We start from the raw sequence: 84492 nt of genomic DNA on the forward strand, positions 1-84492 counted from the left end.
ACCATCCCGCTTTTCAGCCTTCGGCTGAGCCCTAGGCTAAAGCCTAGGGTTTTAAGTTTTCTTCTAACCAATACATAAGCCTTCGGCAGAAACTCAAAACTAAGGCCCTAAATCGCCCTCCTTACCTCTTAATTCTCAACTCATTTCCCTATCTTTGTCCCTTATTATCCTCACAAAGATTCCCACATGAAAGTAATTCAGGTTGTCGGGGCACGCCCCAATTTCATGAAAGTAGCACCGCTACATCGTGCCATTCAAAATCTTCTCGGTTGGACCTCCAAAATCGTACACACGGGTCAGCATTTTGATGCCAAAATGAGCGACGTGTTCTTTACCCAACTCGAATTACCAAAACCCGATTTCTTTTTAGGCATCGGTGGTGGAACGCAATCTGAAGTGACGGCCAAAATCATGTTGGCCTTCGAACCCATTCTTTTAGCAGAAAAACCGGATCTTGTCATCGTCGTAGGCGATGTAACCTCTACCCTTGCATGTACCTTGGTTGCCATTAAATTAGGCATTCCTTTGGCGCACGTGGAAGCGGGATTACGCTCCGGAGATCGCAACATGCCCGAGGAAATCAACCGCATTTTAACAGATTCAGTAGCAAATTATCTATTCGTGACGGAACAAAGTGGCATCGATCACTTGAAACGTGAAGGCGTATCGGCTGACAAAGTTTTCTTTACCGGAAACGTCATGATCGACTCTTTGGTTCGCTACCAAGAAAAAGCAAAAAGCAGCACAATACTAATAGACCTTGGTCTAACGTCCAATGACCAACGTCCAACGTCTTACATTGTCATGACCATGCACCGCCCCGCCAACGTGGACACGGAACAAGGCTTAACATCCATCTTACGTTTAATCGAATTAAGCACAACACAAACAAAAGTTGTTTTCCCTATCCATCCACGCACCCGTGCGCACATGGAGAAATTTGGCTTACTTAACGCCATCGAAAACAACCCGAATTTAATCTTAACCGAACCTTTGGGCTATTTGGAATTCATCCAATTGATGAGCCATGCCCAAGCAATCCTAACTGATTCAGGTGGAATTCAGGAAGAAACAACCTACCTAGGCGTGCCTTGTTTGACATTCCGCGATTCAACCGAAAGACCTATTACGGTAACAATGGGGACGAATCAGCTGTTGGCCGACTTAGATCCCGATAAAACCTACGAAGCTTTAACGCATATTTTAAAAGGCGAAACGAAAAAAGGGGAAATTCCTCCGCTTTGGGATGGAAAAGCAGCCGAGCGCATCGCCGCTAAAATTCAAGAACTCTTCGCATAAACATGCCCAAGCCGCTCAACATCGTCCTCCTCTCCTATCACAACCAAAATGGTGGTGCCGGGATTGCTTGTGGCCGATTAGCGGAAGCACTCAAAAAAGCAGGACATCAAATTAACTACCTCGTCCAAGAAAAAACGGGAAATGACGAATCGATCGCGTTGAATAATTCTCCGGTCAAGAAAGCCATGCGTTGGCTAAGATTCATCCTCGAACGTCTCGCATACCTACCCTTCGAAAAAAACAAAGCGGTACGCTTCCTCTTCAACCCAGGTAAATTTGGGCAAGATTTAAGTCAACACCCACTGATCCAACAGGCTGATATCATTCATATGCATTGGGTGAATTTTGGTATGTTATCTGTTCAAAACATCAAGCAATTACTCGATACGGGCAAACCTATCTATTGGACCTTGCACGACATGTGGGCGTTTACCGGCGGATGTCATCACAGCGGCGAATGTTTGAATTTTCAAGCTAGTTGTGGCAACTGCCAGGAATTTATTAAGAACCCTTCAACGAATGACTTGAGTCACCAAATTTGGCAGAAAAAATTCAAGGCTTTCCAGGCAAGCAATTTGCACATCATTACTTGCAGCGATTGGTTAAAGGAGCGCGCCATGTCAAGTAGCATCTTGAAAAATCAGCCCATCCAAAGCATCCCAAATGTCATCGATACCGAACAATTCAAACCAAGCGACAAGGGTAAAGCAAAGAAAACCCTAGGACTAGACCCCAGCAAAAAACACATATTATTTGTCGCGATGCGTGTCAATGCCCCGAAAAAAGGATTTAGTTATCTTGAAAAAGCATTGCAAGGACTAGACAAAACCACAACGGAATTAATCGTCGTGGGGAATGCACAGGACCTACCTGAATTGCACCTGAAAGCGCATGTCCTAGGGCATATCAGTTCCCCGGAAAAAATGATTCAAATCTATCAAGCGGCGGATGTTTTCGTAACGCCTTCATTAGAAGAAAACCTACCAAACACCATCATGGAAGCTATGGCTTGTGGAACACCTTGTGTGGGTTTCAAGATCGGTGGAATTCCAGAAATGATTGATCATGCCGTGAATGGTTACGTAGCGGAATACCAATCTTCTGGGGACCTGACAAAAGGATTAAGTTGGACGTTGGCAAACGCCCCGGAAGCAGCCGCGCGTCATAAAGCTGAGTCCTCGTACGCAGAAGCAATCATTGCTGCAAAACATGTAAACTTTTATACGCATGTCGGCTAAACTCAGCATCATCACCATCACCTACCAGGCGGAACAATACCTGGAGCGCACGATTCAAAGTGTTTTGGCACAAGGAAATCGCAAAGATATCGAGTACATCATCATCGATGGAGCTTCGAAAGATGGAACATTAGATTTGATTGAAACCTATAAAAGTCACTTAGATCGAATTGTTTCAGAACCTGACCGCGGGATTTACGATGCCATGAACAAAGGCATGCAACAAGCCACAGGCGAATACATCATCTTTATGAATGCGGGCGATTGCTTTGCGGAAAATGATACCGTTGAAAGAATTTTCGCGGCGATGGATCAAGAACCCGATGTTATTGTTGGCGACGCGCTCTTCGTCGACATGGAGGGAAAAACGATGGGACTTAGAAGCGAAGTGACGCCCCATAAAATCCCCCAAAATTTAACTTGGCAATCCTTTCAGTATGGCATGGTGATTTGCCATCAATCCTTCATCGTGAAAAGGACAATTGCCCCCTTATTCGATTTACAATTTCGCCTAAGTTCTGATATTGATTGGGAAATCAAATGCCTTAAATTGAGTCAAAAAACGAATCAGTTGGCTATCCCGATTTGTCGGTATTTAACCGGCGGCGCCTCCGTGCAAAACCTGAAACGTTCCTGGCAAGAGCGCTTTCAAGTGCTAGAGCGGCATTTTGGCTTTACGAAAACACTATGGGCTCACCTCGTAATCATCACGCGTGGCATTCAATTCGCCATTCAAAAAGGTGGCAAATATTGGTAAATTCATGTAAATTGAAAGCCTATGCGTGTTAGAATCCTTTGTTTCATTGCTTTTTTATTGATTAGTCTCCCGGGAAATAGTCAAAAAATCAGGTTTGCATCTAGTATTGGTACAAGTACTTTTCAATGGTACGAAAACCAAACGACCATGGATTTAGGGGCCCAACTCACATTTCAACATCCGAATAAAAAATATCAGATTTTTGCCAAGTTAAAAGCCTTAGGAAATCTACATGAAAGCCCAGTGGACCGCGAAATCCTATTGTTAATGGAACCTCCGGTGAACATGAATAACAAGCCACTCGGGGCTACGGATCCATTATTTGCAGCTTACCGCGGGGGACAAGCAGATGCAGGTATTCAATGGAATACAAAATCAGGCTTAACTCCCAGCATTGCCCTCTACAGTAAATCCCTCGCACGAAAAATAACGTCCAATCAATCGCAATACATCGAGGAAGAAAAATATGCGCTGCATGGAATAAGCGTCGGCCTAGCCTACAAGGCAAATTGGAAACAAAGCTCCCTGCAAGTATACGGCCAAATCTTTGAGCCCCTCATCCAACGAATCACGCTCTATGGCCGATATGTAGGAGTTCCCTATACCTCCAAAGTCAGCAAACATTCCTTGAGTTATCGGACCCATGTAGACTTCCATTACCAGAAAATGGGGCTTTCACTTACTTACGAAATACTTAATTTTGGATCTGCCGAAAACATCAATTCCAAGTCGATTGATGCCACACAGGCGCAAATTCTCTCTACCTTATTCACCTATTATTTCTAAGCTATGCTGTTAAGTTTATTGTTATCCGCGTGGCTTATGTGTTTTTCAGACAGTTCGAAAACCCTGGCGGAGGTGGAAGTGCATGTTTTGGAACAGAACAGGACCCGACTATCCAGCCCGGATGCTTTCAGCATCCTGCAAGCAAAAGAGGTACACGCCATTCAAAATACAAGTTTTACCAGTGCCTTGAATGCTCAAAGTGGCGTCCGCTTGGAAGAGCGAAGCCCCGGTAGTTACCGCATTGCCATCCGTGGAAGCTCACTCAGAGCCCCCTTTGGCGTACGAAATGTAAAGATTTATTGGAATCAAATCCCCTTCACGGATGCCGGAAACAATACCTATTTAGCTATTTTAGAGCCCGACATGATGGACCAAATCATCCTAACCAAAGGACCTACGGGGGGATTGTACGGAGCAGGGACCGGTGGCAGCATCTTGTTCAATGGCCCACAAGGGCCAAATAAAATTGAACACCAAGAGATCGGGAACACACTCGGCGGATACAAACAAAGTTGGGATATCCAGCAATCAGGTCACCGCGTCTACGCATCTTTCTGGCAACAACCCGGTGCAAGAGACTGGTCGGCGATGAAAAAACAGATCATCAGCCATGAATACCACAAAAATTTCGGAATCAATGGAAGCATCCAGCTGACCTCCTATTATGCTGATGTCGCCTACCAAACTCCGGGCGGACTTACTTTGGCACAGTTCAAAGCAAATCCTTTTCAGGCTCGGCCCGCAGCGGGTGCATTTTTAAGTTCAGCTACCCAGCAAGCAACCTTTCATTTAAAGTCGTTTGGGACAGGAATCTACATCGCCAATTCATGGAATGGAAACTGGGGATATAACCTAGCTAATTCGGTGCAGGTGAATAAGGTCGTGAACCCAACCATCCGGAATTACGAAATTCGGCAGGAACCGAATGTGAGCAGTCGGGGTGTGGTTCATTACAAAAAGGACAAATCAGCGATCGACTTCGGTTATGAATTCCAAATAGGCCAATTTGATAGCCAAACCTTTGGCAACCGCAAAGGAATCAAAGACAGTTTGCAAGTCACGCAAAACACCAATATCCAGAGTGGCAATATCTTTGGGCAATGGGATTACCAGATCAATTCAAATTGGAATTCAACGGTTTCGTTAAGCGCCAATGGTTATTGGACACAATACATCGGCAATGAACTAAACCTAACGCCTCGATTTGCATTGGTTCGGAAATTAGGAAATCACCAGCGCATCATTGCCAAAATTGCTTCGGGTTATTCGCCACCCAGCATCGCGGAATTACGACCCTCCGCGGGAACCATCAATACAAATCTGAAATCGGAGAAAGGCTGGAACAAGGAAATCACCTGGCGTGGGAAATATGCATTTTTCGATTGGGATTTAACAGCTTATCAATTCGATTTAGATGAGACCATTGTGATTCGTCGGGCAGCTGATGGCTCCGACTATTTTGTAAATGCGGGGAAAACGACCCAACAAGGCATCGAACTGACCTATACGGTTCAACTAGGGCAGCACCTATCCCTCCGAAATTCCGAATCGATTCAAAATTTTCGCTTTGGGGATTACGTGTCAGGCACAAAGAATTATGCGGGAAATCGACTTACAGGCACGAGTCCTTATCAACATGCCAGCCTTTTGCAATGGCAGATACATCCAAGACTGCTTTGGAATAGCCAATTTTTATTCACCGACTTCCTGTATTTGAATGATGCGAACACGGCTGTTCTTCCTTCTTCCAGGGTGTGGAATAGCAAAATCAGTTACCAGCGAAAACATTGGGAGCTTTGGTTGACGGTCGAAAATATGACCAATGAACTTTATGTATCAGGACCGGATTTGAATGCGACGGGAAATCGTTTCTACAATGCATCGCCCGGACGCTATATCCAAGCAGGACTAAAGATTACACTTAACTAGGCCGTGTAAAATTCAACTTTTCCATTAAATCGGCCGCATGTGAATCACTGACGGGAATATCATACGTTCCGATTTTGATCCGCTGTTGTTTGATGGACTCGATCCGTCTTAGATTAACAATAAACGATTTGTGTACACGCATAAAGCCATGTGGCAAGACTTTCGCTTCGATGGATTTCATCGTCATCTTAGTCAAAACAGGTCTACGCTCCCCATCCAAAAAGATTTTCACGTAATCCTTTAAGCCTTCAATGTGGGAAATTTGCTGGATGGAAATACGCACCAAGGAATACTCGACATTAACGAAAAAGAAATCTTCCAAGGCCTCTTGTGGCACTGACACGGTTTGTGCAACAGGCTTTTGCATGTTGAATAATTGGTAAGCTTTGTTGGCCGCCAACGAAAAGCGCTCCAGACTAACAGGCTTCATCAAATAATCCACCGCATCCAATTGGTAACTTTCCACGGCATAATTATCATAGGCCGTCACAAAGATCACCAAAGGTTTTTTAGCCAAGGTTTGAATCAATTGGGTACCCAGCATACCGGGCATTTGGATATCGAGAAAAATCAAATCAATGGAATTCGTTTGCAATTGCTCCATCGCCTCAAAGGCATTTTTGCAAGAAGCTACTAAATGTAAAAACGGGATTTGACGCACATTTTCCTCGAGCAATTTGCGGCCCATATTTTCGTCGTCTACGACAATACAATTCATCTTTTCCATACTACTATTGTTGTTGTAAAGTCATTTGTAAATCCACCTCAAATACCTCTTCTGTAACTCGAATATTCAATACATGTTGATCAGGATACAATAAATCCAATCGGCGTAAGACATTTTTCAATCCGATCCCCGAACTTTCATCCATGACATCATCTTTCATTTTCCCCTTCTTATTCTTCACTTGAAAATTCAATTGGCCATGTTCAATGGTAAAAAGAACATGTATATAGGGGTCCTGTACAAATGAAACGCCATGCTTGACCGCGTTCTCGACAAAAGGGATCAGTAACATCGGCTCGATCCGACAACCCCGAACAGTCCCATGAACTTCGAAATCAATGGTCACATCCCCTTCAAAACGCATCCGTTGGAGATCAACATAATTCCGCAAATATTCCAATTCACGATCCAAGGAAACCATACTTTGGTCGGAGTCATATAACATATAGCGCATCAACGATGACAAGCGTATCGTCACATCTTCCGCTTGTTTATCCGCTTTGGTACGAATCAGGTACACAATGCTATTGAGAATATTGAAGATAAAATGCGGGCTAATTTGTGAGCGTAAAAATGATAGCTCCGACTTTAATTGTTCGTTACTCAGCTCCTCCTTTTCCGCTTCGAAATTGATAAATTCAAGCAATAGTCCGTAGGTAGAGGCAATACCTGTAATCATCACCAGCGGGAAAATACCTTGTGGATCGAAAAAGCTTTTATGCTGATCAAAAGGCAAGAAATACCAATGATACCAGGCCTGAATGCCAAAAAAAAGCGCGACCATTCCGAATAGACTTGCAAAAAAAGCAAACACCCCAAAGCGCTTAAAAACAAATGGAACAAGTACTAGAGTAATGATGTAAAACAAGGGAACAACCGTTAGCAGCTCCAACCAAATATGTTCTGAAAATTCAGGGTTTGCATGTGGATGCGGATGTCCATTTTCGTGCGATTGATGGGCGGGACTTACTAAGGGAAGCCCAATCCATAATCCCCAAAGAATGAGATTAAATAATACCTTGAAGGTTAATTTCGTTTTGGGAAGATTCCAAGCACGCCACATAAGCTTTCATTTTGCCTTACAAAGCTAGGCAATCATGCCGAAATAGAAAATACAAATGACAAGACCTACCAACATGTCGACCATTGCACAAATCACGTATATTTAACGAATAATAGGCATTCGTCAACAAAATCAGTTTACTTATCGAATAGACTAAAATGTCCTGATTATTTTAATTTAGCTTGCGTCACAATCAAACAAACCCGTCAAATGAATTATTCAATCCGCCTACTCGCATGCAGTTTAGCCTTGTTTGCATCAACACAACTAAATGCCCAACAAACTGTTCTTATCAAACAAGACAGCACAAAAAAAATCCAAACCCTATTGCAAGGAAAAATAAAGTCTTTTGGACTTTCCGTTTCCCCTACCTTTCAGTTCGGCGCCATGGGACCTCAAGCAGGTATGTCACTAGCTTTACACCTCAATAACAAATGGGAAATCGGTGGATCCTTTACAAGAAGCCTACGAGGTGAGCGCGATGGATATATTGCAAATCAAGAATTAGGCCAACAATTTCATGCATTATCCATCGCATATACGGCGAAGGCGAACAAGTTATTTCACCTAAGCTTTCCCTTGCTAATAGGTGCGATTACGACAGAGCGGGAGCATATGCCTATAGGCATCATGGAACCAAACACCCAGCCACAACCGAATCCAATCCGGGGAGGTCATGGCGGCATTCGCGAGGGCGGTATGTTTTGGGAAGGACCTAAATCGCTCGGAATTCAGCCAGGAGTTCAATTGGAACTAAACGTCTTGAAACACGTACGCGTATTTACTGGGGCCAATTACCGATTTGCTTTGGGCGAAAATAGTACAGACGCCATGCAAGGATTTGTGGGAACAGTAGGTCTTAAAGTAGGCTTATTCGACCGAGGTTTAAAAGTTAAGAAAAAGTAAGATTAGATTGATTTACATAAAAAAGGCTGCCCCGGTTGGAGCAGCCTTTTCTTTAAATAAATTTTATTGCTTAGAAATTACGCTCGCCTGCTTCGCGCTTTCCTAATAAAACAGCACCGACCATCGCTACGAAAAACAGAATGGACACTAATTCAAAAGGCAATAAATATTCCGAATAAAGGACCTTTCCTAAGTTCTCAACCATACCCGTTTGCGAGGTAAAATTCGCGGTATTGTCAGCCGTAGGCGCAGGCAACGTATTCTTGTGGAATGCAGCCACCAAAATCACCAATAAGGTACCAGCAACCACAGATCCTGCTAATTTAACTAAGGAACTTTTCGATTCTGGCATGTTCTTGCGTAGATCCAACATCATGATAACGAACAAGAACAAAACCATGATAGCACCCGCATAAACAATGATGTTCACGGCCATCAAAAACTGCGCATTCAACAACACATAATGTCCTGAAATACAGAAGAAGGTGAACACCAAATACAAGACGCTATGAATTGGATTTTTTGCAAAAACGACCATCAGTGCACTTAAAAGTGTCAAGGCTGACAGAAAATACCAAATATTTGTAATCTCCATAATATGCTTATTTCCAACCGTCACGCAAGTAGCGCTGGTCCATGTTTTCTACTAATTTATCTTTCCCGTAAATCACCTCATCACGTGTGCTAAATACAGGAACCATTTTGTCGTGACGTAAGAAGATTGCCTCTTTAGGACAAGCCTCTTCACACAAACCACAGAAAATGCAACGCAACATATTGATTTCATATACTTTCGCATATTTCTCCTCACGGTACAAATGCTCCTCCCCTTTCTTACGCTCTTCAGCCACCATGGAAATCGCTTCCGCGGGACAAGCCACCGCACATAGACCACATGCTGTACAACGCTCTGCTCCCTGCTCATCCTTCTTTAAGATGTGGTGACCCCGGTAAATCGGACCTAAGTAACGCTGTTGCTCCGGATAACGAATCGTGACCGGCTTCGAGAAAAAGTGCTTCAAGGTCGTAGCCATACCACCTACAATCGCAGGAAGGTACATGCGCTCCGCCAAGGTCATTTCCCCTTGTTCTAACACCTTTGTTTTATTACTTAACTTCATATGCCTAAGCTATTTTTTTCTTTCTTGATAGGGCATCATTGATGATTAAACCCACAAACATAATAACGACACCGCCGATTCCCGCAAGAATCGGTTGGTCAATCAAAATACCAAATCCTGTCACCACGACATTGAACATCGACAAAGGAATTAACCCTGTCCAGCCTAATCCCATCAATTGATCGTAACGGAAACGAGGCAACGTCCAGCGTACCCACATGAACACAAATACGAACAACAAAGCCTTTCCAATCAATGCGCCCATGCCTAAGAAAGCAGCTGCATTCGAACCGAACTGAGCCGCAATGAACGAATATCCTGGGTAATCATATCCTCCAAAGAATAAAGTGGCCATCACCGCACCCGAAATAAACATGTTAATGTATTCCGCAAACAGGTAGAAGCCCAACTTCATCGAAGAGTATTCTGTGTGATATCCTCCAATCAATTCCGTCTCACACTCAGGTAAGTCAAATGGCGTACGATTACATTCCGCAAATGCACAAATCAAGAAAATCACAAAGCCGATAGGCTGTTGCAAGATATTCCAGTGACCTGCTTGTTGGGTCTCTACAATCGCCTTCGTAGACAAAGAACCCGAAAGCATTAAAATCGCAATGATGGACATACCCATCGCTAATTCATAGGAGATATTTTGAGATGCAGCACGAATGGCGCCTAACAACGAATACTTGTTATTCGATGCCCAGCCACCCACTAAAATTCCGTAAACGCCTAAAGAGACGATACCAAAAACCCATAAAATACCGATGTTCACATCGATACCCTGTAAGTCAAACGTTACACCACCAATTGTCACCGTATCCCCAAAAGGAACGACAGCAGAAGTCATTAAGGCAGTCAACATCGACAAGCATGGTCCGGCAATGAACAACCATTTATTTGAATTTGCTGGGATAAAATCTTCTTTCATGAACATCTTAACCGCATCCGCCAAAGGTTGCAAAATCCCGAAAGGGCCTGCGCGATCTGGACCAATACGGTCTTGCATGAAAGCGGCAATCTTCCGCTCAAAATACGTCGAATAAGCCGCTACCCCCAGCGTGATCGCAAATACGATTCCGATGAAAATGGCTTTGGCCGTAAAAACATCATTCATTAATTCCATATCCTATTTCTTTGCAGGTAAACTTGCTTGGTTCGTTAAAAAACTACGGTCACGATCATCTTCAATTAACTTGTAATCCCGAGCTGCTTGCGCGATTGGGAATGCAGGTTTAATTAAACACGCACCATATTTATTCGCTGAAATAACCGAATGACGTGATACATTCGTAGGCCCTTCAATCGTCCAATCACTCGTTTTCTTGCGATCAAAACGACAAGTATTGCAAATGAATTCTTTCAATTCACCCCACTCGTTTTTACGACCCGTTACTCGAATCACCTCGTCACCGCGGTACCAAAGTGTAACATTACCTGAACATTTATCACAAGAACAATGTGCATCCATCGGCTTTGAGAACCAAACACGGCTCTTGAAACGATAAGTCTTATCTGTCAAGGCTCCTACCGGACATACATCAATCACATTTCCTGAGAAATCATTATCGATTGCTTTCTCTATGTAGGTACTGATTTCAGCATGATCCCCACGGTGCATCACACCATGTACACGACCATCTGTAATCTGATCTGCCGTGTAAACACAACGGTAACACAAGATGCAGCGATTCATGTTCAACTTGATGTTATCACCTAAATCAACAGGCTCAAACGTATTCCGCTCCTCCACCGTACGTGTCGACGAAACACCATGTTCGAATGAAAAATCTTGCAAATGACATTCTCCAGCTTGATCACATACGGGGCAATCCAAGGGATGATTTAACAACAAAAATTCCACAATGCCTTTGCGGGTTTCAAGCACCTGCTCGTTCACTGTGTTCTCCACAATCATCCCATCTTGAACGGCTGTGATACAGGCAGGAACCAATTTGGGCATTGGACGTGGATCCTTTTCAGAACCCGCAGTCACTTTGACCAAACAAGCACGGCATTTACCACCAGAACCCTTCAAAGGCTCATAATAACACATCGCAGGAGGTGCCACCTCAGGACCGATCATACGCGCGGCCTGCATAATGGTGGTTCCCGGTTCTACTTCCAGGGTGATGTTGTCAATCGTTACTTTCATAATCTATCATCTAGCGGGATAATCCCGGTTATTTGCTATGTAATTGGGCCCAGCGGTCCATAAATAATGCCGCAGAATATTGCACCGCACGCTCTTTCAAATTTTGCTGATAATCAGCTAATTGCGCAGGACTTAATTGCAACAGTGAACTAATTTTATCCACCAATACTGCTACATCCCAGCTCTCTACTAATAATTCATCCAATCCCTGTAGGAAATCATTGACTCCCCCACTCGCACGAACACCCACAATCGGTTTCCCTACATGTGCGGCCTCCAGCATCACCAAAGGAAATGGATCTTCTCTTGAAGACAAGAAAAACACATCCATCGCCTCAAAATACGGTCGGCTATCCGAACAAACGGGCAATAAATGTACCTGTTTTTTCGTGTCCCAAATTGCCGTAGTTGCGATTAAGTTGTCGGAATACTCGTTATCCAACATCCCCAACCAGATAAAATGCACCGTTGGCATCTTAGTAATCAATTGCTTCGCAACCTCCAAAAACACGTCAGGTGCTTTTCGCCATTCGGCTAATCCACAACTAAACACGATTTGCGAATCGGCCGGAATTCCTAAAGCAGTTCGAACCGGATCATGTGTATTTTGAGTTGCCGCAGGCAATTCAATAATCGGTGGCAATAAATCAATTTTGTCGGCCGCAATCCCAACTTCCTTTTCCAAAACCGTCTTCACCAAAGCGGAAACGGCATACACACGACTCACTTGGCCCGCCATAAACTTCCGATCTTCCTCAGAAGTAAAATTCGAAATCGAATAACTTAATTCATGCACATATACCTCAAAAGGAACATGCAAGGATACTAATTCGCGCAACAAGGAAACCGATGAAACCGTATTTCCAAGGATGCAATCAAAAGCCTCCGCACGCAGCGAAGACAAGATCCCTGCCATTTTACGCTTGCTCGGTGTACGATCCCATTCCGCTGCTTGGCGAATTCCGGGTATCCGTTGCTTCACTTTAAACCAAAGAGGTCTTTCTGTACGCCAAACCCATACTTGGGCAACTTTTTTATATTCTTCCAACAAACTTCCACCGTCCACAAGCAGCAAATAATTCGTCAAGCCTTGCGCCTTACGTTCTCTTAACCAATGTAAAAGAACCAATTGCGCGCCTGCACGATTTGCGTCATGACCAACAAAAAGTTTCTTGCTTTCTACCATTTATAATGTCCAACTAGCACCTGGGCGCATGTAAACTGCACCGGGTTTTGTTGCCTCTTCTGGATGTGTTACATGCCATTCAAACTCATCACGGAAATGACGAATCGCCGCAGCGACCGGCCATGAAGCCGCATCACCTAATGGACAAATCGTATTTCCTTCAATCTTCTTCGCCACATCAACTAATAAATCGATGTCTTCCATGCGTCCTTTTCCCGTTTCAATACGCTTGATGACTTTGTCCATCCAGCCTGTACCTTCCCGACAAGGAGAACATTGACCACAAGATTCGTGGTGGTAAAAACGCGCAAATGTTAAGGTATTATGTACGATACAAGTTGTCTCATCCATGACGATAAAACCACCTGAACCTAACATCGTTCCTGTTGCAAAACCTCCTTCTGAAAGTGACTCATACGTCATTAAACGTTTTTCGCCGGCTTCCGTAGTTAAAATATTTTCCGCTGATAAAATCGGCACAGAAGATCCTCCTGCCACCACAGCCTTTAATTTATGTCCATCACGAATGCCTCCGCAATACTCGTCTGAATAGATAAACTCCTCGACAGTAATCCCTAATGGAATCTCATAAACACCTGGTTTTTTGATATGCCCAGAAGCCGAAATTAATTTCGTTCCTGCACTTCTACCAACACCAATCGCCGCGTATGCATCGCCTCCGTTGTTAACAATCCAAGATGTCGCCGCAATAGACTCCACATTGTTTACTACGGTTGGACTTTGCCACAAACCTTTCACCGCTGGAAAGGGAGGTTTATTCCGTGGGTTACCACGTTTTCCTTCCAAAGATTCCAACAAAGCAGTTTCTTCTCCACAGATATAGGCACCACCACCAGGCTGTACAAAAAGGTCTAAATCATAGCCAGAGCCTAAGATGTTTTTTCCTAATAATCCTTTGTCATAGGCTTCTTGAATCGCTTTTTCAAGAATGTTAATGACATACATCAATTCCCCACGAACGTAGATATAAGATGTATTCGCACCCAAAGCAAAACTGGAAACAATCATGCCTTCAATCAAAGTATGTGGCGTTTTCCACATCAAATAATGATCCTTGAACGTTCCTGGTTCTGATTCATCCGCATTACAAACCAAGTAACGAGGTACTCCTTCAGGCTTAGCCAAAAAAGACCACTTCATACCCACTGGGAAACCTGCGCCGCCACGACCACGTAAACCCGACTTCTTCACTTCCTCCGTCACCTCATCCGGCGTCATCGTTTTGATCGCTTTCTCCACAGCCTTGTAACCTCCGTTTTTCATAAAAACGTCGATTGTCTCAATTCCTGGTACGTCAATATGTTGCGTTAATATCTTCATCCTCGGCTTATTTGCTTAATTCGTCAATAATCTGATCTACTTTCTCATTCGTCAAATGCATGTAATACTTCTCACGAATTTGGAATACAGGACCCCAACCGCAAGCAGCTAAACACTCAACTTCTTTGATCGTAAACTTACCATCCTTCGTTGTCTCTCCCGTTTGAATTCCCAAACGCTTCTTCAAGTGATCGTATACTTCCACGCCACCCATCAAACAACAAGGACCCGTCCGACAATACTCAATGACATGTTCGCCCACAGGCTCCAAATGAAACATCGTGTAGAATGACGCTACCTCATAGACTTCAATCGGGCTGATTGAAAGCAAGGAAGCTACATAATCCATCACTTCCGACGAACACCATTTCCACTCAGCTTGCGCTAAGTGTAGGATAGGCAATAAGGCCGACTTCTGTTTTCCTTCCGGATAACGGGCAATGATTTTTTTAACTAATTCCAGCGTCTCTGCTGGGAAAACAATGTTGCTCATGTCTTAAGTATCTAACTCTCCTGCAATTACGTTCATTGATGACATCGTTACGATCGCATCTGATAAGGTCGTTCCCTTAATCATTTCAGGGAATGCTTGGTAATATATATAACCTGGTCGGCGGAATTTCAAACGATATGGCGTACGCCCTCCGTCAGAAACCAAATAGAATCCTAATTCACCGTTTCCACCCTCAACCGAATGGTAAACTTCACCTACGGGTGCATCGATTTCTCCCATCACAATTTTAAAGTGATAGATTAATGCCTCCATGTTGTGGTAAACATCTTGTTTGTCTGGTAAATAATAATGAGGAGCATCCGCGTGATACGGACCTTCCGGCAAATTATCCATCGCTTGTTGGATGATGCGCAAACTTTGCCACATCTCTTCCTCACGAACCAAGAAACGATCATAGGTATCTCCCTTCGTTCCTACCGGCACATCAAATTCGAAATCTTCATACGAAGAATACGGATTCATCGCACGTACATCGTAATCAACTCCTGCAGCACGTAAATTCGGACCTGTAAATCCGTAATTCAATGCCCGTTCCGCAGAAATACCGCCCACATTTTGTGTACGATCCATGAAAATACGGTTACGCATCACCAATCCTTCGAACTCCTTTAATGCTGCGGGTAATTCTTTCAGTAATTTATTGATTTTCTCGATGGCTACAGGCGTAAAATCGCGCTCCATACCGCCAAAACGTCCCATGTTCGTTGTTAAACGCGCACCGCACATTTCCTCATAAATCTCGTAGATAAACTCGCGCCATTGGTACACATACAAGAAACCGGTTAACGCTCCTGTATCCACAGCCAAAATCGAATTACATACAATGTGATCCGTTAAACGGGCTAGCTCCATCATAATCACACGCATGTATTGCGCACGCTTAGGAACTTCAATGCCTAATAATTTCTCAACCGTCATGTGCCAGCCCATGTTATTAATAGGTGCTGAACAATAGTTCATCCGGTCTGTTAAGGTCGTTATTTGATAAAAGGGACGACGCTCGGCAATTTTCTCAAATGCACGATGGATATATCCCACGGTTTGCTCGGCATCCACAATCGTCTCGCCATCCATCGTTAAGATGTTTTGGAAAATACCGTGTGTGGCAGGGTGTGTAGGACCTAAATTAAGCGTTGATAGCTCATTTACATAAGGCCCGCCCTTTTGCGTCTTATCTAAACCTACGTTAGGGTTATTTACTAAGGCTACTTCTGACATGCTTTGTCGCTTTTATCGTCCAAATAATTCATCAATTTTATCATGACGCGTCGCATCCTCTAAGGGATATTCCTTACGCATCGGATGGTAATCCATCTCGTCCATATTCAAGATACGAGTCAAGTTGGGATGACCATCAAACAAGATTCCGTAAAAATCAAATGCCTCTCGCTCCATCCAATTGGCTGCAGCAAATAAGCCGGTGATCGTAGGGAAATTAGGGGCTTCAATCGGCGCATAGGCCTTAATCATCAAACGCACATTGTTTTCCAAACTGTGCACATGATAAATCACGCCTAATTCTTGCCCTTTGGCATCTGGAAAATGAATACCTGCCAAATCAGTTAAAAACTGAAATTTAAAAACAGGATGTGCATACAAAAAGTGTAACATCGGAACGATATTTTCTACACCTGTTGTGAACTGCAGAATACCATGCGACTCTGTCACACCATATACCGCCTCCGCACCAAATTGCGCAACTAAGGCATCTGTTATTTGTTGATTCTCCATGCTTGTTATTCTATACCGTAAGATGCCAACAAAGCCTTGTACTCTGGCTCGTTTCTACGGCGTGTCGTTTCGTTTTTAGCCAACTCTTGGATTTGCATAAAGCCATCCAAAATTTGCTCGGGACGTGGTGGGCAACCCGGCACATATACATCCACAGGGATGATACGGTCAATACCTTGCAAGACAGAATAGGTATCAAAAATACCTCCTGAACAAGCACAGGCTCCTACCGAAAGCACCCAACGAGGCTCAGCCATCTGCAAATATACCTGCTTAACCACCGGCGCCATTTTCTTGGAAATCGTTCCCATCACCATCAAAACATCAGCCTGACGCGCTGAAAAGCTCAAACGCTCCGCACCAAAACGACCAATATCATAATGGGATGCCATCGTTGACATAAACTCAATCCCGCAACATGACGTCGCGAAAGGCAATGGCCACAAGGAATTAGCACGCGCTAAACCGACCAAACTATCTAAACTTGTTGCGAAAAAACCAGCTCCTTCCACTCCTGGAGGCGCTTCTGCAACTTGAACCGTTGAATTACTCATATCTTATCTGTCTGTTGAATACATAAACATGGCCTAAGCCAATATGTTTATTTTTCCCACGTTAAAATTCCTTTTTTGATCACATAAACGAAACCTGCCAACAACAAACCCATGAATACGAGCATGTCATAAAAGCCATTCCAGGATAATTCGCGGAAATTAACCGCCCAAGGGTACATAAAAACGATTTCAATATCGAATAGCACGAACAAAATCGCCACTAAAAAATACTTAACGGATATGGGCGTACGCGCATCACCAATGGATTCAATCCCACATTCGAAGGTATCATCCTTCTTCGCCGAATGGCGCTTAGGACCCAAGGAGTGTGTCGCAAACATCGTTGCGAAAATAAAGGCTAACGCTGCCAAGAGCTGAACGAATATCGGCAGAAAATCTTGAGGTTGATAGTTCATTACAAAGGCTTAAAAAATGAAGCCGCAATTTACTGTATAAAATCTAAAATTTCAGATTTTTAATGAAAAAATCACAGGCATTTTGCCGCCTATTTCACGAAACAAGTATTTTTTCAGGCAGGTACAAAAAAATCAAAAAAATCCTGTAATTTTGTCCGGCAAATAAGAGTAGTTCTTACACTCCATCAAATTATTTGCCATGCTCGATTCCAACAAATTTCTTTTTGAAGCACTAACATACGATGACGTATTGTTATTACCTGCTTATTCAGAGGTGTTACCTCGTGAAGTAAGCACGCAATCCCGTTTAACACGTAACATCACATTGAACATCCCAATCGTTTCAGCAGCGATGGATACCGTGACGGAAGCCGACTTAGCTATCGCATTAGCACAAGAAGGAGGCATTGGAATCATTCACAAGAACATGACGATTGACCAACAAGCTGCACAGGTTCGTAAGGTGAAGCGTTCTGAGTCGGGCATGATCATTGATCCCGTTACCTTAAAAGACAACCAAACCTTAGGTGATGCACAGCGCATCATGAAGGAATTCAAAATTGGTGGTATTCCCGTGATTGACGATAAAGGTCATTTGGTGGGGATATTAACCAACCGCGATTTGCGTTTCCAAAAGCAAACGGCGCGCCCAGTAGCTGAAATCATGACCAAAGACAATTTGATCACGGCGAAGGAAGGCATTAGCATGGAAGAAGCCGAGAGCATTTTGCAAGAATACAAAATCGAGAAATTGCCCATCATTGATAAAAATGGCAAATTAATCGGTTTGATTACCTATAAAGATATTTTAAAACGCAAATCGCATCCTTTGGCATCGAAAGATCCCCTAGGCCGTTTACGCGTAGGCGCTGCGGTAGGTGTTACACCTGATTTATTGGATCGCGTGCAGGCATTGGTGAATGTTGGTGTAGATGTCATCAGCATCGATACGGCGCACGGACATTCCAAAGGCGTCATCGACGCGTTGAAATCCGTTAAAAAATCATTCCCTAAGCTTGACGTTATTGTAGGGAACATCGCAACTGGTGAAGCAGCTGTTGCCTTGGCGAAAGCCGGAGCTGATGCCGTGAAAGTCGGAGTTGGTCCAGGAAGTATTTGTACAACGCGTATCATTGCGGGTGTGGGTATGCCCCAACTGACCGCCGTATACGAAGCAGCGAAAGCCTTGCAAGGATTTGACGTACCTGTTATTGCCGACGGCGGTATTCGTTATTCAGGTGATGTGGCGAAAGCCATCGCAGGCGGTGCAAGCACGGTCATGATGGGATCATTACTAGCGGGAACTGACGAAGCGCCGGGTGAGATGATCATTTTGGAAGGACGTAAATTCAAATCATACCGCGGTATGGGTTCATTAGAGGCCATGGAGGACGGATCAAAAGATCGTTATTTCCAAGATGCAGAAGATGATATCAAAAAATTAGTTCCTGAAGGCATTGTAGGTCGGGTACCGTTCAAAGGTTCCGTGACAGAAATTCTTTACCAAATGGTTGGTGGATTAAAAGCGGGTATGGGTTATTGCGGTGCTGCATCCATCGAAGCGATGCAACAAGCCAAATTCGTAAAAATCACTTCAGCAGGTGTGAAAGAAAGTCACCCACATGATGTGAGCATCTCGAAGGAAGCGCCGAACTATTCAGCGAAATAAGTTTTTAGCTAATACATAAAAAAAGGCCTCGTTCATCGCGAGGCCATTTTTTATGCTTGATAATTTTGAATCGTATCCACGAAGCATTGAACCTTATCTGGGTGAATATCCGGATAAACGCCATGCCCTAAATTCGCAATGTAACGTTGGGTACCAAAAGCCTTCAACATCGCCTTCGTTTCGGCTTCAACGGTTTTGAAATCGCCATAGAGGGCACAAGGATCTAGATTTCCTTGAAGGGTTTTATTTGGGCCAACCAATTTACGTGATTCCGCAATATCCATATTCCAGTCAAGGCCGATTGTCGCACAATTCAATTGAGCCATTTCTTCGCGGGCGAAGAAGGCACCTTTGGCAAAAAGGGTCACAGGAACATCTTGAATGGCATCACAAATCTGTTTTAGATAGGGCGTTGAAAATGCGCTGTATTGGACAGGCGATAAAATACCTGCCCATGAATCAAATATTTGCAACAAATTCGCACCGGCGTTCACCTGCGCTTTCAAATAGGAAATCGTCGAATCCGTTATCTTTTGCAATAAAGCATGTGCCAATTCGGGCTCTGCGTAGAGCATTTTTTTCGCTTGGGAGAAGGTTTTTGAACCTTTTCCTTCCACCATGTAACAAAAAATGGTAAATGGTGCTCCGGCAAAACCGATTAAGGGTACGCGACCCGCTAATTCTTTTTTGACGATTTTAATCGCATCCAAAACGTATTTCAAATCCTCTTCTGGATTCGCATCGCGGATTTTGGCTAAATCGGCTTTCGACCGAATAACATCGGGAAATACGGGGCCTTTTTGCTCTTCCATCAAATAGGGCAATCCCATGGCTTCCGGAACAACCAAAATATCCGAGAAAATAATCGCTGCATCCACACCAAAGCGATCGACCGGTTGGATCGTCACTTCAGCCGCCATCTCAGGATTAGTCGCTAAACCAATAAAAGATCCGGCTTTCGCACGAACTTCACGGTATTCAGGTAAAATTCTACCCGCTTGTCGCATCACCCAAACGGGGACGCGTTCTACAGGAAGGCCTTGCGCTGCACGAAGGATTAGGTCGTTTTGTAGTTTTTCCATACGGATGTAAAGTTAAGAAAAAATTCGCTAGTCGCTAGTCATCAGTCACTAGTCGCTAGTCATCAGTCACTAGTCGCTAGTCATCAGTCACTAGTCGCTAGTCATCAGTCACTAGTCGCTAGTCGCTAGTCATCAGTCGCTAGTCGCTAGTCACTAGTCGCTAGTCGGTCAATTTAGGATTTCTAAAATTCCGAGTAGAACCATCTGACAAAGAATTAGATAACCCAAAAAGCATTTTACCGATTTCGGTCACTTGATGATTCAACGTGATGTACGATTCATTTTTTAAATAATTTAGGCGAGTAGCCACATAAAGCATGGACTTAACTTCGCTACATGAGCCCTGAGCGATGTATAAAAAACGTTTAAAATCACGATCACTTCCTCGTTCAAAACCTTCAGCTATATTATTCGAAATTGACAAGGATGCCCGCTGAATCTGATTCTTTAATCCAAAGTCATTAATCAACTCCAAACTTGCATATATACTAATCGTAAGTTCAACCGATTTTTGCCAAACCATTAAATCATCAAATTTTTTAATTTTCATAGTGGTTAAGATTAAAATGTTCGTTGACGAAATTTCAAATTTATTATAATGAATCCTATTGTGTAACTTATAATCTATTTTACCCTAGCGACTAGCGACTAGCGACTAGCGACTAGCGACTAGCGACTAGCGACTAGCGACTAGCGACTAGCGACTAGCGACTAGCGACTATTTTCCCTACCTTTGCATTTCAATTCACACCTATGTCACAACTCATTGCCCGCTTCATTACCAGCAACACCGACTTCAAAACTTGCCCACCAGCGCGTTTTCCAGAATTTGCATTTATTGGCCGCTCCAACGTAGGTAAGTCATCGCTAATTAATTCGTTGACATTCCATAAAGGACTTGCCAAAACCTCACAAACACCTGGTAAAACCCAACTCATTAATCACTTCATGATTGATGAAAAATGGTATTTAGTCGATTTGCCTGGATATGGATTCGCCAAAGTGAGTAAGGAAAAGCGACGTGAATTCGAAAAAATGATCTTTGATTATTTAATTCATCGCGAAAACCTAACCTGTTTATTTGTCCTCATCGATATCCGCTTGAAACCACAAGCGGTCGATATCGAATTCATGAGTCGTATGGTGGAACATGAAATCCCCTTTCATATCGTATTTACGAAAGCAGATAAACTTTCTCAAAAACAGGTCAATGAAAGCGTCGATGTCTATAAAAAATTCCTACTTGACATGTGGGATGAATTACCCGAAATATTCATTACATCGGCCGAAAAACACGTTGGGAGGGAAGAAATTTTAGCGAACATCGCTGAATTAATTCAAACATCCCCTTATAAAATAGGGAAATCTTAATACTTTTGCAGCCATCATTAGCTATAAACACATGGAATTATTAAATGAAGTTGCGCACATTTCTGGTAAACCCGGATTATTTAAAGTGTTAAAACCTACCCGTACAGGTGTAATCGTTGAAACACTCGACGCAGCCAAACAAAAATCAGTCGTAGGCGGCCAAACAAGAATTTCTGTCTTGAAAGACATTTCGCTTTACCTAGCTGATCACCAAGACAGCACCCTACCTTTAGCTGATTTGTTTTTACAAATCCATGCAAAATTCAATGGTGTATTGCCATTAGAGCCTAAAAAAGCAGCTGATGCAGAATTATTTGCCATCATTGCGGATGTGGTTCCCAACTATGATTCTGACCGCGTTTTCGCTTCGGATATCAAGAAGATCTTAAGCTGGTACCTGATTCTTTTCACACATGTTCCTGAACTTTTCCCTGCAAAAGCAGCAAAAGCACCGAAAGCTGAGAAAGTAGAAACAGCAGAAAAGGAACCTAAGGCAGCAAAAAAAACCGCAGCTAAAAAAGCCACTAAATAATATAGCTGACATGGAGGATGTCATAGCAATACGACCGATTGAACCTCAAGATAATGTAGCGCTAGCGGAAATTATCCGAACAGCCCTATCAGAATTTGGAGCGAACAAACCCGGTACCGTATTTTTTGACCCGACCACAGATGCCCTGTTTGAACTTTTCAGAACGGCGGGATCCTATTATTTCGTAGCGACGCTAAACAATAAACTTGTAGGCGGTTGTGGTATATTTCCCACAGAAAACCTACCTGAAGGAACCTGCGAACTCGTAAAACTTTATGTCAATCAGGATATGCGAGGTACGGGAATCGGAAAAAAGCTCATGGAAAAATCCATGGAATGGGCAAAAGCAAATGGATATACGCAAGTCTATTTGGAGTCGATGCCCGAACTTTCCAAAGCGGTTTCCATCTACGAAAAACAAGGATTCATAAAACTTAGTCGCCCCTTAGGAAATAGTGGTCACGATGGATGTGACATTTGGATGACCAAGACACTTTAAAAAAAAGACCTCGATTTTCATCGAGGTCTTTTTTATTTGTTATTTCAATGAAATAATATACTTCGCTAATTTCACCGCGTCCTCTTTAGGAACATTGGTCATTGGCGCCATTGGAGGATAACCAGGCCAATTAGAAGGCTGAGGTTTTGCGATCAACGCAACGATTTTATCCACCGAATATTTCTTCTTTGCTACATCTTTGTAAGCAGGACCCACTAAACGAGCATCTACTTTGTGGCATGCAAAACAGGTGTATTTTTGCATCAATGGCTTAATGTCAGCCGGAAAATCTTCAGCTTTCGCCTCAAATCCAAACGCAGCCACACCTAATGCCACGGTCATGATAAATTTAGAGATAGTTTTCATATGTTATTTAAGTATATACTTTTGAGGATAAGCCCTATTAAAGGGCAAATTAAAGCTTTTTTTGGAAAAATTCTATCCCTTTTGAACAGAATCTACCGCATTTCTTACACTTCCATGCTTTTCGAGCAATTCAGCCGCTACTTCTTCACTTACTCCGGTCGCTTCACAGACCATGCGAATCGCACGTAAAACCAATTTATGGTTACTTAATTGCATGTCAACCATCTTATTCCCACGCACACGACCCAAACGAATCATGACCGCAGTGGATATCATATTCAAGACAAGTTTTTGAGCGGTTCCCGATTTCATCCGCGTGCTGCCTGTAACATATTCAGGCCCCACGAGCACTTCGACCGGATATTGAGCCTCCGCTGCAATTGGACTTCCTCCATTACAAACAATACAGCCCGTCAATATGCCTTGTGCATTCGCTTCCTTCAAACCACCTATCACATAAGGTGTCCGACCCGATGCTGCAATCCCAATCACCGTATCCAAAGCACCAATACCATAAGCTTCCATATCTTTCCAGGCTTGAATCGGATCATCTTCTGCATTCTCCACTGCCTTGCGAATCGCCCCATCGCCACCAGCAATAATCCCAATCACCATATCAAACGGCACACCATACGTAGGCGGACATTCCGATGCATCTACAACACCTAATCGACCCGAAGTCCCCGCGCCAATATAAAATAAACGCCCACCTTGCTCCATACGAGGAACAATTTGATTCACCAACGCTTCAATATTGGGAATAACCTTTTCAATAGCCAAAGGTACGGTTTTGTCCTCCGCGTTGATTTGGCGCAATAACGTATCTACCGACTGTTTATCTAAATCCTCATAACGAGATGTGGATTCAGTCGCTAATAAAGTTAAATTCTCTGCCATCTTAGTTGGATAATTGCTTGTAGTTCGAGAAGAAATGTGGAATCGTTTCAATTCCCTTATAAAAATTAAACAAGCCGTAATGTTCATTAGGCGAATGAATCGCATCCGTATCTAAACCAAAGCCCATCAAAATCGACTTCACGCCCAATTCCTTTTCGAACAAAGCGACAATCGGAATACTTCCTCCCCCACGGGTAGGCACAGGTTCTTTTCCAAAAGTTGTTGCCAAAGCATCCGAAGCCGCTTGGTAAGCGATGCTATCCGTAGGCATCAAATAAGCCTCTCCCCCATGATGCGCTTTCACACTCACTTTCACACCTTTCGGAGCAATCGATATAAAATGTTCTGTGAATAAACGTGTGATCTCATCAGAACTTTGATTCGGAACTAGTCGCATGGAAATTTTCGCATAAGCCATCGATGGCAAAACCGTCTTCGCTCCCTCGCCGGTATATCCGCCCCAAATACCGTTGACATCCAAGGTAGGACGAATCGACGCGCGCTCAATTGTCGAATAACCTTTTTCGCCGTGCACCGACTGGATTCCTAAATCCTTTTGGTAAGCGTCTAAATCAAAAGGCGTTTGAGCCATCGCAGCGCGATCTGAAGCGCTCAGATCTAACACACCATCGTAAAATCCAGGGATTGTGATATGATTAAACTCATCGTGCAACGAAGCAATCATCTGACATAAAATATTGATTGGATTGGCAACAGCACCACCGTATACACCCGAATGCAAATCTCGGTTAGGCCCTTGAACCGCCACTTCCATATAACTCAAGCCACGTAAACCAACATCAATGGATGGAATATCATTGGCAATTATCGCAGTATCAGAGATCAAAATAACATCTGCTTTCAACAAATCTTTATTTGAAGCCACGAACAAACCTAAATTATCTGAACCTACTTCCTCTTCCCCCTCAATCATAAACTTCACATTGCAGGCTAATTCACCACTCGCTAGCATGGCTTCAAATGCTTTGACATGCATAAAAACTTGTCCCTTATCGTCGCAAGCTCCACGAGCAAAAATCAAGCCATCTTTAATCACAGGTTCAAATGGAGGATTGTCCCACAATTCCAACGGATCTGCCGGCTGAACATCATAATGTCCATAAACTAAAACGGTAGGTGCAGAAGGGTCAACCATCTTTTCCCCATAGACAATCGGGAAACCCGCTGTTTCTTCTAAGCGAACATGGTCGGCACCCGCTTGACGAAGATTATTGGCAACCCATTCCGCCGTTTGGCGTACCGAACCGGCATAAGCAGGATCCGCCGAGATGGAAGGAATACGTAAAAAATCAAGAAGTTCGGCTAAAAAACGATCGCGATTTGCGTCAATATACTGTTGAGTTTGTGTCATATCATGTAGGCGGAATGAATTAGCTTTCCACGAACAAATATAAAAAAATAAACTGAGGCTTTACTTCTTTGAAGGTATCAGATACATACGATTTTCAGTTCCCTGAAAGATCCGTACGATGTTCATGCGATGCGTGAACACAACCAGAAAGGCGATGAAATACCCAAAATAAATTAGCGTAGGAATCTCCTCGCCAAATACTCCATAGGTCAACAACAATGGAAATACAATCGAAGCAACCATGGATCCTAAGGAAACATAGTGCGAAATACCAAAAACAACTAAGAAAACTGCGATGCTCACAAGTGCAGCCAATGGATGTAAGGCTAAAACCATCCCCAAGGTTGTTGCAACCCCTTTCCCTCCTTTAAAATCACAAAACACGGGAAGTAGATGCCCGATGATGGCTAAGAAACCAAAGAAAATCTTCAACGTTACACACGTTTGCCAATCAATCAAATGAAAGTAATACAAGACGGCTGCTAAGCCCGTGGCCAAAAATCCTTTTAACGCATCAACAAACAATACGATGCTACCGGCCTTCTTACCTAATACGCGAAAGGTATTCGTAGCTCCCGCATTTCCACTACCCTGCGTACGAATATCGATTCCATGGTAATTGGTACCATACCAGATTGCAGTTGGGATCGAACCCAATAAATAACTCAAAATAGAAAGACCTGCAATAATAAAAATCATAATTCGTTAAAAGGCAATTGATTGCCGAGTTTCAAATATAGGCCCGTTACCAGCGAAAATCAAGAAGACCAAAAAAGTTCTTGAAATGTTTAAATTTTCGTCTTAATAATATACCAAAAACATAGACTAGAACGCAAAATTGATTGACGCCATCAAACGGAAACGCTGTGGATTTCCATGATCCAAATAGCTTAGCCGATGAAATGCTTGTAAGCGAAATATTTTAAATATGTTATCAATACCATACCCAACTTCCACAAAGGGTTTATTCGGATCTAAGGAATCAAAGGCATATTGGTCCAAAAATTTCGATTTCAACGGGTTATTGACATCTTTCATAATCTCTTGGTTCGATTTACGTTGACTTCCCATTAAAATATTAGAACTCGCAATAAAACGCCATTTCAATTTTTTAATTAGAGGTAAACGATTGAAAAACAAGCCCTCAAAATTATGATTCAGCTGCAATGAAGCATATCGATCACTCACAAATTCAAAATAATTCATCGTCGAGAAGGCACTGCGAACAAAGAAAAAGGTCTCATTTCCTAAATGAGGAAACAACAAGGGTGCAGGCAGATTGGAGGGTGTATATCCGGCCGACAAAGTGTAATCCGAACGACCCAATAGACCTAGGCGGAACGTTTGGTGTGCTTTCAACGTGAAACGCTCATAGTCAAAATCACCCCCTAAAAATCCTTTTATCCCCCGTTGATATTTGAATGTAATCACGGGAATTCGTTTGGTAGCCAAGGTTATCTTTTCGTTACCATTCATGATATACGTTTCATTACGTGCGAAACGTGCCTCCAAGGTCACAAAAGATTCTTGGTAGTAATCCTGAACTGGAGAAGCTTTTCCCAACTCGGGATTCAAGCGATATTGAAAACGGAATAATGGATCGAACGAACGCGTATGAAAGGAACTTGTAATGCTCAAGCCTTTGATTAATTCTGTGGTAAAAAATGCTTCACTTTCCCGACGAAAAAACGCGCCTGAAAATGCCCCCCAACGGGTAAAAGCATAAAACAATTTATTGTCTCCAATCAACTCGGGCGTCAAGCCGACGCGTTCAATATCGTAACTATGCCGAATTCCAGCCATCGTCCACTTTTTCATCGAAAACAAATAGTTTACCTCAGCCGAATATTTAGGGACCAAGTCTTTGGTTCCAAATCCCACATTACCTCGTATGATCCAGTTTTTATCAAAGTTGGCATTCGTCCGAAAACCCAATCGAAAACGGGCTCCTTCAACCTTATTAATTGCAAAACTGTTGATGTAGGGGCCAAATTCTATATTGTTGAACTTTTTGAATCCGCTGACAACAATTTCAGCGACCTCCACATAACTGCGCACAACAGGTAAATTCTTGACCGAATCTATCAAGGATGAGGCAATTAAATCCTGCCTACTCAAGGGTTCATGGCGGGCAAACTTCCAATAATTCGGATCGGGCTCTTTGGCATCTTCAGCTACCTCGGAGGCCAAATCATAGAATGAAAGTGGATGGGGTTTATTAACCACAAAATCTTTGTTGGAGATGTACATCTTCAACAACATTCCCGCTGAATTCTTCGTAATCTCTTCAATATCAATCAAAAATCGCGTCTTTGCCGGTAGCCAAGCTCCCGTTTCTGTCTGCTCGAGTTCTTGAGAAATCTTAATCTTATCGATAAAATTCAGATTGGCTGCCTTATCAACAGATGCATCGATCTGCACCAACGCAAAGGATGTTGTATCAATCCACATTTGACCCGAAAAAACAAGGTCCATGGGATTCCGAGGATCGAAGTCCAATTGGTAGCACACATGCCCATCAACATTAACCGTATCCCCTAAGTAATACGTATAATTCCCTTTCCAGGTATCCCCGATGGGACTAGCAAAATCCTTGCCAAAAAAGGAAACGTACGATTGATAAAAATTATAATTAGCGACTAAATTTCCGCCAACCAATTGAGAAATCACACTTCCTTCCTTCACACCGACCCCTTTAATATGGGTCTTTAATACATGCTCACGCTTCCGCTGAGGGGAATCCCGGTAATAAAACTTAGAGATGGACTCAGAGATGTAGGTCGGGATAACCAATTTCCCATCATCCCCAGCCAATTTTTCAAATTTCTTAACAGCCTCTGAAATATCCCGCATGATCTTACGATCCTTGAATTTTTCAGAGATATTATCCACGTCCAGTTCCATCTTCGAATAAGATGAATATTCATAGGATTCAAGCTTGCTGCGATCGTTGTATGCGCGATGCTTGAGTACATTTCGAAGAATCTTGAACGCGGGATTTTCCCCCGAGTAAACCATCACCTCAGCCATTTCCTTGGTCGCAGATTCCAATTGAAAATCAAGTTCAATGGTTTTCAATTTCTTATCGACCCATTTAATCCGCTTCTTATAACCAACAACCGACGCAAAAAGCGAATCGGACATGGATTTGGCATGCAAGGTAAATTCGCCCTGAAAGTTGGTGGTAGCACCATAATTTAAACCGATCACCCCGACCGAGGCAAATGGAATCGGATCCCCATTCGCGGCATCTGTCACACGCCCTTTAATCACAACTTGTGAAAAAGCAGACTGCGCACACAACAGAAAGAAAAATAGAAGCCCACAAAGGCCACCGCGTTTGAACATTTTGAAAAGGGTAAAATCTTTCAAAAATATGAATTACATCGATATTTCAGCTACTGGAAGCTAAAAAATTCCGATTCAGCTAGAAAGCTTTTAAACTTTTGCATCGCACGTGCCCGATGGGCCAATGCATTTTTTTCTGCCATTGACATTTCAGCAAACGTTCTATCGTTACCTAATGGCTGAAAAACGGGATCATACCCAAAACCCTGCGTGCCTCGAGGCTCCCGCACGATATCACCTAATACCTCCCCCTCAAAACTAATATATTGCCCTTGATGATGTAAGGTCAAAACCGTAACAAAACGTGCAGATCGATCAGCGGAATCACTCAATTCAAAAAGCAATTTATCCACATTCGCAGCATCATCTTTGGGTTCCCCGGCATAGCGAGCAGAATAAACCCCAGGTCTTCCTCCCAAGGCATTGACTTCCAAACCCGAATCATCTGATAAGCAGGTCACTTGAAAATGTTCCGCGATGTATTCAGCCTTTTGCCTAGCATTTTCCTGCAACGTATGACCTGTCTCAGGAATTTCAATCGACAAACCCAATTCGAATACCGTATGAATGTCAAAAAGATCCCCGAGGAGATCTTTTATTTCTTCAATTTTATGTTTGTTTTGGGTAGCTAGGTAAATCGTTGGTTTCATGTATACTAAGGAGCTACGGTCGTAATTTCAAAATACAAAGGAGAATAGCCGGGAATAGCATCATTACCTGCCGTCCCATAACCCAATGAATACGGAATAATGACTGCGGCCTTCTCTCCCACACGCATTTTCTTCAACGCCTCAGTAAATCCCGCAATCAAATTATTGTTACTAAGAATAAATGGAACGGTAGGTGTTCCTAAGGTACCCGAACCAAAAATCGCATTGTAAACATACGATCCCGAAGCATCCGCATGCATGTAACTATAAGGCAATCGACCTATATAATTAACCAAGACAGGCGCATCCGCTGAAATCAACGCACCGCTCGGGTTATCTACGATTTTGGAAAATAATAGCCCCGAACTCGTTTTCTCAGGATTAACAATTCCATAGGTTTTTTGAATCAAAGCAATTTGCTCCGCTTCATTGCGAACGGCTTCAATGCTTAGCTCTAATTTAAGTACAGAAAATGCCGGAATGTTGCCATAAGAAGTCCCACCAAAACCCAACGCCGAAGGCATTAAAAATACACCACTTTCCCCTTCATTCAATAAGGATAGCGGGAGCGTAAAGATCGATTGGGACAAACCCCAAACGCTGGACCGGTTTATGTTTTTAGCACGGGATGTGCTGTCAACAATCGTTCCGTCCAGCAGCGTTATCTTGTAATGAAAGGTAACAAGATCCCCTAAATTCTTAAGCTTCCCTGTGCTACCCGTTGTATTCAATTGGTAGTATAAGCCATCTGCCGACTTCTGCATCGTCAGATTTCTTTGTTTGATGTAATTCTGAATATCAAGCTCATTCTTATTGGCTTGTTCATCCACAGTATCCATCGTACAGCTAGTTAAAAACGCTGTAAATAGAAAAAATATCCCGCAAATATATTTCATCGGATTAATCAATTTTGGCAACATAGATTTCAAATACAAGTGGTGTATAACCTGGAATGCTTGACCCAGACCCCTTCTCTCCATACCCGATGGTAGATGGGAAGACTAAGATGGCACGTTCCCCTAAACGCATTTTTTCGACACCCGTTTGAAAACCAACAACCGTTGACGAACCACCAATAGTCACAGAAAAACTATCTGTCCGCGCCATATTGCCATCAAATGCAAAGCCATTCAAAAAACGACCGGTGTATTTCAATTTAACAACTTTACCGCTCGCCGGTATTTCGCCAGTCCCTGGATTTAATCGAATGTAACGTAAACCATTCGCCGTTTGCTCGGTTACGGTTAATTTTTTCTTCGCAATATATTCCTCAATTTGATCCTTTTGACTGCGTACGACATAATCCTTCACCAAAACTTTCAAAGGTGTATAGGCTGGTAAACCAACAAAACTCTGAGATGTCCCAGGAAGCGCCATCACAGCTTGCTCTCCCTCCTTGATATAAGCCAACAATTTAGCATAAATGGGATTTAAGAAGCCATATTGATAGACCAATGGATTTTTTGTACTGTCCAAGACCTCCCCAGTTAGTAAGTTGGACAATACATAATGCATCTTAACGGTATCCCCTTTAGAGGCCTTTTCGCCGGCAACATTTGGCTTGGCAACATAGTAGTATGAACCATCTTCTATGGCGATAGGATTTTGATTCAACTTAGCAAAATAGGACAAGATCTGCGCCTGACTCTCTTTCGCTTTCGCCTCATCTGCTAACTCCACATTAGACAAACAAGATGTCATGCCTAACATAATTCCAAATGCAAGTAATACCTTTTTCAATCGACTTTGATTTATTTATGAATCTCAATTAACCAACGAAATGCTAACGATTTAGGTTAGCATTTCGTATTAATGATAATAAAATAGCAGAAAATTATTTCTTCGAAAGAACTTCCAATTCAAATACAAGTACCGAATTCGCTGGAATCGGACCACGAGGTTGATCTCCGTAAGCGATCGGTGAAGGAATAACAAATGTTGCTTTTCCGCCAGCTTTCATTAAAGTTAAGGCCTCATTAAAACCTGGAATCATTTGACCCAATGGCATCTCGGCAGCACTTCCTTTATCAAATTCTTTTCCATTCATGAATGTACCCCGGTAATTAACCACCCAAGTCTCACCCATTTTAGGAGACGGACCTGAACCCGCTTTTTCAATCGAATAATTCAAGCCTGATGCTGTTTTTTGGAACGTTTTTCCCGTTTTAGCAATATAAGCAGCAATCAATGCTGGCTCCTGTGCGATTAACTTAGCAGCTTTCTGCTTTGCAACAGCCGCTTGTGCTTCCATCTCTTTCTCAAATTCACCTTTCGATTGAACTTTCAAAATACGAACCGAATATTTCAAATCTGTTCCTGGTTTCAAGAATGGAGGCAATGGAGCCTGAACCGTTTTAATCAAACTATCGATTGGCACCAAAATAGTCGCCGAATCACCTACTGACAACAAACGTAATCCATTCTCAAATGTACCCTTGAACGTTCCTGGAGCCGCTTGTGGCGCCTGAACCATCCCTTTACCTGGTTGGCCTTCTTTGTGCGTATCCTGCAAAACTGAATCTGCACCATTACGAATCACCAAATCAAATGTGATGATATCACCATCTTTTAATTTTTGTGCTTTATCGTCATGCTCGTGAATTTGAATTTTCACTCCTTCAATGACCTCTACTTTGTCTTTGCCACATCCCACTACCATCGCAGCAGCTACAGCTAGTAATCCAATCGATTTACGCATGATTATTAGTTTATTTTATAAATTTTTAACTCGTTTTATTTCAGAAAGATACAAAGGTAACACTTCCTTTAATTTTTCCTTCGCTTGTTCGATTCCTCCAGCAGAAAATCTTCCACCCGATGCATTTTTATGTCCTCCACCCTCAAAATAGGTCGAAGCAAATGTATTCACAGCAAATGGCTCAATCGAACGGAATGACAACTTCACGCCATCAGGACGCTGAATCATACAGATCGACCAAACCGCGCCTTCTAATTGTAAACCATAATTTACCATCCCCTCCGTATCACCCGCTTGTGAATTAAATTGTTTTTGATCCTCTTCCGTTATCCACATCAAAGCCAAATGATACTCAGGTAAATATTCCAAACGGTTTGCTAATACATGACCCAAAAAACGCAAGCGATGTAAACTCGCCGAATCAAATACCTTGCGATGTACCGAATTCGTATTCACGCCTTTATTTATCAAGGTTGCCACAACCTCATGAACGTGAGCTGTCGTATTCGGATGGCGGAAAGAACCCGTATCCGTCATAATCCCCGAATACAAGCAAGATCCCATCTCTTCATCGATCAAATCCGCATCACCCCATTCCGTGATCAAATCAACGATTAACTCACAGGTGGAGGCAGCAATCGTACGATGGTAATAATAGTCGGCAAAATCCTCAGGATCTAAATGATGATCGATAACGACTTTTTGACAACGGGCCGACTTCACCCAATTCGCAAGCCCATGCAAACGCTGCATGCCAGAGAAATCCAGGCAAAATAGCCAATCTGCCGACTGAATTTTGGTTTCAATCGTATTCTTGTGCAAGATATTTTCAAAGTCCAACACCGCGTCAGCTCCCGGCATCCAAGTCAAGTTCTTTGATAGACCCGATGGAACAACAACATCAACCTGCAAACCCTTCTTAATCAAATACTTCTGCCAAGCTAAACTTGAACCAATGGCATCAGAATCAGGATTGAAGTGCGTCGTAATGACAACAGATTGACCAGCAATTAATAGGGCGCGCAGCGCAGAAATCGAAGACATAAAAATACGTATCGCCCGACAAATTTGGGCGTTCGCAAAGTTAGAGATAAATTTGTAAAAAAAACGTAATGCCAACAAATAGAACATTTACCATGATTAAGCCTGATGCTGTCATTGACGGGTTTACAGGGCCAATCATCCAACAAATTGAAGAAGCGGGTTACCGCATTGTAGCGATTAAAAAAGTACACTTGACGCCCGAAGAGGCTGGTAAATTCTACGAAGTACATAAAGAACGCCCATTTTACGGCGAATTATGCGAATACATGTCATCCAACCCAATCATTCCCATGATTTTGGAAAAGGAGAATGCCGTAGCAGATTTCCGCGAATTAATTGGTGCAACAGACCCAGCAAAAGCAGCTGAAGGAACTATTCGTAAGCGTTTCGCGCGTTCTTTGAGCTCTAACGCCATTCACGGTTCTGATTCAGATGAAAATGCAGCTATCGAAGGTGCATTCTTTTTCCCGAACGGCAACTAGTTTACATGCTTGTAAAATAGAAAACCATTCTCCTCTTTGATTAATTGCAAATGAGGGTGATACTTAAAACGATCCTCGGCATCCGACTTCATCACAAAATACGATGGACGGTCTGTCGAGGATTTTTTCATTAAGGATTCTCCATCCGGACTTGGCCCTTGTTTCTGAAAATACAAGAGGTGCGCAAACGATTTAAACCCAACAGTTTCGATATAAACCTCTTGGCCTACATGCGAAACATAAAAATCGATCGGAGTCGCTTGCGTATAACCCGCAATTTTCGGTAGAACAACCGCCATAAAACACATCATAACTAAAACACTCCCCAACATCAATCGGATAATTCGTTGGAAACCCACGGTGCTTCGAACTACGGTCCCAAGAACCAGTACGATGAAAGTCAAGCCAATCAGCCATTCCCATCCTGCCCAATAAACGGGTGCCTGTAAATTTCCCTGAACAAAAGCATCTTTGATATACTCGGAAGCCTCAGCCGCATACATTCCAATCAGTGGAACCAAGGTTAACACGGCACCAAATAGCAGCCCAACAATCCCTAAAGCGATCGAATAGGACCGATTCCAAGTCCATTGGCCTGATTGGAATTCCGTTAGCACTTGCGCAGAAAAATAGGTTAATGGGATCCAGCACATGGACGAATAATGAATAATTTTCGTCTTCACTAAACTGAAAATCACCAGCACAACCCAAAACAACACCTGCATCCAACGCGTCAAGTCAATCGTATCATCCGACGATTTTCTTCGAAGCAATCGCGCACCTGCCCAAATCGAAATAGGTAAACAACCCAACAACAAAACCAATACGTGGTAATAAACCGGTTGGCCATGCCCCGCATCTCCTGTGGTCATCAAGCGAATTTGATAGGCAACAAAATCATCCCATATACCCCATCCGAATTTCATGATGATCATCGCATACCACGAGGCAAAAAGCAAAACCGCAAGAATTCCAGAAAGACACGCGCCAAGCAAAAGCCGTGACATAGGTTTTGATTTCCAAACTTGTTGCCAAATCCCTAGGACCAATAGTGTAGCACCCCACAACAGCAAAGCGACAGGTCCTTTGGTCAACATACCCAGTCCAATACTCAGACCCGCGTATATCGCCCATCGAAGCGAATTAGGCTGCGCATAAAATTGCGAATAGCTATAAATTCCAAGGAAAATAAAGAGGTTGAAAAGCGGATCAATGATCCCCGAACTTGCATATACATGCGGTGTCATCGCAGCTAAATAGGAGAAAGCCCATATATGACCGAATGTCGCTGAAACATGTTTTTTACCAATTCGAAATAAAATCAACAGGGTAGCAATCCCCACGAGGGCATTCGGAAAACGTGCCGCAAACTCCATGGATGTCCATGCGTTTTCAGTAAACGTTCCAAAAAATTGAAAGCTCAACACCTGTAACCACATGAAAATAGGAGGCTTCTCCCAGAACGGCTGAAAATTGATTTGAACCGTCAAATAATCGCCAGTGACCAGCATTTCCCGTGCCGATTCCGCGAAATTAATTTCATCCCAATCAAACAATTGAGATGATCCTAAAAAGGGCATATAAACCAAACATCCCACTAGCACCCAAAACAAATAAGGTCTACGCTGCAATATTTTCATGATAGCTATAATAGAAAATCGAAGAACAAGTGATTCCGATGAAAGCTCCAAAAGCTACATCCACCGGAAAATGTTGAAATAAATACACACGCGAAATACCGACACCACAGGCCAAAAGAGCCATCAAAACGCCGGCCCACCGTTTATTAACATACAATGCAATCCACATAAAACAGAACCAAGCGGCGGCGGAATGGCCAGAAGGAAAGCTGTTTTGTTCATGTATTTCGACACCTGGCACTAAATACCAGGGAATATCCACCGCCTTGAAATAGGCATAAGGACGCAAGGCTGAGGCAAAAACAAAATGCTTTAAACCTTGAACGATGAGCGTTGAAAGCGCATAGGAAAACAAAAATGGTTTCAACCAAGCGCGCCTCTTATAAAAGAATAGTAGGATAACGAGCACAGGTATTAGCAATTCTCCAGCAAATGTGAGCACGCGAAAGAAGTAGTCTAAATGATAGGCATGCCAATTATTGACGATGCGCATTTGGTCAAAGCGATCAAATGCCGCGATGTAACGCGCGACAACAATTTCAAACAAAAGAAATACAATACAATAGGCAACCCATGCCCCATTCAAACGTTTCATAATTTCAAAGGTCGGAAGATTTTATGAAAAAGGTAAACGCATCACTTGTTGTTTCCAAAAAATTACCTAATTTTGCATTCCTTTTTTCAATCAAGGTCAACATGAAAGTATTAGAAGAATTTCAGATACCTATTATAGCCTTAGAGGACAAATCGTATCACTACACGTTTAGCGGCGACGATTCGTTTTTTGCTGCTTTTGAGCAGGATTGGGTTGAAAAAGGCAAATTTGAAGCAAGTGCAGACTTAACGAAGTCGGCATTAATGATACAGGTACAACTGAAGATTACGGGCTCGATTGAATTGATTTGTGATCGTTCATTGGAGGTTTTTGATTACCCACTTGAGGTAAACGAGAAGCTTATATTTAAGTATTCGGATCATTCAGAAGATTTAGGGGATAATCTGTTTTTATTGGACAGAAAGGAACCAAAACTTGATTTGTCGCAGGATATATTCGATTTCATTGCATTAGAAGTGCCGATGAAAAAGTTGCATCCTCGCTTTTTAGCGGAAGAAGATATAGCATCGGAAGATGTTTTCATCTACACGACAGATCGGGCAGACGAAAAACCTGCATCAACAACAGAGGAGGCAATAGATCCTCGCTGGGCAGCACTTCAAAAACTAAAAGATTTAAAATAAAATTAATTAACTAATACGATGGCACATCCTAAAAGAAAAATCTCTACTACTCGTCGTGATACAAGAAGAGCGCATGATTTCGGAACTCCTAAGCATTTAGGTGTAGATCCACAAACAGGCGAAACTCACCTTTATCACCGTGCACACGTGCATGAGGGTAACTTATACTACAAAGGTAAAATGATTGTAGAAGGATATTCTGCACGTTAATTTTACCTGGCTCGCCAAAAAAATAATATTTTTGAAGTCTGCCGAAAAAAATCCCGTTAAAATACTATTTTTTGACTAAAATTAATACTATTTTTGTCCTTAGTTTTAGTATTTAAACACCTATTGAATGAACATAGCAATCGACGTGATGGGCGGGGATTATGCCCCAGAAGCAGTAGTTGATGGGATTCTTTTAGCGATTTCAAACTTAGCCCAGGAAGAAACAATTCTTGCCGTTGGCCCAGCCGATACAATCAATACATTACTTGCTGATCGTGGTTACACGGGCAGTCAAATTCGTGTTATTAACGCGGATCAAGTAATCGAAATGGGAGAACATCCCACCCGCGCATTATCGCAAAAACCCAATTCCAGCATCGGAGTTGGGTTTGCGCTTTTAAAGGAAGGCAAAGCCGACATTTTCGCATCAGCCGGAAATACAGGCGCCATGATGGTCGGCTCCCTATTCTCAGTCAAAACAATCGAAGGCGTTCAGCGTCCTGCCATTGCAGGCTTTATCCCACAAACGGATGGTACTCATTCGGTCATGTTGGATATTGGCGCGAATGCCGACTGCAAACCTGAAATGCTTGAGCAATGGGCTGTTTTGGGTTCTGTTTATGCTTCAGCGACACGCGGAATTGCATCGCCACGCGTTGGCTTATTGAACATTGGAGAAGAAGAGCAAAAAGGGTCTATTTTGGCTCTCGCTACGCATGCTTTACTCAAAGCAAACGATAAACTAAATTTTGTTGGTAATCTAGAAGGAAAAGACGTTTTCCGTGGAAAAGCGGATGTCATTGTGACGGATGGCTTTACCGGAAATATCGTGCTTAAAATGGGCGAATCCATTTACAACATTATGAAGGAACAAGGAATGGTCAACGAATTTGTGGACCGGACCAATTACGAAAATTACGGCGGAAGCCCAATCATTGGTATCAATGGAAATGTCATTATTGCACATGGGGCTTCTAGCCCAACTGCCATTATGAACATGATTAAATTATGCCAAAACATAGTAAAATCGGAAGTTGCCAAAAAAATTAAGGCTGCCTTCGAAAACAACTAAGAACACAACATGTCAAATAAAACAAGCGCAGCCATAACCGGCGTGGCAGGATACGTCCCGGATTATGTGCTTACGAATGAAGAATTAGAGAAACTCGTTGATACCAACGACGAGTGGATTACCAGCCGTACAGGAATCAAAGAACGTCGTATTCTAAAAGGCGAAGGCCAAGGAACTTCCGTGATGGGAGCCAAAGCCGTTGAAGATTTATTACGCAAGACAAACACAACGCCTGACCAAGTTGATCTATTAATTTGTGCAACCGTTACACCCGACTACTTATTTCCTTCCGCATCGAACATGATTTGCAAGGCAGTAGGCATTCGTGAGACGGCCTCATTTGATTTGGCAGCAGCTTGTTCTGGATTCTTAAATGCCCTAGCAGTGGGTACAGCATTCATCGAAGCAGGTCGTTACAAAAAAGTAATTATCGTTGGCGCCGATAAAATGTCAGCCATCGTAGATTATACCGACCGTACTACCTGTATCCTTTTTGGAGACGGTGCGGCAGCGGTGATGTTAGAACCGAATACAGAAGGCTTAGGCGTTCAAGACTTCATCTTGAAATCCGATGGAGAAGGTTGTGAAAGTTTAATGCAAAAAGGGGGCGGTAGCGCCTACCCTCCTACGCATGACACGGTTGAGCAAAAATTACATTACATCCGTCAAGAAGGACAAGCCGTTTACAAATTTGCGGTGACCCGGATGGCGAATGTATCAGCCGAAATCATGGAACGCAATCACTTAGTAGGTGATGATATCCGTTTCCTTGTTCCGCACCAAGCCAACAAGCGTATCATTGACGCAACGGCTAGTCGGATGGGCGTGAGTGAAGAAAAGGTGATGTTGAACATCCAAAAATATGGCAACACAACCGCCGCGACAATCCCTTTATGTTTGTGGGATTATGAGAATCAATTGAAAAAAGGAGATAAATTAATATTAGCAGCCTTCGGTGGCGGCTTTACTTGGGGATCCGCTTATTTAACGTGGGCTTACGATCCTAAATAATTAACAAAACACAATGGCAACTACAGCAGATATTAAAAATGGCATGGTGATTAAATACAATGACGATTTATATTCGATCATTGAATTCCTTCACGTAAAACCAGGAAAAGGTCCAGCATTTGTTCGGACTAAATTACGTTCGTTAACCTCGGGAAAAGTAATTGACAACACCTTCAACTCAGGTGTAGCAATCTACCCCGTTCGTGTTGAGCGCAGAAAATTCCAATTCATTTACAAGGATGAATTTGGCTTCAACTTCATGGACAACGAATCATTTGAGCAAATCCTATTAGGCGAGAACCTATGTGTGATGGCTGATTTGATGAAAGAAGGTCAGGAAGTAGAGATTTTGATCAATACGGAAAATGATTCGGCATTATCTTGCGAATTGCCTCCATTTGTGGAATTGAAAGTTACTTACACGGAACCAGGTGTTCGTGGCGATACGGCGAACTCACCTAAAAAACCAGCAACGGTGGAAACAGGAGCGACTATCACGGTGCCTATTTTCATTGAACAAGATGAATTAATCAAAGTAGATACAAGAACTTACTCGTACGCGGAACGCGTTAAGTAATTTCCACTACATTTGTCAAAACTTAGTAAACGGTCAACCTTTATTATATAACCGAAATGGATACGAAAGAAATACAGCGATTACTGGATTATATCGCAAAATCACCCCTTGCAGAAGTAAGCATTGAAACAGAAGGTTTAAAAGTTTCAGTGAAAAAAAATAGTGCAGTAGCGCAGACAGTCACTGTTGCGGCAGCTCCAGCACCCGTAGCGGCTGCACCTGTAGCGGCGGCTCCCGTAGCAGCAGCACCAGCAGCAACTCCTGTAGCTGACAACCTTTATACGGTTAAATCACCGATGATCGGTACATTCTACCGTGCGGCAGGTCCAGATAAAGACAACTACGTAGAAGTAGGTTCTGAAATCGCACCGGGCAAAACACTTTGCATGATTGAAGCGATGAAATTATTCAACGAAATCGACTCGGAAGTTTCGGGTAAAATCGTTAAAATTTTAGTGGATAATGCAAGCCCTGTGGAGTTTGACCAACCGTTATTCTTAGTAGAAAAAGCCTAATTATGAGCCTAGCGCATACCACCTTGGGTTTGAGTATGCGATTAGACAAATCAATTACTATGTTTAAAAAAATACTAATTGCAAATCGTGGAGAGATCGCCTTGCGCATCATCCGTACTTGCAAGGAAATGGGAATAAAAACCGTCGCTGTTTATTCGACAGCTGACCGGGAAAGTTTACACGTTCGCTTTGCGGATGAGGCTGTTTGTATCGGACCTCCGCCAAGCCGTGATTCGTACTTGAGCATTCCTGCCTTAATTTCAGCGGCAGAAGTAACAGGGGCAGACGCAATCCACCCGGGTTACGGATTCTTATCTGAAAATGCCGAGTTCTCACGCATCTGTTCAGAACACAGCATCAAGTTTATTGGTGCATCTGCGGAGATGATCAACCAAATGGGGGATAAAGCAACGGCCAAAGATACCATGAAGAAAGCAGGTGTTCCTGTCATTCCAGGTTCCGACGGTTTACTTGACACGGTTGAAGAAGCCATTGAATTAGCCAAAACCATCGTTTACCCCGTAATCATCAAGGCAACTGCCGGTGGTGGTGGACGTGGAATGCGTATCATCCGTGAGGAATCTGAATTCCGTAAATTATGGGATGATGCCAAAATGGAAGCGGCGGCTGCCTTTGGTAACGATGGTATGTACATGGAGAAATTCGTGGAGGAGCCTCGTCACATCGAAATTCAAGTAGTAGGCGATAAATTTGGTAAAGTATGTCACCTTTCTGAGCGTGATTGTTCTATCCAACGCCGTCACCAAAAATTATGTGAAGAAACACCATCACCTGCATTGACTGACGAACTTCGTAAGAAAATGGGTGACGCTGCCATCGCTGGAGCAACGGCCATCGGCTATGAAGGTGCGGGTACTATTGAATTTTTAGTTGACAAAAACGGGGATTTCTATTTCATGGAAATGAACACCCGTATTCAAGTAGAGCATCCGATTACGGAAGAAGTAACCGATTTCGATTTGATCAAAGAGCAAATTAAAGTAGCTGCAGGCATCGCCATTTCGGGTCAAAATTACTTCCCTAAATTATACGCCTTAGAATGTCGGATTAATGCGGAAGATCCAGCACACGGATTCCGCCCGTCACCGGGTAAAATCACCAACTTACACCTTCCAGGCGGACATGGTGTCAGAATTGACTCACACGTTTATTCAGGCTATACAATTCCACCCAATTACGATTCCATGATTGCGAAAGTAATCGTGAGCGGTCAAAGCCGTGAAGAAGTATTGCTTCGCATGAAGCGTGCCCTTCAAGAATTCGTGATCGAAGGAGTAAAAACAACGATTCCTTTCCACATTAAGTTGATGGATGACCCTGGTTTTCAATCAGGTAAGTTCACAACTGCCTTCATGGAGACATTTGACATGAGTGGAATTTAATCAAAAAAGTGCATTTCAAGGAAGGAGGCTAATGCCTCCTTTTTTATTGGCAAATATTTTCGACAAGCTATTGCATATTAGTTCTTGATTTTCTAAATTTGCACTCCCATTTTTCGATTGAATGCCCGTTTGAAAGATAAAATAGGTCATAATCAAATCCTTAAGACAAATTCCGTGGTTTTGGTGGAAATGATTCAACAGTTAAACATTATTAATAGTGGATACTTTAAGTTACAAAACGATCTCTGCCAATAAAGCTACAGTTCAAAAGGACTGGGTGGTAGTAGACGCAGAAAACCAAATTTTAGGTCGTCTTTGCTCTGAAATCGCGAAAATCATTCGTGGCAAGCACAAGGCTTCATACACACCGCACGTAGATTGTGGAGATCAAGTGATCGTCATCAACGCGGACAAAGTTCGTTTGACAGGTAAGAAAATGACTGACAAGGTTTACATCCGTCACACGGGGTATCCAGGTGGTCAACGTTTTGCTACACCACGCGAGGTTTTAGCTAAAAACCCAAGAGGTGTTGTCGAAGCAGCCGTAAAAGGTATGTTGCCTAAAAATCGTTTAGGACGTGCTTTATTCAACAACTTATTTGTATATGCAGGATCAGAGCATCCACATGCAGCGCAACAACCTAAAGAAATCAAGTTTTAACGGACATTACAATGGCAGAAATAACAAGTAAAATTGGAAGAAGAAAGACGGCTATTGCTCGTATTTCAATGACTCCTGGTAAAGGCCAAATCAAAATTAATGGCCGTACATTGACTGATTACTTCCCATCTGAAATTCTTCAGATTGTAGTTAATCAGCCATTCGCTTTAACGAACACAGTAGGTTCATTTGATGTAACAGCTAACGTAGATGGCGGTGGTATCAAAGGACAAGCTGAAGCGCTTCGTTTAGCAATTTCACGTGCACTTCAAACGCAAGATGCTGAATTACGTTCTCCTTTGAAAAAAGAAGGATTCTTAACGCGTGACCCTCGTATGGTTGAGCGTAAGAAACCAGGACGTGCGAAAGCTCGTAAGAGATTCCAATTCTCTAAGCGTTAAAAAGGGTTCGTGGAAAAGGCTTGTCTGTTGCCGATGCCTTTTCCACATTTTTATTTTTCACATTCTTAAACAACCAAAATGGCACAATTAAGCTACAACGACTTGCTTGACGCAGGCGTTCACTTCGGTCACTTGACACGTAAGTGGGATCCAAAAATGGCTCCATACATCTTTATGGAGAAAAATGGTATCCACATCATTGATCTTAACAAAACAATTTCTAGCCTTGAAGAAGCTTCGCAAGCAATGCGTGCTATCGTTCGTTCTGGTCGTAAGATCATGTTCGTTGCGACAAAAAAACAAGCGCAAGAAGTAGTAACTGCTGAAGCAGATAAATTAAAGATGCCATACGTAACTGACCGTTGGTTAGGTGGTATGTTGACAAACTTCGCGACTGTACGTAAGTCAATCAAGAAAATGTCAAGCATCGACAAGATGTTAAAAGACGAAGTTATCGTAAAAACCCTCGCAAAACGTGAGCGTTTAATGATGACTCGTGAGGAAGAGAAATTAAAGCGTGTGTTAGGTGGTATCACCGACTTGACTCGTCTACCAGCGGCATTGTTCGTTATTGACGTGAAACGTGAGCACATCGCTGTATCTGAAGCTAAGAAATTGGGTATCCCAGTTTTCGCTATGTGTGATACAAACTCAAATCCTGAATTAGTAGACTTCCCTATCCCTGCTAATGATGATGCGTACAAATCAATCGCTATTATCGTTAAGGCAATCAGCAAAGCAATCGAAGAAGGTTTATCAGAGCGCAAGCAAGATAAAGACGACGCGCGTATCGCTGAGGAAGAAGAAGCAAAACGTGCGGTAGACGCAACGGATGCTCAAGAAGCTGCTAAGGTAGCCGCTAAGTACGAAAAAGAAGCAGAACAAGAATAAACAATATTCATATTATGTCAATTACAGCCGCAGACGTTAATAAATTACGCCAAATGACTGGCGCTGGGATGATGGATTGCAAGAAAGCTTTGACTGAAGCCAATGGTGACTTCGAAGCTGCAGTCGATATCCTTCGCAAAGCAGGTCAAAAAGTAGCAGCAAAACGCGCCGACAACGAAACCAATGAAGGTGTCGTGTTAATCGCAATGAACGCAGATCACTCAAACGGTAAGTTAATTGCCCTTGCATGTGAAACTGAGCCTGTTTCTAAAGTTGATGCATTCAATGATTTAGCTAAGAGCATCTTAGATGCTGCCGTGAAATCTCACGCTCCATCTGCACATGATTTATTAGCTGAACCTTTAGCTGATGGCCGTTCTGTAGAAGGACACATCATCGAGCTAACAGGTAAAATTGGCGAGAAAATCACGTTAGCTGCTTACGAAAATATCTCAGCAGAGAAAGTTGTTTCTTATATCCACTCTAACAACAAAATCGGTGTTTTAGTAGCATTCGAAAATGTTCAAGGATTCGATGTTGCTGAAGTAGGTAAGGACATCGCGATGCAAATCACTGCGATGAAACCTGTTGCTTTAGACAAAGATGGCGTTGATGCTGAAACGATTGAGCGTGAAATCGAGATCGGAAAAGATCAAGCACGTCAAGAAGGTAAGCCAGAGGCTATGTTAGAAAAAATCGCTGTAGGTAAATTAGAGAAGTTCTACAAAGAATCTACGCTATTAAACCAACAGTTCGTTAAGGATTCTTCGATCACGATTCGTCAATATGTTGAGTCGGCTCAAAATGGATTAACAATCGCTTCTTTCAAGCGTATTGCACTAGTCTAATCCCTAAATAAGTCTCAGAAAGGTCAGCCCAACAGCTGACCTTTTTTTGTTGGCTAAATTATCCCCACATGCCCCAACCCCACTTGAATTAATCGGGACAATTTTCTAAATTGTGGTAAAATTGAATTTTAACATTTTCGAACAAAATAAGCTGCAATGGCCCAGATTGTGATATTAGGTGGTGGTGAAAGTGGTGTAGGCGCTGCCTTATTGGCGCAAGCCCAAGGTCATCAAGTCTTTCTCTCAGACCAAGGGGAATTGAAAGCCGCTTATCAGTCGGAATTAAGCCAACATCAGATACCATTCGAGTCAGGCCAACACACCCTCGAGCGTATTTTACAAGCGGATGAAATCATCATTAGCCCGGGTATTCCTGAAAAATCAGCCATCGTTCAGGCCATAAAACAACAAGGTATTTCGCTCGTTTCTGAAATCGAATACGCCGCGCGCTATACGAACGCGAAAATCATTGCCATTACAGGATCCAACGGGAAAACAACGACTACCCTCCTCACCTATCACCTGCTAAAAGAAGCCGGATATAACGTAGGACTTGCAGGGAACATTGGCCAAAGCTTTGCCAAACAAGTGTTGGAGAAATCCTTCGACTGGTATGTCTTGGAAATTTCAAGCTTCCAACTTGACCGTTGCTTCCATTTCGCACCAGACATTGCCGTATTAGTTAACATTACACCCGATCACCTGGATCGCTACGAATACAAATTCGAAAACTACATCCACTCCAAATTCCGTATTTTCCAAAATGCGCAAGCATCGACGAACTGCATCTATTGGGGTGATGACGAAGTAATCCAACAATACCAATCGTTAATTCCTGCAAAAACGCAGAAACAAGAGATTCGATTTGCCCCTGGAAAAGGAAGTGCGACCATTACGGAAAAAGAAATCATTTTCGAAGCTGGGAAGATCCAACGCGCATCAGCACCGATTCAAGGCCCGCACAACGCCATGAACATGTCGGCAGCCATATTAGCTGCCACAGCGGCTGGAGTGACTTGGGCCGACGTAACAAAACACCTGCCTACCTTTCAAAATGCACCGCACCGCTTAGAGCCCTGCGGCGAATGGAATGGCGTACATTTCATCAATGACTCCAAAGCAACCAATGTAGACGCCGTTTACTATGCATTAAACAGCTTCAACAAACCGATCATCTTAATCATCGGGGGAGTGGATAAAGGCAATGAATATGCCGTGCTCGACACGTTGGTGAAGGACAAGGTGAAAGGAATGATTTGCCTGGGAACCGACAATACGAAATTAGAAAAGCATTTCGGACAAACCCTTGAGCGCTTTGCTCAGACAGACCAACTCGAAACAGCCATATCACAAGCCATGGAATGGGCAAACGAGGGAGATATCATCATGCTTTCACCGGCATGTGCAAGTTTTGACTTATTCAAAAATTACGAAGATCGCGGTGACCAATTTAAGGCTACTGTCAAAAAATTGACCCATGGAAAGTAAAATCACAAAATACGTCAAGGAATATTTGGTCGGCGATTACCAAATCTGGTTCATCGTCCTACTCCTAAACATCTTCGGATTGTTGATTCAGTTTTCAACAAAAAGTCGGATGACCATGAGTGGCCCCTTCGAACCCTTAACGTCCATCGTCAAAACGATAGCTATTCTCCTTGCCTCATTTTATTTGATGTCGTGGATATCGCGGCAGAATTATATTAAAATCACCCGATTTAGTAACATATTTCTCTTCCTATCCTGGGGCCTTATTCTATTTGCTTATTTCTTTGGGGAAAGCAAAGGGGGAGCGAGTCGCTGGATTAACCTCGGATTTGTATCTTTCATGCCATCCGATATGGCGAAATTATGCCTAACAGCTAGTCTTGCGAAAATATTCTCGACCCGACAAGCCGACCAAAGCCAATACAACATTGCAACAGCGCTCGTGATTTTGATTTTAATCGGCGTGACTTGCTTCTTGATCATGTTGTCCAATTTCTCGACAAGTATTTTGATCTTTATGACGAGTATCGTCCTGATGTTTTTCGGTCGAGTTCCCATCAAATACATCAGTAGTATCGTCGGAATTGTCGCATTTCTCGCTGTCATGGTTGTTTCTTTGGGTATTGGCCAGCGTGCTGCGACGGTTCGTTCACGTATTGCAACCTTCATCACCCGTGTCAGTGAACAAGACAAATCGAAGTTGAAGGAAATGAATAAGAGTGATGAAAATTACCAAATCAACTTAAGTAAATATGCCATCTCAACAGGTGCATTAATTCCTAAAGGTCCTGGTAATAGCCAATATCGCTACTTGTTGTCACAAGCAGAATCTGACTTTATCTACGCGATTATCCTGGAAGAATACGGCCTATTCATGGGCATACTTATTCCGTTATTTTTCCTTTGGTTTATGTGGCGAGGCTCGTCCGTCATACGATACAGTGGTAAACCACTCGGCGGTTTGCTCTCCGCAGGATTAACTTTTTCGATTGTCATACAAGCGTTCATCAATATGCTCGTTGCGGTGGGTGCAGGCCCCGTAACAGGCCAACCCTTGCCCATGATTTCCGCAGGGGGAACTTCGCTCGTATTCACAGCCATCAGTATTGGACTTATCTTATCCATCAGCCGAGACAAGGAGATGGAAACTAAAATTTAATTACTTTGGGTATCAAACGCGTTATTATTTCAGGTGGTGGAACAGGTGGTCATATCTATCCAGCTATTGCCATTGCTTCAGCCTTAAAAGAAATTGACCCACAAATCGAATTCTTGTTTGTTGGAGCCGAAGGCAAAATGGAAATGGAAAAAGTTCCAAAAGCCGGATTCAACATCATCGGTCTACCGATTGTTGGCATCAACCGCGCACATCTATTAAAAAATTTATTATTTCCGGTGAAGTTGGCCAAAAGCCTTCGCAAAGCATTTCAAATCCTCGCCGACTTTAAACCCGATGTGGCCATCGGCGTAGGAGGTTATGCCTCTGGCCCGATGCTACTTGCTGCTTGGGCAAAGGGAATACCTTTTTATATCCAAGAACAGAATTCCTATGCGGGAATTACCAATAAAGCCTTGAGCTCCAAAGCCAAGCAAATATTTGTCGCCTACCCGGGCATGGAAAAGTTTTTTAGCCCATCTAAATTAATTCTTTCGGGCAATCCCGTTCGGAAAGATTTAATCGATATATCGGGGAAAAAAGCTGCCGCCGCACAATTATTCGGCTTAGCAGCTAACAAACCAACCATACTAATTATTGGAGGTAGTCAAGGTGCGCGAAGCATCAATCACGCCATCTTGCATGGCTTAGAAACGCTAGCAAATTCCGATGTTCAAATCGTTTGGCAGACAGGCGTAAGCTTTGAGTCGGAAGCGAAAGCGGCCTGCGCAACATTCCCTACCCTGCCTTCGTATGTATCAGCCTTTATTTATGAAATGGATTTAGCTTATGCGATGGCCGACTTAGTCGTTTCGCGTGCGGGAGCTTTATCCGTTTCGGAAATATGTTTAGCAGGAAAACCAAGTATTTTGGTTCCTTTTCCAAATGCTGCAGAAGACCATCAAACGGAAAACGCCAAAAGCCTTGTACAGGAAAATGCAGCCATTTTGGTACAAGACGTACTAGCAAAAGAAAACTTAGTACCTACCGCACTGAAGACATTGGCTGATAAACCTTTATTGAGCACGTTGGCTGAAAATAGTTTTGGTATGGGAAAACCCAAAGCAGCCCAAGAAATTGCAGAAACCATCCTTAAGAATTCTACATGCGCATAGACATCAAATTAGCGGAACTGAAACAAGTATACTTTTTAGGGATTGGTGGAATAGGTATGTCGGCACTTGCACGCTGGTTCCTGCAAAATGGCTTCCCAGTCGCTGGTTATGACAAAACGGAAAGCCCCTTAACGAAAACGCTTGTTGAAGAAGGCATGAATATTCATTACAGCGATGATGTTTCATTGATTCCATCGATCTGCCTTGAAAATCCCGCGGCTTGTTTATTTATCTACACCCCGGCAATTCCTGCCGATCACATTGAGAAAAACTTCTTAATTACTGCGGGAATAACGCTTTGGAAACGTTCACAGATTCTCGGCTGGATGACGGAACAAATCCCGACACTTGCCGTAGCGGGAACACATGGGAAAACAACCACTTCATCCCTGTTAACGCATTTATTAGTTCATGCAAATAAAAACGTTACCGCATTTTTAGGGGGAATTACGCAAAATTATGGGACGAATTTTATTCCCAATAAAGGGCAAGAAAATATTGTTTCTGTCGTGGAAGCCGACGAATACGATCGTTCATTTTTAACCTTACATCCACAAGCCGCTGTAGTTACCTCCACGGATGCAGATCATTTAGATATTTATGGCGCGGCAGAACAGGTTTTAGAATCATTCCAATTGTTCGTTGACCAAATTAAACCCGGTGGTTTTTTCATTCAAAATGCGGGTTTAACGCTACAAGGACCTGCGGGATCTAAGACCTTCGGAATTGACCAAGGGGATTATCAAGCACAAAATATTCGAATAGAAAACCATCGCATGGTGTTCGATATGGTCTATCCAGGTGGACGCATCACGGATATTCCAATGCGCATACCGGGATTTCATAACATTGAAAACGCATTAGCCGCTGCAGCATTGGCCATGTATCATGGACTTACGCCGGAGGAGGTAAAAGATGGAATAGCCAGTTTCAAAGGGGTCAAGCGCCGCTTTGAATACCATGTTGAAACAGCTGAACATGTCTTCATTGATGACTATGCGCATCATCCCACGGAGATTTCAGCTTGTTTGAAATCGGTGAAGGCCTTGTATCCCAACGAAAAGTTGGTCGCTATCTTTCAGCCCCATTTGTTTTCACGTACACGGGATTTCTTAACGGAATTTGGCGAGAGTTTAGCCATCGCGGATGAAATCTATTTATTGGACATTTATCCGGCACGTGAACTCCCTATTCCGGGAATAGATTCAAATTTATTATTGGAAAAAATTCCAAGCCAAAACAAGCAAGTAATAAGCAAAACGGCGTTTATTGAGCGCATGAAACTTGAGAAACCCAAACTTTTGGTCACCATGGGTGCAGGAGATATCGACTTGCTTTTGAATGATTTAAAAATGGCTGTAACTTCGTAGGATATTTTACCATGAGTCAGAAAATTCGCATTGATTTCGCGCGTGTCAAAAAGCTAATCACCTTGGTGATTTTAGCTGCTATGGCTATAGGTGCAATCATATTCGCGGAGATGAATTACCGGGATATCAAATGCACCGGGATTGTCATCAAATTAGATTCAGAAAATGAACGTCCCCTACTTAGCAAGCAGGACATCAATGTCATGGTCACGAACCAGGGCACCGATTATTTTGTAGACAAGCCCCTCGATGAGATTTCTTTACACAAAATAGAACAGCGCGTGAAGAAAATTCCGCTTGTTAAATCTTGTGAGGCGCATCATGACTTTAGTGGAAAAATCATCATTTCTGTCAAAGAATATCGCCCAATTGCACGAATCCTGCATTTTACATCAGGAGAATCCAACTACAAAGATCAATATGTGACACACGAAGGTAGGTTTATCGGGACGAGTTCGTTATTTACCCCCCGCGTGCTAATCGCGTCCGGCCCTTTTTTCACGGGCAAACGAAAAGACCTATTAGACGAGCGAGGAAAGACCTTAATTCCCTTATTTGAATTCATCAATAATGATGATTTCTGGCGTGCCCAGATTACGCAGGTAATCGTCGCAGCTGATGGCGGTGTGGTGTTAATTCCTGCCATGGGCCAAACGTATATAGACTTTGGTTTACCCATTAAAATTGAAACCAAGTTCAAAAAACTGGCATTGTTTTACAAGAAAATTATCCCCAATAAAGGTTGGAATACCTACCATTGGGTACACCTGAAATATAAGAATCAGGTAATTTGTGATTAATTGCCTAATTTTATATTTTAGTAGAATTCAACATACTTTTTAGTTCTTATTTTATATGCGAAACGATTTAATCATTGGTCTAGATATTGGAAGTTCCTCTGTACGAGCTGTTGCCGGAAAGCAAACAGCAAATGGGCAATTGGAAATCGTCGCTACTGGATCTGCAAATACATCCGGGTACATTTTACACGGAGAAATCGTTAACATCAATAAGACCTCGACAGCCATTGCGGATGCAATCAACCAAATTGCCCAAGCATTGCCAGGTAAGTCAAAAGAATATTTTTTCTCTTCCAACTTATCGGGTAGCCACATCAAGGTAACGCCTTTCACGATTTCGAAAACGCGTAAAAACCCATCAGATCCCGTTACGGTGAAGGATATCTTCGATATTACCGAAGAGGCTAAAAAGAACGTCGCGGAGAAAAATCCTTGCGTCTTACATACTTTACCCATCGGTTTTAAAGTAGGAAATCTCCCTGAAACCCTAGAACCCATTGGCCAAATTGGCGCAACGATTCAAGGTAATTTCATGGTCATTACAGCACAGCTGGATAAATTCGAATTATTTAGCCGCACGTTGAAGTCGGCAGAATCAGACCATATCAAAGGAGGAAATTTATATTTCAGTCCCTTAGCTAGTTCTAGCTCCGTATTAAATGCGGAAGAAAAACAACAAGGTGTCGTTTTAGTAGACATCGGAAGTGGAACAACCGAAATCAGTATCTATCAAAACAAGCGTTTAAAACATGCGACCGTTTTAAATTGGGGTGGTGATCGAATTACAGAAGATTTACGCGTCAGTTTAGATGTTACCGCTGAACATGCAGAAGCATTGAAAACACGTTTTGGTACTGCATTGCATCGTCTAATCGATTTAAATGAAGTGGTCTTGATTCCTGGAATTGCGGGAAGAAAACCAACGCCTATTTCGGTTAAGAATGTGGCAATCATTATTGAAGAGCGCATGAAGGAATTAGCCGCGATTGTGATGGCTGAAATTCAAAAAACGACGCAAGCTCAATTATTACGTGGCGGAATTGTTATTTGCGGTGGTGGTGCTCAACTTCCTGATTTAGATGATTTGTTCCAAAAAGTAACAGGCTTAGAAACGCGTATCGGTTTACCGGAAGCAACAGCGGCCTTTGGTTTAACTACCGACATAAAAGATCCTGCCTTTGCCACTTCCATTGGATTGGTACAAGTATACTTTGATCAAATCAATGCCGCAGAAGAAAGCGCTGAAGAATTGCCCAATATCCCTTCTTCTTCTCCAAGTCCACCTGATAAATCAAAACCAAAACCTCCAAGTATCAAAGACATCTTTGGTCGCCTAGTAGACTCTTTAGTGGGTACCGAAGGCGATGATGGCGGAAGTTATTAATCAACATAAAAAAAGGCGCTACGAATAGCGCCATTTTTGTTATGCTTGGGGAGGTCTTTTCTTCCAGACCTTCTTCTTTCCCTTAAATCCAGCACCGCTAGGCTTGAAAGCTTTTGCTTCGCTCGGATTGTAGGCAGGCGTTTCGCCAAATTCCTCAGGAACTGGTGATTTCGTTACTTCCTTTTCCAATAATCGTTCAATCGCAGCAAATTTCCGTTGCTCCGCCTCGGTAATTAATGTATATGCCGTCCCTTTCGTTTGAGCACGTGCCGTCCGACCAATCCGGTGAATATAATCTTCTCCGTCATTCGGAACGTCATAGTTGATTACTAATTCGATTTCATCGATGTCGATTCCCCGACTCAAGATATCCGTCGCAACTAAGATCTTTGTCTTCTTATTGCGGAAATCTTGCAATACTTGTTCGCGAACATCTTGTTCCAAATCGGAGTGAATTTCCTCCACCGAGAAACGCGCACGCTTCAAATCAGAAGTCAATGATTTTACATTTTGTTTACGCGAACAAAATACGATGACACGCGTATAATCTTGACGCTTCAATAAATGCTTAACTAAGGCACTCTTCTGTTTCTCATAAACCACAAAAGCCTCTTGAACAATTGCCTCTGGGGGTTTAGAAACCGCGATTGTCACCTCCACAGGATCTTGCATCAATTTACGAGCCAGGTCACGCATTTTCGGCGGCATCGTGGCAGAAAATAAAAGGTTTTGACGCTCTTTAGGTAAGTAACCCGTAATCTTCATCAGATCATCATGGAAACCCATGTCCAACATACGATCCGCCTCATCCAAGACCAAATATTTCACATGTTTCAAATCTACATACCCCATATTCAAATGGGCGATCATGCGACCTGGTGTGCAAACCACCAACTCAACCCCAGAAGTTAAAGCTGTTTTTTCCGTCGTAAACGAATTGCCATCGCCTCCGCCATAAACAGGCATGCAACTCACATTCGTGAAGTATCCCAAACCTTCCATATTACCTGCAATTTGAACAGCCAATTCGCGAGTAGGAACAATAATCAAGGCATTGATGTGATTTTCGGAATGTTCTTCCGTCAATAATTTGTGGATAATTGGCAACAAAAATGCCGCCGTTTTCCCTGTACCAGTCTGTGCCGATGCTAAGACATCGCGTCCGGCTAAAATTGGCTTCATCACCTGTTCTTGTACAGGTGTGGCCGTCTTGTAGCCCATGGATTCGATCCCTTCTAATAATTTTTCGGCTAAGCCTAGTTCTTTAAATGTCAAAATGTGTTTTTTAAGACTTTAGACATTGGACATTGGTCGTTAGACCATGTGCAACAAATAAAATCATATGAATAAAAATAGACATTAGACGCTGGACTTTGGACTTTAGACCCTACCAACTTATAATATCGAATGAATGTAATTTAACTTCTAACGTCAAACGTCTATTGTCCAACGTCTAACCTTCAATACCCCATTTCCTTTTCAATCAACTGAATCAATATATGAATCACCTTGATATGTATCTCTTGAATCCGATCCGCGTAACCGAAATGGTCTACACGCACCTCAAAGACATTGTCAAAGGCAGCTAATTGGCCACCGTCTTTTCCTGTCAATAAAACCACAGCCATTCCTTTGGCTTGAGCAGCTTTCACCGCTTCGATAATATTGGCAGAATTACCACTCGTTGATATACCAAAGAGTACATCTCCCGCATTACCCAAGCCCTCAATAAAACGAGAAAAAACATAATTATAACCAAAATCATTGCTTACACAAGAAATATGGGAAGGGTCTGAAATCGCCATCGCAGCTAATGCTGGGCGGTTTTCACGGTAACGCCCCGACAACTCTTCAGCAAAATGCATCGCATCGCAATGGCTACCTCCATTTCCACAGGCAATAATCTTTTTGCCTTGTTGGATTGCCCCCACTAAACAATTCGCTGCTTTTTCAATGGATTCTATTTTAGCAGGATTGCTAAAAAATTGATCTAAAACCTGTTGGGCTTCCTGAAGATTGGCTTGAATAATATCTTTCAATTGCTTTTAATTTTGCACAAAGATACGCATAATTTAAAAATCCCCACCGGCTCCGCCTCCACCAAAATCTCCACCCCCAAAACCGCCAAAATCAAAGCCTCCACCGCCGGATGAACCACCACGGTCATAACCACCACCTCCTAAGAAAATAGGTGGGAAAAACATGCCACCACCTCGGGAACCGGGATTAGACCCTCCGCCCTTATTTTTGATGGCACGAATGATGTTAATAATGATAATGATCAAGAAGACGATAATAAAAACAGGAATTCCTGATGGCTCGTCAGAACCTTCCGACTGAAATTGCCCGCTAGCCCGTTGCATCATTTCGGTCGTTGCGACATCTAAACCATTGTAATAATCACCTCGTTTAAAATAGGGCTTGAGGATTCGATTGATGATACGCTTGCAAGTAGCATCAGGTAAAACGTCTTCAATTCCGCGTCCCGTCACAATCCGAATTTTTCGGTTGTCCATAGACACCAAAATGACAACGCCATTATTCTTCCCTTTTTGACCTACTCCCCAGGTTTTACCGATCGCCATGGCATAATCATAAGGATCTGAATTCCCCGTACTAGTCACTAAAACAATCGCAAATTGTGTTGAGGTTGAATCCGCATATCCACGTAACTTCTGCTCCAATTGCTGAGCTTCATTCGCTTGCAACAACCCTGCCTGATCAAGCACATAACCATCCGGTTTTGCAGGAATATCCTGCCCCCACATGCTCAAGGAAAGCAATAAAAAACCGATTAGTAATCTAACGCTATTCCCCATACGACAACTCATCCGATAATTCATTCACATCTTCCCGCTGGTATGGAAAGTAAATCGCTAAGGCCTCTCCGATCCGACGAACACCCAAGGCAAGTCCAGCACCGAATTCTTCCTTCGCTAATAAAGGGCGCATCTCATCCCGAATGGTTTCCCAAAATTCAAGGGGAACATTCGCATCAATCCCCTTATCCCCGATGATCGAAAATTTACGATCCTTCACAGCTAAATAAACCAATACCCCATTCTGCAAATCGGTCTTTTGCATCCCTAATTGAAAAAAGAGCACCTTCGATCGTTCGATCGGGTGCCCTTCACAATGACTTTCTACGTGTACACGAATCTCTCCAGAAGTCTTTTTTTCCGCCTCCTGAATCGCCTGAATAATTTCTACCTCGTGTGCCGCGCTTAATTGCATCTTATTTTTTCTCGTCAAAATTTACCTCCGGTGCTTTCTCAGAACCTGCGTCCGCTTGGAAGAATCCCTTCTCTGCAAAACCGGAGAAAGAAGCGATTAAGTTGTTCGGAAATGTCACGATTAAGGAATTATATCCTTTGACCGAGTCGTTAAAACGATCACGCTCTTCTTTGATACGATTTTCTGTGCCTTCCAACTGCGCTTGTAATTCAGAGAAATTCTCTGTCGCTTTCAATTGTGGATAGTTTTCAGCCACGACCATCAAACGGGATAATGCGCCTCCTAAGGAAGATTGAGCCGCTTGATATTTTTGCATATTCTCTGGACTTAAATCCTTCGCATCTAATTTCATCTGTGTCGCAGAAGCACGTGCCTCAATAACGGCTGTCAACGTTGACTTCTCAAAATTCGCTACGCCTTGAACGGTCTTCACTAAATTCGGGATTAAATCCGCACGACGTTGATACGCACTCTGCACATTCGCCCATGAAGCTTTTACCTCTTGGTCACTTGTAGCCATACTATTACGCGCACCTACACCCCAAAAAATAACCAAAGCAATTACGCCTAATACAATCCAAATTTTCTTGTTCATCGTTTAAAAAATTAAAGGTTTGTTGTTCGACAAAGGTATAAATAATTCAATATGCCTTGCCAATTTTTACATCAAAATGCTTTTTCAAGGATAAACGTTCCTTTTTCCTCCATAAATTTATTTTTAACTTGTTGCCATGTTACAAAATCTCCCCAATCCGCCTCAAGCCACTGAAATTCCAAACGAATTAATCCTGCACGGCGACGTCCGACAAGACCCCTATTTTTGGTTGAATAATCCCGAAGACCCGGCGGTCATCGATTACCTAAACCAAGAAAATAGCTATACTGAAAACGTACTCAAGCCCACAGAAGCACTTCAAAACGAATTGTTTGAAGAGATGAAAGGGCGCATGGTGGCAGATGAACAATCTGTCCCCTACTTCAATGGCAAGGATTGGTTCTACCACCGCTACGAAACGGGCGGTGAATACCCCATATATTGTCGGAAGAAATGCTCTTTGGATGCTCCAGAAGAAATTCTCCTCCACGGGAACCAATTAGGAAAAGATGAAGCCTATTTTTCCGTAGGCGGTTTGGCACTATCCGATAATGAACAAATTCTGGCTTACGCAACCGATACGGTAAGCCGGAGAAATTATACTATTTACTTTAAAAACCTGCAGACAGGTGAACTTCTCCCGGATACCATTGAAAATACCGAAGGGGGATCCTATGCCTGGTCGGCGGATTCTAACTATTTCTTCTACCTTCTCCGTGATGCACAAACTTTATTAGCCTCCAAAGTCTATCGTCATAAAATTGGCACTTCGGTAACAGAAGACGTTTTGGTGTATGAAGAAAAAAACGAGGAGTGCTACATGGGCTTAAGCAGAAGTAAGTCGAAGGAATATATTTTCTCGGTCTCAAGCCAACAAGGTGTTTATTCGGAGTATCGAATTTTAAAGACCGACAACCCGACAGGTAATTTCGAAGTATTTCAGGCAGGAGAACGCGGTTTGGAGTATTTCATTGAACATCAGTCGGATCGCTTTTTGATACGGACGAATGATCAAGATTCCACCAACTTTCAATTAATGGAATGTCCGGTAAGTGGCCCAACGGACAAGTCTGTTTGGCAAACGGTGGTAGCCCATCGTCCCGATGTTTTCTTGGATGACTTCGATGCGACAACGGAATGGATTGCTTTGGAAGTGAAAACGAATGGACTCTCCCAAATTCAGTTAATTCAGGCGGAATCCAACGAATATATCAAAATGGAAGAGGACGTTTTCCAAGTGAATATCGGCATTAATGCAGATTACAGAAGCAAAATTCTTCGCTATAATTATACCTCATTGACCTGCCCAAATTCAGTTTTGGAATACGATGGCACTAGCAAAAAATCAACTTTATTAAAAGAGGACCGAGTCCTGGGTGGGTTTGACAAAAACGAATACCAGACGGAGCGCTTATGGGCCACTGCCTGCGATGGTGTCCAAGTGCCTATTTCGTTGGTCTACAAAAAAGGCTACCAAAAAGGCCCTTTGCTACTTTATGCTTACGGTTCTTATGGCTACAGTATGGATCCTTATTTTTCATCGAGTCGATTATCGCTTTTGAATCGAGGATTTGCTTTTGCCATTGCCCACATTCGCGGCGGCCAAGAAATGGGCCGACACTGGTACGAAGATGGAAAAATGATGCGCAAGATGAATACGTTTACCGACTTCATTGATTGTGGAAAGCATTTGATCAGCATGGGTAAAGTGACCGAAAATCAATTATTTGCCCAAGGAGGGTCAGCAGGCGGTATGCTGATGGGCGGAATTATCAACATGGCTCCCAACTTATTTGCTGGGGTGATTGCTGCTGTTCCATTCGTGGATGTCGTGACGACCATGTTAGATGAAACGATTCCTTTGACGACGGGGGAATGGGAAGAATGGGGGAATCCAAAAAAGGAGGAACATTACCACTACATGAAATCTTATTCACCTTATGACAATGTCGTAGCACAAGATTACCCACACCTATTTGTAACAACCGGCTTACATGATTCTCAAGTACAATATTGGGAACCTGCCAAATGGGTAGCCAAATTGCGTAAAACGAAGACCGATAAAAATATCTTGCTATTGGATTGTGATATGTCGGCAGGCCACGGTGGCGCATCTGGACGCTACAAACGCTTCAACGATATCGCGAAAGATTATGCTTTTTTACTTGGGATCAATGAGCTGGTTTCTGCGCAATAAGCATCCGATCATTGCCATGAAAATCTTTGATTAATTGAATATTTTCAAATCCCTGTTCTTTTGCTAACGCAACATTTTGTTCTCCAAACGCCCGGTTGATTTCGAAACACAGGAATCCGTCGGGCGTTAATCTTTGTTTAGCCATCTCACCGATCACCCGATAAAAAACAAGCGGATCTTCATCTGAGACAAATAAGGCCAAATGGGGTTCGTGATCGAGCACATGGGCTTCCATTTCGGTCTTTTCTGTATCTAGAACATAGGGCGGATTAGAGACAATGATGTCCCAAGTATTTGAATCGCCAGACCATGAAAAAACATCCTGTTGGGTAAAAGTAACCTGCGCTCCTAATTGGTCCGCATTTTCTTTTGCTTTGGTAATCGCCTCGGGAGCAACATCCCATGCGCTAAGTTCTGCTTGAGGGGCTTCCAATGCCAGCGAAATGGCAATGCATCCGGAACCCGTTCCGATGTCCAACACCCGTTTTTTTTCATTTCCAATCAGATTCAATACCTGACTAACCAGCTCTTCGGTTTCCGGTCGGGGAATGAGCGTCGCAGTATTCAAGGAAAAAAGTCGGTCGAAAAAATAAGCCTTCCCTGTCACGTATTGTAGGGGTTCCCCGGCAGCGAGTCGGGACAAATCTTCCGCAAAACCACGAGGCTCTTCGACGGCTTTATCCAACAAAATATCCAAGGTATTGATCCCACAAACCATATTCAAATACCCATGTGCAATGGCCCGAGCCTCATTTGCAGGGTATTTCGCAGCAATGGCTTGCTGAATTTGTTGAGATAATGCGTTTACTGATACAAGGGACATACTTGTTTTTCGTTATGCTTAGGGCCTTTAGCTTTGCCAAACCTTAAAGGATTGGCAAAGCTACGGAAACACGGGCTGTTTGGCAACGTAAAAAAATATCCTATATTTGATACGTAAAATCCTATTACCTATGAACATAAACCGACGGGACGCCATTCAGCGCCTCAGCATCTTAATGGGCGGCATGATTTCCGCACCTGCAATGGCTGGGCTCAATGGCCAAAAATCCCATGCCACTTTTGTGCAATTCTCTGCCGCACAAGAATCTTTGGTAGCTGAAATAGCCGATACCATTATACCTACAACCGACACGCCAGGCGCAAAAGCAGCCGGTGTGGAAAAATTCATCTTGCGTGTTGTCCAAGATTGTTATCCGGAGGCCAACCAAAAAGCATTCGCAGAAGGATTAGCTAAACTAGATTCCGATTGCCAAACGCGTTTTGGCAAGGGATTCATCGATGCATCTTCAACGCAACGCAAGGAGGCATTGACCACCTGCATGCTCGAGTCTGATGCCACGCGCAAAAGCAAAAAAGGCCAACCGACCTTCTTTTTTATGATCAAAGAATTAACGACAACCGGCTATTTTACCTCGGAAATCGGGGCAACAAAAGCATTGGAATACTTGCCTATTCCGGGCAAATTTGACGGCTGTATGCCAATATCTCCTTCACAAAAAACTTGGGCACTATGAATCTGAACATTGACGCAATCAAATCGATGACTTATGACGCAATCGTCGTAGGATCTGGCGTTTCCGGCGGATATGCTGCCAAGGAACTAACTGAAAAAGGCTTACGCGTATTGGTCCTGGAAAAAGGAAAGAAATTCGACCACGTAACTGCCTATGAACCAAGCTACAAAGATCCTTGGGATTTTAAATACAATGGTTTATTGACCAACGAGCAAAAAGCTTCACACCCAAAACTTTCCCGCGATTATCCCTACAATGAGATGACCGAGAAATATTGGATGAATGACTCCGATGCCCTTTACAAAGAAGTTAAACGCTTCGACTGGTTCCGTCCCGATATCGTAGGAGGTAAATCCATTATGTGGGGCCGACAAACCTACCGTTTATCGGACATCGACTTTGAAGCCAATTTAAAAGATGGCGTTGCAGTTGACTGGCCGATTCGCTACAAAGACATCGCACCCTGGTATTCCTATGTAGAAAAACACGTAGGTATTTCGGGTGAGGCATTGGGGTTACCCCAATTACCGGATTCTGAGTTCTTGAAACCGATGGACATGTACTGCGTGGAAAAGGAAGTGCGTCAACGCATCGAAAAGAATTTCCCAGGTCGTAACATGACGATTGGTCGGGTGGCCAACTTGTCTGAAGCCAAAGAAGCTCAGTTAAAAATTGGCCGGTCTGCCTGTCAATATCGCAATAAATGTCGTTTAGGGTGTCCTTATGGCGCATATTTCAGTACGCAATCTTGTACATTACCTCCAGCGGCGAAAACGGGATTATTGACCTTGCGTCCGGATTCTGTTGTTTCGGAAATCTTGTTTGACAATGCCAAACAAAAAGCAACGGGTGTGCGTGTGATCGATACGGTAACCAAAGATGTGCGCGAATACTTTGCGAAAATCATCTTCGTTTGTGGCTCTACCGTAGCTACGACAGCTTTATTATTGAACTCAAAATCAGCTCGTTTCCAAAATGGATTAGGAAATGATTCTGGAGAATTGGGACATAATTTGATGGATCACCACTTCCGCGTAGGGGCTGCTGGTACTTGGGAAGGCGATGAAGATAAATACTACATTGGCCGCCGGGCGAATGGAATTTACATCCCACGTTACCGGAACATTGGCAATGACAAACGTGATTATTTACGTGGGTTTGGCTATCAAGGCGGTGGGTCTCGTCAAAGTTGGAATCGCGGAGTAAACGACATGAGTTTTGGAGCTGATTATAAAGATTCGATGACGAAACCAGGCCCATGGACGATGAACTTGGGTGGATTTGGTGAGACATTACCGTACCACGAGAACAAAATGTATTTGGATCCTACCACGAAAGACAAGTGGGGCATTCCAGTCGTTGTATTTGATGCAGAATTCAAAGAAAATGAAATGAAGATGCGGAAAGACATGATGGAAGATGCCAAAGAGATGTTGGAAAGCGCCGGCTTGAAAAACGTTCGTGCATTCGACAATGGCTCTTACCCAGGTATGGCGATTCATGAAATGGGTACTGCTCGCATGGGCCGTGATCCAAAAACATCTGTGTTAAATGGCAACAACCAATTGCACGGCGTGAAGAACGTATTTGTAACCGATGGAGCTTGTATGACTTCGACGTCCTGCGTGAATCCATCGTTGACTTACATGGCCTTGACGGCGCGTGCCGCCGACTTTGCTGTAAAAGAAAGTAAAAAGAAACATCTATAATGAAAATGGGCTTCGGCCCATTTTTTTTGAACTATGAAAAAAATCCTATGCATGATTGGACTCATGAGCGCTAGCCTGAGTTCTATCGCACAATATCAAACCATCGGAAAAATCCATCGATACGATGCAGGTTTAGATGCCTTACTCGACACGACAGCCAAAATTGAAATCGTTGCCCAAGGATTTACCTGGTCGGAGGGCCCAGTTTGGGTAAAAAAAGGAGCTTATTTACTCTTCACCGATGTACCCGAAAATACCATTCATAAGTGGTCTGAGGCCAAAGGGCTCGAGGTATTCCTAAAACCATCCGGCTTTACCGGTACAGGCGTTTATTCCGAAGAACCTGGAGCGAATGGCTTAATCATCAATACAAAAGGCAACTTGGTATCCTGTGAACACGGGGATCGCAGGATTGCTGAAATGCCGCTAAATCATCCCGATCAGAAAAAAACCTTGGCACATACCTTTGAAGGGAAGCAATTAAATAGTCCGAATGATTTAGTTCAGAAAAAATCGGGTGATTATTATTTTACAGATCCACCCTACGGATTACCGGGTCGGGGTAAACCGGAACCCGCCAAAGAACTCGATTTTCAAGGAGTATACCGGATCAACACAAAAGGAGAAATCAGTTTACAGATCAAAGATTTAAGCCGACCGAACGGACTCGCATTCAATCCAGACGAAAGCATTTTGTACGTGGGAACCTCTGAACGCCCCACGTTAATTAATGCCTACCCAGTGGATAAAGCGGGGAATTTAGGCGCAGGTAAATTATTTTTTGATGCAGCGGAACTAGCCAAAGAAGGTATCCGAGGTGGTTATGATGGCATGAAAGTAGACGCGAAAGGAAATGTTTGGACAACAGGACCAGGAGGTGTATTAATCATCAATTCAGCTGGGAAATTACTCGGACGGATCGCGACAGGAAATGCGAATTCCAATGTAGCATTTGGAGGAGCGGATGGAAAATATTTATTCATCACTTCCGATATGAACTTATTACGTATTAAAATAAAATAGGGGGCACACGCCCCCTATTTCTTTTACAATTCTTTGATTTTAATGTTTCGATACCAAACAGGATTTCCGTGATCTTGCAAAGCAATGCGCCCTTGCATATTCACGCCAAAACCTGGCATCGTTTTGAATTTAGATCCGGCAACCATCGCCTTCCAATTCGCATTGTCGGTACGTGTCTCCACGACTTTCGAACCGTTTAAATATAATTGTAACAATCCACGGTTATTCACAATACGTGCTGTATTCCATTCGCCTACAGGCTTCGTTACATTCACCGACGATTTAATTAAATCATACAAGTCGCCTGAATTATGTTTGATAATCTTCCCATCTGGGTGACCTGCATCGTCAAGCACCTGCATCTCAGGTCCTGTGTTATAGGTACTGTGGTATTTAACGGGATCTTCCGTTACGTTGAAAATAATACCACTATTTCCATTCGGTGAGATTTTCCAATCCACAGAAAAATCGTAATTCACGTATTCGGCATCCGTGATTAAATCGCCGCCATCTTTTTTGGCTAAATCAAATCCAATGATGCCATCTTCAATCGTCCAAGAAGCGCCTACTTGACCGGGTTTACCGTAGGTATGCCAACCAGTAAACGTCTTTCCGTCGAATAATAATTTAAATCCTTCTTTCTTTTCTTGCTTCGAAAGAGCATTCATTCCTTGCCCAAATGCCATCAGACCCGAGGCCATGCAAGCGCAAATCAATATCAATTTTTTCATGTGGATAAATAAGTTTAAGATTTACAATACTAAAAAAAGAATTCAATACTTGTATCCCGTCGCAATGAAAATCCACCTGAAGCTGCAAATTAATTCGTAAATTACACGCTTATTCAACACACGCATGAAAACCAAAGTTAGTCTAAAGCCATCCATCAATATCGTTACACTCGGTTGTTCCAAAAACCTAGTTGACTCCGAAGTCCTTTTTACCCAATTAAAAGGAAACGGCTTGGAAGTGACACACGAGGCAAAAAAAGACAGCGCAAACATTGTTGTGGTTAACACATGCGGGTTTATTGACAATGCCAAACAAGAATCAATCGATACCATTTTGCGCTATGCAGATGCCAAAGAGGCTGGCAAGATCGATAAATTATATGTCACGGGTTGCTTATCGCACCGTTACAAAGATGACTTAGAACGTGAAATTCCGATGGTCGATTCGTTCTTTGGAACAAATGAATTACCTCGCTTGCTGAAAGCCTTGAAGGCCGATTATAAGCATGAATTAGTAGGCGAACGTTTATTGACAACGCCAGCACATTATGCCTATTTAAAAATTGCAGAAGGTTGCGACCGCCCATGTAGTTTCTGTGCAATCCCAATCATGCGTGGCGGACACGTTTCGCGTCCGATGGATGAATTAGTCAAAGAGGCTAGCTCATTAGCGAAGAAGGGAACCAAAGAATTAATCCTGATTGCCCAAGATTTGACCTTTTATGGATTGGATTTGAAGGGTGAGGGGAAATCCGGCCGACAACTCAAAGAACTTTTAGAACGCCTATCCGATGTTCAAGGCATCGAATGGATCCGTTTACAATATGCTTACCCAGCAGGTTTCCCAATGGAAATTTTGCAAACGATGGCGGAGCGTGAAAACATCTGCAAGTACTTGGATATGCCGCTTCAAAGTGGATCCGATGCAATGTTGAAACACATGCGCCGCGGAATCACCCGCGAAAAAACGGAACAATTAATCACGGACATTCGTGAAAAAGTACCTGGAATCGCTTTACGAACAACCTTGATTTCGGGTTATCCTGGGGAAACAGATGCCGATTTTGAAGAAACCTATTCCTTCGTTGAACGCATGCGTTTTGATCGTTTAGGTATTTTTAATTATTCACACGAAGAAAATACCCATGCTTATTCTGTGCAAGATGATGTACCTGAAGAGGTGAAACAAGAGCGTTCGGATGAGATTATGGCGCTCCAACAAGGTATTTCGGAAGAATTGAATCAAGCAAAAATCGGCCAGACATTCAAGGTCATGGTGGATCGCAAGGAAAGTGGATTCTTTGTGGGTCGCACAGAACACGATTCTCCAGAAGTAGATAACGAGGTATTAATTCCGGCTGAGCAATTTGCCCGCCAGGGAGATTTTGTTCAAGTAAAAATTAACAAGGCAGAAGAGTTCGACTTATACGGGGATATCGTTTCTTAATAACGTGGGATGGAATCATCCACTTCGCGCGACCAAGCATCGATGCCGCCAGCTAAATTAATAAGGTTCTCAAAACCTAGTTGGCGCAGGTGCTTAATCACAAACATCGAACGCATCCCATGGTGACACACAACTAAACCGGGTACTTCGCGCGGAATTAGGTCAATTTGCAATTGATTCATCGACATGCAGATAGATCCTGCAATTTGCGCCTCCTCCCATTCGAAAGGCTCTCGCACATCGAGTACAAACTGAATATCGCCCTGACTGATCGCATCTGCGGCATCAACGGCATCCAGCTCTACAGGTACCCATGCTTTCACGGGAAATATGCGTTCCGCTGCATCCAAAGTACGCTCCATCCGAAATTGATGCATGCGCATCGACCGAACATCCCAGCGCAACAAATGATTTTGGGCTGGGGATGACATACCCGCAAGATAAAAAATAGCCTCTTTGGCCTGCATGAGTCCCATCATGCCCGGCAGAAACCCGAGAACACCTGCTTCATTGCACGTTGGGATTTCCCCCGCCGACGGCTCATCAGGAAATAGACACCGATACGTAGGGCCCGTCCCATGCGCATTACAAACGGCTAATTGCCCCTCCCAGGTGTGTATAGCCGCATAAACAAATGCTTTGCCAAATTTAACACAGGCATCATTAATCAGATAACGTGTATCAAAATTATCCGTACAATCCACCACTAAATCGACTGATTGAACGAGCTGGTAATTCGCCATCGAGAATTTCTCCGGCTTCGCATCGACTTGCACATGGGGATTCAAAGCTTCTACGAAATCTTTGGCCAAAAGCACTTTCGACTGACCGATTTGATCTTCTCGATAGATGGTTTGTCGGCCTAAATTGCTCAACTCCACCACGTCGTGGTCGATGAGCGTCAAATGACCCACCCCCGCAGCAGCCAGGTATGGAATAACGCTTACGCCCAAGCCACCCGCGCCGACAATCATGACATGCGCTTGCTTGAGCAACAACTGCTTGGCCTCATCCCATTCGGGAATGGCTAATTGCTTTTGATAACGTGTAAATTCAGTTGAGCTTAACATGGGCAAATAAAAAAAGCCTCCTTGGTTTCAAGGAGGCTAATTTCGGTAAAAATCTTGATATAATTAGATCGACAAAGTACCCTTACGAGCAGATGCGATTAATGTTTTCTCGAAACCGTTTTTGTTGATCGTACGGATTGCTTTCGCAGATACTTTCATACGAACCCAAACACCTTCAGACTCTAAGAAAAATTTCTTTGTCTGCAAGTTCGGATAAAACTTACGTTTTGTCTTATTGTTCGCGTGAGATACGTTGTTACCTACACGAGTTCTCTTTCCAGTTAATTGACAAACCTTTGCCATAATATGTTGTTTTTAAAATTGAATGCGATTCTAAAATGGTTTCCCTTAAAGGGATTGCAAAAGTAGGAAATATTTTGAAAAATCCCAAAGGTCTTTACAAAATTTATAAAATGCCTACGATTGTGTATCTTTGAGTCATGGCAAAGCGAAAAACCGACGAATCCGTTAGCAAGAAAATCATCTCTTCCCTGATCTGGTTAGGAACCTTGCCATTATGCCTTTACACACTACTGACCTATTTATTAAGCTATTCGCTGATTGTAGACCACTGGCTTGCAGGCTTCATTATGATGACCCTGCCGTATGCGCAAGTGCTCTGTTTAATTTCTTTGATTTATTGGATATTTCGTCGGGCCAAACGCGCCTTATTACCCCTCATCGTGCTCGCTTTAGGCTATGGATTTATTCAGCGGAGTATTGTTTGGAATACAGCAAAACCTGCGACAAAAAAAGACCTGCGCGTCCTTAGCTATAATGTGTATGGCATGTACTCCAACAATTACAATGGGAACGAAGAAAAGGTCAAAGCGCTGAAAAGTTTCATGCTGGAATACCAAGCGGATGTAAAATGCTTTCAAGAATTCTATTCGCACGCAGATCGCAAAGCATATCGGAGCATCAACATGATGAAGGAATCCTATCCGCATTACGCCTTTATTCCCTTGAAAGAAGATTTTTTTGAGGCCAAAGAAAAAATGGGTTTGGCGATATTCTCTAAATACCCCATCATACATCAGGCAGGCAAACAATTTGGTAATTCTGCCAATGGATATTTGTACGCAGATATCGTCGCAAAAGAAGATACCTTCCGCATCATTAATGTGCAGTTATGGTCAATGGGCATTCGTGTGGGACGCGTAACAGGTAAAATTCGTGATCAAGATTATGAAGATGCGAAGAAAGAAGGTCGAGGCATCATGAATTCGTTACGAAAAGGATTTATTCATCACAAAGATGAAATGTCGCAAATTAATCGCTTGATCCAGGAAAGCATGTATCCGGTGATTGTCGTGGGCGATTTAAATGAGACGCCTTATGGCTGGGCCTATGGAACCTTGCGGGAGCGCTTAAAAAATTCATTCGAGGAAGCGGGCCGCGGATTTGGCTTTACATTAAACAGAAGTCCTTTCATTGTCCGCATCGATAACCAATTTTATTCGAACGAATTTGAGGTGAAGCAATTCGTCACACTTCGCAACATTGGCTATTCCGATCACTTTCCGATTGCCGCAGATTACGAATTAAAATAAGGGTCGTAAGGTAAATTGCACCAACTGAAACGAATTTCCTCGTTTGAGTAGCATTTCAATCCGCTTCCCCTCTTTTTTCTTTAAAAGGTGGTAAATTTCTCCCAAACGATAATTACCCGCGCGAACGCGATTGATCATCAAAATTTCATCCCCAGGCAATACACCAGCCTCCTCAGCCGGTGAATTCTCCTCCACAAACTCAACAAAGAAGGTTCTGAATTGTGGCCCTGTAGCCCGCAAGCCTAATCCAGACAAACCCAATTCAAACTTTTGCCTCCAACGGCGCGCAATCGGTTTAAATACGACATATTGGTCTAGGTAGTGAAATGTGACCACAAAGCGACGGAAAAATTCTCCTCCAAGACTTCCTCCCTGCACATGGCTCGTATCTTTTAAAAACTTACTGATGGGAAAAGCAGTGGGAACATTAGACCAAGTCCAAGGCCCTAAGCGCAATTCGGGAACACGACCCATTTTTCCCATGATGGCACCATTCAAGCCTTTGCCTAGGTTAACGGGTTTTGCTGAAAATTGAAATAGGCTCGAATCGACACCCGCATCTTCTAAAAATAAGACATGTCCAGCACCTGAATCCAACAACAATCGATTGGCGATTGGGCCCTTTTTACTCTGTATCTCGGCTGCCTGCAAATAAGGCTTGTTGTCAATCAAGGCGATTGGAAATCGGATACCCGCACGTTTTTTGTATCGGTAGTTTTCAGCCTGCGTCAAAATGAGTCTTTGCTTGGCATAATCAATCGTCACGACCAAATTTGAAAATAACTCGTAGCCTAGAACACCTTGGATTTTGGTGCCCACATAATCCGAAAGATTTAACTGATCGCTGGATACATAAATCAGGTTTTGATGATAGGCCGCGGCTTTTCCTACTTGTAATTTCACATCGATGAGGACTTGGGCTTGAATCGAAGGACCATCGCCTAAGCCCAGCAATTCGATTTGTCGAATAGGCTTAATCCCCAATTGGCGAAACACCGTTGTGTCCGTGAGCAACGTAGTCCCCAAACCCGTGTCAAGTAAAAACCGAAGCGTATCCGAGGCGTTAATCTTAAGGGGTATGACGACTAAATTCGCATGAAGTTCAAAAGGTACTTCTATTTTTTTTTGCTTTGTGGGCCAATGGAATCCTAGGCCAAATTCTTTCAAAGAATCCAACGTTCGCTCATCGCCTTTGGAGGCGAAAACAAGCAGTGCAAAAATGATTGAAATCCAAGCTGTGCGCATGACACCTAAATCTACTCAGGTAAAACGAAAAAATCATCTATTTTTGTCTTAGCCATGCAGAAAAAATCAAGTAATCAATTGTGGAAAGTATTGGGTACCAGCTTCGGCGTGGCGGTAACCCTCGGAGGAACGGTTGGAACCGGGATTTTACGCAAACCGGGGCCTATCGCAGAACTCTTACACAATCCTTCTCTCATTATCGGGTTATGGATTCTTGTTGCCATCTACGCGCTCTTAGGCGTAAGTTGCGTCCTTGAATTAAGCCTTTCCATCCCCAAGGCTGGCGCCTGGTATGGCTATGCCGAACGGGCTTTCGGACGTTACGTGGGCTTCATTGTTGGCCTAAGTTCTTGGCTCGGAACCGTTACCGCTCTCGGTTTCGGGTCTTACACCTGTAGCGAATACCTTGCCATTCTTTTCCCTAGCTTACAAGATTATGTATTGTATTGCGCCATTCTAATCCTATTGCTCCTGTGGTTTTTTCACCAAATGGGGGTTGTTCTTGCAGGCAAATCACAGGAATGGCTCAGTGGAATAAAAGCGCTTGCACTCATCGGATTTATTATCATTTGTTTTGAGCATGGGGACGGCGGTACTTGGCATTCAAGTCCAGCTGCACCGAGCGGCTTACCGCTCTGGTCAGGGATACTGACTGCTTTGCTCTCGATTTTCTATGCCTTCGACGGTTGGCACACCGCCGCCTATTTCACCGAAGAAAACAAAGATCCCCTCAAAAGCATGCCCAAATCGATGTTTATTGGGGTCATTGTCGTCGCTGTCATTTATATACTCATCAATATAGGTATCCTAAACACACTTTCATGGGCTGAATTAAGCCAAAGTAAATTGGCTGCAGCGGATGCCATGCAAAACATTCTGGGTGCCCAAACAGGTCGATGGGTAACGACCTTTTTAATGTTGAGTATCCTCGGAATCCTAAATACCCAAGTCATGTTCGCGCCTCGCGTCATTTACTCGATGAGTCGGGATGGTTTATTTTTTGCCGGGGCTGGAAAAGTGAATGCGCAAGGTAGCCCTACAGTTGCCACCCATATGACAGTTGGCCTCGCTTGTCTATTTTTAGTGAGTAGTCAGTCGATTAGCGACCGATTGTCCGACATAGCCACCTTCTTTTTTGTGGCCAGCTATTTAGCGGGATTTGCTTCGTTATTACGCTTGAGAAAAACGGAACCGAACTTGAATCGCCCCTACCGCGTTTGGGCTTACCCTTACTTGCCCTTGCTACTCGTGATGATTTCGAGCTTGTTTTTGGCAGGCACTCTGCTTCAAAACACCTCGAGCATACCGTTTGTGATCTGCTTTTTTGCAATCAGTTACTTAGTTTACCGATTTGGACTAACGAAGCGTGTTTAATAAGTCCATCACATCCTGTTTCATCGACGTCAAGGAGCGATTCCCTAGATTACACATGATGGCAAATGCATACGTTTTCCCTTGGGCATTTAGGTAGTATCCCGCCAAATTATAGGTGTTACCGAATGATCCCGACTTCGCATAAAAGCGCGAATCAAGCGTACTCGTACCCATTTTACGAATTGTTCCTGTCCGACCCGATTCGGGTAAAAGTTTGAATAATCGAGCTTCACTTACCTCGTCTTTCAACTTCAACAGGACAGAAACCAAATCCCTCGGCCGCATCAAATTGTAGCGCGAAAGCCCTGAACCATCTACCCATTTCAAAGGCAATAAAAGCGAGTCTTCTTTTTTCAGATTCTCAATGATCTTATTCGTAGGCCCAACCCAATTTTTCTGCGCGGCCATTACGTACATCAACTGTTCAGCAATTTGATTATCACTGAAATGCAACATCGGGAGATATAGACTATCCGTTTTACCTGCGTAGGCTAACACTGCACGTGCATCATACGCTTTCGGAAGATTTATCACCGGTTTTCCAAGCTCAAAACTTAATAAATCAGCCGTTTGTTTGGATGAAGTAATAAAGGGTACCACCACAGTAGGCATCGTTTGAACAGCAGGTAAAGCAAACGAATTAGCATTTCGGTCGCGCTGTACAAAAGGACTAGAACCTGTTCTTACTAACGGTGTAAAAAAGGCCGGTGATACTTCGACCACACCTGATTTAATAGCAAAACGCACTTGATTATTGTACATCGGAATGGATGAAATTTCGGCAGAATAATCGTCCGCATAGTCATCCCAGGCCCAACCACTCCCCAAAGGGCGAATATGTTCATCGGAATCGGCCAGGACCAATACTTTATTTGTCGAACGGAGCTTTTTCAACAAGGCATCCCCTTGTAAACGTGGATGCAGTAAACTAGGATCACCCGTTCCCCAGAAATAAAGGCTATCCGAAGTTTCTAAATAGCGATAGGTTGGAATGGAGTCAGGCAAGATGCGGTTCGCTTCCAAGAAAGTCACCAATTTAGCATTCGATGCGGGCATGAAATAGTGGTCGGCCTGATGCTGAAAAACAACTTTCCCGGAGCTTACTTCTTGAATCAAAATACCAGAAGCCTGTTCATCGAGTTGCCCCTTTTTGAAAGCTTTATTCATTCGAGTGCTCGTACACGATAGGGCTAAGCAGCAAAGGAACGCAAGGTATGCCAGTTGTTTCATAACTTAAAGGTAAAAAAAATATGTATTTTCGTGCTTAAATTCTTGAAATGCTCGTAGGTTTCGTCATCTTTTATTTAGTGCTCAACTTAGCCGTAGGTTGGTTTGCTAGCACGAAAGTGCGGACAACGACCGACTTCGTTTTGGCCGGTAGAACCTTGTCATTTGGATTAGCGACCATGGTCACCTTCGCCACCTGGTTTGGCTCGGAAACGATGCTGGGCGCCCCACGCGAATTTGTTCATGGCGGACTATATGCTATTATCGAGGAACCTTTTGGTGCAGCTTTGGGATTATTTATTGTGGGCGCTATCTATGCTCGAAAACTATATCCACTCCCCGTTTTAACATTCAGCGATTTCTTTCGAATTCGATTTGGGGGTGTGTCTGAAAAAATATCTGCATTAGTCATGATCCCCTCCTATTTTGGGTGGATATCTGCTCAGCTCGTTGCCTTGGGCCTTACCTTACATCTTTTGCTTCCCATCAGTACGGAAATAGGCATTGTAATCGGGGCATTATTGGTCATGACCTATACACTCATGGGCGGGATGTGGTCGATTTCCATCACCGACTTCCTGCATAACATCATCTTGATTGTGGGCTTGTTAATTTTGGCTTATTTATTAATGGATAAAATTCCAGATTGGGGGGTATTTATTGACCAACAGCCCAAAGGATTTTTCCGATTCACCCCGCTAAAAAACACATGGGTCGATTGGCTTCAGTACATCGGGGCTTGGATGGTCATCGGCCTGGGAAGTATTCCCCAACAAGACATTTTCCAACGGGTCATGTCGGCAAAAAGTAGCCCAATTGCTGCCAAAGCAAGTATCGCAGCAGGTACAATGTATTTAACGATTGCCATGCTACCCTTACTAATCGGGCTCATGGGTGTTCGATTATACCCAAGTTTATTAGCTGATGATACCTTACTCATCCCACATTTGGTGATGCGATTCATGCCCTACGGAATCCAAATTTTATTTCTCGGTGCTTTGCTTTCGGCTTTATTAAGCACGACGAGTGGTGCGATTTTAGCGCCCGCATCGGTATTAGGCGAGAACCTTTGGAAACCATTATTGAAGCACCCATCTGATAAAAAAGTATTGGGAATTATTCGCCTTTCGGTTGTATTCGTGACGATGGCCTGCATTTGGATGGCTGTGAGCCGACAGAACATTTTCGAATTAGTGGGAGAAGCTTCCGCCTTCAGCTTAGTTTCCCTGTTTATCCCATTGAATGCAGGATTGTGGTGGAAAAAGGCAAGTGCCATGGGAAGCCACTTGAGTATGCTTTTAGGTCTTTTTGTTTGGGCCTATTTTCACTTTGTACAACCTTCAGAAATTCCCGCCATTTGGTATGGACTCCTTGCTAGTGTATTGGGTTTGCTTATTGGCACCTATGGATTGCCTAGGCCAACCAAGGTTGCTGAATAGTTCCGATGTATTTTCCTTTTTGCTGAGTCAGAAGTAAATCCAGCAAATTTTCGCCTACGTTGGGATACATCGTCACGTTTGCAATTTGTTCAATCGGCATCCATAAGACCTCCATTGCACTCGTTTCATCCGCTTGTAATTCAGGGATACCTGCGAGTAATTCACCTTCAAAAAGTATGTGTAAAACATCGTCTCGTTGTTCGCTACCACTCACTTGGCCCATGACAAGCATTTCGCCAACCTCCACATCGATGCCTAATTCTTCCATGCATTCGCGTGCGATGGTTTCACTTAGTAATTCGCCTGGATCTGGATTCCCACCGGGAAGATTATAGATAAAATGGTCCCCGTACTGATATTTCATGACGAGTAAATGATTGTTTTCAATTAAGACTAGGGCTGGTCTGCAACGCATAAATTAGGGTAATACACTTTAAATTAACATTATTTTTCGAATTGTCCTACCTTTGTCACGTTAAAACCTGCCAAATGACCGTTCAAGACGTTTGCAATTCCATGGAAACATGGGCGCCATTAAGTTGGCAAGAATCCTATGACAACGCCGGCCTCCTCTGCGGAAGCCGATCGCAGCCTGTTTCAGGCGTCTTAATCAGCCTAGATTGTACGGAGGCCGTGGTTCAAGAGGCCATCAATCAAGGCTGCAATATGATTGTCGCTCACCACCCCATTATTTTCAAAGGACTAAAATCCCTGACGGGCAAGGATTATGTGGAGCGAACAATGATTTTGGCCATTAAAAACGATATTGCAATCTATGCGAGTCATACGAATTTAGATCATGCGCCACAGGGAGTTAGTTACCAACTTGCTCAAAGACTCGGGTTAGAACAAGGGCGGGTTTTACGTCCATTTAAGCAGGCTTTAAAGCAATTGACCTACTTCGTCCCTACGGACGCTGCCGAAGCGACGCGTACTGCTTTACATGCAGCCGGAGCGGGCAACATCGGGAACTATACGGAATGCAGTTTTAGTCAAGAAGGAACCGGCCGCTTTACACCAAACGATCAAGCGAATCCAAGTATAGGGACAAATAATCAAGCGGAGGAGGTCACGGAAGAACAAATTCAAGTGATTTATCCGGCCCATTTGGAAAGTTCGATACTGAAAGCGTTGAAAGCCTCACACCCTTACGAGGAGGTGGCGTATTACATTCAAGGATTAGACAATACCTGGGATGAAGTGGGATCAGGCTATATCGCAGAATTACCCCAAGCGATGGATGCTACATCATTCAGCACCTATTTAAAAGAAAAACTGGGTTTGGCTCATTTCCGACATACAGCCTGGCTAGGTCGCCCGATTAAGCGGATTGCTTTGTGTGGAGGAGCAGGAAGTTTTCTTCTTGCGGATGCAATTAAAGCTGGCGCGGATGTATTTATCAGCGGTGATTTCAAATATCATGAATTCTTTGATGCCGAAAATCATTGCACCATTTGCGATATAGGCCATTATGAATCAGAAGTCATGATAAAGGATGCAATCCATGCTTATTTATCAAATAATTTTAGTACTTTTGCCGTTCTGAAAAGTATGACCAACAGCAATCCTGTGAGTTATGCTTAATTTTAGAGCGAATTAATAATTCAAACGCAACAAGAAGAATGGCTACAGTTACCGAAACTACAATTGCCCAAAAGTTAGAAGCCTTATTAAAGCTTCAAACCATTGATTCAGCCTTAGACAATATCAAGAAAGTAAGAGGTGATTTACCTGAAGAGGTTCGTGATTTAGAGGATGAAATCGCAGGTTTAGAAACACGATTAACGAAATTCCAAGCGGAAATCAGTTCATTCGAAGAGCAAATCTCGAATTACAAAATTTCTAAAAAGGATTCAGATAAGCTTATTGTTAAGTACAAGGAGCAACAAATGAATGTCCGCAACAACCGTGAGTTCGATGCAATTTCAAAAGAAATCGAATTACAAGGTTTAGAAATGGAAATTGCTGACAAGCGCATTAAAGAAATCGAATTCAAAGTATTGAACAAAAACGATGAAGTCGCTAGCGTAGAATCGAATTTACATGAGCGTAAAAAAGATCTTGAAATCAAACAAAAAGAATTAGAGGTGATCATCGGCGAAAGCGAAGAAGATGAGCAAAAATTCTTAAAAGATCGTGATAAAGCGTTGAAGAGCGTTGAGGAACGTTTGTTGAAATCTTACACAAAATTACGCGATAACGCAATCAACGGCCTAGCGGTTGTGATGGTGAAGCGTGGTGCTTGCGGCGGATGTTTCAGCTCAGTACCTCCACAACGTCAAACAGACATCAAAGACAAGAAGAAATTAATCGTTTGTGAGCATTGCGGACGTATTCTTGCAGGTGTTGAGGATCCAATCCCAGCGCCAGAAAAAGAGAAAAAACCACGTGGTAAAGCTGCAACAGCAGCAGCAGCGGCAGCAGCCGCAGCAGCAGTTCCTGCTGAATAAGTTTCCACGACATTGCATATTAAAAAGCCTAACTTCCCGTTAGGCTTTTTTTATGCCCTTTGAAAATCCTGGTAAATAAAAAAAGCTCAGCCTTCCGACTGAGCTTTCTTGTATGAAGTACTTTACTTAATTCTTTAACATCCCTAACAGGGCACTTAGTTTATCTTTCATATCCTTACGATCAACGATAAAATCAAGGAAGCCATGATCCAAGACGAAATCAGCGCTTTGGAAACCTTTAGGCAAATCCTTACCAATCGTCTCCTTAATGACACGGGGACCGGCAAAACCGATTAATGCACCAGGTTCAGCGATATTGAAATCACCCAACATAGCAAAAGAAGCGGTAACACCACCTGTGGTTGGATCTGTTAATAATGAGATGTACGGAATTTTCGCTTCCGCCAAAAGTGCAAGACGAGCAGATGTTTTGGCCATTTGCATCAACGAAAAACCCGCTTCCATCATACGTGCACCACCTGAACGTGAAATCATTAGGAAGGGAGTTCCTGTTTTCAAGGAATGATCGATGGCCCGGGAAATCTTCTCCCCTACCACAGAACCCATTGAACCACCGATGAAACTAAAGTCCATCGCTGCAATCGTAATAGGCATACCATTCATATCCCCGTAAGCTGCACGAACAGCATCTTTCAAGCCTGTTTTATGCTCGGTCGCTACAACACGGTCCGTATATTTTTTCGTATCCGTAAAGTTCAATGGGTCACCCGAACTTAACATCGGATCTAATTCCGTGTAACGGGATTGATCAAACAATAACTCAAAATATTCTTGAGAACCAATTTTTTCGTGGTAATTACAGCTTGAGCAAGTAAATGCAAACAGGCGATGCTCCCGTGTATGTAAAGCCTTTTTACAAGACGGACACTGATACCAAAGTCCATCGGGTGCTTCACGTTTAAATTCCGTGGGAGTTTGAATCCCTTTATCTTTCCTTGTAAACCAAGACATACTGCTAAATTAAATGTTCGCAAAGATAATTAAAAAGGCATTAGCTTCCTTATTTGACCATCACAAATCGCCTCAACACCAACTGATTTTGTACCTGCAATTGCAAAGCATAGGTACCAGAACTCAAATAAGACAAGTCAATTTGCTGCTCAAAACGATTCCCTTGTGTCGGGTAGCTTTGGTTAAATACAGGTCGCCCCTGCAAATCAATGACACGTAAGACAAGTCCATCCAAATCCGCGGCTTGCTCGTAAATCACCTTCAAAGTCCCAGCGCTGGGATTTGGAGAAATCTGCAAACCTTTTGTTAATGCCGTAGGCTCAATCGCTAATATCGGGTCAACTTTAGGTCCTTGAATTTTCAAATTATCAACGGCCCAACCCCAGCCATGCGCACCCACATCAGCATGCAAACGGAATCGTATTACGACTTCGTCATTTACCTTAAAATCACCGGATGCGAGTAAATCTATTTCATGACTTTTCACAAGCGAGCTCGTCGCAATCGCCGTCGAATTTCCATCTGCGTCTCCCGCACTATTGTATTTAGATAACCAAGCAGCGTTTAAACTTGCATCCCACCCGTTGGCAAAATTAGACCAGGTCTTCCCTTGGTCTTTCGAACCTTGCACAATAACATAATCATAAAAACTCCGATTCACACTTCCATCGGAATTTAAAAAGGGTTCTCCGGTATCTCCTGGCTCGACTAAAACAATCTCATCAAACGTTATTTTAGGATTTTCAGCGCTTATTTTGATCGGTTTTAACAATAGGGCATCGTTATTCGTAAACTTATCAGATCCCCCGGCACCATCATAGGATTCTTCATTACCATCTGCATAGGGATGTGCAGAATGTAGGGCAACACTTGAGAAACCTGTGGTTTGAATTAAATTAAACCCTTTTAAAAAGAAATCACCGCTAGGGGTCGAATCAAAGTTTTGCACGTAGGCTGACACAGGATCCGCCAAAGCCAAGACTTTGAAATCATAATAGCCACTCGAAGGCAGGTAAACAACATTGGAAACCTTAGCCGCATCAGCCACAATCACACGATAGCGAACCACATCTCCAGCTTTCAATTGACCCGCCGTAAAATTAAATGCAGTCGAATAGCTAAACGTTTCACCGGCAACTTTCGTAAAGTTTTGACGTTCAAAAGGCGCACCATTGATTGAATACTCCATGTAAACCGAAGCGATTCCTATATTATCGGAAGTAAGTAATGTAGGTAAATTGATTTTTGTCTGACTTGTAAAAATATATTTTATCGGATTCTCATACAGTACGACTGGTTTTACCGTATCCGCACCAATGGTAAAATCATAATAACTACCAAAATTCGTACCTGAAATCACAGGTGCCTGCGCAGGTGTAGTAAATTTCTTTCCTCCCGCATCATTGGCTGTCCAGTAATAGTTAATCTTCCGCGTCGCATTGGATTTAGGCAAGGTGTACGTGTACGTATTACCCGATTTCACCAAAGGAACCGACGTAGCGGACAAAATACTCTTATCGATCGCCATCATCAACTTGACCGAAGATTCATTGATTAAGGTATCTGAATAAACCTTCGCTGAAAAAATAATATCCTTACTCACATCTTCCGTATCATTATAATTATCAGCAATAATATTGGAAGAAGACCAGCCAAAATCATTGAATGCCCCAAGCACAATTGGGCCAATGTCGCGCGTTAACTCACCACGCGCAATTTGTGGGGTCATCAAAGCATTTGGGTCACCTACTTTGTAGGTTGCTTGATCGACGTGGTAGGTACTCGAACCTTCCGAATAGTTATTGGGCGCGTATAATTTAGCCTTAGCACCATTTAAACGCGTAATGGACGGAGAATTCAAGAACAAAGCTCCGGATGTCAACTGTGTTTTTAAGGCCGTGGAAGGGTTGTCGATTTGGCTCGTATCCGTCAAGGCCACTTGGTCCGCATTCACCATGAATTGATCAAAAATGCCGGGATAACCGTACCCAGCTTTGGTGTTGTCACTTGAAGATAAACCCATTTGACCGATGAATCCAAGCCCATGACCAAACTCATGCAAAACAACCGAGTATAAATCAATTTGATTGATTTTGGGAACACCATCTGTTCCTGTATACCAATCCGTAAAATCGGAATTAAAGGTAGCTAAGATGTCTGGATTTGAACCATTCAAATTCTTATGGGCCATTTTCTCAGCCAATGCTACTGGATACCAGGTATTCAGGCGATCGCAACCCACAAAATTACGCACATTCGTAGAAGCACCCGCGCTACCCAATACACCGGCCGCCAAAGATCGCCAGCGGATGTAAATATTAATGGGAACATCCGAATTCAAGGTACTAGCCCACAGATTCGCTGCACGTTCAAAGATAATTTTAACGTCATCAGGCGGTATCGTTTCGTAAGTCACAATCACTTGCGTTCCCGCTTTCACATATTGCTGTGATTGCGTTGCACGTGCATTTCGATTTTGAATCTCGTCTAGCATGCGCTCCGAATAGCCTGCAGGAAGTTCCCGGTGAATACCCGTTTTTTCCGGCGTGTATTCCTCAACAATAATACCCGGCTTAAACTCCATCTTAAGCTTTTGAGCAAAGAGATTGCTTGCACAGCCCAATAACATCAATAATACATATTTTTTCATATCGCGCGAAGCTAGTGATTAGGAAATTCTTTCTTCTAAGTGTTCAAATAAATTGACGAAATCAGCCGCAATCCAATGTGTGTGCGCCAATTCTTCCGCCGTATGCGATGTAGTAATGCCGACAACCTGCATACCTGCATTCAATCCGGATGCAATCCCTTGCAATGAATCTTCAATAACCCAGCAGTCGGCAGGATCTACGCCTACAAGCGCTGCGGCTTTCAAGTAAATCTCAGGATCCGGTTTTCCTTTACGAACTTCGGCTCCACCAATAATGGCATCAAATTGATCCCGAATACCTAATCCGTCAACAATAAAATCGATGTTTCCAGGACCTGCTGAGGTTGCTAGGGCTGTTTTAATGCCATGCGCGCGAAGCGCCTTTATAAATGTAACTAAACCCGCAGCGGGCTTCATGTGTTCTTTGTAAAAACCGCGGTATAAAATTTCTTTTTCCTCTTCAAGTACTTCAACTTCAGAACGGCTCATTTCCTTTTGATAGAACCACTCAAAGGTATCTTTGGAATTCATCCCATTCAATTCCCGGTAAAAAACCTCACGGGTCAATGGAATATTATGACGTTCGCAAAATAACAACCACGCATCAACGTGATAAGGTAAATTATCGACCACAACACCGTCCATATCAAAAAGTACAGCTTTCATATTTATAGGCTTAGGCTCAGGCCATCATAGGCCAAAAATACATTGGGTGGTAATTCCTGTTGGACCGCATCATGTAAGCCCATCATGTGGCTAATATGCGTAATATAAGCCTGCTCAGGTTGTACTTGAGCAATAACAGCTAATGCTTCGTCCAAGGTAAAATGCGAAATATGGGTTGTTTTCCGAAGGGCATTGATCACGAGAATTTTGGACCCTTTAATTTTTTCCAATTCTTCATCGGCAATGAAATTCGCATCCGTGATGTAGGTGAAATCTCCAAAACGAAAACCCAATACATCCAAGAAATAATGCTTGACAAAGATGGGCGTAACCTGAACGCCTTGGACAGAAAAAGGCTGACCATCTATTTCATAGACGTCTATCTCAGGTACACCGGGATATTTATTTTCGTCAAAAGCATAGGCAAATTCGCGCTTCAATTGTTCGATTACCTGCGCACGCGCATACAAAGGAATAGCGGACTGCTGAGCAAAATTAAACCCACGAATATCATCAAGTCCCGCCGTATGATCCTTGTGCTCATGGGTAAATAAAACGGCATCAACACGTTTAATCCCAGCACGTAAAATTTGTTGGCGAAAATCCGGCCCCGTATCGATAATGAAACTTTTCCCTTGCACCTGAATGTGCATGGAAACGCGTAAGCGTTGGTCACGTGTGTCTTGCGAGGCACATACCTCGCAGGAACAAGCGATCATAGGAATCCCCTGTGATGTTCCAGTCCCTAAAAAGCGTACCTGGATTGGGGACATAAATTTATTCAGTTAATGCTTTCACTTGAGAAACCAAAGCATCAAAATTCAAAGGCTTTGCTAAGAAATCATCAAAACCAACGGCTTTAAAATCCTCCATGGTATAGTTTCTTGCGTTTCCTGTAATGGCAATCATGGGAATCGCCGCTTTTTTAGCATCTGACAAAGCACGAACCGCTTTTGCACAGTCCATTCCATCCATTACGGGCATGTTGATGTCCAACAAAAGAATATCAAAATCAGCTTTCGCCAATTCATCCAATACTTGTTGGCCATTTTTCACCGCATGAATTTCAAAATTTTGAAATTCTAAAATCTTACGAGCTAAATTTTGAATGACAGAACTGTCCTCGGCGATTAATACTTTTTTCATAAAATTCGATTTGATATTTTGAGGCTAAACCTCATATTCAAGTAAAAATAGAGAAACAAATGAAATTACGCAATAAAAAAAGCGACTCAATTGAGCCGCTTTTAAAATGAATTCAAATTCCTTATTTCACATAAATAGAAACAGATGATTTATCCCAATCCAAGGAAATCTGTCCTGCAGGTGAAACGCCAATCGTGAATTTCTCCGTCATGGCATGCTCGCTAACTTTTCCTGTTACACGCAAAACATCTTTCTCTGCTTTGTAGGTATAGGCACCCCATTGTTTAGCATCACTGTTGAAAATGACCGTCCATTCCGTCGGGCCAGGAATTGTGAACAATGAATAAACACCCTTTGCCAATGGCTTACCTTGAACCGTTACGTCCGAAGAAAACTCAATGGTTGTAGCCTCATTCGCTCCCGTACGCCAAACTTCTCCAAAGGGAGCTAATGGCTTGGCATCTTTTGCAGCAAAGACTAAACGTCCCTTCACAGATGGCTGTGCATACTTGATCATCACTTCGGTGCTGCCTACTTTTTGAATAACGACTGCAGGTGGCGATGCGGGTGCTTTTTGAGCAAATGCTCCGAAAGACATCACACTAAATAAAATAGCTAAATACTTTTTCATGGTTATATATGTAGTTTATGAATTACAAATTAAGCCAATAATTTAATTTTAACACGATGGCCCGATTACGAATTTGCATAATCTCGGGAAAATAGTTGTCGGTGTAAACCAAAAACAAATCCGATGCTGGCTTGTACCGCCATTGTAAACGCGCATTTAAATTAATATTTTTTGTCTGCTGGTTCAACTGAAAAAAGGTTGCGAAAAATAGCTTATTTGAAAAGGTAATATCAATCTTGGGCCGTATGATCCAAAACTGGGACGACACTTTTTTCGCAAGCATTTTATCTGTACCCGGAATTTCCACATCTTGAATATCGTTGTAATCGACGGCCACTGAGACACTTCCATAGGGTTGGAATCGATAACCCATATCAGCTGTTAAACCTGTGCGCCAACCATTTCCAAAATACCCACCAAAACGGGAGGTTAATGCATACGTAAATAGCTTGATAGGAGATGATCCATAACGCGCATTCACCGCATACCAATCGTGCTCGGTTCCCCTTTTTAAAGCCGTATTCCCCATTCTTGTCGCATCAAAATCATACAATAATTTGACAAAATCATAGGACAGATACAAACCAAATGTTGACCGATCCTTCATGGTTCCGTCATAGGCAACGTAAGTCGTATTGTCTGTATAGGTACCCTGATTATTCCAATACGACATAGACATCAACTTCAAACTGGTATAAAACAGATTGGTATTTTTGTTTTTGGGATAAAATATTTTCGCTGCCTCCGGTTGAATTTGGAGGTAATTGATTCGGGGCACATAACCCACTTCCGGGTTGTAATGCTCGCCTACCCATTGCTCCTTAATCGAGAATGCCCAGTTATTGTCGGCATAGGCCAAAGAGGCTGCTTGTGAAAAATCGTTTCCTTGGTTCAAAGGACTAATCGTTTTCGAATAAAATAGCGAACCTGTCCAAAAATTGTCTTTTGAGGCTAGGTTGTATTCAAACCCGACATCCCGATTATAGGGTTGATAACCATTGGCTTTCTGTAAATCCGTATCAATAAACGACTCTTTATTGACCATATATACACCGATATTCGAACGAGCAAACAGTTTTCGTTGCAAGGCAATCATCGAATAATTTTGCGTAGGAACGCCCTTCGAATCAATGCGTTGCGACTGCACATTTAACGCACCAATGCGCCAATCAGGGTTTAACTTTCCACTGACACGCGCACCATAAGTAATGGGCGTCTGCTCATAAATACCGGTTTTATTATTCAGCGCTAAGCCGATTCGACGCGAGAAAAAGGGGCGAATACTCTCTGTCCCAAACCCATCAAACAAATCCGAGTTTTCGATAAAAAACTGGCGTTTTTCCGGATAAAACAATTCAAAGCGATCCAAATTCGTTTGTTGGCGATCCACATCGACCTGAGAAAAATCGGGATTCAACGTCATATCCAAATTCAAACCCGAATTGATAGCAACCTTGATATCCCCTCCTAGTTGGTTCCGCATGACAGCGGGATCCTTCGATTCGTAATTAGCCGTCAGGCCCGAAAGTCCATAGGGAATAATCGAAATATTTTTCTTGGGACTTGGAGGTGGTGTCTCCCATACCAACACGCCTGCGTATGCCAAAGAGGCCGTAGGAAATTGTCGGGGAACGGGTGCCCAGGCCGACTTCTCTTTGGCCTTTAAATCATACCGTGAAAAATTGATCCCCCAGCGTTTAATATTGTCTTTGTAACGAATCGACTTAAATGGAATAGCGGCTTCAAAGATCCATGAGTCACGTTTATAGGTCGTGGCGGATTCCCACTTATTATCCCAGTTTAAGTTTACTTTGGCGCCTTCCGACATCTGTCCGTCCCATTGAGCGCCAGCAGCATTGGCTCCGAAAGCGAAACCCGTTGTTTTATCTTCGAAGGTATCGATGAAGACCAAAAAATTATCATTAACTCCAAAAGAGAAGTCCCGCTTCATGGACTCGACGACAAAAGCACCCGGCTCCTTTAAAAAACATTCCGCTGAAATGTAAATGTATTTATCGTCATAAGACATTTTCACATCCGTTCGCACTTGGGCACATAACGAGTCAAAAGGATTACACATCATGAAATCGCTGACAGCCGCGGCATCAAACCATGCTTGCTCATTCAAAACACCATCAATCAAGACCTTTCCTGTCGTTTTTTGAATGTGCATTTGAAACTTGTCGTTGATTTTCTGCGCTTGAAGCGTTGGAATCAAGCAGCTCAGAAAGCACAGGATGAGAAAAACTCTTTTCATACTCGTTTAAATAGGTTAACAAACAAAGGTAAGTTATTTTTACCGGGGACTTGTGGGTCTTATAGGGCTTGATTATTTTTGCATCAAAATTTTAAAACAGCATACGCATGGGAAGAGCATTCGAATTCCGAAAAGCACGAAAATTTAAACGTTGGGGCCAAATGGCCAAGACCTTCACCAAAATTGGTAAAGATATTGTCATCGCAGTAAAAGCTGGCGGCGGGGACCCTGCTTCGAATTCACGTTTAAGAGCCATCATTCAGAATGCGAAAGCAGTGAATATGCCAAAGGAAAACGTGGAACGTGCCATCAAACGCGCAACTTCCAAAGATCAAGAGGACTACAAAGAGATTGTTTACGAAGGATATGCACAACATGGCATCGCGATTCTCGTAGAAACAACCACAGATAATATCAACCGTACAGTAGCAAATATCCGCTCATCGTTTACTAAATGTGGTGGTTCATTGGGCACAACGGGAATGTTGGATTTCATCTTTGCCCGTAAATCGGTTTTCAAAATTGCCGCGAAACCAGAAATCGATTTAGAGGAATTAGAATTTGAATTAATTGACTTAGGTGTGGATGAGGTGTTCTTGGATGAAGAGACGAACCAAATCAATATTTATGGAGAATTCACCGCTTTCGGTGGAATTCAAAAATACTTAGAGGGTCAAGGATATGAGTTGTTAGGTGCCGACTTTGAACGCATCCCCGACGAAACGAAAGAGTTAACGGATGCGCAAGTTGCGGATGTCGAAAAACTAATCGAGCGACTTGAAGAAGACGACGACGTTCAGAACGTTTACCATAACATGGGATAAAGAAAAAGGCCATCCGTGGACTGAACCCCAAAAGTTGGACAAAGTTAGTAATTAATTATTAATGTGATGAGCTCGGTATTGCACCGGGCTCATTCCGTTTAAATTCAGTTTGATTCTTTCATAGTTGTAGTATTTGATATATTCATTGATTTCTTTTTTTAGCTGTTTTATTGACTCATATTTGTTTAGGTAAAATAGTTCTGATTTTAATGTTCCAAAGAAGTTTTCCATGACTGCATTGTCCAAGCAGTTTCCTTTTCTAGACATGCTTTGTTGGATTCCATTGTCTCTCAAAACAGCTTGATACTGCTTCATTTGGTATTGCCAGCCTTGATCTGAGTGCATCAGAAGGGCTGTTGATTTCGACTTCTTTTTCACCGCCTTTATTAGCATATTCATGACATTTTTGAAATCAGGTCGTTCTGATAAGTCATAGGTAACGATTTCCTGATTATATAAGTCTAATACAGGCGACAAGTACAGCTTCTTTCCTAATACATTAAACTCTGTTACATCGGTTGTCCATTTTTGATTAGGTGCCATTGCTTTAAAAGCCCTGTTTAATATATTTGGCGCTACTTTACCTTGCTCTCCTTTGTAGGATTTATATTTCTTCCTTCTAATCAAGCTCTTTAATTTCAAGCTGGTCATTAGTCGATGAACAGTTTTATGATTAATTAGGTGGCCGGCTTGACGCAATAGAATGGTTATACGCCGATAACCTAATCTACCCTTATGTTGATGATAGATTAGTCCAATCTCTTGCTTTAGCTCCGCGTATTTGTCTGCAGTCCCTTGTTTTGAATAATAATAAAAACAACTCCTTGCCAATTTAACACAAGTAAGCAATACTGCTAACCTGTGCTTATGCCTTAGTTCACTTACGGCTTGCGCTTTTTGTCTGCTTGAACTAAGGCTTGAAGCTTTTTTAGCAAGTCATTTTCAGCCCTTAGGTATTCATTTTCCTTAAGTAATTCTTCTTCTCTTGTTAGAGGCTTCTGGGCTTTCTTTACGTTGG

The 84492-nt window shown here is 42.9% G+C and carries 85 protein-coding genes and 1 pseudogene; 39 read left to right on the top strand and 47 right to left on the bottom strand.

The window, feature by feature from the left end:
* Positions 1 to 186 precede the first annotated feature (186 nt).
* The 5 genes from wecB to PQG45_RS08255 are packed head-to-tail and all read left to right on the top strand — an operon-like array spanning position 187 to position 6009.
* On the top strand, positions 187 to 1299 hold the full coding sequence (gene wecB / locus PQG45_RS08235; protein ID WP_315577118.1) for a non-hydrolyzing UDP-N-acetylglucosamine 2-epimerase: 1113 nt from the start codon (positions 187 to 189) through the stop codon (positions 1297 to 1299).
* Positions 1300 to 1301: 2 nt separating this feature from the next.
* Positions 1302 to 2537, top strand: a complete 1236-nt coding sequence (locus PQG45_RS08240) for a glycosyltransferase (protein WP_315577117.1) — start codon at positions 1302 to 1304, stop codon at positions 2535 to 2537.
* Positions 2527 to 3294 carry a glycosyltransferase family 2 protein gene (locus PQG45_RS08245; protein WP_315577116.1) on the top strand — a complete coding sequence of 256 codons (768 nt, stop codon included), beginning with the start codon at positions 2527 to 2529 and terminating at the stop codon, positions 3292 to 3294. The genes PQG45_RS08240 and PQG45_RS08245 overlap by 11 nt, the downstream gene beginning before the upstream one ends.
* Before the next feature lie 21 nt (positions 3295 to 3315).
* The gene (locus PQG45_RS08250; protein WP_315577115.1) at positions 3316 to 4080 is read left to right on the top strand and encodes a hypothetical protein; all 765 of its coding nucleotides are present in this window, start codon (positions 3316 to 3318) and stop codon (positions 4078 to 4080) included.
* 36 nt (positions 4081 to 4116) lie between these two features.
* Positions 4117 to 6009: a TonB-dependent receptor gene (locus PQG45_RS08255; protein WP_315577114.1), complete on the top strand. Its 1893-nt coding sequence runs from the start codon at positions 4117 to 4119 to the stop codon at positions 6007 to 6009.
* Here PQG45_RS08255 and PQG45_RS08260 read toward each other — a convergent pair.
* Together PQG45_RS08260 and PQG45_RS08265 are read right to left on the bottom strand one after the other, a co-directional pair.
* Positions 6002 to 6736 carry a LytR/AlgR family response regulator transcription factor gene (locus tag PQG45_RS08260; RefSeq protein WP_315577113.1) on the bottom strand — a complete coding sequence of 245 codons (735 nt, stop codon included), beginning with the start codon at positions 6734 to 6736 and terminating at the stop codon, positions 6002 to 6004. The genes PQG45_RS08255 and PQG45_RS08260 overlap by 8 nt on opposite strands.
* A gap of 4 nt (positions 6737 to 6740) precedes the next feature.
* Positions 6741 to 7799 (bottom strand): sensor histidine kinase, encoded by a 1059-nt coding sequence (locus tag PQG45_RS08265; RefSeq protein WP_315577112.1) that lies wholly within the window; start codon positions 7797 to 7799, stop codon positions 6741 to 6743.
* A 210-nt stretch (positions 7800 to 8009) separates the two neighbouring features.
* On the opposite strand from PQG45_RS08265, the gene PQG45_RS08270 reads away from it, so the two are divergent.
* Positions 8010 to 8705, top strand: a complete 696-nt coding sequence (locus tag PQG45_RS08270; RefSeq protein WP_315577111.1) for a hypothetical protein — start codon at positions 8010 to 8012, stop codon at positions 8703 to 8705.
* A 70-nt stretch (positions 8706 to 8775) separates the two neighbouring features.
* Here the strand turns inward: PQG45_RS08270 and PQG45_RS08275 are convergent, their stop codons facing one another.
* The 11 genes from PQG45_RS08275 to PQG45_RS08325 are packed head-to-tail and all read right to left on the bottom strand — an operon-like array spanning position 8776 to position 17726.
* Positions 8776 to 9300 (bottom strand): NADH-quinone oxidoreductase subunit J family protein, encoded by a 525-nt coding sequence (locus PQG45_RS08275; RefSeq protein WP_315577110.1) that lies wholly within the window; start codon positions 9298 to 9300, stop codon positions 8776 to 8778.
* A gap of 7 nt (positions 9301 to 9307) precedes the next feature.
* Complete coding sequence (locus PQG45_RS08280) at positions 9308 to 9826, bottom strand: NuoI/complex I 23 kDa subunit family protein (RefSeq protein WP_315577109.1); 519 nt, start codon at positions 9824 to 9826, stop codon at positions 9308 to 9310.
* A gap of 4 nt (positions 9827 to 9830) precedes the next feature.
* A complete protein-coding gene (gene nuoH / locus PQG45_RS08285; RefSeq protein WP_315577108.1) occupies positions 9831 to 10955 on the bottom strand; it encodes an NADH-quinone oxidoreductase subunit NuoH in 1125 nt (374 codons plus the stop codon).
* A 3-nt stretch (positions 10956 to 10958) separates the two neighbouring features.
* A complete protein-coding gene (locus PQG45_RS08290; protein WP_316070678.1) occupies positions 10959 to 11984 on the bottom strand; it encodes a 2Fe-2S iron-sulfur cluster-binding protein in 1026 nt (341 codons plus the stop codon).
* A 28-nt stretch (positions 11985 to 12012) separates the two neighbouring features.
* Complete coding sequence (locus PQG45_RS08295; protein ID WP_315577106.1) at positions 12013 to 13170, bottom strand: glycosyltransferase; 1158 nt, start codon at positions 13168 to 13170, stop codon at positions 12013 to 12015.
* Positions 13171 to 14511, bottom strand: coding sequence for an NADH-quinone oxidoreductase subunit NuoF (gene nuoF / locus PQG45_RS08300; RefSeq protein ID WP_315577105.1), 1341 nt, complete (start codon positions 14509 to 14511; stop codon positions 13171 to 13173).
* A gap of 7 nt (positions 14512 to 14518) precedes the next feature.
* Entirely contained in the window at positions 14519 to 15004 is a 486-nt protein-coding gene (locus PQG45_RS08305; protein WP_315577104.1) for an NADH-quinone oxidoreductase subunit NuoE family protein, read from the bottom strand.
* A 3-nt stretch (positions 15005 to 15007) separates the two neighbouring features.
* Complete coding sequence (locus PQG45_RS08310; protein WP_315577103.1) at positions 15008 to 16243, bottom strand: NADH-quinone oxidoreductase subunit D; 1236 nt, start codon at positions 16241 to 16243, stop codon at positions 15008 to 15010.
* 12 nt (positions 16244 to 16255) lie between these two features.
* Positions 16256 to 16756 (bottom strand): NADH-quinone oxidoreductase subunit C, encoded by a 501-nt coding sequence (locus tag PQG45_RS08315; protein WP_315577102.1) that lies wholly within the window; start codon positions 16754 to 16756, stop codon positions 16256 to 16258.
* Positions 16757 to 16761: 5 nt separating this feature from the next.
* The gene (locus PQG45_RS08320; RefSeq protein ID WP_130895043.1) at positions 16762 to 17310 is read right to left on the bottom strand and encodes an NADH-quinone oxidoreductase subunit B; all 549 of its coding nucleotides are present in this window, start codon (positions 17308 to 17310) and stop codon (positions 16762 to 16764) included.
* A 47-nt stretch (positions 17311 to 17357) separates the two neighbouring features.
* On the bottom strand, positions 17358 to 17726 hold the full coding sequence (locus PQG45_RS08325) for an NADH-quinone oxidoreductase subunit A (protein WP_315577101.1): 369 nt from the start codon (positions 17724 to 17726) through the stop codon (positions 17358 to 17360).
* A gap of 199 nt (positions 17727 to 17925) precedes the next feature.
* Here PQG45_RS08325 and guaB point away from each other — a divergent pair, with 199 nt between their 5' ends.
* Positions 17926 to 19395 (top strand): IMP dehydrogenase, encoded by a 1470-nt coding sequence (guaB, locus tag PQG45_RS08330; RefSeq protein WP_315577100.1) that lies wholly within the window; start codon positions 17926 to 17928, stop codon positions 19393 to 19395.
* Between the two features lie 50 nt (positions 19396 to 19445).
* Here the strand turns inward: guaB and hemE are convergent, their stop codons facing one another.
* Positions 19446 to 20477: a uroporphyrinogen decarboxylase gene (gene hemE, locus PQG45_RS08335; protein WP_315577099.1), complete on the bottom strand. Its 1032-nt coding sequence runs from the start codon at positions 20475 to 20477 to the stop codon at positions 19446 to 19448.
* Between the two features lie 160 nt (positions 20478 to 20637).
* Positions 20638 to 21027: a four helix bundle protein gene (locus PQG45_RS08340; protein ID WP_316070679.1), complete on the bottom strand. Its 390-nt coding sequence runs from the start codon at positions 21025 to 21027 to the stop codon at positions 20638 to 20640.
* A 203-nt stretch (positions 21028 to 21230) separates the two neighbouring features.
* On the opposite strand from PQG45_RS08340, the gene yihA reads away from it, so the two are divergent.
* From yihA to PQG45_RS08355, 3 genes are read left to right on the top strand one after another with little or no spacing between them, the layout of a single operon-like run.
* A complete protein-coding gene (gene yihA, locus PQG45_RS08345) occupies positions 21231 to 21848 on the top strand; it encodes a ribosome biogenesis GTP-binding protein YihA/YsxC (protein ID WP_315577098.1) in 618 nt (205 codons plus the stop codon).
* A gap of 31 nt (positions 21849 to 21879) precedes the next feature.
* Positions 21880 to 22380, top strand: a complete 501-nt coding sequence (locus tag PQG45_RS08350) for a DUF5606 family protein (RefSeq protein ID WP_315577097.1) — start codon at positions 21880 to 21882, stop codon at positions 22378 to 22380.
* Positions 22381 to 22390: 10 nt separating this feature from the next.
* Complete coding sequence (locus tag PQG45_RS08355; protein WP_315577096.1) at positions 22391 to 22879, top strand: GNAT family N-acetyltransferase; 489 nt, start codon at positions 22391 to 22393, stop codon at positions 22877 to 22879.
* A 39-nt stretch (positions 22880 to 22918) separates the two neighbouring features.
* Here the strand turns inward: PQG45_RS08355 and PQG45_RS08360 are convergent, their stop codons facing one another.
* From PQG45_RS08360 to PQG45_RS08405, 10 genes are all read right to left on the bottom strand, one after another.
* Positions 22919 to 23245 (bottom strand): c-type cytochrome, encoded by a 327-nt coding sequence (locus PQG45_RS08360; protein WP_316070680.1) that lies wholly within the window; start codon positions 23243 to 23245, stop codon positions 22919 to 22921.
* 72 nt (positions 23246 to 23317) lie between these two features.
* Positions 23318 to 24142 (bottom strand): N-acetylmuramic acid 6-phosphate etherase, encoded by an 825-nt coding sequence (gene murQ / locus PQG45_RS08365; protein ID WP_316070681.1) that lies wholly within the window; start codon positions 24140 to 24142, stop codon positions 23318 to 23320.
* Between the two features lies 1 nt (position 24143).
* Positions 24144 to 25514 carry a dipeptidase gene (locus PQG45_RS08370; protein ID WP_316070682.1) on the bottom strand — a complete coding sequence of 457 codons (1371 nt, stop codon included), beginning with the start codon at positions 25512 to 25514 and terminating at the stop codon, positions 24144 to 24146.
* Between the two features lie 60 nt (positions 25515 to 25574).
* On the bottom strand, positions 25575 to 26213 hold the full coding sequence (plsY, locus tag PQG45_RS08375; RefSeq protein ID WP_315577092.1) for a glycerol-3-phosphate 1-O-acyltransferase PlsY: 639 nt from the start codon (positions 26211 to 26213) through the stop codon (positions 25575 to 25577).
* A gap of 126 nt (positions 26214 to 26339) precedes the next feature.
* Positions 26340 to 28886 carry a DUF5686 and carboxypeptidase-like regulatory domain-containing protein gene (locus PQG45_RS08380; protein WP_316070683.1) on the bottom strand — a complete coding sequence of 849 codons (2547 nt, stop codon included), beginning with the start codon at positions 28884 to 28886 and terminating at the stop codon, positions 26340 to 26342.
* Between the two features lie 26 nt (positions 28887 to 28912).
* Positions 28913 to 29512 (bottom strand): RdgB/HAM1 family non-canonical purine NTP pyrophosphatase, encoded by a 600-nt coding sequence (gene rdgB / locus PQG45_RS08385; RefSeq protein WP_315577090.1) that lies wholly within the window; start codon positions 29510 to 29512, stop codon positions 28913 to 28915.
* 5 nt (positions 29513 to 29517) lie between these two features.
* Entirely contained in the window at positions 29518 to 30432 is a 915-nt protein-coding gene (locus PQG45_RS08390) for an FKBP-type peptidyl-prolyl cis-trans isomerase (RefSeq protein ID WP_316070684.1), read from the bottom strand.
* The gene (locus PQG45_RS08395; protein WP_315577088.1) at positions 30413 to 31252 is read right to left on the bottom strand and encodes an FKBP-type peptidyl-prolyl cis-trans isomerase; all 840 of its coding nucleotides are present in this window, start codon (positions 31250 to 31252) and stop codon (positions 30413 to 30415) included. Before PQG45_RS08395 ends, PQG45_RS08390 begins: the two co-directional genes overlap by 20 nt.
* Positions 31253 to 31346: 94 nt before the next feature.
* The gene (locus PQG45_RS08400; RefSeq protein ID WP_315577087.1) at positions 31347 to 32210 is read right to left on the bottom strand and encodes an FKBP-type peptidyl-prolyl cis-trans isomerase; all 864 of its coding nucleotides are present in this window, start codon (positions 32208 to 32210) and stop codon (positions 31347 to 31349) included.
* 15 nt (positions 32211 to 32225) lie between these two features.
* Positions 32226 to 33254, bottom strand: coding sequence for a DHH family phosphoesterase (locus tag PQG45_RS08405; RefSeq protein WP_315577086.1), 1029 nt, complete (start codon positions 33252 to 33254; stop codon positions 32226 to 32228).
* 68 nt (positions 33255 to 33322) lie between these two features.
* Here PQG45_RS08405 and PQG45_RS08410 point away from each other — a divergent pair, with 68 nt between their 5' ends.
* Positions 33323 to 33736, top strand: a complete 414-nt coding sequence (locus PQG45_RS08410; RefSeq protein WP_315577085.1) for a nucleoside-diphosphate kinase — start codon at positions 33323 to 33325, stop codon at positions 33734 to 33736.
* Here PQG45_RS08410 and PQG45_RS08415 read toward each other — a convergent pair.
* Positions 33733 to 35376 (bottom strand): ArnT family glycosyltransferase, encoded by a 1644-nt coding sequence (locus PQG45_RS08415; RefSeq protein WP_315577084.1) that lies wholly within the window; start codon positions 35374 to 35376, stop codon positions 33733 to 33735. The two genes, PQG45_RS08410 and PQG45_RS08415, sit on opposite strands and share 4 nt — an antisense overlap.
* Positions 35357 to 35971, bottom strand: coding sequence for a phosphatase PAP2 family protein (locus tag PQG45_RS08420; protein WP_315577083.1), 615 nt, complete (start codon positions 35969 to 35971; stop codon positions 35357 to 35359). Before PQG45_RS08420 ends, PQG45_RS08415 begins: the two co-directional genes overlap by 20 nt.
* A 23-nt stretch (positions 35972 to 35994) precedes the next feature.
* Here PQG45_RS08420 and PQG45_RS08425 point away from each other — a divergent pair, with 23 nt between their 5' ends.
* From PQG45_RS08425 to ftsA, 17 genes are all read left to right on the top strand, one after another.
* The gene (locus PQG45_RS08425; protein WP_315577082.1) at positions 35995 to 36615 is read left to right on the top strand and encodes a YceD family protein; all 621 of its coding nucleotides are present in this window, start codon (positions 35995 to 35997) and stop codon (positions 36613 to 36615) included.
* Between the two features lie 18 nt (positions 36616 to 36633).
* Positions 36634 to 36825: a 50S ribosomal protein L32 gene (gene rpmF / locus PQG45_RS08430; protein ID WP_315577081.1), complete on the top strand. Its 192-nt coding sequence runs from the start codon at positions 36634 to 36636 to the stop codon at positions 36823 to 36825.
* Positions 36826 to 36952: 127 nt separating this feature from the next.
* Positions 36953 to 37897, top strand: coding sequence for a phosphate acyltransferase PlsX (gene plsX, locus PQG45_RS08435; RefSeq protein WP_316070685.1), 945 nt, complete (start codon positions 36953 to 36955; stop codon positions 37895 to 37897).
* A gap of 9 nt (positions 37898 to 37906) precedes the next feature.
* A complete protein-coding gene (locus tag PQG45_RS08440; protein WP_315577079.1) occupies positions 37907 to 38908 on the top strand; it encodes a beta-ketoacyl-ACP synthase III in 1002 nt (333 codons plus the stop codon).
* Positions 38909 to 38921: 13 nt separating this feature from the next.
* The gene (efp, locus tag PQG45_RS08445; RefSeq protein ID WP_315577078.1) at positions 38922 to 39485 is read left to right on the top strand and encodes an elongation factor P; all 564 of its coding nucleotides are present in this window, start codon (positions 38922 to 38924) and stop codon (positions 39483 to 39485) included.
* Between the two features lie 56 nt (positions 39486 to 39541).
* A complete protein-coding gene (gene accB, locus PQG45_RS08450; protein ID WP_315577077.1) occupies positions 39542 to 40000 on the top strand; it encodes an acetyl-CoA carboxylase biotin carboxyl carrier protein in 459 nt (152 codons plus the stop codon).
* A gap of 59 nt (positions 40001 to 40059) precedes the next feature.
* Positions 40060 to 41403, top strand: a complete 1344-nt coding sequence (accC, locus tag PQG45_RS08455) for an acetyl-CoA carboxylase biotin carboxylase subunit (RefSeq protein ID WP_315577076.1) — start codon at positions 40060 to 40062, stop codon at positions 41401 to 41403.
* A 217-nt stretch (positions 41404 to 41620) separates the two neighbouring features.
* A complete protein-coding gene (rplM, locus tag PQG45_RS08460) occupies positions 41621 to 42064 on the top strand; it encodes a 50S ribosomal protein L13 (RefSeq protein WP_315577075.1) in 444 nt (147 codons plus the stop codon).
* 11 nt (positions 42065 to 42075) lie between these two features.
* Complete coding sequence (gene rpsI, locus PQG45_RS08465) at positions 42076 to 42465, top strand: 30S ribosomal protein S9 (protein WP_315577074.1); 390 nt, start codon at positions 42076 to 42078, stop codon at positions 42463 to 42465.
* Positions 42466 to 42543: 78 nt separating this feature from the next.
* Positions 42544 to 43356: a 30S ribosomal protein S2 gene (gene rpsB / locus PQG45_RS08470; protein WP_315577073.1), complete on the top strand. Its 813-nt coding sequence runs from the start codon at positions 42544 to 42546 to the stop codon at positions 43354 to 43356.
* Positions 43357 to 43370: 14 nt separating this feature from the next.
* Entirely contained in the window at positions 43371 to 44204 is an 834-nt protein-coding gene (gene tsf, locus PQG45_RS08475) for a translation elongation factor Ts (RefSeq protein WP_315577072.1), read from the top strand.
* 156 nt (positions 44205 to 44360) lie between these two features.
* A complete protein-coding gene (gene murD / locus PQG45_RS08480; protein WP_315577071.1) occupies positions 44361 to 45692 on the top strand; it encodes a UDP-N-acetylmuramoyl-L-alanine--D-glutamate ligase in 1332 nt (443 codons plus the stop codon).
* Positions 45682 to 46851, top strand: a complete 1170-nt coding sequence (locus tag PQG45_RS08485; RefSeq protein WP_315577070.1) for an FtsW/RodA/SpoVE family cell cycle protein — start codon at positions 45682 to 45684, stop codon at positions 46849 to 46851. Before murD ends, PQG45_RS08485 begins: the two co-directional genes overlap by 11 nt.
* Positions 46852 to 46862: 11 nt before the next feature.
* A complete protein-coding gene (gene murG, locus PQG45_RS08490) occupies positions 46863 to 47963 on the top strand; it encodes an undecaprenyldiphospho-muramoylpentapeptide beta-N-acetylglucosaminyltransferase (RefSeq protein WP_315577140.1) in 1101 nt (366 codons plus the stop codon).
* Entirely contained in the window at positions 47954 to 49333 is a 1380-nt protein-coding gene (gene murC / locus PQG45_RS08495) for a UDP-N-acetylmuramate--L-alanine ligase (protein ID WP_315577069.1), read from the top strand. Before murG ends, murC begins: the two co-directional genes overlap by 10 nt.
* Before the next feature lie 11 nt (positions 49334 to 49344).
* Positions 49345 to 50133 (top strand): cell division protein FtsQ/DivIB, encoded by a 789-nt coding sequence (locus tag PQG45_RS08500; protein ID WP_315577068.1) that lies wholly within the window; start codon positions 49345 to 49347, stop codon positions 50131 to 50133.
* A 55-nt stretch (positions 50134 to 50188) separates the two neighbouring features.
* Positions 50189 to 51517, top strand: coding sequence for a cell division protein FtsA (gene ftsA / locus PQG45_RS08505; RefSeq protein ID WP_315577067.1), 1329 nt, complete (start codon positions 50189 to 50191; stop codon positions 51515 to 51517).
* 39 nt (positions 51518 to 51556) lie between these two features.
* Here ftsA and PQG45_RS08510 read toward each other — a convergent pair whose 3' ends face one another.
* From PQG45_RS08510 to PQG45_RS08530, 5 genes are all read right to left on the bottom strand, one after another.
* Positions 51557 to 52792 (bottom strand): DEAD/DEAH box helicase, encoded by a 1236-nt coding sequence (locus PQG45_RS08510; protein WP_315577066.1) that lies wholly within the window; start codon positions 52790 to 52792, stop codon positions 51557 to 51559.
* Positions 52793 to 52977: 185 nt separating this feature from the next.
* Positions 52978 to 53556 carry a D-sedoheptulose 7-phosphate isomerase gene (gene lpcA, locus PQG45_RS08515; RefSeq protein WP_315577065.1) on the bottom strand — a complete coding sequence of 193 codons (579 nt, stop codon included), beginning with the start codon at positions 53554 to 53556 and terminating at the stop codon, positions 52978 to 52980.
* Between the two features lie 33 nt (positions 53557 to 53589).
* A complete protein-coding gene (locus PQG45_RS08520) occupies positions 53590 to 54336 on the bottom strand; it encodes a TPM domain-containing protein (RefSeq protein WP_315577064.1) in 747 nt (248 codons plus the stop codon).
* Positions 54326 to 54751: a TPM domain-containing protein gene (locus PQG45_RS08525; RefSeq protein ID WP_315577063.1), complete on the bottom strand. Its 426-nt coding sequence runs from the start codon at positions 54749 to 54751 to the stop codon at positions 54326 to 54328. The genes PQG45_RS08520 and PQG45_RS08525 overlap by 11 nt, the downstream gene beginning before the upstream one ends.
* A 1-nt stretch (position 54752) precedes the next feature.
* The gene (locus tag PQG45_RS08530; RefSeq protein ID WP_315577062.1) at positions 54753 to 55346 is read right to left on the bottom strand and encodes a LemA family protein; all 594 of its coding nucleotides are present in this window, start codon (positions 55344 to 55346) and stop codon (positions 54753 to 54755) included.
* 136 nt (positions 55347 to 55482) lie between these two features.
* Between PQG45_RS08530 and PQG45_RS08535 the strand changes: the two genes are divergently transcribed.
* Positions 55483 to 57543: a S9 family peptidase gene (locus PQG45_RS08535; RefSeq protein ID WP_316070686.1), complete on the top strand. Its 2061-nt coding sequence runs from the start codon at positions 55483 to 55485 to the stop codon at positions 57541 to 57543.
* On the opposite strand, the gene prmC is transcribed toward PQG45_RS08535, so the two are convergent.
* Positions 57518 to 58366 (bottom strand): peptide chain release factor N(5)-glutamine methyltransferase, encoded by an 849-nt coding sequence (gene prmC / locus PQG45_RS08540; protein WP_316070687.1) that lies wholly within the window; start codon positions 58364 to 58366, stop codon positions 57518 to 57520. The genes PQG45_RS08535 and prmC overlap by 26 nt on opposite strands.
* A 130-nt stretch (positions 58367 to 58496) precedes the next feature.
* Between prmC and PQG45_RS08545 the strand changes: the two genes are divergently transcribed.
* The 3 genes from PQG45_RS08545 to PQG45_RS08555 are packed head-to-tail and all read left to right on the top strand — an operon-like array spanning position 58497 to position 61792.
* A complete protein-coding gene (locus PQG45_RS08545; RefSeq protein WP_315577059.1) occupies positions 58497 to 59060 on the top strand; it encodes a gluconate 2-dehydrogenase subunit 3 family protein in 564 nt (187 codons plus the stop codon).
* Positions 59057 to 60769, top strand: a complete 1713-nt coding sequence (locus PQG45_RS08550; protein ID WP_315577058.1) for a GMC family oxidoreductase — start codon at positions 59057 to 59059, stop codon at positions 60767 to 60769. The genes PQG45_RS08545 and PQG45_RS08550 overlap by 4 nt, the downstream gene beginning before the upstream one ends.
* Positions 60770 to 60802: 33 nt before the next feature.
* Entirely contained in the window at positions 60803 to 61792 is a 990-nt protein-coding gene (locus tag PQG45_RS08555) for an SMP-30/gluconolactonase/LRE family protein (RefSeq protein ID WP_315577057.1), read from the top strand.
* 23 nt (positions 61793 to 61815) lie between these two features.
* On the opposite strand, the gene PQG45_RS08560 is transcribed toward PQG45_RS08555, so the two are convergent.
* A complete protein-coding gene (locus PQG45_RS08560; protein ID WP_315577056.1) occupies positions 61816 to 62523 on the bottom strand; it encodes a 3-keto-disaccharide hydrolase in 708 nt (235 codons plus the stop codon).
* Between the two features lie 124 nt (positions 62524 to 62647).
* Between PQG45_RS08560 and rimO the strand changes: the two genes are divergently transcribed.
* The gene (gene rimO, locus PQG45_RS08565; RefSeq protein ID WP_315577055.1) at positions 62648 to 63970 is read left to right on the top strand and encodes a 30S ribosomal protein S12 methylthiotransferase RimO; all 1323 of its coding nucleotides are present in this window, start codon (positions 62648 to 62650) and stop codon (positions 63968 to 63970) included.
* On the opposite strand, the gene PQG45_RS08570 is transcribed toward rimO, so the two are convergent.
* Together PQG45_RS08570 and rpmB are read right to left on the bottom strand one after the other, a co-directional pair.
* Positions 63967 to 65040: a HesA/MoeB/ThiF family protein gene (locus tag PQG45_RS08570; RefSeq protein WP_315577054.1), complete on the bottom strand. Its 1074-nt coding sequence runs from the start codon at positions 65038 to 65040 to the stop codon at positions 63967 to 63969. The genes rimO and PQG45_RS08570 overlap by 4 nt on opposite strands.
* Before the next feature lie 63 nt (positions 65041 to 65103).
* The gene (rpmB, locus tag PQG45_RS08575; protein ID WP_316070688.1) at positions 65104 to 65343 is read right to left on the bottom strand and encodes a 50S ribosomal protein L28; all 240 of its coding nucleotides are present in this window, start codon (positions 65341 to 65343) and stop codon (positions 65104 to 65106) included.
* A gap of 137 nt (positions 65344 to 65480) precedes the next feature.
* Here rpmB and PQG45_RS08580 point away from each other — a divergent pair, with 137 nt between their 5' ends.
* Positions 65481 to 66593 (top strand): endonuclease/exonuclease/phosphatase family protein, encoded by a 1113-nt coding sequence (locus PQG45_RS08580; protein ID WP_315577052.1) that lies wholly within the window; start codon positions 65481 to 65483, stop codon positions 66591 to 66593.
* Here the strand turns inward: PQG45_RS08580 and PQG45_RS08585 are convergent.
* On the bottom strand, positions 66585 to 67838 hold the full coding sequence (locus PQG45_RS08585; RefSeq protein WP_316070689.1) for an aspartyl protease family protein: 1254 nt from the start codon (positions 67836 to 67838) through the stop codon (positions 66585 to 66587). The two genes, PQG45_RS08580 and PQG45_RS08585, sit on opposite strands and share 9 nt — an antisense overlap.
* Before the next feature lie 54 nt (positions 67839 to 67892).
* Between PQG45_RS08585 and PQG45_RS08590 the strand changes: the two genes are divergently transcribed.
* On the top strand, positions 67893 to 69212 hold the full coding sequence (locus PQG45_RS08590; protein ID WP_315577050.1) for an APC family permease: 1320 nt from the start codon (positions 67893 to 67895) through the stop codon (positions 69210 to 69212).
* On the opposite strand, the gene PQG45_RS08595 is transcribed toward PQG45_RS08590, so the two are convergent.
* On the bottom strand, positions 69195 to 70379 hold the full coding sequence (locus tag PQG45_RS08595; protein ID WP_316070690.1) for a D-alanyl-D-alanine carboxypeptidase: 1185 nt from the start codon (positions 70377 to 70379) through the stop codon (positions 69195 to 69197). The genes PQG45_RS08590 and PQG45_RS08595 overlap by 18 nt on opposite strands.
* A 110-nt stretch (positions 70380 to 70489) precedes the next feature.
* Between PQG45_RS08595 and PQG45_RS08600 the strand changes: the two genes are divergently transcribed.
* Positions 70490 to 71878 carry a sodium:solute symporter family protein gene (locus tag PQG45_RS08600; RefSeq protein ID WP_315577048.1) on the top strand — a complete coding sequence of 463 codons (1389 nt, stop codon included), beginning with the start codon at positions 70490 to 70492 and terminating at the stop codon, positions 71876 to 71878.
* Here PQG45_RS08600 and PQG45_RS08605 read toward each other — a convergent pair.
* Positions 71853 to 72293: an NUDIX domain-containing protein gene (locus PQG45_RS08605; RefSeq protein WP_315577047.1), complete on the bottom strand. Its 441-nt coding sequence runs from the start codon at positions 72291 to 72293 to the stop codon at positions 71853 to 71855. The two genes, PQG45_RS08600 and PQG45_RS08605, sit on opposite strands and share 26 nt — an antisense overlap.
* Before the next feature lie 74 nt (positions 72294 to 72367).
* Between PQG45_RS08605 and PQG45_RS08610 the strand changes: the two genes are divergently transcribed.
* Together PQG45_RS08610 and PQG45_RS08615 are read left to right on the top strand one after the other, a co-directional pair.
* Positions 72368 to 73462 (top strand): Nif3-like dinuclear metal center hexameric protein, encoded by a 1095-nt coding sequence (locus PQG45_RS08610; protein ID WP_315577046.1) that lies wholly within the window; start codon positions 72368 to 72370, stop codon positions 73460 to 73462.
* Between the two features lie 38 nt (positions 73463 to 73500).
* Positions 73501 to 74328 (top strand): zinc ribbon domain-containing protein, encoded by an 828-nt coding sequence (locus PQG45_RS08615; RefSeq protein WP_315577045.1) that lies wholly within the window; start codon positions 73501 to 73503, stop codon positions 74326 to 74328.
* Between the two features lie 126 nt (positions 74329 to 74454).
* Here PQG45_RS08615 and accD read toward each other — a convergent pair whose 3' ends face one another.
* The 7 genes from accD to PQG45_RS08650 all read right to left on the bottom strand — a co-directional run bounded on the left by accD (position 74455) and on the right by PQG45_RS08650 (position 82650).
* On the bottom strand, positions 74455 to 75300 hold the full coding sequence (gene accD / locus PQG45_RS08620) for an acetyl-CoA carboxylase, carboxyltransferase subunit beta (protein WP_315577044.1): 846 nt from the start codon (positions 75298 to 75300) through the stop codon (positions 74455 to 74457).
* Between the two features lie 49 nt (positions 75301 to 75349).
* Entirely contained in the window at positions 75350 to 77950 is a 2601-nt protein-coding gene (locus PQG45_RS08625) for a T9SS type A sorting domain-containing protein (protein WP_315577043.1), read from the bottom strand.
* Positions 77951 to 77968: 18 nt separating this feature from the next.
* A complete protein-coding gene (locus PQG45_RS08630) occupies positions 77969 to 78616 on the bottom strand; it encodes an HAD family hydrolase (protein ID WP_315577042.1) in 648 nt (215 codons plus the stop codon).
* A gap of 2 nt (positions 78617 to 78618) precedes the next feature.
* Positions 78619 to 79380, bottom strand: a complete 762-nt coding sequence (locus tag PQG45_RS08635) for an MBL fold metallo-hydrolase (RefSeq protein WP_315577139.1) — start codon at positions 79378 to 79380, stop codon at positions 78619 to 78621.
* A gap of 13 nt (positions 79381 to 79393) precedes the next feature.
* Positions 79394 to 79762, bottom strand: coding sequence for a response regulator (locus PQG45_RS08640; protein WP_315577041.1), 369 nt, complete (start codon positions 79760 to 79762; stop codon positions 79394 to 79396).
* A 121-nt stretch (positions 79763 to 79883) separates the two neighbouring features.
* Positions 79884 to 80393, bottom strand: coding sequence for a DUF2911 domain-containing protein (locus PQG45_RS08645; protein ID WP_315577040.1), 510 nt, complete (start codon positions 80391 to 80393; stop codon positions 79884 to 79886).
* A 22-nt stretch (positions 80394 to 80415) separates the two neighbouring features.
* Positions 80416 to 82650, bottom strand: coding sequence for a DUF5916 domain-containing protein (locus PQG45_RS08650; RefSeq protein ID WP_315577039.1), 2235 nt, complete (start codon positions 82648 to 82650; stop codon positions 80416 to 80418).
* A gap of 107 nt (positions 82651 to 82757) precedes the next feature.
* Between PQG45_RS08650 and PQG45_RS08655 the strand changes: the two genes are divergently transcribed.
* Positions 82758 to 83474 (top strand): YebC/PmpR family DNA-binding transcriptional regulator, encoded by a 717-nt coding sequence (locus tag PQG45_RS08655; protein ID WP_315577038.1) that lies wholly within the window; start codon positions 82758 to 82760, stop codon positions 83472 to 83474.
* A 51-nt stretch (positions 83475 to 83525) separates the two neighbouring features.
* Here the strand turns inward: PQG45_RS08655 and PQG45_RS08660 are convergent.
* Positions 83526 to 84395, bottom strand: a pseudogene (locus tag PQG45_RS08660) (IS3 family transposase); the annotation flags it as partial.
* Positions 84396 to 84492: the final 97 nt, after the last annotated feature.

This window comes from Aquirufa regiilacus, from assembly GCF_032470275.1.
GTDB lineage: Bacteria > Bacteroidota > Bacteroidia > Cytophagales > Spirosomataceae > Aquirufa > Aquirufa regiilacus.

Bases quoted from the DNA above. Each gene is read 5' to 3' on its own strand.
- wecB (WP_315577118.1), top strand. From the start codon at position 187: ATGAAAGTAATTCAGGTTGTCGGGGCACGCCCCAATTTCATGAAAGTA.
- PQG45_RS08240 (WP_315577117.1), top strand. From the start codon at position 1,302: ATGCCCAAGCCGCTCAACATCGTCCTCCTCTCCTATCACAACCAAAAT.
- PQG45_RS08245 (WP_315577116.1), top strand. From the start codon at position 2,527: ATGTCGGCTAAACTCAGCATCATCACCATCACCTACCAGGCGGAACAA.
- PQG45_RS08250 (WP_315577115.1), top strand. From the start codon at position 3,316: ATGCGTGTTAGAATCCTTTGTTTCATTGCTTTTTTATTGATTAGTCTC.
- PQG45_RS08255 (WP_315577114.1), top strand. From the start codon at position 4,117: ATGTGTTTTTCAGACAGTTCGAAAACCCTGGCGGAGGTGGAAGTGCAT.
- PQG45_RS08260 (WP_315577113.1), bottom strand. From the start codon at position 6,736: ATGGAAAAGATGAATTGTATTGTCGTAGACGACGAAAATATGGGCCGC.
- PQG45_RS08265 (WP_315577112.1), bottom strand. From the start codon at position 7,799: ATGTGGCGTGCTTGGAATCTTCCCAAAACGAAATTAACCTTCAAGGTA.
- PQG45_RS08270 (WP_315577111.1), top strand. From the start codon at position 8,010: ATGAATTATTCAATCCGCCTACTCGCATGCAGTTTAGCCTTGTTTGCA.
- PQG45_RS08275 (WP_315577110.1), bottom strand. From the start codon at position 9,300: ATGGAGATTACAAATATTTGGTATTTTCTGTCAGCCTTGACACTTTTA.
- PQG45_RS08280 (WP_315577109.1), bottom strand. From the start codon at position 9,826: ATGAAGTTAAGTAATAAAACAAAGGTGTTAGAACAAGGGGAAATGACC.
- nuoH (WP_315577108.1), bottom strand. From the start codon at position 10,955: ATGGAATTAATGAATGATGTTTTTACGGCCAAAGCCATTTTCATCGGA.
- PQG45_RS08290 (WP_316070678.1), bottom strand. From the start codon at position 11,984: ATGAAAGTAACGATTGACAACATCACCCTGGAAGTAGAACCGGGAACC.
- PQG45_RS08295 (WP_315577106.1), bottom strand. From the start codon at position 13,170: ATGGTAGAAAGCAAGAAACTTTTTGTTGGTCATGACGCAAATCGTGCA.
- nuoF (WP_315577105.1), bottom strand. From the start codon at position 14,511: ATGAAGATATTAACGCAACATATTGACGTACCAGGAATTGAGACAATC.
- PQG45_RS08305 (WP_315577104.1), bottom strand. From the start codon at position 15,004: ATGAGCAACATTGTTTTCCCAGCAGAGACGCTGGAATTAGTTAAAAAA.
- PQG45_RS08310 (WP_315577103.1), bottom strand. From the start codon at position 16,243: ATGTCAGAAGTAGCCTTAGTAAATAACCCTAACGTAGGTTTAGATAAG.
- PQG45_RS08315 (WP_315577102.1), bottom strand. From the start codon at position 16,756: ATGGAGAATCAACAAATAACAGATGCCTTAGTTGCGCAATTTGGTGCG.
- PQG45_RS08320 (WP_130895043.1), bottom strand. From the start codon at position 17,310: ATGAGTAATTCAACGGTTCAAGTTGCAGAAGCGCCTCCAGGAGTGGAA.
- PQG45_RS08325 (WP_315577101.1), bottom strand. From the start codon at position 17,726: ATGAACTATCAACCTCAAGATTTTCTGCCGATATTCGTTCAGCTCTTG.
- guaB (WP_315577100.1), top strand. From the start codon at position 17,926: ATGCTCGATTCCAACAAATTTCTTTTTGAAGCACTAACATACGATGAC.
- hemE (WP_315577099.1), bottom strand. From the start codon at position 20,477: ATGGAAAAACTACAAAACGACCTAATCCTTCGTGCAGCGCAAGGCCTT.
- PQG45_RS08340 (WP_316070679.1), bottom strand. From the start codon at position 21,027: ATGAAAATTAAAAAATTTGATGATTTAATGGTTTGGCAAAAATCGGTT.
- yihA (WP_315577098.1), top strand. From the start codon at position 21,231: ATGTCACAACTCATTGCCCGCTTCATTACCAGCAACACCGACTTCAAA.
- PQG45_RS08350 (WP_315577097.1), top strand. From the start codon at position 21,880: ATGGAATTATTAAATGAAGTTGCGCACATTTCTGGTAAACCCGGATTA.
- PQG45_RS08355 (WP_315577096.1), top strand. From the start codon at position 22,391: ATGGAGGATGTCATAGCAATACGACCGATTGAACCTCAAGATAATGTA.
- PQG45_RS08360 (WP_316070680.1), bottom strand. From the start codon at position 23,245: ATGAAAACTATCTCTAAATTTATCATGACCGTGGCATTAGGTGTGGCT.
- murQ (WP_316070681.1), bottom strand. From the start codon at position 24,142: ATGGCAGAGAATTTAACTTTATTAGCGACTGAATCCACATCTCGTTAT.
- PQG45_RS08370 (WP_316070682.1), bottom strand. From the start codon at position 25,514: ATGACACAAACTCAACAGTATATTGACGCAAATCGCGATCGTTTTTTA.
- plsY (WP_315577092.1), bottom strand. From the start codon at position 26,213: ATGATTTTTATTATTGCAGGTCTTTCTATTTTGAGTTATTTATTGGGT.
- rdgB (WP_315577090.1), bottom strand. From the start codon at position 29,512: ATGAAACCAACGATTTACCTAGCTACCCAAAACAAACATAAAATTGAA.
- PQG45_RS08390 (WP_316070684.1), bottom strand. From the start codon at position 30,432: ATGTTGCCAAAATTGATTAATCCGATGAAATATATTTGCGGGATATTT.
- PQG45_RS08400 (WP_315577087.1), bottom strand. From the start codon at position 32,210: ATGCGTAAATCGATTGGATTACTAGCTGTAGCTGCTGCGATGGTAGTG.
- PQG45_RS08405 (WP_315577086.1), bottom strand. From the start codon at position 33,254: ATGTCTTCGATTTCTGCGCTGCGCGCCCTATTAATTGCTGGTCAATCT.
- PQG45_RS08410 (WP_315577085.1), top strand. From the start codon at position 33,323: ATGCCAACAAATAGAACATTTACCATGATTAAGCCTGATGCTGTCATT.
- PQG45_RS08415 (WP_315577084.1), bottom strand. From the start codon at position 35,376: ATGAAAATATTGCAGCGTAGACCTTATTTGTTTTGGGTGCTAGTGGGA.
- PQG45_RS08420 (WP_315577083.1), bottom strand. From the start codon at position 35,971: ATGAAACGTTTGAATGGGGCATGGGTTGCCTATTGTATTGTATTTCTT.
- PQG45_RS08425 (WP_315577082.1), top strand. From the start codon at position 35,995: ATGAAAAAGGTAAACGCATCACTTGTTGTTTCCAAAAAATTACCTAAT.
- rpmF (WP_315577081.1), top strand. From the start codon at position 36,634: ATGGCACATCCTAAAAGAAAAATCTCTACTACTCGTCGTGATACAAGA.
- plsX (WP_316070685.1), top strand. From the start codon at position 36,953: ATGAACATAGCAATCGACGTGATGGGCGGGGATTATGCCCCAGAAGCA.
- PQG45_RS08440 (WP_315577079.1), top strand. From the start codon at position 37,907: ATGTCAAATAAAACAAGCGCAGCCATAACCGGCGTGGCAGGATACGTC.
- efp (WP_315577078.1), top strand. From the start codon at position 38,922: ATGGCAACTACAGCAGATATTAAAAATGGCATGGTGATTAAATACAAT.
- accB (WP_315577077.1), top strand. From the start codon at position 39,542: ATGGATACGAAAGAAATACAGCGATTACTGGATTATATCGCAAAATCA.
- accC (WP_315577076.1), top strand. From the start codon at position 40,060: ATGTTTAAAAAAATACTAATTGCAAATCGTGGAGAGATCGCCTTGCGC.
- rpsI (WP_315577074.1), top strand. From the start codon at position 42,076: ATGGCAGAAATAACAAGTAAAATTGGAAGAAGAAAGACGGCTATTGCT.
- rpsB (WP_315577073.1), top strand. From the start codon at position 42,544: ATGGCACAATTAAGCTACAACGACTTGCTTGACGCAGGCGTTCACTTC.
- tsf (WP_315577072.1), top strand. From the start codon at position 43,371: ATGTCAATTACAGCCGCAGACGTTAATAAATTACGCCAAATGACTGGC.
- murD (WP_315577071.1), top strand. From the start codon at position 44,361: ATGGCCCAGATTGTGATATTAGGTGGTGGTGAAAGTGGTGTAGGCGCT.
- PQG45_RS08485 (WP_315577070.1), top strand. From the start codon at position 45,682: ATGGAAAGTAAAATCACAAAATACGTCAAGGAATATTTGGTCGGCGAT.
- murC (WP_315577069.1), top strand. From the start codon at position 47,954: ATGCGCATAGACATCAAATTAGCGGAACTGAAACAAGTATACTTTTTA.
- PQG45_RS08500 (WP_315577068.1), top strand. From the start codon at position 49,345: ATGAGTCAGAAAATTCGCATTGATTTCGCGCGTGTCAAAAAGCTAATC.
- ftsA (WP_315577067.1), top strand. From the start codon at position 50,189: ATGCGAAACGATTTAATCATTGGTCTAGATATTGGAAGTTCCTCTGTA.
- PQG45_RS08520 (WP_315577064.1), bottom strand. From the start codon at position 54,336: ATGGGGAATAGCGTTAGATTACTAATCGGTTTTTTATTGCTTTCCTTG.
- PQG45_RS08525 (WP_315577063.1), bottom strand. From the start codon at position 54,751: ATGCAATTAAGCGCGGCACACGAGGTAGAAATTATTCAGGCGATTCAG.
- PQG45_RS08530 (WP_315577062.1), bottom strand. From the start codon at position 55,346: ATGAACAAGAAAATTTGGATTGTATTAGGCGTAATTGCTTTGGTTATT.
- PQG45_RS08535 (WP_316070686.1), top strand. From the start codon at position 55,483: ATGTTACAAAATCTCCCCAATCCGCCTCAAGCCACTGAAATTCCAAAC.
- prmC (WP_316070687.1), bottom strand. From the start codon at position 58,366: ATGTCCCTTGTATCAGTAAACGCATTATCTCAACAAATTCAGCAAGCC.
- PQG45_RS08545 (WP_315577059.1), top strand. From the start codon at position 58,497: ATGAACATAAACCGACGGGACGCCATTCAGCGCCTCAGCATCTTAATG.
- PQG45_RS08550 (WP_315577058.1), top strand. From the start codon at position 59,057: ATGAATCTGAACATTGACGCAATCAAATCGATGACTTATGACGCAATC.
- PQG45_RS08555 (WP_315577057.1), top strand. From the start codon at position 60,803: ATGAAAAAAATCCTATGCATGATTGGACTCATGAGCGCTAGCCTGAGT.
- PQG45_RS08560 (WP_315577056.1), bottom strand. From the start codon at position 62,523: ATGAAAAAATTGATATTGATTTGCGCTTGCATGGCCTCGGGTCTGATG.
- rimO (WP_315577055.1), top strand. From the start codon at position 62,648: ATGAAAACCAAAGTTAGTCTAAAGCCATCCATCAATATCGTTACACTC.
- PQG45_RS08570 (WP_315577054.1), bottom strand. From the start codon at position 65,040: ATGTTAAGCTCAACTGAATTTACACGTTATCAAAAGCAATTAGCCATT.
- rpmB (WP_316070688.1), bottom strand. From the start codon at position 65,343: ATGGCAAAGGTTTGTCAATTAACTGGAAAGAGAACTCGTGTAGGTAAC.
- PQG45_RS08580 (WP_315577052.1), top strand. From the start codon at position 65,481: ATGGCAAAGCGAAAAACCGACGAATCCGTTAGCAAGAAAATCATCTCT.
- PQG45_RS08585 (WP_316070689.1), bottom strand. From the start codon at position 67,838: ATGCGCACAGCTTGGATTTCAATCATTTTTGCACTGCTTGTTTTCGCC.
- PQG45_RS08590 (WP_315577050.1), top strand. From the start codon at position 67,893: ATGCAGAAAAAATCAAGTAATCAATTGTGGAAAGTATTGGGTACCAGC.
- PQG45_RS08595 (WP_316070690.1), bottom strand. From the start codon at position 70,379: ATGAATAAAGCTTTCAAAAAGGGGCAACTCGATGAACAGGCTTCTGGT.
- PQG45_RS08600 (WP_315577048.1), top strand. From the start codon at position 70,490: ATGCTCGTAGGTTTCGTCATCTTTTATTTAGTGCTCAACTTAGCCGTA.
- PQG45_RS08605 (WP_315577047.1), bottom strand. From the start codon at position 72,293: ATGCGTTGCAGACCAGCCCTAGTCTTAATTGAAAACAATCATTTACTC.
- PQG45_RS08610 (WP_315577046.1), top strand. From the start codon at position 72,368: ATGACCGTTCAAGACGTTTGCAATTCCATGGAAACATGGGCGCCATTA.
- PQG45_RS08615 (WP_315577045.1), top strand. From the start codon at position 73,501: ATGGCTACAGTTACCGAAACTACAATTGCCCAAAAGTTAGAAGCCTTA.
- accD (WP_315577044.1), bottom strand. From the start codon at position 75,300: ATGTCTTGGTTTACAAGGAAAGATAAAGGGATTCAAACTCCCACGGAA.
- PQG45_RS08625 (WP_315577043.1), bottom strand. From the start codon at position 77,950: ATGAAAAAATATGTATTATTGATGTTATTGGGCTGTGCAAGCAATCTC.
- PQG45_RS08630 (WP_315577042.1), bottom strand. From the start codon at position 78,616: ATGAAAGCTGTACTTTTTGATATGGACGGTGTTGTGGTCGATAATTTA.
- PQG45_RS08640 (WP_315577041.1), bottom strand. From the start codon at position 79,762: ATGAAAAAAGTATTAATCGCCGAGGACAGTTCTGTCATTCAAAATTTA.
- PQG45_RS08645 (WP_315577040.1), bottom strand. From the start codon at position 80,393: ATGAAAAAGTATTTAGCTATTTTATTTAGTGTGATGTCTTTCGGAGCA.
- PQG45_RS08650 (WP_315577039.1), bottom strand. From the start codon at position 82,650: ATGAAAAGAGTTTTTCTCATCCTGTGCTTTCTGAGCTGCTTGATTCCA.
- PQG45_RS08655 (WP_315577038.1), top strand. From the start codon at position 82,758: ATGGGAAGAGCATTCGAATTCCGAAAAGCACGAAAATTTAAACGTTGG.